The organism is Enterococcus sp. GC34 (genome assembly GCF_040886645.1).
GTDB classification, from domain to species: domain Bacteria; phylum Bacillota; class Bacilli; order Lactobacillales; family Enterococcaceae; genus Enterococcus; species Enterococcus faecalis.
This window is the reverse complement of the sequence record NZ_JBFOEF010000001.1, coordinates 288,358-403,700: the sequence shown is the minus strand read 5'-3', so window position 1 is coordinate 403,700 and position 115,343 is coordinate 288,358. Positions and strand designations below refer to the sequence as shown.

At 38.0% G+C, this 115,343-nt stretch carries 119 protein-coding genes and 2 riboswitches (1 of these 121 running past the window's edge); of the genes, 101 read left to right on the top strand and 18 right to left on the bottom strand.

The annotated features are described in order from the left end of the window. Nucleotides 1–73 precede the first annotated feature (73 nt). Together AB3I72_RS01915 and AB3I72_RS01910 are read left to right on the top strand one after the other, a co-directional pair. The gene (locus tag AB3I72_RS01915) at nucleotides 74–766 is read left to right on the top strand and encodes an ATP-binding cassette domain-containing protein (protein ID WP_086280415.1); all 693 of its coding nucleotides are present in this window, start codon (nucleotides 74–76) and stop codon (nucleotides 764–766) included. Then, on the top strand, nucleotides 759–1,859 hold the full coding sequence (locus AB3I72_RS01910; RefSeq protein WP_368023468.1) for an ABC transporter permease: 1,101 nt from the start codon (nucleotides 759–761) through the stop codon (nucleotides 1,857–1,859). Before AB3I72_RS01915 ends, AB3I72_RS01910 begins: the two co-directional genes overlap by 8 nt. Nucleotides 1,860–2,044: 185 nt before the next feature. On the opposite strand, the gene AB3I72_RS01905 is transcribed toward AB3I72_RS01910, so the two are convergent. Then, nucleotides 2,045–4,459, bottom strand: coding sequence for a transglycosylase domain-containing protein (locus AB3I72_RS01905; protein ID WP_368023466.1), 2,415 nt, complete (start codon nucleotides 4,457–4,459; stop codon nucleotides 2,045–2,047). A 184-nt stretch (nucleotides 4,460–4,643) separates the two neighbouring features. Between AB3I72_RS01905 and tyrS the strand changes: the two genes are divergently transcribed. The 10 genes from tyrS to ybaK all read left to right on the top strand — a co-directional run bounded on the left by tyrS (nucleotide 4,644) and on the right by ybaK (nucleotide 13,695). Further along, the gene (gene tyrS, locus AB3I72_RS01900; protein ID WP_002357324.1) at nucleotides 4,644–5,906 is read left to right on the top strand and encodes a tyrosine--tRNA ligase; all 1,263 of its coding nucleotides are present in this window, start codon (nucleotides 4,644–4,646) and stop codon (nucleotides 5,904–5,906) included. Nucleotides 5,907–5,910: 4 nt separating this feature from the next. Continuing rightward, the gene (locus AB3I72_RS01895; protein WP_002365741.1) at nucleotides 5,911–6,090 is read left to right on the top strand and encodes a hypothetical protein; all 180 of its coding nucleotides are present in this window, start codon (nucleotides 5,911–5,913) and stop codon (nucleotides 6,088–6,090) included. Further along, nucleotides 6,087–6,749 (top strand): YdeI/OmpD-associated family protein, encoded by a 663-nt coding sequence (locus tag AB3I72_RS01890; RefSeq protein ID WP_033625745.1) that lies wholly within the window; start codon nucleotides 6,087–6,089, stop codon nucleotides 6,747–6,749. Before AB3I72_RS01895 ends, AB3I72_RS01890 begins: the two co-directional genes overlap by 4 nt. Further along, a complete protein-coding gene (locus tag AB3I72_RS01885) occupies nucleotides 6,749–7,216 on the top strand; it encodes a DUF1801 domain-containing protein (protein WP_368023465.1) in 468 nt (155 codons plus the stop codon). The genes AB3I72_RS01890 and AB3I72_RS01885 overlap by 1 nt, the downstream gene beginning before the upstream one ends. 10 nt (nucleotides 7,217–7,226) lie before the next feature. Next, nucleotides 7,227–8,120 carry a deoxyribonuclease IV gene (locus tag AB3I72_RS01880; protein ID WP_002357396.1) on the top strand — a complete coding sequence of 298 codons (894 nt, stop codon included), beginning with the start codon at nucleotides 7,227–7,229 and terminating at the stop codon, nucleotides 8,118–8,120. A gap of 193 nt (nucleotides 8,121–8,313) precedes the next feature. Continuing rightward, the gene (locus tag AB3I72_RS01875) at nucleotides 8,314–8,532 is read left to right on the top strand and encodes a YneF family protein (RefSeq protein ID WP_002357397.1); all 219 of its coding nucleotides are present in this window, start codon (nucleotides 8,314–8,316) and stop codon (nucleotides 8,530–8,532) included. Nucleotides 8,533–8,730: 198 nt separating this feature from the next. Further along, nucleotides 8,731–10,482 carry an ABC transporter ATP-binding protein gene (locus AB3I72_RS01870; RefSeq protein ID WP_104806064.1) on the top strand — a complete coding sequence of 584 codons (1,752 nt, stop codon included), beginning with the start codon at nucleotides 8,731–8,733 and terminating at the stop codon, nucleotides 10,480–10,482. Further along, entirely contained in the window at nucleotides 10,482–12,266 is a 1,785-nt protein-coding gene (locus AB3I72_RS01865; protein WP_002374713.1) for an ABC transporter ATP-binding protein, read from the top strand. The genes AB3I72_RS01870 and AB3I72_RS01865 overlap by 1 nt, the downstream gene beginning before the upstream one ends. A gap of 155 nt (nucleotides 12,267–12,421) precedes the next feature. Continuing rightward, nucleotides 12,422–13,183: a type I 3-dehydroquinate dehydratase gene (aroD, locus tag AB3I72_RS01860; RefSeq protein WP_368023512.1), complete on the top strand. Its 762-nt coding sequence runs from the start codon at nucleotides 12,422–12,424 to the stop codon at nucleotides 13,181–13,183. Beyond that, entirely contained in the window at nucleotides 13,180–13,695 is a 516-nt protein-coding gene (gene ybaK / locus AB3I72_RS01855) for a Cys-tRNA(Pro) deacylase (RefSeq protein ID WP_002382387.1), read from the top strand. Before aroD ends, ybaK begins: the two co-directional genes overlap by 4 nt. Nucleotides 13,696–13,824: 129 nt before the next feature. Here ybaK and AB3I72_RS01850 read toward each other — a convergent pair whose 3' ends face one another. Further along, nucleotides 13,825–14,232 carry a ribonuclease HI family protein gene (locus AB3I72_RS01850; RefSeq protein WP_002357402.1) on the bottom strand — a complete coding sequence of 136 codons (408 nt, stop codon included), beginning with the start codon at nucleotides 14,230–14,232 and terminating at the stop codon, nucleotides 13,825–13,827. A 100-nt stretch (nucleotides 14,233–14,332) separates the two neighbouring features. Between AB3I72_RS01850 and AB3I72_RS01845 the strand changes: the two genes are divergently transcribed. After that, on the top strand, nucleotides 14,333–14,794 hold the full coding sequence (locus AB3I72_RS01845) for an EbsA family protein (protein WP_010712512.1): 462 nt from the start codon (nucleotides 14,333–14,335) through the stop codon (nucleotides 14,792–14,794). Nucleotides 14,795–14,898: 104 nt separating this feature from the next. On the opposite strand, the gene AB3I72_RS01840 is transcribed toward AB3I72_RS01845, so the two are convergent. After that, nucleotides 14,899–15,105 (bottom strand): cold-shock protein, encoded by a 207-nt coding sequence (locus AB3I72_RS01840; RefSeq protein ID WP_002357404.1) that lies wholly within the window; start codon nucleotides 15,103–15,105, stop codon nucleotides 14,899–14,901. A gap of 178 nt (nucleotides 15,106–15,283) precedes the next feature. Here AB3I72_RS01840 and AB3I72_RS01835 point away from each other — a divergent pair, with 178 nt between their 5' ends. The 16 genes from AB3I72_RS01835 to AB3I72_RS01760 all read left to right on the top strand — a co-directional run bounded on the left by AB3I72_RS01835 (nucleotide 15,284) and on the right by AB3I72_RS01760 (nucleotide 32,823). Then, nucleotides 15,284–16,954 (top strand): formate--tetrahydrofolate ligase, encoded by a 1,671-nt coding sequence (locus AB3I72_RS01835; RefSeq protein ID WP_002371060.1) that lies wholly within the window; start codon nucleotides 15,284–15,286, stop codon nucleotides 16,952–16,954. A 104-nt stretch (nucleotides 16,955–17,058) separates the two neighbouring features. Further along, a complete protein-coding gene (locus AB3I72_RS01830) occupies nucleotides 17,059–17,763 on the top strand; it encodes a CBS domain-containing protein (protein WP_002360173.1) in 705 nt (234 codons plus the stop codon). Between the two features lie 5 nt (nucleotides 17,764–17,768). Further along, a complete protein-coding gene (gene lspA, locus AB3I72_RS01825; protein WP_002360174.1) occupies nucleotides 17,769–18,245 on the top strand; it encodes a signal peptidase II in 477 nt (158 codons plus the stop codon). Continuing rightward, nucleotides 18,232–19,137 (top strand): RluA family pseudouridine synthase, encoded by a 906-nt coding sequence (locus tag AB3I72_RS01820; protein WP_002371061.1) that lies wholly within the window; start codon nucleotides 18,232–18,234, stop codon nucleotides 19,135–19,137. The genes lspA and AB3I72_RS01820 overlap by 14 nt, the downstream gene beginning before the upstream one ends. 341 nt (nucleotides 19,138–19,478) lie before the next feature. Continuing rightward, nucleotides 19,479–20,015: a bifunctional pyr operon transcriptional regulator/uracil phosphoribosyltransferase PyrR gene (pyrR, locus tag AB3I72_RS01815; RefSeq protein ID WP_002357409.1), complete on the top strand. Its 537-nt coding sequence runs from the start codon at nucleotides 19,479–19,481 to the stop codon at nucleotides 20,013–20,015. Between the two features lie 16 nt (nucleotides 20,016–20,031). Then, nucleotides 20,032–21,312: a solute carrier family 23 protein gene (locus AB3I72_RS01810; protein WP_002357410.1), complete on the top strand. Its 1,281-nt coding sequence runs from the start codon at nucleotides 20,032–20,034 to the stop codon at nucleotides 21,310–21,312. A gap of 13 nt (nucleotides 21,313–21,325) precedes the next feature. Beyond that, nucleotides 21,326–22,252, top strand: coding sequence for an aspartate carbamoyltransferase catalytic subunit (locus AB3I72_RS01805; protein ID WP_002357411.1), 927 nt, complete (start codon nucleotides 21,326–21,328; stop codon nucleotides 22,250–22,252). Between the two features lie 8 nt (nucleotides 22,253–22,260). Further along, nucleotides 22,261–23,544 (top strand): dihydroorotase, encoded by a 1,284-nt coding sequence (locus tag AB3I72_RS01800; protein ID WP_010715248.1) that lies wholly within the window; start codon nucleotides 22,261–22,263, stop codon nucleotides 23,542–23,544. A gap of 2 nt (nucleotides 23,545–23,546) precedes the next feature. Further along, entirely contained in the window at nucleotides 23,547–24,626 is a 1,080-nt protein-coding gene (locus tag AB3I72_RS01795; protein ID WP_025188428.1) for a carbamoyl phosphate synthase small subunit, read from the top strand. Beyond that, nucleotides 24,626–27,808 carry a carbamoyl-phosphate synthase large subunit gene (carB, locus tag AB3I72_RS01790; protein WP_368023463.1) on the top strand — a complete coding sequence of 1,061 codons (3,183 nt, stop codon included), beginning with the start codon at nucleotides 24,626–24,628 and terminating at the stop codon, nucleotides 27,806–27,808. The genes AB3I72_RS01795 and carB overlap by 1 nt, the downstream gene beginning before the upstream one ends. A gap of 107 nt (nucleotides 27,809–27,915) precedes the next feature. Further along, nucleotides 27,916–28,707, top strand: a complete 792-nt coding sequence (locus tag AB3I72_RS01785) for a dihydroorotate dehydrogenase electron transfer subunit (protein ID WP_002365731.1) — start codon at nucleotides 27,916–27,918, stop codon at nucleotides 28,705–28,707. Then, nucleotides 28,704–29,642: a dihydroorotate dehydrogenase gene (locus AB3I72_RS01780; protein ID WP_002379493.1), complete on the top strand. Its 939-nt coding sequence runs from the start codon at nucleotides 28,704–28,706 to the stop codon at nucleotides 29,640–29,642. Before AB3I72_RS01785 ends, AB3I72_RS01780 begins: the two co-directional genes overlap by 4 nt. Next, nucleotides 29,632–30,345, top strand: coding sequence for an orotidine-5'-phosphate decarboxylase (pyrF, locus tag AB3I72_RS01775; protein ID WP_002365730.1), 714 nt, complete (start codon nucleotides 29,632–29,634; stop codon nucleotides 30,343–30,345). The genes AB3I72_RS01780 and pyrF overlap by 11 nt, the downstream gene beginning before the upstream one ends. A gap of 1 nt (nucleotide 30,346) precedes the next feature. Then, entirely contained in the window at nucleotides 30,347–30,979 is a 633-nt protein-coding gene (gene pyrE, locus AB3I72_RS01770; RefSeq protein ID WP_002360179.1) for an orotate phosphoribosyltransferase, read from the top strand. A 197-nt stretch (nucleotides 30,980–31,176) separates the two neighbouring features. Continuing rightward, nucleotides 31,177–31,875, top strand: a complete 699-nt coding sequence (locus AB3I72_RS01765; RefSeq protein WP_002381850.1) for a carbonic anhydrase — start codon at nucleotides 31,177–31,179, stop codon at nucleotides 31,873–31,875. An 18-nt stretch (nucleotides 31,876–31,893) separates the two neighbouring features. Beyond that, nucleotides 31,894–32,823, top strand: coding sequence for a LysR family transcriptional regulator (locus AB3I72_RS01760; protein ID WP_025190792.1), 930 nt, complete (start codon nucleotides 31,894–31,896; stop codon nucleotides 32,821–32,823). Nucleotides 32,824–32,945: 122 nt separating this feature from the next. Here AB3I72_RS01760 and tnpA read toward each other — a convergent pair whose 3' ends face one another. Both tnpA and AB3I72_RS01750 read right to left on the bottom strand, forming a co-directional pair. Beyond that, nucleotides 32,946–33,401 carry an IS200/IS605 family transposase gene (gene tnpA / locus AB3I72_RS01755; protein WP_368023462.1) on the bottom strand — a complete coding sequence of 152 codons (456 nt, stop codon included), beginning with the start codon at nucleotides 33,399–33,401 and terminating at the stop codon, nucleotides 32,946–32,948. 203 nt (nucleotides 33,402–33,604) lie between these two features. Beyond that, complete coding sequence (locus AB3I72_RS01750) at nucleotides 33,605–34,651, bottom strand: GntR family transcriptional regulator (RefSeq protein WP_368023461.1); 1,047 nt, start codon at nucleotides 34,649–34,651, stop codon at nucleotides 33,605–33,607. 156 nt (nucleotides 34,652–34,807) lie between these two features. Between AB3I72_RS01750 and AB3I72_RS01745 the strand changes: the two genes are divergently transcribed. The 4 genes from AB3I72_RS01745 (at nucleotide 34,808) to AB3I72_RS01730 (ending at nucleotide 41,140) form a co-directional block, all read left to right on the top strand. Next, nucleotides 34,808–36,097: a glycoside hydrolase family 125 protein gene (locus tag AB3I72_RS01745; RefSeq protein ID WP_002357422.1), complete on the top strand. Its 1,290-nt coding sequence runs from the start codon at nucleotides 34,808–34,810 to the stop codon at nucleotides 36,095–36,097. An 11-nt stretch (nucleotides 36,098–36,108) separates the two neighbouring features. Further along, entirely contained in the window at nucleotides 36,109–38,799 is a 2,691-nt protein-coding gene (locus tag AB3I72_RS01740) for an alpha-mannosidase (RefSeq protein ID WP_368023460.1), read from the top strand. A gap of 161 nt (nucleotides 38,800–38,960) precedes the next feature. Beyond that, complete coding sequence (locus AB3I72_RS01735) at nucleotides 38,961–40,139, top strand: pyridoxal phosphate-dependent aminotransferase (RefSeq protein ID WP_061101120.1); 1,179 nt, start codon at nucleotides 38,961–38,963, stop codon at nucleotides 40,137–40,139. Between the two features lie 110 nt (nucleotides 40,140–40,249). Continuing rightward, nucleotides 40,250–41,140 (top strand): phosphate ABC transporter substrate-binding protein PstS family protein, encoded by an 891-nt coding sequence (locus AB3I72_RS01730; RefSeq protein ID WP_002374731.1) that lies wholly within the window; start codon nucleotides 40,250–40,252, stop codon nucleotides 41,138–41,140. Nucleotides 41,141–41,180: 40 nt separating this feature from the next. On the opposite strand, the gene pnpS is transcribed toward AB3I72_RS01730, so the two are convergent. Beyond that, nucleotides 41,181–42,956 carry a two-component system histidine kinase PnpS gene (gene pnpS, locus AB3I72_RS01725; RefSeq protein ID WP_010816551.1) on the bottom strand — a complete coding sequence of 592 codons (1,776 nt, stop codon included), beginning with the start codon at nucleotides 42,954–42,956 and terminating at the stop codon, nucleotides 41,181–41,183. Continuing rightward, the gene (locus tag AB3I72_RS01720) at nucleotides 42,953–43,663 is read right to left on the bottom strand and encodes a response regulator transcription factor (protein WP_002360193.1); all 711 of its coding nucleotides are present in this window, start codon (nucleotides 43,661–43,663) and stop codon (nucleotides 42,953–42,955) included. The genes pnpS and AB3I72_RS01720 overlap by 4 nt, the downstream gene beginning before the upstream one ends. A 162-nt stretch (nucleotides 43,664–43,825) precedes the next feature. Here AB3I72_RS01720 and AB3I72_RS01715 point away from each other — a divergent pair, with 162 nt between their 5' ends. The 3 genes from AB3I72_RS01715 (at nucleotide 43,826) to ffh (ending at nucleotide 46,135) form a co-directional block, all read left to right on the top strand. Further along, nucleotides 43,826–44,290, top strand: a complete 465-nt coding sequence (locus AB3I72_RS01715) for a DUF523 domain-containing protein (protein ID WP_002364031.1) — start codon at nucleotides 43,826–43,828, stop codon at nucleotides 44,288–44,290. Nucleotides 44,291–44,373: 83 nt separating this feature from the next. Then, complete coding sequence (locus AB3I72_RS01710; protein ID WP_002357429.1) at nucleotides 44,374–44,712, top strand: putative DNA-binding protein; 339 nt, start codon at nucleotides 44,374–44,376, stop codon at nucleotides 44,710–44,712. Nucleotides 44,713–44,716: 4 nt separating this feature from the next. Next, nucleotides 44,717–46,135 carry a signal recognition particle protein gene (ffh, locus tag AB3I72_RS01705; protein WP_002360194.1) on the top strand — a complete coding sequence of 473 codons (1,419 nt, stop codon included), beginning with the start codon at nucleotides 44,717–44,719 and terminating at the stop codon, nucleotides 46,133–46,135. Between the two features lie 74 nt (nucleotides 46,136–46,209). Here the strand turns inward: ffh and AB3I72_RS01700 are convergent, their stop codons facing one another. Together AB3I72_RS01700 and AB3I72_RS01695 are read right to left on the bottom strand one after the other, a co-directional pair. After that, nucleotides 46,210–46,965 carry a MerR family transcriptional regulator gene (locus tag AB3I72_RS01700; RefSeq protein WP_368023459.1) on the bottom strand — a complete coding sequence of 252 codons (756 nt, stop codon included), beginning with the start codon at nucleotides 46,963–46,965 and terminating at the stop codon, nucleotides 46,210–46,212. Between the two features lie 117 nt (nucleotides 46,966–47,082). Then, nucleotides 47,083–47,637 (bottom strand): NADPH-dependent FMN reductase, encoded by a 555-nt coding sequence (locus tag AB3I72_RS01695; RefSeq protein ID WP_002357432.1) that lies wholly within the window; start codon nucleotides 47,635–47,637, stop codon nucleotides 47,083–47,085. Nucleotides 47,638–47,778: 141 nt separating this feature from the next. On the opposite strand from AB3I72_RS01695, the gene AB3I72_RS01690 reads away from it, so the two are divergent. The 9 genes from AB3I72_RS01690 to AB3I72_RS01650 all read left to right on the top strand — a co-directional run bounded on the left by AB3I72_RS01690 (nucleotide 47,779) and on the right by AB3I72_RS01650 (nucleotide 55,359). After that, entirely contained in the window at nucleotides 47,779–48,582 is an 804-nt protein-coding gene (locus tag AB3I72_RS01690) for an N-acetyltransferase (protein WP_002408437.1), read from the top strand. 146 nt (nucleotides 48,583–48,728) lie between these two features. Next, nucleotides 48,729–49,004 (top strand): 30S ribosomal protein S16, encoded by a 276-nt coding sequence (rpsP, locus tag AB3I72_RS01685; RefSeq protein ID WP_002357434.1) that lies wholly within the window; start codon nucleotides 48,729–48,731, stop codon nucleotides 49,002–49,004. Nucleotides 49,005–49,015: 11 nt separating this feature from the next. Further along, complete coding sequence (locus AB3I72_RS01680; protein ID WP_002357435.1) at nucleotides 49,016–49,261, top strand: KH domain-containing protein; 246 nt, start codon at nucleotides 49,016–49,018, stop codon at nucleotides 49,259–49,261. Between the two features lie 120 nt (nucleotides 49,262–49,381). Further along, entirely contained in the window at nucleotides 49,382–49,948 is a 567-nt protein-coding gene (locus tag AB3I72_RS01675) for a hypothetical protein (RefSeq protein WP_002357436.1), read from the top strand. Nucleotides 49,949–50,162: 214 nt separating this feature from the next. Next, nucleotides 50,163–51,104 (top strand): ribonuclease Z, encoded by a 942-nt coding sequence (gene rnz / locus AB3I72_RS01670; RefSeq protein ID WP_368023457.1) that lies wholly within the window; start codon nucleotides 50,163–50,165, stop codon nucleotides 51,102–51,104. Then, nucleotides 51,105–51,893: an SDR family oxidoreductase gene (locus AB3I72_RS01665; protein WP_002364028.1), complete on the top strand. Its 789-nt coding sequence runs from the start codon at nucleotides 51,105–51,107 to the stop codon at nucleotides 51,891–51,893. It abuts the gene before it with no gap. 16 nt (nucleotides 51,894–51,909) lie between these two features. Then, the gene (locus AB3I72_RS01660) at nucleotides 51,910–52,377 is read left to right on the top strand and encodes a lipopolysaccharide assembly LapA domain-containing protein (protein ID WP_002357439.1); all 468 of its coding nucleotides are present in this window, start codon (nucleotides 51,910–51,912) and stop codon (nucleotides 52,375–52,377) included. Between the two features lie 154 nt (nucleotides 52,378–52,531). Further along, entirely contained in the window at nucleotides 52,532–54,844 is a 2,313-nt protein-coding gene (gene recJ / locus AB3I72_RS01655) for a single-stranded-DNA-specific exonuclease RecJ (protein WP_061101127.1), read from the top strand. Nucleotides 54,845–54,846: 2 nt separating this feature from the next. Continuing rightward, the gene (locus AB3I72_RS01650) at nucleotides 54,847–55,359 is read left to right on the top strand and encodes an adenine phosphoribosyltransferase (RefSeq protein ID WP_002357441.1); all 513 of its coding nucleotides are present in this window, start codon (nucleotides 54,847–54,849) and stop codon (nucleotides 55,357–55,359) included. Between the two features lie 105 nt (nucleotides 55,360–55,464). On the opposite strand, the gene AB3I72_RS01645 is transcribed toward AB3I72_RS01650, so the two are convergent. Next, complete coding sequence (locus AB3I72_RS01645; protein ID WP_002360203.1) at nucleotides 55,465–55,662, bottom strand: hypothetical protein; 198 nt, start codon at nucleotides 55,660–55,662, stop codon at nucleotides 55,465–55,467. Between the two features lie 193 nt (nucleotides 55,663–55,855). Continuing rightward, nucleotides 55,856–56,509, bottom strand: coding sequence for a hemolysin III family protein (locus AB3I72_RS01640; RefSeq protein WP_002357443.1), 654 nt, complete (start codon nucleotides 56,507–56,509; stop codon nucleotides 55,856–55,858). Nucleotides 56,510–56,640: 131 nt separating this feature from the next. Between AB3I72_RS01640 and AB3I72_RS01635 the strand changes: the two genes are divergently transcribed. The 14 genes from AB3I72_RS01635 to AB3I72_RS01570 all read left to right on the top strand — a co-directional run bounded on the left by AB3I72_RS01635 (nucleotide 56,641) and on the right by AB3I72_RS01570 (nucleotide 67,872). Further along, nucleotides 56,641–57,483, top strand: coding sequence for a DegV family protein (locus tag AB3I72_RS01635; RefSeq protein ID WP_002357444.1), 843 nt, complete (start codon nucleotides 56,641–56,643; stop codon nucleotides 57,481–57,483). 103 nt (nucleotides 57,484–57,586) lie between these two features. After that, entirely contained in the window at nucleotides 57,587–58,486 is a 900-nt protein-coding gene (locus tag AB3I72_RS01630; RefSeq protein WP_002384468.1) for an SGNH/GDSL hydrolase family protein, read from the top strand. Continuing rightward, the gene (locus AB3I72_RS01625) at nucleotides 58,479–59,132 is read left to right on the top strand and encodes a YpmS family protein (RefSeq protein WP_368023456.1); all 654 of its coding nucleotides are present in this window, start codon (nucleotides 58,479–58,481) and stop codon (nucleotides 59,130–59,132) included. Before AB3I72_RS01630 ends, AB3I72_RS01625 begins: the two co-directional genes overlap by 8 nt. Before the next feature lie 16 nt (nucleotides 59,133–59,148). Next, nucleotides 59,149–59,664: a peptide-methionine (S)-S-oxide reductase MsrA gene (gene msrA, locus AB3I72_RS01620; protein WP_368023455.1), complete on the top strand. Its 516-nt coding sequence runs from the start codon at nucleotides 59,149–59,151 to the stop codon at nucleotides 59,662–59,664. A gap of 5 nt (nucleotides 59,665–59,669) precedes the next feature. Further along, a complete protein-coding gene (locus tag AB3I72_RS01615) occupies nucleotides 59,670–59,888 on the top strand; it encodes a YozE family protein (RefSeq protein ID WP_002357449.1) in 219 nt (72 codons plus the stop codon). A gap of 87 nt (nucleotides 59,889–59,975) precedes the next feature. After that, nucleotides 59,976–61,418 carry a S41 family peptidase gene (locus AB3I72_RS01610; RefSeq protein ID WP_002361887.1) on the top strand — a complete coding sequence of 481 codons (1,443 nt, stop codon included), beginning with the start codon at nucleotides 59,976–59,978 and terminating at the stop codon, nucleotides 61,416–61,418. Nucleotides 61,419–61,436: 18 nt separating this feature from the next. Beyond that, on the top strand, nucleotides 61,437–61,991 hold the full coding sequence (gene lepB, locus AB3I72_RS01605; protein ID WP_002389020.1) for a signal peptidase I: 555 nt from the start codon (nucleotides 61,437–61,439) through the stop codon (nucleotides 61,989–61,991). A 114-nt stretch (nucleotides 61,992–62,105) separates the two neighbouring features. Next, nucleotides 62,106–62,555, top strand: a complete 450-nt coding sequence (locus AB3I72_RS01600) for a hypothetical protein (RefSeq protein ID WP_002420159.1) — start codon at nucleotides 62,106–62,108, stop codon at nucleotides 62,553–62,555. Nucleotides 62,556–62,703: 148 nt separating this feature from the next. Next, entirely contained in the window at nucleotides 62,704–63,072 is a 369-nt protein-coding gene (locus tag AB3I72_RS01595) for a GntR family transcriptional regulator (RefSeq protein WP_002408441.1), read from the top strand. Then, nucleotides 63,069–63,923 (top strand): ATP-binding cassette domain-containing protein, encoded by an 855-nt coding sequence (locus AB3I72_RS01590; protein WP_002408442.1) that lies wholly within the window; start codon nucleotides 63,069–63,071, stop codon nucleotides 63,921–63,923. The genes AB3I72_RS01595 and AB3I72_RS01590 overlap by 4 nt, the downstream gene beginning before the upstream one ends. Before the next feature lies 1 nt (nucleotide 63,924). Further along, nucleotides 63,925–64,656 (top strand): hypothetical protein, encoded by a 732-nt coding sequence (locus AB3I72_RS01585; protein ID WP_002408443.1) that lies wholly within the window; start codon nucleotides 63,925–63,927, stop codon nucleotides 64,654–64,656. 192 nt (nucleotides 64,657–64,848) lie between these two features. Continuing rightward, a complete protein-coding gene (locus AB3I72_RS01580; RefSeq protein ID WP_002357457.1) occupies nucleotides 64,849–65,529 on the top strand; it encodes an ABC transporter ATP-binding protein in 681 nt (226 codons plus the stop codon). Then, the gene (locus AB3I72_RS01575; protein ID WP_368023453.1) at nucleotides 65,530–66,813 is read left to right on the top strand and encodes an ABC transporter permease; all 1,284 of its coding nucleotides are present in this window, start codon (nucleotides 65,530–65,532) and stop codon (nucleotides 66,811–66,813) included. A gap of 90 nt (nucleotides 66,814–66,903) precedes the next feature. Further along, a complete protein-coding gene (locus AB3I72_RS01570; protein ID WP_368023452.1) occupies nucleotides 66,904–67,872 on the top strand; it encodes an NADP-dependent oxidoreductase in 969 nt (322 codons plus the stop codon). A gap of 78 nt (nucleotides 67,873–67,950) precedes the next feature. On the opposite strand, the gene AB3I72_RS01565 is transcribed toward AB3I72_RS01570, so the two are convergent. From AB3I72_RS01565 to AB3I72_RS01550, 4 genes are all read right to left on the bottom strand, one after another. Beyond that, nucleotides 67,951–68,553 carry an alpha/beta hydrolase gene (locus AB3I72_RS01565; protein WP_010709448.1) on the bottom strand — a complete coding sequence of 201 codons (603 nt, stop codon included), beginning with the start codon at nucleotides 68,551–68,553 and terminating at the stop codon, nucleotides 67,951–67,953. Nucleotides 68,554–68,566: 13 nt separating this feature from the next. Further along, a complete protein-coding gene (locus tag AB3I72_RS01560) occupies nucleotides 68,567–69,529 on the bottom strand; it encodes a ring-cleaving dioxygenase (RefSeq protein ID WP_368023510.1) in 963 nt (320 codons plus the stop codon). Between the two features lie 10 nt (nucleotides 69,530–69,539). Further along, nucleotides 69,540–69,968, bottom strand: a complete 429-nt coding sequence (locus AB3I72_RS01555; protein ID WP_368023451.1) for a MarR family winged helix-turn-helix transcriptional regulator — start codon at nucleotides 69,966–69,968, stop codon at nucleotides 69,540–69,542. Nucleotides 69,969–70,097: 129 nt separating this feature from the next. After that, nucleotides 70,098–70,892: an SDR family NAD(P)-dependent oxidoreductase gene (locus AB3I72_RS01550; protein ID WP_368023450.1), complete on the bottom strand. Its 795-nt coding sequence runs from the start codon at nucleotides 70,890–70,892 to the stop codon at nucleotides 70,098–70,100. Nucleotides 70,893–71,142: 250 nt separating this feature from the next. On the opposite strand from AB3I72_RS01550, the gene AB3I72_RS01545 reads away from it, so the two are divergent. Both AB3I72_RS01545 and AB3I72_RS01540 read left to right on the top strand, forming a co-directional pair. Continuing rightward, nucleotides 71,143–71,841 carry a hypothetical protein gene (locus tag AB3I72_RS01545; protein WP_002357466.1) on the top strand — a complete coding sequence of 233 codons (699 nt, stop codon included), beginning with the start codon at nucleotides 71,143–71,145 and terminating at the stop codon, nucleotides 71,839–71,841. A 104-nt stretch (nucleotides 71,842–71,945) separates the two neighbouring features. Continuing rightward, entirely contained in the window at nucleotides 71,946–72,668 is a 723-nt protein-coding gene (locus AB3I72_RS01540; protein WP_061101133.1) for a TraX family protein, read from the top strand. Nucleotides 72,669–72,726: 58 nt separating this feature from the next. Here the strand turns inward: AB3I72_RS01540 and AB3I72_RS01535 are convergent, their stop codons facing one another. Then, the gene (locus tag AB3I72_RS01535) at nucleotides 72,727–73,761 is read right to left on the bottom strand and encodes a YdcF family protein (protein ID WP_368023449.1); all 1,035 of its coding nucleotides are present in this window, start codon (nucleotides 73,759–73,761) and stop codon (nucleotides 72,727–72,729) included. 282 nt (nucleotides 73,762–74,043) lie between these two features. On the opposite strand from AB3I72_RS01535, the gene ptb reads away from it, so the two are divergent. The 7 genes from ptb (at nucleotide 74,044) to AB3I72_RS01500 (ending at nucleotide 81,909) form a co-directional block, all read left to right on the top strand. Further along, nucleotides 74,044–74,865, top strand: a complete 822-nt coding sequence (ptb, locus tag AB3I72_RS01530) for a branched-chain phosphotransacylase (protein WP_173958446.1) — start codon at nucleotides 74,044–74,046, stop codon at nucleotides 74,863–74,865. Between the two features lie 18 nt (nucleotides 74,866–74,883). Further along, on the top strand, nucleotides 74,884–75,966 hold the full coding sequence (buk, locus tag AB3I72_RS01525; RefSeq protein WP_061101136.1) for a butyrate kinase: 1,083 nt from the start codon (nucleotides 74,884–74,886) through the stop codon (nucleotides 75,964–75,966). 5 nt (nucleotides 75,967–75,971) lie between these two features. Continuing rightward, complete coding sequence (gene lpdA / locus AB3I72_RS01520) at nucleotides 75,972–77,381, top strand: dihydrolipoyl dehydrogenase (RefSeq protein WP_368023448.1); 1,410 nt, start codon at nucleotides 75,972–75,974, stop codon at nucleotides 77,379–77,381. Nucleotides 77,382–77,391: 10 nt separating this feature from the next. Next, nucleotides 77,392–78,384 carry a thiamine pyrophosphate-dependent dehydrogenase E1 component subunit alpha gene (locus AB3I72_RS01515; protein WP_002374771.1) on the top strand — a complete coding sequence of 331 codons (993 nt, stop codon included), beginning with the start codon at nucleotides 77,392–77,394 and terminating at the stop codon, nucleotides 78,382–78,384. A gap of 21 nt (nucleotides 78,385–78,405) precedes the next feature. Further along, nucleotides 78,406–79,392 carry an alpha-ketoacid dehydrogenase subunit beta gene (locus AB3I72_RS01510; protein WP_368023447.1) on the top strand — a complete coding sequence of 329 codons (987 nt, stop codon included), beginning with the start codon at nucleotides 78,406–78,408 and terminating at the stop codon, nucleotides 79,390–79,392. Nucleotides 79,393–79,414: 22 nt separating this feature from the next. After that, nucleotides 79,415–80,713: a dihydrolipoamide acetyltransferase family protein gene (locus AB3I72_RS01505; RefSeq protein WP_368023446.1), complete on the top strand. Its 1,299-nt coding sequence runs from the start codon at nucleotides 79,415–79,417 to the stop codon at nucleotides 80,711–80,713. 143 nt (nucleotides 80,714–80,856) lie between these two features. Continuing rightward, complete coding sequence (locus AB3I72_RS01500) at nucleotides 80,857–81,909, top strand: PTS sugar transporter subunit IIC (RefSeq protein ID WP_002384478.1); 1,053 nt, start codon at nucleotides 80,857–80,859, stop codon at nucleotides 81,907–81,909. A gap of 8 nt (nucleotides 81,910–81,917) precedes the next feature. Here AB3I72_RS01500 and AB3I72_RS01495 read toward each other — a convergent pair whose 3' ends face one another. Beyond that, nucleotides 81,918–82,808 (bottom strand): LysR family transcriptional regulator, encoded by an 891-nt coding sequence (locus AB3I72_RS01495; RefSeq protein ID WP_002357478.1) that lies wholly within the window; start codon nucleotides 82,806–82,808, stop codon nucleotides 81,918–81,920. A 176-nt stretch (nucleotides 82,809–82,984) separates the two neighbouring features. Between AB3I72_RS01495 and AB3I72_RS01490 the strand changes: the two genes are divergently transcribed. The 12 genes from AB3I72_RS01490 (at nucleotide 82,985) to AB3I72_RS01435 (ending at nucleotide 95,986) form a co-directional block, all read left to right on the top strand. After that, nucleotides 82,985–83,926 carry a 2-dehydropantoate 2-reductase gene (locus AB3I72_RS01490; RefSeq protein WP_368023445.1) on the top strand — a complete coding sequence of 314 codons (942 nt, stop codon included), beginning with the start codon at nucleotides 82,985–82,987 and terminating at the stop codon, nucleotides 83,924–83,926. A gap of 275 nt (nucleotides 83,927–84,201) precedes the next feature. After that, a complete protein-coding gene (gene ylqF, locus AB3I72_RS01485) occupies nucleotides 84,202–85,053 on the top strand; it encodes a ribosome biogenesis GTPase YlqF (protein WP_368023444.1) in 852 nt (283 codons plus the stop codon). Between the two features lies 1 nt (nucleotide 85,054). Beyond that, nucleotides 85,055–85,822, top strand: coding sequence for a ribonuclease HII (locus AB3I72_RS01480; RefSeq protein WP_002369352.1), 768 nt, complete (start codon nucleotides 85,055–85,057; stop codon nucleotides 85,820–85,822). Nucleotides 85,823–85,882: 60 nt separating this feature from the next. Then, nucleotides 85,883–86,746, top strand: coding sequence for a DNA-processing protein DprA (gene dprA / locus AB3I72_RS01475; RefSeq protein ID WP_002393384.1), 864 nt, complete (start codon nucleotides 85,883–85,885; stop codon nucleotides 86,744–86,746). 90 nt (nucleotides 86,747–86,836) lie between these two features. After that, a complete protein-coding gene (locus tag AB3I72_RS01470) occupies nucleotides 86,837–87,490 on the top strand; it encodes a CPBP family intramembrane glutamic endopeptidase (protein ID WP_002381873.1) in 654 nt (217 codons plus the stop codon). 184 nt (nucleotides 87,491–87,674) lie between these two features. Next, nucleotides 87,675–89,753, top strand: coding sequence for a type I DNA topoisomerase (gene topA, locus AB3I72_RS01465; RefSeq protein WP_002357484.1), 2,079 nt, complete (start codon nucleotides 87,675–87,677; stop codon nucleotides 89,751–89,753). 107 nt (nucleotides 89,754–89,860) lie between these two features. Beyond that, nucleotides 89,861–91,168, top strand: a complete 1,308-nt coding sequence (gene trmFO, locus AB3I72_RS01460) for an FADH(2)-oxidizing methylenetetrahydrofolate--tRNA-(uracil(54)-C(5))-methyltransferase TrmFO (RefSeq protein WP_002357486.1) — start codon at nucleotides 89,861–89,863, stop codon at nucleotides 91,166–91,168. A 211-nt stretch (nucleotides 91,169–91,379) separates the two neighbouring features. Beyond that, entirely contained in the window at nucleotides 91,380–92,279 is a 900-nt protein-coding gene (gene xerC, locus AB3I72_RS01455; protein WP_368023443.1) for a tyrosine recombinase XerC, read from the top strand. A 28-nt stretch (nucleotides 92,280–92,307) separates the two neighbouring features. Then, nucleotides 92,308–92,856 (top strand): HslVU peptidase proteolytic subunit, encoded by a 549-nt coding sequence (gene hslV / locus AB3I72_RS01450; RefSeq protein ID WP_002357489.1) that lies wholly within the window; start codon nucleotides 92,308–92,310, stop codon nucleotides 92,854–92,856. 14 nt (nucleotides 92,857–92,870) lie between these two features. Beyond that, entirely contained in the window at nucleotides 92,871–94,274 is a 1,404-nt protein-coding gene (hslU, locus tag AB3I72_RS01445) for an ATP-dependent protease ATPase subunit HslU (protein ID WP_002408464.1), read from the top strand. Between the two features lie 20 nt (nucleotides 94,275–94,294). Further along, complete coding sequence (codY, locus tag AB3I72_RS01440) at nucleotides 94,295–95,077, top strand: GTP-sensing pleiotropic transcriptional regulator CodY (protein WP_002357492.1); 783 nt, start codon at nucleotides 94,295–94,297, stop codon at nucleotides 95,075–95,077. A gap of 33 nt (nucleotides 95,078–95,110) precedes the next feature. Next, nucleotides 95,111–95,986: an aldose 1-epimerase family protein gene (locus AB3I72_RS01435; protein WP_368023442.1), complete on the top strand. Its 876-nt coding sequence runs from the start codon at nucleotides 95,111–95,113 to the stop codon at nucleotides 95,984–95,986. 41 nt (nucleotides 95,987–96,027) lie between these two features. Here the strand turns inward: AB3I72_RS01435 and plsY are convergent, their stop codons facing one another. Then, complete coding sequence (gene plsY, locus AB3I72_RS01430) at nucleotides 96,028–96,657, bottom strand: glycerol-3-phosphate 1-O-acyltransferase PlsY (protein ID WP_002360243.1); 630 nt, start codon at nucleotides 96,655–96,657, stop codon at nucleotides 96,028–96,030. A 194-nt stretch (nucleotides 96,658–96,851) separates the two neighbouring features. After that, nucleotides 96,852–97,023, top strand: a riboswitch (cobalamin riboswitch). A gap of 117 nt (nucleotides 97,024–97,140) precedes the next feature. Here plsY and AB3I72_RS01425 point away from each other — a divergent pair. The 21 genes from AB3I72_RS01425 to eutH all read left to right on the top strand — a co-directional run. After that, on the top strand, nucleotides 97,141–98,169 hold the full coding sequence (locus AB3I72_RS01425; protein ID WP_002382345.1) for an ABC transporter substrate-binding protein: 1,029 nt from the start codon (nucleotides 97,141–97,143) through the stop codon (nucleotides 98,167–98,169). Continuing rightward, the gene (locus AB3I72_RS01420) at nucleotides 98,162–99,169 is read left to right on the top strand and encodes a FecCD family ABC transporter permease (RefSeq protein WP_368023441.1); all 1,008 of its coding nucleotides are present in this window, start codon (nucleotides 98,162–98,164) and stop codon (nucleotides 99,167–99,169) included. Before AB3I72_RS01425 ends, AB3I72_RS01420 begins: the two co-directional genes overlap by 8 nt. Beyond that, complete coding sequence (locus tag AB3I72_RS01415) at nucleotides 99,166–99,933, top strand: ABC transporter ATP-binding protein (protein WP_002365688.1); 768 nt, start codon at nucleotides 99,166–99,168, stop codon at nucleotides 99,931–99,933. Before AB3I72_RS01420 ends, AB3I72_RS01415 begins: the two co-directional genes overlap by 4 nt. Nucleotides 99,934–100,074: 141 nt before the next feature. Beyond that, nucleotides 100,075–100,518: a EutP/PduV family microcompartment system protein gene (locus tag AB3I72_RS01410; protein ID WP_010707557.1), complete on the top strand. Its 444-nt coding sequence runs from the start codon at nucleotides 100,075–100,077 to the stop codon at nucleotides 100,516–100,518. Beyond that, nucleotides 100,515–101,096 carry a cob(I)yrinic acid a,c-diamide adenosyltransferase gene (locus AB3I72_RS01405; RefSeq protein ID WP_347495843.1) on the top strand — a complete coding sequence of 194 codons (582 nt, stop codon included), beginning with the start codon at nucleotides 100,515–100,517 and terminating at the stop codon, nucleotides 101,094–101,096. The genes AB3I72_RS01410 and AB3I72_RS01405 overlap by 4 nt, the downstream gene beginning before the upstream one ends. A gap of 44 nt (nucleotides 101,097–101,140) precedes the next feature. Further along, nucleotides 101,141–101,290, top strand: a riboswitch (adenosylcobalamin (AdoCbl) riboswitch). Between the two features lie 292 nt (nucleotides 101,291–101,582). Continuing rightward, nucleotides 101,583–102,713: a 1-propanol dehydrogenase PduQ gene (locus AB3I72_RS01400; RefSeq protein WP_368023440.1), complete on the top strand. Its 1,131-nt coding sequence runs from the start codon at nucleotides 101,583–101,585 to the stop codon at nucleotides 102,711–102,713. A 159-nt stretch (nucleotides 102,714–102,872) separates the two neighbouring features. Next, nucleotides 102,873–103,220, top strand: a complete 348-nt coding sequence (gene eutS / locus AB3I72_RS01395; protein WP_002345864.1) for an ethanolamine utilization microcompartment protein EutS — start codon at nucleotides 102,873–102,875, stop codon at nucleotides 103,218–103,220. A gap of 27 nt (nucleotides 103,221–103,247) precedes the next feature. Continuing rightward, nucleotides 103,248–103,820, top strand: a complete 573-nt coding sequence (locus AB3I72_RS01390) for an ANTAR domain-containing response regulator (RefSeq protein WP_002357503.1) — start codon at nucleotides 103,248–103,250, stop codon at nucleotides 103,818–103,820. Then, the gene (locus tag AB3I72_RS01385; RefSeq protein WP_002357504.1) at nucleotides 103,821–105,254 is read left to right on the top strand and encodes a sensor histidine kinase; all 1,434 of its coding nucleotides are present in this window, start codon (nucleotides 103,821–103,823) and stop codon (nucleotides 105,252–105,254) included. A gap of 66 nt (nucleotides 105,255–105,320) precedes the next feature. Continuing rightward, nucleotides 105,321–106,769: an ethanolamine ammonia-lyase reactivating factor EutA gene (gene eutA / locus AB3I72_RS01380; protein ID WP_368023439.1), complete on the top strand. Its 1,449-nt coding sequence runs from the start codon at nucleotides 105,321–105,323 to the stop codon at nucleotides 106,767–106,769. A 17-nt stretch (nucleotides 106,770–106,786) separates the two neighbouring features. Then, a complete protein-coding gene (locus tag AB3I72_RS01375) occupies nucleotides 106,787–108,151 on the top strand; it encodes an ethanolamine ammonia-lyase subunit EutB (RefSeq protein ID WP_368023438.1) in 1,365 nt (454 codons plus the stop codon). 17 nt (nucleotides 108,152–108,168) lie between these two features. After that, a complete protein-coding gene (gene eutC / locus AB3I72_RS01370) occupies nucleotides 108,169–109,080 on the top strand; it encodes an ethanolamine ammonia-lyase subunit EutC (protein WP_002363986.1) in 912 nt (303 codons plus the stop codon). Nucleotides 109,081–109,093: 13 nt separating this feature from the next. Continuing rightward, nucleotides 109,094–109,747: an ethanolamine utilization microcompartment protein EutL gene (eutL, locus tag AB3I72_RS01365; protein ID WP_002357509.1), complete on the top strand. Its 654-nt coding sequence runs from the start codon at nucleotides 109,094–109,096 to the stop codon at nucleotides 109,745–109,747. Between the two features lie 13 nt (nucleotides 109,748–109,760). Beyond that, the gene (locus AB3I72_RS01360) at nucleotides 109,761–110,279 is read left to right on the top strand and encodes a BMC domain-containing protein (protein WP_002357510.1); all 519 of its coding nucleotides are present in this window, start codon (nucleotides 109,761–109,763) and stop codon (nucleotides 110,277–110,279) included. Next, nucleotides 110,270–111,748, top strand: coding sequence for an acetaldehyde dehydrogenase (acetylating) (locus AB3I72_RS01355; RefSeq protein ID WP_002371118.1), 1,479 nt, complete (start codon nucleotides 110,270–110,272; stop codon nucleotides 111,746–111,748). Before AB3I72_RS01360 ends, AB3I72_RS01355 begins: the two co-directional genes overlap by 10 nt. Before the next feature lie 123 nt (nucleotides 111,749–111,871). Next, nucleotides 111,872–112,162: a BMC domain-containing protein gene (locus AB3I72_RS01350; protein WP_002357513.1), complete on the top strand. Its 291-nt coding sequence runs from the start codon at nucleotides 111,872–111,874 to the stop codon at nucleotides 112,160–112,162. A 67-nt stretch (nucleotides 112,163–112,229) separates the two neighbouring features. Then, entirely contained in the window at nucleotides 112,230–112,793 is a 564-nt protein-coding gene (locus AB3I72_RS01345; RefSeq protein ID WP_033626247.1) for a hypothetical protein, read from the top strand. A 3-nt stretch (nucleotides 112,794–112,796) separates the two neighbouring features. Beyond that, nucleotides 112,797–113,432: an ethanolamine utilization phosphate acetyltransferase EutD gene (gene eutD / locus AB3I72_RS01340; protein WP_002357516.1), complete on the top strand. Its 636-nt coding sequence runs from the start codon at nucleotides 112,797–112,799 to the stop codon at nucleotides 113,430–113,432. Between the two features lie 14 nt (nucleotides 113,433–113,446). Further along, on the top strand, nucleotides 113,447–114,046 hold the full coding sequence (locus AB3I72_RS01335) for a TIGR02536 family ethanolamine utilization protein (RefSeq protein WP_061101149.1): 600 nt from the start codon (nucleotides 113,447–113,449) through the stop codon (nucleotides 114,044–114,046). A gap of 12 nt (nucleotides 114,047–114,058) precedes the next feature. Beyond that, a complete protein-coding gene (locus AB3I72_RS01330) occupies nucleotides 114,059–114,322 on the top strand; it encodes a EutN/CcmL family microcompartment protein (RefSeq protein WP_002357519.1) in 264 nt (87 codons plus the stop codon). A gap of 12 nt (nucleotides 114,323–114,334) precedes the next feature. Beyond that, a protein-coding gene (gene eutH, locus AB3I72_RS01325) for an ethanolamine utilization protein EutH (protein ID WP_002357520.1) crosses the window boundary here: on the top strand, nucleotides 114,335–115,343 show its 5' portion. It continues 92 nt past the right edge of the window; 1,009 of the gene's 1,101 nt are visible here — the first part of the coding sequence; it begins with the start codon at nucleotides 114,335–114,337; its stop codon lies off the right edge, out of view.

Here is a 115,343-nt window from a genome sequence, read left to right as displayed (position 1 = left end):
ATTAAGTTGATTAGAAAATCGGTCGGTAAAGCATTACTTATGGTGTCTTTAGATTAAAAAAAGAGGTGTTTCTGTGAAGGTAAAAGAATTAACTGTCGAGTATGGTAATAGAACAATTATAAAAAATTTATCTATGCAAGCTGAATTTGGTGAAATAATTGGCTTAGTTGCTCCTAATGGAACTGGAAAAACCACGTTCTTTAAAGCTATATCTGGTTTAATCCCTAGAAAAAATGGAAATATTAGTTTAAATAAGATTGATTACAATAGTAGAAGTGCAACGTATTTAAAAGAACTATTTTTTATTGAAAGTAGTAAAAATTTATATGATTATTTGACGCCGAAAGAACATCTTGAATATATTAAAGCCGCTTGGAAAAGTAGTAGCGATATAGAGCATATTTTTGAACAATTAAAGATGAAAGAATATCAAAATAGAACAATAAAAAAATTATCTCTCGGAATGAAACAACATGTATTATTAGCGATGTATTTAGCAAGTGATGCAACAATACTTTTGTTAGATGAACCTTTTAATGGCTTGGATCCTACTAGTGTTAGTTTATTCATAATGTGCTTAAAAGAAATAGTTTCCAAAGATAAAATAGTTATTTTATCTTCTCATGATTTGTATAATGTTGAACACACATGTACACGTATTTTATTTATGAAAAATAAAAAGTTGGTTGAGAATGATCAACGTAACCTTTCTTTACGTGAACAATATGATAACTTATATTTAAGAGGAGAAAAGAGAAATGCTTAAGATAGAAGCGATAAAAATATTGAAAGAGAAGAGTCTGTGGTTTGTGTTTGTAGCCTTTATTTTAATGTTAATTTATCCGTTGCTAGCTCAACCCCAACAACTTTCTTTTAAAGAAATGCAATATGAAAACCGAATCAAAAATAACGAACAAGCGAAAGAAAAAATGAAAAATGAGCCTGCAGCAAAAGAAACTTTAAATGAGATAGAAGATGAAAGTGAGCAATTAAGGAAAGCAATTAATGCCATCAAAATTGGTGATGAATGGGCTTTATTAGAAGCTGAGAAAAAATTGGAAGAAAGTAATTTAAATGCAATGTTAAAAGGAACGTTGTATAGTATACCAATTATTGAGCAACAAAAAAGAGTCAAAGAATTACAATATTTATCTGAAAACAGGATCAAACAAGTGGATTCTTCTGAAGTTGCTAAAATGCCTGCTTTGAATTACCTAGGTTTTCTTTTATCGATGGATTTTCCATACACATTATTATTAATTATCCCTAGTTTAATGATTATAGCGCTCGCAACTTTAGAAAAAAGAAAAAATACTGTTTCTTTATGGAATGGACTTCCCTTAAAACTATGGAAAAAATATTCTATTAAAATAAGTAGTATTTTGTTTACAGTCGGATTGGTTTCTTATCTGTCAATCTTTCTTTCTGTAATCAGTGCATTTTTCAAAAATGGTCTGGGAAACCCTGATTATCCAGTCGCGATTATTGAAAAGGGACAAAGTGTTACAATCATTTCGCTTTCTAACTATTTGTCGAGAAGCCTAATTATGTTTGGTATGCTGTTATTAGCATTGACAGTATTCAGTTTCTTGCTTTCACTGTTTACTGGAAATTTGATTGTTCATAGCTTGCTAATTGTTGGTGTGGTATTATCTTCAGGAGTTAGCCTGATTTCCAATAAATTTTTCTTTACATCTTATATGAATTTTCCCAAAATTATTAATGGAGGAAATGGGTATGAGCCGATGGATGAGATAAGTCTCACATTTGATTTTTCTTTAAAGATGATAGTTGTCTATGTATTAATAAGTTTAATAGTATCTGCTATTGTTTTGAGAAACAGAAAGGGATTATTTTAGTTAAAATAGGTTGATTGCTGCATATTATTTCATTAAATGTAGGAGCTATTTTTGAATAGCTCGAGCTAGTATCGATGGTAAAGAATAAGAGAAGCAATAAAAGTAGAGACATAATTCATCAATTGATGGATTACGTCTCTACTTTTTTACATAATTTTGGTTGCAAGCTTAACTTACCAAATTCTTTAGTTGTTCTTTTTATTATCGTTGTTTTTATTGTTATTGTTGTTGTTATTGGTAGTGGTAGTGGCACGTGGAGCAAGATTTCCCCAGTAAGAAGCGTAATTGCTGTCTGTTCCACCGATCCCAAATTTATAGGTACTTTGTGGTGCACCATCTTTGGCATAGTATGAAGTCGTTGTTTTGCCAGGTGTGTTGAACTTGGCACCATTATAGGTAATTGAGCCAGGTTTTTCACCAGTAAATTCAGAAACTTTTGATTTAATAACGCTTGGATCTAATTCAAATTTTTGACCAATGCCAAACAATTCTGGATTCGCATAGTACAGCGCGTTGGCTAAGTTCGCCATATAATTCCCGTTATTGTCGCCGCTTGTCATTGTCATTGGTGCTGGTAAATCATGTCCCGCCCAGGAACTTAGTGTCACGGTTGGGGTAGAGACAATTAGCCATGAATCTTTATAGTCATCAGTCGTCCCAGTTTTTCCGACCCAATCGGCACTAGCTAAATGAGGATTCAAGCCAGCTAACGTTGGTTTGAATTTTGTCGTATTCGCAGAATCCACCACTGAACGCAACAAGTCATTCATAATAGAAGCGGTCGCCGGTGAATAAACTTGCGTTCCTTCATCTTTGTGTTCGTAGACTACATGCCCGCTATTGTCTGTAATTTTTTCAATCATGTAGGCTTTTTGATATTTACCTTTGTTAGCAAGCGCTTGGAAACCGTTTGTTTGAGTTACAACATTTGTTTCTACTGGACCCAATGGCGCAGATTCGTAAGCCCAAGCATCTGAAGCTGGATAGTTCATTTTACTTAAGTAGTGATTGTAAGAAAAATTATCATCACCCATTTTTTTCCTTAGCTCATTATTAACATGAACGACAGGGATATTGAAAGACCAATTCAAGGCATTCCGAACAGTCACGAATTGATTTAAATCCACAGTTGTTGAGTTAACAAATTCACGACCATCAGCATAAGTCGTTGGGTAGTTGGCCAGACGACTTTCAGAACCAATGAGTCCTTGATCAATCGCAGGACCATAGACAGAAATTGGTTTAATCGTAGAACCAACTTGACGATCGGCATTAAAGGCATGGTTGTTTTGATTTATATCGAAGTTTCTGCCGCCGATAAAACCAAGGATACGACCAGTAGCGTTATCCATTAAAATATTGCCAGTTTCAATCATTGTATTCCCATTGACATCTGCAGTGCCATCATCAAGCAAATAACCATAATTTGCGACAGCGGTTTGCATCGTGTTGTAAATATTCTGATCAATGGTCGATTGGATTGTATAGCCTTGCGACTGGATTTCGCGACGTGCTTGTTCTTCATATTGATCTAAACCAACTTGATCTAAATCATCACGATTAACTTTAGCTTTTTTCATATCTAAATCCATGACAATCTCAACTGCTTTATCTAACACCGTGTAGTATAGATAGCCTTCTGTATTGACATTGGCCTGCTCTGTTGGTAAAAAGTCTTTTTTCAAGTCGTAGGCTTTGGCTTCTTCATATTCCTTTTGTGAAATAGCTTTTTCTCGGTACATACTGAAAAGAACAAAATCTTTTCTCTTCATTCCTAAAGACAAATCGTCTTTCAAGGCACCAGTGTTAGTATAGGGCGTGTAAACAATGGGACTTTGGGGAAGTCCTGCGATAAAGGCCGCTTGAGGAAGATTCAAGTCCTTGGCACTTTTACCAAAGAGTCCTTTGGCCGCTTCTTCCACGCCTGCAATATTTTCACCTTTGTTATTACGACCAAAAGGGGAGACATTTAGATAAGTTGTCACGATTTCGTCCTTAGAAAAGTATTTTTCAATACGTAAAGCTAATAAAATTTCGTTGGCTTTCCGTTTAAAAGTCGTTTCGTCAGTTAAAATCTGTTGCTTGACCAATTGCTGAGTCAATGTTGAACCACCAGAAGAACCGCCGATACCTGTCGCATCAGAAATTAACGCTCGAACTAGCGCTTTTGGTACCACCCCATGATGTTCTTCAAAATATTCATCTTCTGTTGAAATAATGGCTTTTTTTAGCAATGGAGACATTTGATCGCCATTAATTCGTGTCCGAATTAAATCTGATTTGATGTTAGCAATCGGAGTACCATCTGCGTAAGTCATTTTTGACACTTCGGTAATATCACTGATTTCTTTTTGCAATTCTTCCTTCGTTGGGGGCTGTGTATCTTCAACTAGAAAAGCAAAATAGCCCATTCCGATACCTAAGCCAAGAGAGCCACCTAAGACAATCAGAATAACCCCAAAAACCACTAATGACTGAAAAACGCGAATAATGACATTTAAAATAAGTAAAAAGACATTGCCGCCAGAAGAGGTCTTTGGTTTTTGCTTATTGTTACTTGAATTATTTTTCAAAAGCTTCACCTCAATAAAATGATACATTCTGTGTTATTATAGCAAAAAAAAGCTTCTATGAATAGTTTCTACACCAATTGCCATTTTTTGTTGAAAAAACTTAAGAGAAAATAGGTAAATCTCATTTTTTGACTTTTCAAGTGTGACAGAATCGGTTACTATGAATAGGGGAATTTGATCTATTATTATGTTTTACTATAGGAGGAAAATCATGAATTCAGCTTTTTTTGAAGAATTAAAAGCCCGTGGGTTGGTCTACCAAGTCACAGATGAAGAAGCCTTACAAAAACAATTAAATGAAGAATCTGTTAAATTATATATCGGCTTTGATCCAACGGCAGACAGTTTACACATCGGGCATCTACTGCCAATTCTTATGTTACGTCGTTTCCAACAAAATGGTCATGTGCCCATTGCTTTAGTTGGTGGCGGAACAGGCATGATTGGTGATCCATCATTCAAAGATGCAGAACGTAGTTTAAACACACTTGATACAGTGAAAGCTTGGTCTGAAAGTATTAAGGGCCAGTTGTCACGTTTTATCGATTTTGAAGATGAAAAAAATCCAGCGATTCTAGCAAATAACTATGATTGGCTTGGAGAGCTTTCGTTAATTGATTTCTTACGTGATGTTGGAAAAAACTTTACAATTAACTATATGATGAGTAAAGAAAGCGTGAAACGCCGAATCGAAACAGGAATTTCTTATACTGAATTTGCGTATCAATTATTACAAGCGTATGATTTCTTGAAATTGTACGAAACAGAAGGCTGTTTATTGCAATTAGGCGGCAGTGATCAATGGGGAAACATTACTTCAGGGATTGAATTATTACGCCGAGAACAAGAAGTTCAAGGATTTGGCTTAACCATGCCTTTAATTACAAAAGCAGATGGTACCAAATTTGGTAAAACAGAAGGAAACGCAGTTTGGCTAGATGCTGAAAAAACTTCGCCATATGAATTTTATCAATTCTGGATTAACACAGATGATCGTGATGTCGTGAAATTCTTGAAATACTTTACTTTCTTAACATTGGATGAAATTGCAACAATTGAAGAAGAATTTACAGCGAACCCAGGTCAACGTGCTGCGCAAAAAGCGTTAGCCAAAGAAGTGACTACTTTAGTCCACGGTGAAGCAGCCTATCATCAAGCGGTTAAAATTTCAGAAGCTTTATTCAGCGGAGATATCCAAAGCTTAACAGCAGAAGAAATTAAACAAGGCTTTAAAGATGTACCAACGTACGAGGTGCAACCAGAGGATCAATTAAGTTTAGTCGACTTATTAGTTACCTCAAAAATAGAACCATCCAAACGTCAAGCCCGTGAAGATGTTCAAAATGGAGCGATTTACGTCAATGGAGAACGTAGACAAGATTTAGCAGCTGAATTGACAGAAACTGATAAAATCGAAGGACAATTTACTGTGATTCGTCGCGGGAAGAAAAAATATTTCTTGTTAAAATACTAAAAAAATGAAAGCTTGGGACGAAGGTCGTTTAGACAACAGGTTCCAAGCTTTCGCTTTTAAAAAAGATAAATTGGGATTAATTCTGTTACAAAAAACTCTTTTTTACTATTGGGCATATTCAATTACAGATAACTTGTGCTATGCTAGAATAAAAAGTGCAGTCGCTATAAGGAGTAGGTTATGAAATCAATTGTCGAAAAGTTAAACTTAACGAAGTATCAGCAACTAGTTATTTTAAATAGACCACAGGGAGAGTATCTATCTGAATTTGCTTCAGCCGCGCAGCAATTACCCTCAGAACCAGTTGAGCTGATTTTTGCATTTGTGAAAACGATGGCGGAATTTCAAGAGATTGTTTCAATGGTGATTGAAGGTCAACATTTAGTAGAAAATGGGTTGTTATATGTGGCTTATCCGAAAAAAGGCAATAAAATCTATCCAACCTTTGTCCACCGAGATGAAATTTTTCCAACATTACAAGTAAACGAGGCAGATGGGTATATTAAAGGCTCAACCTTAAAATTTAATCGCATGGTTAGTTTAGATGAGACTTTTACGGTTGTCGGCATGAAGAATGTTCTTAAAAAGCCAGCGAAGAATCAGACCAGTTCTGCTGTTGGGGATTATGTTCAATATTTACCAGAAATTGAAGCGTTGGTACAAACAGAACCAGCTGCTGCAGCGACATTCGCTGCATTAACGCCTGGTTATCAAAAAGAGTGGGCGCGGTATGTATTTAGTGCAAAGCGAGCGGAGACACGGAAAAAGCGGCAAACTGAAATGTTAGTCATTTTAAAAGAAGGCTATAAAACCAAAGCTCTTTATCAGCAAAGGAAGAAATAATGGCGCAGTCAATTGAAACAGTTACAGCATATATCGAAACAGTTGAACCAAACTGGCGAATTGCTTATCAGCAAGTATTAGATGTCGTTTCGCAAAATTTGCCAGCAGGATTTGAATTAACAATGCAATATGGCATGCCAACCTTTGTTGTACCGCTTTCAGTATTTCCAGAAGGCTATCTCAACCGTAGTGATGAACCGTTACCATTTATCAGTTTAGGCGCTACTAAAAGGCAAGTAGCTTTATATCACATGGGATTAATGGGAAATGAAGCCGTCCGAAGTTGGTTTCAAGAAGCCTATCAGGAACAAGTGTCAACAAAGCTAAACATGGGGAAAAGTTGTTTTCGCTTCACTAATCCTAAGCGAATACCCTATGAACTAATTGGCGAATTAGTAACAAAAATCACGCTAGAAGAATGGCTGCAACAGTATCAACACCACCAAAAGAAAAAGAAAAATTATTAGGAGGAACCACATGTTATTAGGATCACACGTTAGTATGAGTGGCAAGAAAATGCTATTAGGCTCTGCCGAGGAAGCGGCTAGTTATGGCTCAACAACCTTTATGATTTATACAGGTGCGCCACAAAACACGCGCCGGAAACCGATTGAAGAAATGAATATTGAAGCTGGGCAAGCGTTTATGAAGGAACACAATTTAAGTAATATCGTCGTTCATGCCCCGTATATTATTAATTTAGGTAATACAATTAAAACGGAAAATTTCGGTTTTGCCGTAGACTTTTTGCGACAAGAAATTGAGCGAGCACAAGCGTTGGGAGCAACGCAAATCACGTTACACCCAGGTGCGCATGTTGGCGCAGGTCCAGAAGCCGGCATCAAACAAATTGTTAAAGGTCTAAATGAAGTCTTGTGGAAAGAGCAAATCCCTCAAATCGCTTTAGAAACAATGGCTGGTAAAGGAACCGAAATCGGCCGTACGTTTGATGAACTAGCTGCAATTATTGACGGAGTTACGCTAAATGATAAACTTTCTGTCACTCTGGATACTTGCCACATTAATGATGCAGGTTATAATGTAAAAGATGATTTTGATGGCGTATTAGTTGAATTTGATAAAATTATCGGATTGGATCGTTTAAAAGTTATTCATGTGAATGATTCTAAAAATCCTATGGGCTCACATAAAGATCGTCATGCCAATATTGGTTTTGGCACTATTGGTTTTGAAGCTTTGAACGGTGTGGTTCACCATGAAAAATTAACTGCTTTACCAAAAATTTTAGAAACACCTTATGTCGGAGAAGACAAAAAAAATAAAAAGGCCCCTTACGGCTTTGAAATTGCGATGTTAAAAAATCAAACATTTGATCCAGAATTATTAGAAAAAATTCAAGGACAAAACTAAAGCAACAATCGCTCTTAAAGGTCCTATTGACATTTAAGAGCGTATATTTTTGACTTTTAATCACTATTTTGCAAAAAAATCAGACTTTTTTCATTATTTAAGAGAAATCCCGCAAAAAGAACTTTTCTTTTTTTGCTATTTCTAGTAAAATAATTCATTGAGAGCAAAACTATACGGAGAGGAGAGAGTTTCAATGGCAACAGGTTGGGTAGTATTAATCGCAGTAATCGCTTTATTAGTAGGCGCTGCAGGGGGCTTTTTCCTTGCACGCAAATATATGCAAGATTATTTCAAAAAAAATCCTCCCGTTAATGAGGATATGTTACGCATGATGATGGCATCAATGGGTCAAAAACCGTCAGAGAAAAAGGTTAGACAAATGATGCAACAAATGAAAAACCAAGGAAAATAGTAAAGGTTATTCAGGTAATCATGAATAAGTGTAAAAACGGGCTGATTTTCAGTCCGTTTTTTTGTTGTTTTGCGGGAGAATAGGATAATCTAGGAGGAAAAGAGCGAGACGTTTAATCAAAAACAACACAATAACGAAGAAACCTTCTAGCTCGAAAGTAGTCTTCGTAGAACAACAAAGTAAAGGAGGGACAACTGAATGTCCATATTCAAAAAATTAGGCTGGTTTTTTAAGCAAGAGAAAAAAAGTTATATTATTGGGGTTTTCTCATTAATGATGGTCGCTCTTGTTCAATTAGTCCCGCCCAAAGTTATTGGCGTCGTTGTAGATGAAATCGTTAACAAAGAAATTCGCTTAACGAAAATTATCGTGTGGGTTGCACTCTTGGTTGGTGCTGGGCTTGCCCAATATCTTTTTCGCTATATTTGGCGGATGCATATTTGGGGGAGTGCCGCTCGTTTGGAAAAAGAGCTACGGACTCAATTATTTCATCATTTCACAAAAATGGATAGCATCTTTTATCAGAAATATCGGACAGGTGACTTGATGGCGCATGCAACCAATGATTTAAATGCCATCCAAAATGTGGCTGGAGCTGGGATTTTAACGTTTGCTGACTCTGTGATTACGGGAGGAACAACGATTATCGCAATGGTTCTATTTGTTGATTGGCGCTTAACATTAATTGCTTTATTACCGCTGCCTTTATTAGCGGTCACCTCACGAGTTCTAGGTTCTAAGTTGCATGATGCCTTTCGAGATTCACAAGCTGCTTTTTCAGCGATTAATGATAAAACACAAGAAAGTATCACTGGAATTAAAGTCATTAAAACATTTGGGCAAGAAAAAGAAGATCTTGCTGATTTTACAGAGAAAATTGATGATGCTATCGTCAAAAATAAACGAACGAACTTTTTAGATGCACTGTTTGATCCGTTTATTACGCTGATTATTGGTGTTTCTTATGTTTTGACAATTATTATTGGTGGTCGTTTCATCATGGAAGGAACGATTAGTTTAGGTCAGTTGGTCTCTTTCATTGCCTATATTGGGATGCTAGTTTGGCCAATGTTTGCGATTGGGCGCTTATTTAATGTGTTAGAACGTGGGAATGCTAGTTACGATCGTGTGAACGAATTATTACATGAAAAAACGCATATTATCGAACGAAAAGATGCCATCAAAACAATGGCGCAAGGGACAATTTCAATGAAGATTGATTCTTTTTCTTATCCAAAAGAAGAGACGGTGGCGTTGGAAAATATCCAATTTTCGTTGCAAGAAGGAGAAACCTTGGGGATTGTTGGCAAAACAGGCGCTGGTAAAACCACTATTTTGAAATTGTTGATGCGTGAATATGACCAATACCAAGGAACGATTTTCTTTGGAAAACATAACATTAAAAATTACACATTAGATGCATTGATGGGTGCAATGGGGTACGTGCCACAGGACCATTTTCTCTTTTCCATGACGGTACGAGATAACATTCGTTTTGCTAAACCACACTTGGAACAAGCAGCAGTTGAACAAGCGGCAGCATTAGCATTTATTAACCAAGAAATTAAAGCATTCCCTGAAGGCTATGACACAATGGTTGGGGAACGTGGCGTTTCGCTTTCTGGAGGACAAAAACAACGGATTTCTATTGCACGGGCCTTGATTGTTGAACCAGAATTGTTAATTTTAGACGATGCCTTATCTGCAGTCGATGCGAAGACTGAAGAGGCGATTTTATCAAATCTAAAAGAAACGCGCCAAGAAAAAACCACTATCATTACAGCGCATCGTTTAAGTAGTGTCATGCATGCCAAAGAAATCCTAGTGTTGGATGAAGGGAAAATTATTGAACGGGGGACGCATCAAGAGTTACTGGCTCAGAAGGGTTGGTATCAGCGGATGTGGGAAAAACAGCAATTAGAAGCGAAAATTGAAGGGAGTGAAAGTTAATGGAAGAAAAGTATCAATCCGAATGGTCCAGAGAGTTACCGCTGAAAGAACAATTAACGATTGTTCAGCGTTTGTTTCGTTTTGCCAAACCGTTTCGACGCATGTTTTACACAGCTATTCTCTTTGCATTTGGCTTATCAATTATCAATATTCTTTTGCCTAGAGTCATTCAAGTTTTTATGGATAATTATTTAACGCCTAAAACTGCTACAATGCAAGTGATTCTAACTTTTGCTGCTATTTATTTTTTTGGTGTCATTGTCAAAAGTATTGTTTGGTTTTTCCAATGGTATTTGTATTCGATGGCTTCTTTAAAAACGTATCAATATATACGAGTGAAATTATTTGAAAAATTACACACTTTAGGTATGCGTTATTTTGATCAAACACCAGCGGGTTCGACGGTGTCTCGTGTTACAAATGACACAGAAACATTGTTTGAATTCTGGTATGTATTCTTAATGGTGATTACAGGAATTTTTGCCGTAATCTCGTCATTTTTTGCAATGTTTCAACTCAGTCCAGAAATCTCATTTTATTGTCTAATTTTCTTGCCAATTTTATTAGTTGTGATTTGGTATTACCAAAAATTTAGTTCAAAATTATATCGCAGTATGCGGGAAAAATTAAGTCAATTAAACACCAAACTAAATGAATACATCTCTGGTATGCAAATCATTCAACAATTTCGCCAAGAAAAGCGGTTGGAAAAAGAATTTGAGGAAACCAATGATGATTATTTAAAAACACGAGTAGCAATGATTCGTATGAATTCATTATTATTAAGTCCCATCATTAATTTGTTGTATACATTGGCGATTGCATTGGCCTTAACTATGTTTGGCATCGATGCTTTACATTCACCTGTTGAAGCGGGGATGATTTATGCTTTTGTAACGTATGTCCAAGCTTTTTTTAATCCGATGACACAAATGATGGACTTCCTAAGTATCTTTACAGATGGGATTGTCGCAGGTAGCCGTATTTTAAAAATTATGGATACGGAAGAATTAACGCCGCAACAATCAGTAGGAGCGAATGGGGAAATTATTCGCGGGAAAATTGAATTTCGCAATGTTACTTTTTCTTATGACGGCAAAAACGAAGTATTGAAAAATATTAGCTTTGTCGCAAATCCCGGGGAAACCGTCGCTTTAGTCGGTCATACAGGAAGTGGTAAAAGTTCAATTATTAATGTACTCATGCGTTTCTATGAATTTTATGAAGGGCAGATTTTAATTGATGATCGTGACATTCGTGATTTTCCCATGACAGAATTACGGGAAAAGATGGGCTTAGTATTACAGGACGCTTTCATGTTTTATGGAGATATTGCTGGAAATATCCGTTTACTGAATCCCAATATTACAGATGAACAAATTAAACAGGCAGCGGAATTTGTTCAGGCGGATAAATTTATTCACACGTTACCCAATACCTATCATGCGAAAGTCATTGAACGAGGAGCGAGTTATTCTAGCGGACAACGTCAATTAATTTCGTTTGCACGAACGATTGTGACTGATCCCAAAATTTTAGTTTTAGATGAAGCAACCGCTAATATTGATACAGAAACAGAAGGATTGATTCAAGAAGGATTAGCCAAAATGCGTCAAGGGAGAACGACAATTGCGATTGCGCATCGCCTTTCGACGATTCGTGATGCAAACTTGATTTTAGTTTTAGACAAAGGGCAGATTGTAGAACGAGGAACGCACGAAACGTTACTGGCAGAAGGTGGCCTTTATGCGGATATGTATCAGTTACAAAGTACGGAAGTTTAACGTAACAACAGAAAGAGTTAAATAACCTAAACAAAGGCATTTAGTGTTAGGAAATTCCTAATTCTAGGTGTCTTTGTAGCTCTTTAAATTGCAAAAAAGAATAGAAATGGTATGATATGAAGAGAGAAAAACAAACGAGGAAGTTAGGTGGAACTGTGAAGCCAGTTATAGTCAAAAATGTGCGAATAGGTGAAGGGAATCCCAAAATTGTGGTGCCCATTGTTGCTTCAACAGCCGAGGATATTTTGGCCGAAGCAACGGCGAGCCAAACACTAGATTGTGATTTGGTGGAATGGCGTTTAGACTATTATGAAAATGTCGCTGATTTTTCCGATGTATGTAATCTTTCACAACAAGTAATGGAACGGTTGGGGCAAAAACCGTTATTGTTAACTTTTCGTACACAAAAAGAAGGCGGCGAAATGGCTTTTTCTGAGGAAAATTATTTTGCTTTGTATCATGAATTAGTGAAAAAGGGTGCGTTGGATTTATTAGATATTGAATTATTTGCGAATCCGCTGGCGGCAGATACGTTAATTCACGAAGCTAAAAAGGCGGGGATTAAAATTGTTCTCTGTAATCACGACTTTCAGAAAACACCGTCGCAAGAGGAGATTGTCGCGCGGTTACGCCAAATGCAAATGCGTCAGGCGGATATTTGTAAAATAGCTGTGATGCCACAAGATGCGACAGATGTACTTACGTTACTTTCAGCAACCAATGAAATGTACACCCATTATGCATCCGTCCCAATCGTTACTATGTCAATGGGACAGTTAGGGATGATTAGTCGCGTAACAGGTCAACTGTTCGGATCGGCACTAACTTTTGGCTCAGCCCAGCAAGCGTCTGCACCAGGCCAACTATCCGTACAAGTATTAAGAAATTATTTAAAAACATTCGAACAAAACAAGTGATTCAGAAGGTGAAAAAAGTGGCAAAGAAAAAAACACAACAAAAAACGAATGCGATGCGCATGGTAGAACAACATAAAGTACCATATAAAGAATATGAATTCGCTTGGAGTGAAGATCATTTAAGTGCAGAAAGTGTCGCTGAAAGTTTAGGTATTGAAAAAGGACGAATTTTTAAAACCTTGGTTACAGTAGGTAATAAAACAGGTCCAGTCGTGGCTGTCATTCCTGGTAATCAAGAATTAGATTTGAAAAAATTAGCGAAAGCTAGTGGCAACAAAAAGGTAGAGATGCTTCACTTAAAAGATTTAGAAGCAACCACAGGCTATATTCGTGGTGGCTGTTCACCAATTGGGATGAAAAAACAATTTCCCACCTATTTGGCTGAAGAAGCTCAACAATATTCTGCAATTATTGTTTCTGCAGGCAAACGTGGCATGCAAATTGAATTAGCGCCTGAAGCAATCCTTTCGCTAACCAATGGGCAATTTGCGGAAATAACAACAAAAGAATAAGTGTCTATAAGAAGGAGTCGAGACAGAACTGTTTATCTGTTTTTAAACGTGGAACAAAAATCACTAGGGATTTTTGCTCCACGTGTTTAATTATCAAATTAATAAAGGAAAAGCATTAAGTAAACAGTGCTACTTTTTATTGGGATAAAATTTTTGTAATGCTTGCCGTGCGAGCATATCGGCCGCTTTGTTTTGACTTTCAGGTAGCCATTTGATTAAGAGTAAAGGAAAATTCTTTTCTAGTTGTTGATATTCTGCTAAATAAGGCTGGTACTTTTCATTTTTAGCATAGTTTTTTTCAATTGTTTGGACAACAATTTTACTATCTGAGTGGAGAAGAACGGTTTGTTGATTGTCTTCATTGGCAATCGCTTGTTTTAAAGCTTCAATCAGCACTTTAAATTCGGCTTCGTGATTACTAACAATGCCTAAAGGCACATGCAATTGTTGCCGCGATTGGTCGGTGAGGTAAACGATACCGCCGCCAGATTCACCTGGATTGCCTTTTGTTGCAGCATCTACATAAATTCTTAACATAAAATTACTCCTAATTTCTTTTTGTTCTTAAAAAAAGTATGTTACTATTATAACATATTTAAATTTAGCGGCGTTGATCCAGAAGTAGTGAGGGCACTTTATGAAAAAACAGAAATTCTATTGGCAGCCAGAATTAGCATCAACAATTATTTACTGGTCTTGCACATTTTGTATATTATTTATTAGTTTAATTTTAGCATTGGAAAATAATGGTCCTTACTTGATTAGTAATCTGGTGATGGTTCCATTTTTTGTGTTTGCTTATCTAGGAATTGCGCGGTCTTTTAACCTGACAGAAACATCTTTAATTGTTAGAGATGTTTTATGGTTTCGTAAAAAAGCACTTCCGCTTTCTCAGATAGAAAAAGTAACCTACAATGAAAAAAGCATCGAAATTTTTTCCTCAGAATTTAAGGAAGGCTCAAAAGTCTTTTTAATGAAAAAGAAAACGATTCCGTTATTTCTTGAGGCACTTAAGATAAAAAAGCCTGAATTGAAGGTGGCAGAAGATCATTCTTTGGGCCTTCATAAAAAAGAAGAAAAAAACAAGAGTGAGTCATAAGTCGAAACGACTGGTGACCCACTCTCAAAATCTTAAAATAATCAGCTGAAACAAACGCTACGTTTACTTACTTTTTGGAGCTAAGCGCTGTTGGTTCAGCTTTTTTAGTTATCTATTTTTTTGACATGTGCTGCTTGTAGCCCACGATTGCCTTCCATTATCTCGAACTCTACAGATTGATTCTCATCAAGTGATTTGAATCCGTCACCTTCTATAGCAGTGAAGTGGACAAAAATCTCATCTTCTTCGTTGTAAACGATAAAACCATAACCTTTTCTGTTATCGAACCATTTGACAATTCCTTTTTGCATCCAATTCACGCTCCTTTTAGATTTGTAAAGACACTTTCATTATACGAGAAAAGGCTACCAAACGTCAATGGTTGGGTTGTTTAAAAAAGGTTATTCTAGCCATTCTATTCAATACAAGCTATAATTTAAAAGAAACAATGTGTCACAAAGACGATAAAGAATTGAAAAGGGGTCCGTTATGAAGACAGATATTAACATTGCACAAGCAGCAACATTAAAACCTATTCAAGAGATTGCCGAAACAATCGGTCTTTCAGAAGATTCGCTCGAACTTTATGGGAAATACAAAGCGAAAATAGATTTTCCAACGCTTCAATCCTTAGAAGCGAAACCAGAAGGTAAATTAATCCTCGTTACGTCGATTAATCCAACGCCAGCAGGAGAAGGAAAATCAACCGTGACCATTGGTTTAGGAGATGCATTAAATCAAATCAATAAAAAAACAGTTATTGCCCTAAGAGAACCATCATTAGGTCCTGTGATGGGGATTAAAGGTGGCGCAACAGGTGGCGGTTACGCACAAGTATTACCAATGGAAGAAATCAATTTGCATTTTACTGGTGATATGCATGCGATTACGACAGCCAATAATGCCTTAGCTGCGTTACTAGATAATCATTTACAGCAAGGAAATGAATTAAAGATTGATTCTCGGCGGGTGATTTGGAAACGTGCAGTGGATCTAAATGATCGTGCGCTCAGACAGGTCGTTGTTGGTTTAGGCGGTCCTTTCCAAGGTGTACCAAGAGAAGACGGTTTCGATATTACTGTGGCGAGCGAAATTATGGCGATTCTTTGTTTAGCACAAAATTTAACGGACTTAAAAGAACGCTTAAGTCGGATTATTGTCGCCTATAATGACCAAAGAGAGCCGGTGACGGTTAAAGATTTAAACGTGGCAGGTGCGCTGACTTTATTATTAAAAGACGCCTTAAAACCTAATTTAGTTCAAACGATTGAAGGGACTCCAGCTTTTGTTCACGGTGGTCCTTTTGCCAATATCGCTCACGGGTGTAACAGTATTTTAGCGACAAAAACGGCTTTGCATCTAGGGGATTATGTCGTAACAGAAGCAGGTTTTGGTGGCGACTTAGGTGGCGAAAAATTTTTAGATATTAAAGTACCTTCTTTAGGAAAAGCACCCGATGCCGTTGTGATTGTGGCAACGATTCGCGCGCTGAAAATGCATGGCGGTTTGGCGAAAGATCAGTTAGCAGAAGAAAATTTACCAGCGTTACAAAAAGGCTTTGCCAACTTAGAAAAACATATTCAAAACATGCAACGTTATGATGTACCAGTAGTTGTTGCAATTAATGAGTTTACACAGGATACAGAGAAGGAAATTCAACTGTTGAAAGAAGCTTGCCAAGCGTTAGGCGTGCCCGTCGAGTTAACAAGTGTTTGGGCGCAAGGTGGCGCAGGTGGCACGAATCTAGCGAAAACAGTAGTAGCAGAGATTGAAGCCAATACAAAACAGTTTCAACCTTTATATAACCCTCGCCAAACAATTGAAGAAAAAATTCAAGCCATTGTACAAACGATTTACGGCGGGGAACAGGCGATTTTTTCTCCGAAAGCGCAAAAACAAATCGCAGATTTTACAAAAAATGGTTGGGATCAATTACCAATTTGCATGGCGAAGACACAGTATTCACTTTCTGACGATCCTCAAAAATTAGGACGGCCAGAAGGGTTTACGATTACGATTCGTGAACTAGTTCCAAAAATCGGTGCAGGGTTTATCGTGGCGTTAACGGGTGACATTTTAACGATGCCTGGCTTGCCGAAAGTTCCTGCTGCGTTAAATATGGATGTGGACGAAACGGGTCAAGCGAGCGGTCTCTTTTAAAGCCGCTCTTTCCTGAGACCTATTTTTAGTATATACTTGAAAGTAGCTCAATAAAAAATAATGACGGAAATTTATTGCGTAGTTTACTATAAGGAGCAACGACTATGGGGGAACGAGCAGATACATTTTTAGCACACTTTAATCGCATTGAAAAGTGGATGAGAGAGAGACTGAACAATCCTGTCAACATGGGATTCAGTGAAATGACAAGACGTCTTTCCCGAAAAGAAAAAGGACAGATTGCTCAATTTGAAGAGGATTTGCTTCAAATGGCTCAGTTAAGAAATGCCATCGTTCATGAGCGAATTGCTGATGATTTTGTAATTGCAGAGCCAAACGAATGGGCAGTTCAACGAATTGAAACGATTGAACAAGCTTTAACAAAACCAGAAAAAGTAGTGCCTAAATTTGCGAAACGTGTTACAGCTTTTGAAATCACCACTTCTTTAGAAACGTTATTAACGATTATTGCAAAAAAACAATATTCTCAATTTCCGATTTATGAAAAAGGTGTATTTAAAGGATTAATCACGGTTCGAGGGATTGGTGTATGGTTTGCCATTGAGAGCACCAAAGGCGAAGTTCACATTGCCAACCGAACGGTGCGAGAATTGTTGGCATCAAATTATAAACGCAGCAACTATCAATTTGTTTCAATTGAAGCAACCGTTTTTGAAGTTGAACAAATGTTTCGGGAGCAGCCACGCTTAGAAGCTGTGCTTATTAGTAAAAGTGGCCATCCTAATGGTGAGTTAGTAGGCATTGTTCGACCAAGAGATTTAGCAAGTATTCATAGAGAAAAGGAATGACGCGATTGTTAGTAGTATATTTTTTAATCAGTGCCTTATTAGTAGGGCTTGACCAATGGAGCAAATATTTGACGGTCCAAAACATTTCTTTGGGTGAAACAAAAGAATTCATTCCTGGATTTTTGTCGCTGACCCATTTAAGAAATACCGGAGCCGCTTGGAGCTTATTAGAAGGAAAGATGATATTCTTTTATGTCATCACAGTAATTGTTAGTGTCGTGATTATTTATTTATTAATTAAGAATTATAAAAAAAGTATCTGGTATTCTGTAGGTTTATCTTTTGTCTTAGCAGGTGCCATTGGAAATTTTATTGATCGTGTACGTTTAGGCTACGTGGTGGACATGCTCCAAACGGATTTTATGAATTTTCCTATTTTTAATGTTGCAGATAGTACGTTAGTGGTCGGCGTTATTTGTATATTTATTTATTTGATTTTAGATGAAAAAGCAGCAAAGGAAGGCAAAAATGGAACAAATTAACGTAACGATTCAAACAGAAAAAGGCCGGATTGATAAAGTATTAAGTGAACATTTACCCAATCATTCCCGCTCGCAAATTCAACAATGGTTAAAAGAAAAACACGTAACAGTTAATGGTGAAACGGTCCGCGCAAATTACAAAGTTACAGCAGGCGATGAAATTGTGGTAACAATTCCTGAACCAGAAGTTCTAGATATGGTAGCAGAGGATATTCCTTTGACCATTGTTTATGAAGACAATGATGTGATTGTCGTCAACAAACCTCAAGGCATGGTTGTTCATCCTTCGGCAGGGCACCCCAATGGTACATTAGTGAACGCGTTACTTCATCATGCGGATCACTTATCGGCGATAAATGATGTGGTGCGACCGGGAATTGTTCATCGAATTGATAAAGATACTTCGGGGCTATTGATGGTGGCTAAAAATGATCAAGCCCATGAATCATTAGCGAAACAGCTAAAAGAAAAAACATCGTTACGTAAATACGTTGCCTTGGTCCACGGTGTTATTCCTCACGATAAGGGAGAAATAAATGCACCTATTGGTCGTTCCAAGGTTGACCGCAAAATGCAAGCGGTCATTGAAGGCGGTAAAGAAGCAGTCACGCACTTTACTGTTTTAGAGCGTTTTGATGCATTTACCTTAGTTGAATTACAACTAGAAACAGGCCGGACACATCAAATCCGTGTTCACATGAAATATATCGGTTATCCATTAGCTGGAGATCCGTTATATGGACCGAAAAAAACATTGCCTGGCAATGGGCAATTTTTACATGCGAAGTTATTAGGCTTTACACATCCTACTACAGGTGAACAATTAGTTTTTGAAGCACCTTTACCAGAAGTTTTTGAAAAAACTTTACACCAATTAAGAAATAATCATTGATTTTTTTCTGAAGAAGAGGTAAACTCTTTTTTAAGAAGAAAAATAACTAAATAACTGTAACCTTTAAGTTTAGTCCCGTGAGGCTAAGAAGGAATCATGCAAAAGAACACTAAGTGCGCTTAGTTAGTAAGTTGTGTGGGCTACATGGTACCCTTGTACCTTTTTAAACTGTAACCAACATCCTCCTATCCTCATACGGGTAGGAGGATTTTTTGTTGGAAAAAATAACAGGACAATTTCAATAAAAACCCACTTATTTTTCAGCTACTCAATTGAAGGAAGAATCGCTGACCCCAAGACAGCGAGGACGTAGATAAAAAAGAAATGAGGAGGAAATTATTATGCCAAAGAAAGAAGTTGTTGACGCAGTCACAATGAAACGAGCGCTTACTCGAATCTCGTATGAAATTATTGAAAGAAACAAAGGAATTCAAGACATTGTTTTAGTAGGAATTAAAACGCGTGGGATATACATTGCACAACGTCTAGCCGAACGCTTAAAACAATTAGAAGATATTGACGTGCCAGTTGGTGAATTAGATATTACTTTGTATCGTGATGATGTGAAAGATATGGAGGAACCTGAATTACATTCTTCTGACGTACCAGTCTCAATTGAAGGTAAAGAAGTTATTTTAGTGGATGATGTCTTGTACACGGGCCGGACCATTCGTGCTGCGATGGACGCTGTTATGGATTTAGGTCGTCCAAGAAAAATCTCTTTAGCAGTCTTAGTAGATCGTGGGCATCGGGAACTACCGATTCGTGCCGATTATGTAGGAAAAAATATTCCAACATCAAAAACTGAGGAAATTATTGTGGAAATGGAAGAGCGTGACGGCGCAGATCGTATTATGATCAGTAAAGGAAACGAATAAAAAGGAGTGAACAACGTTGTCGGAAAAAGAATTTCGAAATGAGGATGCAGTCTTAGATATTAAAGACAGACCGCAAGCTTTTCACTGGGTTGGCCTAAGTTTACAACATTTATTTACGATGTTTGGTGCAACGGTTTTAGTACCAATCTTAGTAGGAATTGACCCAGGGATTGCGTTAGTCAGTTCAGGATTAGGAACAATGGTCTATCTGATTACTACAAAAGGAAAAATCCCCGCCTATCTTGGCAGTAGCTTTGCTTTTATTGCAGCGATGCAGATGTTAATGAAGAGTGATGGTTATCCAGCCATTGCTCAAGGTGCTATGACAACCGGCTTAGTATACCTAATCGTTTCATTAATCATTAAAAAAATTGGTTCCGACTGGTTGGATAAAATTTTACCGCCTATCGTTGTAGGACCTGTCGTGATGGTTATCGGTTTAGGCTTGGCTGCTAACGCCGCAAATAACGCAATGTATAACAACAACGTTTATGATTTTAAATATATTGCCGTAGCCTTAATTACTTTAGGCTTAACCATTTTTTACAACATGTTTTTCAAAGGCTTCCTAGGATTAATTCCAATTCTTTTGGGAATTGTTAGTGGGTATCTAGTCGCTTTAGCTTTCGGAATTATTGACTTAACCCCTATTAAAGAAGCTGCTTGGTTTGCTTTACCGAATTTTGAAGTACCTTTTGTTCAATATGAACCGAAATTGTATTTAAATGCCATTACAACAATGGCACCAATTGCCTTTGTAACAATGACAGAACATATTGGTCATTTAATGGTCTTGAATAAATTAACCAAGCGCAACTTTTTCCAAGACCCAGGCTTATCTAAAACTTTAATGGGAGATGGCTTAGCGCAAATTGTAGCAGGTTTTGTTGGTGGACCGCCAGTTACAAGTTATGGTGAAAATATCGGCGTGTTGGCAATTACAAGAGTACACAGTGTCTTCGTGATTGGTGGAGCCGCGGTGTTCGCTGTAGCTTTAGGCTTTGTTGGAAAATTAAGTGCCTTGATTCTAAGTATCCCAGGACCAGTTATTTCAGGAATTAGTTTCGTCTTGTTCGGTGTGATTGCCGCAAGTGGTTTGAAAATCTTAATCGATAATAAGATTAATTTTGATAAGAAAAAGAATTTATTGATTGCTTCAGTAATTTTAGTCATCGGCATTGGTGGCTTAGTCTTCAAAGTAGGAACTTTTGAATTGTCTTCAATGGCATTAGCAACTGTCTTAGGAATTGTTTTGAATTTAATTTTACCGGAAAACGCACGTAGCGAAGAACAGTAGGAGGACTGGACGAATGATTATTACATCTGAACGAATTAGTTTAAAACATCTTTTAACTGCTGAGGCTTTAACCGACCGTGAAGTCATGGGGTTAATCCGTCGCGCAGGAGAATTTAAACAGGGGGCAAAATGGCACCCAGAAGAACGTCAATATTTTGCAACAAACTTGTTTTTTGAAAATAGTACTCGAACACATAAAAGTTTTGAGGTAGCTGAGAAAAAATTAGGCTTAGAAGTGATTGAGTTTGAAGCGAGTAGAAGTTCTGTTCAAAAAGGAGAAACGTTATACGACACAGTACTAACGATGTCGGCAATTGGTGTAGATGTAGCAGTCATTCGTCATGGTAAAGAAAATTATTACGATGAATTGATTCAAAGTAAAACGATTCAATGTTCTATTATTAACGGTGGGGACGGGAGTGGACAACACCCTACACAATGTTTATTGGATCTGATGACCATTTATGAAGAATTTGGTGGATTTGAAGGCTTGAAAGTGGCGATTGTGGGAGATATTACACATTCTCGCGTTGCTAAATCAAATATGCAGTTATTAAACCGTTTAGGCGCTGAAATTTATTTTTCAGGTCCAGAAGAGTGGTACGATCATCAGTTTGATGTCTATGGACAATATGTGCCGCTAGATGAAATTGTTGAAAAAGTCGATGTGATGATGTTGCTTCGCGTGCAACACGAACGTCATGATGGTAAGGAAAGTTTTTCAAAAGAAGGCTATCATTTGGAATATGGGTTAACCAACGAACGGGCAACTCGTTTACAGAAACACGCAATTATTATGCATCCAGCGCCAGTCAATCGGGATGTTGAACTGGCAGATGAATTAGTGGAAAGTCTGCAATCAAGAATCGTCGCGCAAATGAGTAACGGAGTCTTTATGCGCATGGCAATTTTAGAAGCAATTTTACATGGAAAGGCCTAGGTGGAGAAATGAAGACGTTAATTAAGAATGGGAAAATCATCAAAAAAGAGAATCAATTGATTGAGGCAGCACTTTGGCTAGAAAATGGTGTGATTCACGCAATCGGGGAATCGTTTGACGAAGCAGATTTTGAGCAAGTTTTTGATGCGAAAGGGCAACTAATCACGCCAGGCTTGGTGGATGTGCATGTTCACTTTAGAGAACCAGGCTTTACGTATAAAGAAACGATTAAAACGGGTAGTAAAGCTGCTGCTCGCGGTGGTTTTACTACGGTTTGTGCAATGCCCAATCTGAATCCAGTACCAGATACGGCTGAAAAATTAAGTGAAGTTTACGATTTAATTCAAAAAGATGCAGTCGTGAAAGTTTTACAATATGCCCCCATTACAGAAGAGCTACGGAGTGAAGTTTTAACCAATCAGAAGGCCTTAAAAGAAGCGGGCGCCTTTGCATTTACAAATGATGGTGTTGGTGTCCAAACGGCAGGAACGATGTACTTAGCCATGAAAGAAGCGGCTGCATTAAATATGGCACTTGTTGCGCACACGGAAGATGAATCTTTATTATTTGGTGGTGTGATGCATGAAGGAGAAGTTTCTAAGAAATTAGGCCTACCAGGGATTTTAAGTGCAACGGAAGCTTCACAAATTGCACGGGATATTACTTTAGCAAAAGAAACAGGCGTTCATTATCATGTTTGTCATGTTTCAACAGAAGAAAGCGTGCGCGTTATTCGAGATGCTAAAAAAGCAGGGATTCACGTAACAGCCGAAGTTTCGCCGCACCATTTAATTTTAGTCGATGAGGATATTCCTGCTGACGAAGGGTTTTGGAAAATGAACCCACCATTACGTGGTTTAGCAGATCGACAAGCATTGATTGACGGCTTGTTAGATGGCACGATTGACTGTATTGCTACCGACCATGCGCCCCATGGTTTAGAAGAAAAACAACAATCATTTTTAAACGCACCTTTTGGCATTGTCGGTAGTGAAACGGCCTTCCAATTGATTTATACGAACTTTGTCGAAACAGGCATTTTCACATTAGAACAAGTAATTGATTGGATGGCAGTGAAACCGGCAGAAATTTTCGGATTAAACGCAGGAACACTAACAATTGGTGCACCAGCAGATATTGCAGTTTTTGACTTAGCAACAGCTGCACCAATTGATGCAGAAGCATTTGAATCAATGGCTGTCAATACACCATTTACAGGGTGGACAGTCAAAGGAAAGACACTTATGACATTTGTTGACGGAGCATTAGCTTGGTCGGAGGAGGCGCAGTAGGTTTGAAAAGGTTATTGATTTTAGAAGACGGAACAGTATTTGAAGGAAAAGCGTTTGGTGCAGAAGGCAATGTAGTAGGAGAAGTTGTTTTTACTACTGGCATGACAGGTTACCAAGAAGCAATTACTGACCAAAGTTTTAATGGACAAATGATTACTTTTACGTATCCATTAGTTGGAAATTACGGGGTCAACCGAGATGATTATGAATCCATTGCACCAACCTGTAAAGGTGTCATTGTTAAAGAGCATGCGCGGGTTGCTTCAAATTGGCGTCAACAAATGACCTTGGATGAATTTTTAAAGCGCAAAGGGATTCCGGGAATTTCAGGAATTGATACGCGTGCGCTGACTCGTAAGTTACGATCAGCTGGAACAATGAAAGGGAGCATCATTGATGCCGTGGATGATTTGCCGCATGCGTTTGATCAATTAAAAGCGACGGTCATGCCGAAAAATCAAGTGGCACAAGTCTCCACCACTAAGCCTTATCCGAGTCCGGGTGTTGGGCGTAATGTGGTCGTCGTTGATTTTGGGTTGAAACATAGTATTTTGCGAGAATTATCAAAACGGCAATGCAACTTAACCGTGTTGCCTTATAATACAACGGCCGAAGAGATTTTAGAATTAAGTCCCGATGGTGTCATGTTGACAAATGGGCCTGGAGATCCCAAAGATGTGCCTGAAGCTATTGAAATGATTCAAGCAATCCAAGGAAAAGTTCCAATTTTCGGCATCTGCTTAGGTCATCAGTTATTTTCATTAGCAAATGGTGCGGATACGTATAAGATGAAGTTTGGACATCGCGGTTTGAATCATCCTGTACGAGAAATTGCAACAGGACGCATTGATTTCACTTCACAAAACCACGGATATGCCGTAGATGAAGCAACAATTGATCCAGAAAAATTACTTGTGACCCACGTGGAAGTCAATGATGGAACAGTTGAAGGCGTGCGTCATCGAGATTATCCAGCTTTTACTGTGCAATATCACCCAGATGCGGCTCCAGGACCGCACGATGGTCTTCATTTATTTGACGAATTTATGGAATTAATGGATGCATGGAAGGAGCAAAACTAATGCCAAAACGAACGGACATCAAGAAAATCATGGTGATTGGTTCAGGACCAATCATTATTGGACAAGCAGCAGAATTTGACTATGCAGGCACACAAGCCTGTTTAGCGCTAAAAGAAGAAGGGTATGAAGTTGTCTTAGTAAACTCAAATCCAGCGACTATCATGACCGATAAGGAAATCGCGGATCATGTTTATATCGAACCGATTACTTTAGAATTTGTTTCAAGAATTTTGCGAAAAGAACGTCCTGATGCTCTTCTACCAACATTAGGTGGTCAAACTGGATTAAATATGGCGATGGAATTATCGGAATCAGGAATTTTAGATGAGCTAAATGTAGAATTGCTAGGAACAAAGCTCAGTGCGATTGACCAAGCGGAAGACCGTGATTTATTTAAACAATTGATGGAAGAATTAGAACAACCGATTCCAGAAAGTGAAATTGTCAATACGGTGGAACAAGCCGTGGCTTTTGCCAAACGAATTGGTTATCCAATTATCGTTCGTCCCGCATTTACCTTAGGTGGAACAGGCGGCGGCATGTGCGATACGGAAGAAGAACTCCGCCAAATTGCTGAAAATGGTCTGAAATTATCACCAGTTACACAATGTTTAATTGAAAAAAGTATTGCTGGTTTTAAAGAAATTGAATATGAAGTGATGCGTGATTCGGCTGATAATGCGATTGTGGTTTGTAACATGGAAAACTTTGATCCTGTCGGCATTCACACTGGGGATTCGATTGTTTTTGCTCCGAGTCAAACCTTATCAGATTATGAATACCAAATGTTACGAGATGCGTCCTTGAAAATTATTCGTGCATTAAAAATTGAAGGTGGCTGTAATGTTCAATTAGCTTTGGACCCGCATAGCTTTAATTATTATGTGATTGAAGTTAATCCTCGTGTTTCTCGCTCATCTGCACTTGCTAGTAAAGCCACAGGGTATCCCATTGCGAAGTTAGCTGCAAAAATTGCTGTTGGTTTAACATTAGATGAAATGAAAAATCCAGTTACTGGAACCACTTATGCCGAATTTGAACCGGCTTTGGACTATGTTGTTTCCAAAATTCCTCGTTGGCCTTTTGACAAATTTGAAAAAGGTGCTCGAGAACTAGGAACGCAAATGAAAGCAACCGGGGAAGTCATGGCAATTGGCCGCAATATTGAAGAATCCTTATTAAAAGCAGTTCGTTCTTTAGAAATTGGTGCTTATCACAACGAGTTAGCAGAACTAAGTCATGTCAGTGATTTAGAATTAACGAAGAAAATGGTCCATGCGCAAGATGATCGATTGTTCTACTTATCAGAAGCCATTCGTAGAGGATATAGCATCGAAGAATTACAAAGTTTAACGAAAATTGATTTATTCTTCTTGGATAAACTTTTACACATTATCGAAATTGAAACGGCCCTTGAAAGTCACGTGGACAACGTAGCTGTCTTGAAAGAAGCCAAACAAAATGGCTTTTCTGATCGAAAAATTGCAGCACTTTGGGCCCAAACAGAACAAGCCATCGCTGACTTCCGCAGAGCCAATCAAATTGTGCCCGTCTATAAAATGGTGGATACGTGTGCTGCAGAGTTTGAATCACACACGCCTTATTTTTATAGCACGTATGAAGTGGAAAACGAAAGCAATGCTTCGAAAAAGCCTTCTGTACTAGTATTAGGTTCTGGTCCCATTCGCATTGGTCAAGGGGTCGAGTTTGATTATGCAACGGTTCATTCTGTCAAAGCGATCCAAGCGGCTGGTTATGAAGCAATTATTATGAATAGTAATCCTGAAACAGTTTCAACAGATTTCTCTGTTTCTGATAAATTATACTTTGAGCCATTAACTTTAGAAGACGTCATGAATGTGATTGATTTAGAAAATCCGATTGGCGTGATCGTCCAATTTGGTGGACAAACAGCAATTAATTTAGCTGAGCCGCTCACAAAACAAGGCGTTAAAATTCTTGGAACAACGATTGAAGATTTAGATCGTGCGGAAAATCGTGATTTATTTGAACAAGCTTTGCAAGAGTTAGCGATTCCTCAACCACCAGGAGATACGGCCACAAGTGCAGAAGAAGCAGTCGTGATTGCTGATCGTATCGGCTATCCCGTTTTAGTGCGTCCAAGTTATGTTTTAGGTGGTCGGGCAATGGAAATTGTCGAAAATCAAAAGGATTTGGAAGATTATATGCGACATGCAGTCAAAGCTTCTCCAGAACATCCTGTCTTAGTTGATAGCTATTTATTGGGACAAGAATGTGAAGTTGATGCCATTTGTGATGGTGAAACAGTACTAATTCCAGGGATTATGGAACATATTGAACGAGCTGGCGTGCATTCTGGTGATTCAATGGCGGTTTATCCACCGCAGTATCTTTCTCAAGAAATTCAAGCAACGATTGCCGATTATACAAAAAAACTGGCACTTGGTTTAAACTGTGTAGGCATGATGAATATTCAATTTGTTATTCATGAAAATCGTGTTTATGTGATTGAAGTGAATCCTCGTGCGAGTCGAACAGTTCCTTTCTTAAGTAAAATCACAGGGATTCCGATGGCCCAAGTTGCCACAAAAGCGATTCTTGGTGAGAAATTGACTGACCTAGGATATCAAGATGGATTATATCCTGAAAGTAAACAAGTTCATGTGAAAGCCCCTGTATTCTCCTTTACGAAACTACAAAAAGTAGATACGTACTTAGGGCCTGAAATGAAATCAACTGGGGAAGTTATGGGTAGTGATTATTATTTAGAAAAAGCCTTGTATAAAGCCTTTGAAGCATCTGGCTTGCATTTGCCAAGTTATGGGGCTGTACTTTTCACCATTGCTGATGAAACAAAAGAAGAGGCGTTAGAAATTGCTAAGCGTTTTTCAGCAATTGGCTATAGTTTAGTCGCAACGGAAGGAACCGCTGACTTTTTAGCGAAGCATCAGTTGCCTGTTAAGAAAGTGACGAAAATTTCTAATCCTGAAGGGGAAACCGTGCTGGATGTCATTCGTAATGGGAATGCACAAGTGGTAATCAATACTATGGATAAAAATCGTTCCAGTGCCAACCAAGATGGGTTTTCAATCCGTCGGGAAGCAGTCGAACATGGGATTCCATTGTTTACCTCACTTGACACAGCGAATGCGATTTTAAAAGTTTTAGAATCAAGAGCCTTTACGACAGAAGCCATTTAAGCATAAATCTGGAACAATCGTCTGAGGAGGACTGTTCCAGATTCTTTTGCGAAGAAATAGAAAATCATTTATAGGGGAATCAGAGAATAAAGGAGTGAAGGATACTGATGCAGAGAAAGCAAGAAATGATGACCATTGTAGCTCAAAAACAGTTAGCGCCACGGATTTATCAGTTAGACTTACAAGGTGAGTTAGTGAAAGAGATGACACGACCTGGACAGTTTGTGCATATCAAGGTTCCGCGTGCAGATTTACTTTTGCGGCGACCGATTAGCATCAACCAAATTGATCATTCGAACGAAACCTGTCGTTTGATTTATCGAGTCGAAGGCGCTGGAACGGAAGTGTTTGCCACCATGAAGGCTGGTGAACAATTAGATATTTTAGGTCCTTTAGGAAACGGCTTTGATATAACTACCGTAGCAGCTGGTCAGACTGCTTTTATCGTTGGTGGAGGAATCGGGATTCCCCCATTGTATGAATTATCAAAACAACTCAATGAAAAAGGCGTGAAAGTGATTCATTTTCTTGGTTATGCATCAAAAGAGGTTGCTTATTACCAACAAGAATTTATGGCATTAGGAGAAACACATTTTGCCACAGATGACGGCTCGTTTGGCGCTCATGGCAACGTGGGCCGTTTATTGTCAGAAGCGTTAGCAAAAGGACGGATCCCTGATGCAGTTTATGCTTGTGGTGCGAATGGTATGTTAAAAGCAATTGATTCTTTATTTCCAACACATCCACACGTTTACCTTTCTTTAGAAGAACGGATGGCCTGTGGAATTGGGGCTTGCTATGCCTGCGTTTGCCATAAAAAAGGAGACACTACTGGAGCAAAAAGTGTCAAGGTCTGTGATGAAGGTCCGATTTTTAAAGCAAGTGAGGTTATCTTATGATGAAAAATCCTTTAGCCGTTTCAATTCCAGGTTTAACATTAAAAAATCCAATTATTCCCGCCAGTGGTTGCTTTGGATTCGGGGAAGAATATGCTAACTATTATGATCTTGATCAATTAGGTTCAATTATGATTAAGGCAACAACGCCCCAAGCACGATATGGAAATCCCACACCACGTGTAGCTGAAACACCTAGTGGTATGCTAAATGCCATTGGATTGCAGAATCCAGGCTTAGACGTGGTTATGCAAGAAAAATTACCGAAATTAGAAAAATACCCTAACTTACCGATTATCGCAAATGTTGCAGGTGCTTGCGAAGAGGACTATGTGGCTGTTTGCGCAAAAATTGGGCAAGCGCCTAACGTCAAAGCAATTGAACTGAATATTTCCTGTCCCAATGTGAAACATGGCGGCATAGCTTTTGGTACAGATCCAGAGGTTGCTTTTCAATTAACACAAGCAGTCAAAAAAGTCGCCTCTGTTCCGATTTATGTTAAACTATCACCAAACGTAACGGACATTGTGCCGATCGCCCAAGCAATTGAAGCAGGGGGCGCAGACGGTTTTTCTATGATTAATACATTGCTAGGGATGCGCATTGATTTAAAAACGAGAAAACCTATTTTAGCCAATCAAACTGGTGGACTATCTGGCCCAGCCATTAAACCTGTTGCCATTCGCTTAATCCGACAAGTCGCCAGTGTTTCTCAGTTGCCAATTATTGGAATGGGTGGTGTTCAAACAGTGGATGATGTCTTGGAAATGTTCATGGCAGGTGCTAGCGCTGTCGGGGTTGGTACGGCCAACTTTACAGATCCATACATTTGTCCGAAGTTGATTGACGGATTACCTAAGCGAATGGAAGAGTTAGGTATTGAATCGTTGGAACAATTAATTAAAGAAGTGAGAGAGGGGCAGCAAAATGCACGATAGACCAATTATTGCGTTAGATTTTCCCACGCAAAAAGAAGTGGCTGTTTTTTTAGAAAAATTTCCTAAGGAAGAAGCCTTGTTTGTTAAAGTGGGGATGGAACTTTTTTACGCAGAAGGACCAGCGATTGTTCGCTGGCTTAAAGAACAAGGGCACGATGTTTTCTTGGATTTAAAATTACATGATATTCCGAATACTGTGGAAAAAGCGATGACAAATTTAGCAAAATTAGGCGTTGCCATTACCAATGTCCATGCAGCAGGGGGCGTTCGAATGATGCAAGCAGCTAAGGAAGGTCTAATCAAAGGGACTCAGCCAGGCGCTAAGGTTCCTGAGTTAATTGCTGTAACCCAGTTGACTTCTACTAGTGAAGAAGAGATGCACCATGATCAATTAATCAACGTTTCTTTAGAGACAAGTGTCATTCATTATGCTAAATGTGCGGAAAAAGCGGGTCTGGATGGAGTGGTTTGTTCAGCATTAGAAGCACGTGGTATTCAAGAAGCAACCAAGCAGACGTTTATTTGTTTAACACCTGGTATTCGTCCAGCAGGAAGTGCAGTAGGTGACCAACAACGGGTCGTTACGCCGCAACATGCTCGCGAAATCGGGTCCACATATATCGTTGTTGGCCGACCTATTACCCAAGCAGAAAATCCTTATGAAGCCTATCAAGAAATCAAAAAAGACTGGAGCGGAAAGTAACATGACAAAAGTAGCAAAAAAAATTGCCAAAGATTTATTAGAGATTGAAGCGGTATTTTTAAACCCTAATGAGCCGTTTACCTGGGCTAGTGGCATAAAAAGCCCGATTTATTGTGATAACCGTATCACGATGAGTTATCCTGCTGTGCGTAAAGAAATTGCAGAAGGCTTAGCGGCAAAAATTAAAGAAACTTTCCCAGAAGTCGAAGTGATTGCTGGGACAGCTACCGCAGGGATTCCACATGCGGCATGGGTAGCCGATATTTTAGGATTACCAATGGTTTATATCCGCAGTAAAGCCAAAGATCACGGCAAAGGGAATCAAATTGAAGGCCGAATTTCTGAAGGACAAAAAATGGTAGTTATCGAGGATTTAATTTCAACAGGCGGTAGCGTGTTAGAAGCGGCAGAAGCGGCGGAACGTGAAGGAGCAACGGTTTTAGGCGTTGCGGCAATCTTCACTTATGAGTTACCCAAAGGAACGGCAAATTTTGCAGATAAACAGATGACGTTACTAACGTTAACCAATTATTCAACTTTAATTGATGCTGCATTAGAAGCAAATTATATCGAAGAAAAAGATGTTACCTTATTACAAGAATGGAAAAAAGATCCTGAAAACTGGGGCAAATAACCGTTGAACTAAAGATGGTTCTTGTCGTCTGATTTTTAGTGTCATTTTCAGTAACCAGATTTAACGGTAGGAGAACTTAGGTCATTTGCCGAGGAGCGTAATGAGCTAAGTTCTTTTGTTTGACGTAGAAAAGATGTTAGGATAGAGTTTTAACATGAGTTTTACCTGATTACTATGTGGAAATGAAGGAAGAGTGTATGAAAAAAATAAAAAATATGGACGTTGAATGGAGCTATACAGGCAACGATGGACCGGAACATTGGCATACGCTATGTGACTGGTTTGCAGAAGGTGCTAAGTTTGCTTATCAATCGCCAATTGCTTTAGAAAAAGAAAGTGCTGAGACAGTAAATTCTCAGATTACGTTTCATTATAAAAAAGAAGAATTCACTGAAAAAGAATTCAAAAATACGTTTCATTTTGTACCACCAAATACGGAAAGTTACGTAATGTTTGAAAATGTTGCGTATCATTTAACCGATATCCATTTTCATATGCCTAGCGAACATTTGCTATCGGGAAAGCAGTATCCGCTAGAATTCCATTTGGTTCATATGAACGATGCTGGCGAAAATTTAGTTGTCGGTTGCCTGTTTACCATCACAGAGGAAGAAAATCGTTTTTCAGAAGCGAATCATCCGATGGACTGGGAAAACGGCACGCACCAACAATGGTTTAATCCGTCAATCTTTTTACCAGAGGAGCGTCTACACTACCATTATGTAGGCTCGTTAACAACACCGCCAACTAAGGGTCCAGTGAAATGGTTTGTATTTGATACCATTCAAAAAATGGATCAAGCCTTTTTAAATAAGATCAAGGAAGGCATGTTGGCCTTTAACAATCGGCCCCTTCAGCCGTTGAATGGGCGTAAGATTTATTTTTCAAATGATTAGTGTGTGGAGGAAAAAGTGTTGAATATTCAACAAATGAAGTACGTTGCTGCCATAGCTAACAATGGGAGTTTTCGGGAAGCAGCCAAAAAACTATTTATTACACAACCTAGCTTGTCAAATAGTATTCGGGAATTAGAAGAAGAACTAGGGATTTCCCTCTTTTTACGTACTAATAAAGGCGCTTTTTTAACAGAAGAAGGAATGGTTTTTTTAGAACAAGCAGAGAAAGTCTTAGTTCAAATGGAGTTATTGGAAAATCGCTATCGCGAGACAGTGACCAGCGAACGATTCTCCATCTCTTCGCAACATTACGATTTTTTAGGTGAAGTAATTGCCAAAGTTCTTAAAAAGTATGGGGATCAATATAAAGATTTTCGTGTCTTTGAAACCACAACCTTAAAAGTAATTGAAGACGTCAAAGGATTTCACAGTGAGTTGGGGATTATTTATTTAAATGAACAAAATAGTGTCAGTATTGAACGGTATTTAGAACAAGCTAATCTAGCCTACGAGGTAATTAGTACTTTTAATACACACATTTTTTTAGGAAATCATCATCCTTTAGCCAAGCAAAAAGAAATTCATTTAGAGGAATTAGTTCCCTATCCACAAGTCCGCTTTAATCAAGAAGGAAGCAATTTTTCCTATTTTTCTGAAGATTTAGTTGAAATTCCTGAACAGGAATCGGTCATTCATACTACGGATCGTGGAACCTTGATGAATTTGTTGGTAGAAACCAATGCTTATGCTTCTGGTTCAGGAGTCGTAACGGGTTTTACGAAGAAAGAAATTCGGTTAGTGCCATTGGCGCCAGCCTTGGAAAATCGTATTTGTTTACTCTTTCCCAAAAATCGGGAAATCAGTCCGATTGGTCGCTACTTTATCAAAGAATTAAAAGCGTTGTTTAAAAAAGAGGTAGATACCAAAACGTTTAGCGCTAAGGAGTAAATATCCACCCGCATAGCGGGTGGCTTTTTAATAGCCCTAGAAGGGCTCGCTACCTGCTGCTCCCTTTAAGGGAGCTTTTTTAATAGACCGCCAACCGCTACCTTTCTATTCTTAACTAGTTGTTACTTACTAAATGGATCTTTATACTCTCTTTTGTTTATACTATCCCTTACTCGATCTTCTGCTTCTTGTTCTCGTATATACTTAGCTATCGTTTTTTGGTTCAGTCCTACAGTGCTCACACAATAGCCTTTTGACCAAAAGGATCGATTTCCATAATTGTATTTTAAATTCGCATGACGTTCATGAATGATTACTGCACTTCTTCCTTTTAAGAAACCCATAAAACCTGATACACTCAACTTCGGTGGAATTCTTACCAACATATGAATATGGTCGGGCATTGCATGCGCTTCAATGATTTCGACTTCTTTCATCTCACACAATTTTCTTAGTATTTCCCCTATATCTCGCCTCAATTGACCATAGATTACTTTTCTTCTATATTTTGGTGTAAACACAAGATGATACTTACAATTCCAACGAGTATGTGCTAAACTTTTATCGTCGTTCGACATTCAAAAACTCCTTTCGATTTGATAACGGTTGGTAGCCTTTATCTATTATATCGAAAGGAGTTTTTATCGCTAAAGCTCTGACCTCCACGCGCAGTACGCGTGGTTTTTTTGTCGAAATCTCTTTAGAGATTTCAACTGACTAAAGTCATTAATAAAAAGAAGGAACTATCAGTGATTTGACTGATAGTTCCTTCTTTTTTGGCTCATTTTGAAACAGTAGAAATGGTTTCTCTTTCAATTAATGTGACAGGTACTTGAATGTCTTCTATGATTTGAAGGTCTTGTTGCATCGTTTGTAATAACACTTCGCCAGCTAGTTTTCCCATTTCTTTAAAGTCTTGTGCCATGGTTGTTAATGGCGGTTCGACAAATGCTGCTGCTTGAATATCGTCAAAACCAATAATCGATAATTCTTTTGGCACATGAATACCTAGGTTTTTACAGTTTCGTAAACAATGTAACGCGCTGAAGTCATTATCGCAGACCACGGCTGTGAGTTGGTGCGCCTCAAAATACTGTTTAAAGTTGTGTTCATCTAAGAGATTGGTTTCCGTGATTGCTGTATGAAATGCCAGATTGGCTTCTTTTAAAGCTTGGAGATAACCTAAATAACGTTGCCGAACGGATTGTAGGGCTGGACTTCCTGAAAGGATATATCCAATTTTTGTATGTCCTAAGCCAATTAAGCGTTCGGTTGCTGTTTTACCACCAGCAAAGTTGTCTGATTGAATGGTTGCAAAAGGTAAATCATGGATCTTTTTATCCAAGACAACGACTGGAAAATTCATCAAAGCCAACTCAAACAATAAGTCGAGGTAGTCATTACTAGTAGCAGCATAATAGACAAGCCCGGCAAACTCATTCACAATGTCCGCAGCATTTTTCTCTCTCAAAAAATTAGGTGAGGTCATAAAGACTTCTAAACCAGCTGCTTGAATAGTAGGGGCCAAACCGCTATAGAAATTTCCTACTGATAAATCGTCTGCAAAAGGCAATAAAAAAAGAACTTTATTTAAAGAAGTATGGAGAGGATGCTTTGGTGCTTGAACAAAACTTCCTTTTCCTTGGTGACGTTGGATTATGCCTTGCGTTTCCAACTCAGTTAGCGCTCGTTTGGACGTAATTCTACTGACGTTAAACTGAGCCGATAATTCTTTTTCGGTAGGCACTTGCGCTCCAACAGACAATCGCCCTGAATCAATTTCATTTTGTAAATAATCAATAATTTGTTGATATAATGGTTGCTTCATTCATTTCACCTCACAATAAGATATATCTTATTTATAGTTTACCATAAATTAATTGGTTTTAAAATGAAAAAAATGATTGAAATCACTAGACAAAGTGAAATGTAAACGCTATAATTCAATTGTGAAATGATATATCAAATTTAAGAGGTGACGAGAATGGTTTATACAGAAGTTCCAAAATCCGTAGCAACATTTATGGAGACAATTACAGAAAAATGCGGTGAAGCACATCAAGATTGGGCAAAAAACTTTCAGGCGGCCTTTGCCAATACTTTACTAACAACAGTGAAACGTCAAGAAGATGGTACTACCTTTTTATTAACAGGCGATATTCCAGCAATGTGGTTGAGAGACTCAACAGCGCAAGTTCGTCCCTATTTAGTGATTGCGAAAGAAGACGAAGATCTTGCTCAAATGATTGCTGGGTTGGTTAAGCGCCAGTTTCGTTATATTTGCATTGATCCTTATGCCAATGCGTTTAATGAAACAGATAATCATGCAGGCCATCAAACTGATAAGACCGAAATGAATGGCTGGATTTGGGAACGGAAATATGAAATTGATTCATTATGTTACCCGGTCCAATTAGCCTATTTACTTTATAAAAATACTGGGATGACCGAACAATTTAATTCAGATTTTGTGGAAGGCGTCAAAAAAATTCTCAACGTTTTTACAACAGAACAAGATCACGCACAGTCACCTTATTTATTTGAACGAGATACGTGGCGTCAAGAAGATACGTTGGTTGAAGCAGGGAAAGGAACGCCAGTCGGCAAAACAGGGATGACATGGTCAGGCTTCCGTCCTAGTGATGATGCCTGCCAATATGGTTACTTAGTTCCTTCTAATATGTTTGCAGTCGTAATTTTAGGCTATATTCAAGAAATTTTCTCTGATGTTTTAGAAGATGCTACGATTGTGGCGATTGCTAAAAAATTACAAGAAGAGATTGAAGAAGGCATCCAAACATTTGGACGAACAAAAAATCAAAATAACGAAACGATTTACGCGTATGAAGTGGATGGCTTAGGCAATGCAAGCGTGATGGATGACAGTAATGTTCCCAATTTAGTAGCAGCCCCTTATCTGGGTTATTGTTCAACAGAGGATGAACAATATTTAACAACGCGTCAAACCTTATTAAGTAAAGAAAATCCTTACTTCTATGAAGGCAAATACGCGAAAGGGATTGGTAGCTCGCATACACCAGAAAATTACGTGTGGCCGATTGCTTTAGCAATGGAAGGAATGACAACCAAAGATAAAGCAGAAAAAGAACGAATTTTAGATTTATTAGTTGCCACAGATGCGGGGACTCATTTGATGCATGAAGGTTTTGACGTAGATAATCCTGAAAATTATACAAGAGAATGGTTTTCATGGGCTAATATGATGTTTTGTGAATTAGTTATGGATTATTTTGATATCCGAGTGGAAAAATAGGAGGAAAAGTGATGACAAAGAAAAAAGTCTATATTGTTTCCCATAGTCATTGGGATCGTGAATGGTATCTTCCTTATGAAGAACATCATATGCGCTTAATTGAATTAGTGGATAATGTATTAGATTTAATTGAAAATGATCCAGAGTTTAACAGTTTCCATTTAGATGGACAAACGATTATCTTAGACGACTATTTACAAGTTCGCCCAGAGAAAAAAGAAGCCGTAAGAAAAGCTGTCCAAGCAGGCAAACTAAAAATCGGACCATTTTATATTTTACAAGATGACTTTTTAATTAGCTCTGAATCCAATGTTCGAAACATGCTGATTGGGCATTTAGAAAGTCAAAAATGGGGAGCACCAGTTCAATTAGGTTACTTCCCGGATACATTTGGGAATATGGGTCAAACGCCTCAAATGATGCAATTAGCAAATCTGCCTGCGGCTGCCTTTGGACGCGGGGTGAAACCGATTGGCTTTGATAACCAAGTCTTAGAAAGCGACTATAGCTCACAATATTCTGAAATGTGGTGGGAAGGTCCTGACCAAACGAAAATTTTCGGCTTGCTTTTTGCGAACTGGTATAGTAACGGGAACGAAATTCCTTCAGAAAAAGAAGCGGCAATCGCTTTTTGGAAACAAAAATTGGCTGATGTGGAACGTTACGCTTCCACAAACCATTTATTGATGATGAATGGGGTCGACCACCAACCGGTACAAAGAGATATTACTAAGGCCATCGCTTTAGCCAATGAACTATTCCCAGAATATGAATTTATTCATTCCAATTTCGATGACTATTTGAAAGCTGTTCAAGAGGAGTTACCAGAAGATTTAGGAACAGTAACAGGCGAATTAACGAGTCAAGAAACGGATGGCTGGTACACATTAGCCAATACTTCTTCTGCTCGCGTCTATTTAAAACAGTGGAACACAAAAGTCCAACGCCAATTAGAAAATATCGCAGAACCTTTAGCAGCAATGGCTTACGAAGTAACTGGCGACTACCCACATGACCAATTTGATTATGCTTGGAAAACATTGCTTCAAAACCATCCGCACGATAGTATTTGTGGCTGTTCTGTCGACGAGGTTCACCGAGGCATGATGACTCGCTTTGAAAATGCCAATGATGTCGGGCATTTCTTAGCAGATGAAGCAACACGACAATTAACAGAAGCAATTGATACAAGTGTTTTCCCAGAAAAAGCGCACCCGTTTGTTTTATTTAATACTAGTGGCTATCAGAAAACGGAGGTTGTCACTGTGGAAGTGGAGATTGAACGATTGCCATTTTATACAGGAAAACCTGAAGATCTTTATCATGAATTAAAACAAAAAGCCACCCCAGATTATCAAGTGATTGATCCAACAGGACAAGCCGTTGCAAGCCGTGTTGTCAAAGAAGATGTTCGTTTTGGTTACGATTTACCTAAAGATGCCTTCCGTCAACCGTACATGGCTAAATACTTAACGGTCGAATTATCTGTCAAAGAAATGGCGCCATTCTCTTGGGATAGCTTTGCATTGATTCAAGGAGAACCGAAAGCTTTTGAAGGAAGTCTTTTGGCTCAACCAGCAACAAATGAAATGGAAAACGAATTTATTCAAGTGAAAATTGAAAACAATGGTAGCTTAACCATTGCTGACAAAAAAACAGGAGAAACATTTTCAAAATTGTTAACATTTGAAGATACTGGCGATATTGGGAATGAATATATCTTTTTCAAACCGACCGAAGACCAAGGAATTACAACTGAAAATGTAACGGCTGAAATCACGAATAAAGAAAATTCCCCTGTAAAAGCAAGTTATCAAATTAAACAAACCGTCATGTTACCAGTTGCAGCAGATGAACGATTAGAAGAAGAACAAAAGGCTGTTCGTGAGTTTAGAGAACGCCAAGCACAACGTTCAACGACGCTTCGCCCGTTCGAAATAACGACAGTGGTTACAATGATCAAAGAAAGTAACCAATTGTTCTTTGAAACAACCATTAATAATCAAATCAAAGATCATCGTTTACGCGTGCTTTTCCCAACTGGCATGGTCACAGAAACACACGAAGCGGATAGTATTTATGAAGTCGTGACACGACCAAATCAAGTAAGCGATACATGGGAAAATCCAACAAACCCGCAGCACCAACAAGCGTTTGTGAATGTTCATGACCAAAACAAAGGCGTGACTATCTTCAATGAAGGCTTAAATGAGTATGAAGTCTTGGCAGATGGAACCATTGCGGTCACATTAATTCGTTGTGTTGGCGAACTAGGTGATTGGGGCTATTTTGCAACACCAGAAGCACAATGCCAAGGAGAATATACCTTTAAATATGGTTTGTCATTGCATGGAAAACCAGAAGAACGCTTTGCTACGTATCAACAAGCCTATAGTGCACAAATTCCTTTTACTGCAGCTACTACTGCGCGTCATGAAGGTAAACTAGCACCGAACCATGTCTACTTGACAACGGCAGAAGGACCAATTGGTTGGACAGCCGTTAAACGTCAAGAGCAAACAAATCATTTAGTTGTTCGTGGCTTTAATCTAACAGCGCAAAATATTCCTTGTGAACTTCACAAAGAGACACAACCAGCGACTTGTTTAACAAATGTATTAGAAGAACCGTTGACACCAGCGATAGAAGTTGATGCACCATTACGTCCGTTTGAAATTCGGACATGGCGTTTCGAAAAATAAATAAATAGGAGAACTTTGTTGAAAAGGACAAAGTTCTCCTATTTTCTTCTCTGCCGTTTTTTTGAGATATTTATAATAAAAATCTAGCGAAACAATGAGAAAATCATTCATTTTACGGTCAATTTGTGCTACTATAACGTCAACTGAAGGAGTGAAGCTAAATGGATTTAACCAATCGTTTTAATCGTCAAGTAAATAAAATTGCTGTTTCTTTAATTCGTCAATTTGACGAACAAGTCTCAGGAATTGAAGGTATTTTAAAATTAACGCTAGGAGAGCCGGATTTTAACACACCTGAGCATGTCAAAAAAGCAGCCAAAGAAGCAATTGATGCGAATTTTTCTCATTATACAGGGATGTCTGGTTTATTAGATGTCCGTGAAGCAGCCGCTTATTTTATGAAAGAAAAGTACCATTTGACTTACCAGCCTGCGACAGAAATTTTAGTAACAGTTGGAGCAACAGAAGCGATTTCAGCTTCGTTATTAGCAATTTTAGAACAAGGTGACAAAGTGCTATTGCCAGCACCTATTTACCCAGGGTATGAACCAATTATTACATTGGCGGGGGCGGAGCCGGTATATTTGGACACACGAGACAACGATTTTGTCTTGACCCCTGAAATGATTGAAGCGGCAATGGCCGAGCATGGGGAACAAGTCAAAGCAATTATTTTAAATTATCCTAGTAACCCAACTGGTGTCACCTATAACCGCCAAGAGTTGCAAGCAATTGCTGATGTTCTAAAAAAATACGACATTTTTGTGATCAGCGATGAAATTTATAGTGAGTTAACTTATGATGAGAGTCATGTTTCGATTGCTGAAATGTTACGTGACCAAACGATTTTAATTAACGGTTTGTCGAAATCACATGCCATGACAGGCTGGCGGATTGGCTTTATTTTTGCACCAGCGCTTTTAACAGCGGAGATCATTAAAGTTCATCAGTATTTAGTTACTGCGGCTGCAACAGTGTCTCAAAAAGCGGCTGTTCGTGCCTTAATCGAAGGAATGCATGATGCTGAAATTATGAAAGAAGAGTATCGGAAACGGCGCGATTTTGTTTATGAACAGATGACTCAATTGGGGTTTGAAGTTGCGCGTCCAAATGGCGCCTTTTATATTTTTGCTAAGATTCCTACTGGTTATGAACAAGATTCTATGAAATTTTGTATTGATTTAGCGCAAAAAGAAGCAGTAGCGTTGATTCCAGGTATTTCTTTTGGCCCAGAAGCAGAAGGATACGTCCGAATTAGTTATGCGTCCGATATGGATAAATTAACAACGGCCATGGAACGAATTGCACATTACATGGCGACACAACGCGTAACACACTAACCTTTATAGATTCTTTACACACCTTTACCTTTTATTTACATTTAATTGAAACAGAATTAACAGAGTCTTGGTAGACTAAACTTGTAACTAATTGAAAAGGAAGTGCAAAGATGAAAAAACGTGTAATTGCAGCAACTATGCTGAGTCTAGGGTTATTATTAACTGGGTGTGGAGCTCAAGGAGGCACAACTGAAAAATCCAGCGAAGCGGATAGTAACAAACCAGTTAAAATTGTCGCTGTTGGTTCCACCGCTTTACAACCGTTAGTAGATGCTGCGAAAGATCAATTTACACAAGAACATCCCAATTATACAGTTTCTGTCCAAGGTGGCGGCAGCGGAACAGGACTTTCGCAAGTTGCAGATGGCGCAGTGACCATTGGAAATTCCGATGTGTTTGCCGAAGAGAAAGATGGCGTGGATGCCTCTAAATTAGTTGATCATCGGGTAGCCGTGGTTGGTATGGGACCAGTGGTCAACAAAGAAGTCGGCGTGAAGAATTTAACGAAGCAACAATTGATTGATGTCTTTACTGGCAAAGTCAAAAACTGGAAAGAAGTGGGCGGCAAAGATCAAGAAATCGTCGTAATAAACCGCGCAAACGGAAGTGGCACCCGAGCAACATTTGAAAAATGGGGCTTAGATGGAGCTAAACCAGTTCAATCACAAGAACAAGATTCTTCGGGAACAGTTCGTAAAATTGTTGAACAAACACCAGGAGCAATCAGCTATTTAGCTTTTTCTTATATGGATGATTCCACTGTTGCCTTAAGCATTGATGGTGTTGAACCAAAAGAAGAACACGTGAAAGACAATTCATGGAAAATCTGGTCTTATGAACATATGTATACAAAAGGGGAGCCTAATAAAGATGTAAAAGCCTTCTTAGACTATATGGTCACCGATGATGTTCAAAAAACAATTGTCAAAGACTTAGGTTATTTAGCCATCACAGATATGCAAGTAGAACGTGATGTAAATGGAAAAGTAACTGAAAAATAAACAAAAAACTCAGCCAATAAACAGGATTGGCTGAGTTTTTTTAGGCTTCTTTTTTTGTTAAAGGCAAGGTGATTGTAAAAGTGGTCCCTAACCCTAAGTGACTATCAATGGCGATTTTACCGCCTAATAATTCTGTGTAATTTTGGACAATAGCTAGACCTAGACCGGTGCCACCAGAATGACGGCTACGTGCTTTATCGACGCGATAGAACCGTTCAAAGATCCGTTCTTGGTCTTTTTGACTAATGCCAATGCCAGTATCTTGAACAGATAAACGTAATTGCTGATTTTCAATAGCATAAGAAATAGTAATCTGACCATTTTCTTGGGAATACTGAATGGCATTTTCAATTAGATTCTTCACGATTGGATAAAACAATTCGTATTTGGTGAAAAATTGGCTCTCTGACAGACCATGAACGACTGTTTTCAGCTGTTTTGCTGCCAATTGTTGCTGATAAGAACCGAGAATTTCTGTAATAAATTTTTCTAAAGTAATTTCTTGTTCTGCATAAGGAATTGTTGCGCTGCCCCGAGAAAGTTCTAAAATTTCTTGAATTAATTGTTGCAGACGCTGGGCATCTTTTTGCATGATGTGCAAAAATTGATCAAGGACTTCCGGATCTTCTTTGGCGCCATCTATGAGTGTCTCGGTAAAGCCCAAAAGAGAAGTGACAGGCGTTTTTAATTCATGAGACACGTTTGATACAAAATCTTTTTGCATTTTTTCTAGTTGGCGAACGCGCGTTAAATCATAGGCAATTCCTAATACTTGATAATCATTGGCGCTTTGATCATCCAAGTAACGAAGAGAGAGATCTAATCGTAAAGGTGTTGGTCCTTGTGTCACAGTAATTTCTTGATGTAAACTGTTTTTTTCAGCGACGACTTGATGGATTAAATGAATCAAATCGGCGTCTTGAATCACTTCAAGATAATTGCTTTGCATATTTTTAGCAGAGAGTCCTAACATTTCCTGCATTTTAGGGTTCAACAGACGAAGCCGTCCTTGCGTATCAATGATAAAGACACCAATCATCAGCTCATCTAAAAGTTCGTGAAATTGCTCATCCGCAGACGTATACGCTTTATACGTTTGACTTACTTGTTGACTCAGTAAGTTAATAGTTTCGTAAAGTTCATTCCATTCAGAAGATTGCTGGATAATGGATCGATTTTCATCTGGATGTTTAAGCATTCGTTTCAGAATCGGTAAGACAGTCACTAGCGGTTGATTTTTTTGCCGTAACAATAAAAAGATAAACAAGGTAATTAGTAGGAACAAAATGCCAAATGTAAAGATAATATAGCGACGAAAAGATTGGATATTTTTAGAAAATAGCGCGGTTTGTTCCGAAATCCGAATAATGCCAACGATTTCTCCTGATTTTAAAACAGGCGTGGCAACGTACAGAAGTTCTTTATTTAACGTTTTACTCTTTCGTAAAGCTGAACCATAGGTAGCTCCTGATAGAACCGCAGCGATTTCAGGTCGTTTTTTGTGCGACTCTAGCGGTTCATTTTGGCTGCTGTCAAAAAAGACGGTACCATTTTTTTGCAACAAAGTTACCCGTTCTTCTGCATCATCTAACGCATGGGTGACAAGGAGTTGTTGTTGGTTTGTCAGTTGCCCTTTTTCGAAAACGGAAGGGGGCAACTGGTCTGTTAAAAGGGTATTTTTTCTTCTTAAATAGGTTTCTTGCTGAGCAACCATTTCTTTTTGAAAGAAAAAATTGGTCGCTGCAATACTCCCGACAAATAATAAAAGCATGACTGCCGCAACTAAAAAATATTCAATCCGCAGTCTCTTTTTCATCGTTTTGGCTCCTGAAAACGGTAGCCAAAGCCACGGACAGTTACTAAGTAAACGGGCCGTTTGGGATCGGGCTCGATTTTATCACGTAAATGACTAATGTGGACATCGACGATGCGACTTTGTCCAGCGAAGTCATATTGCCAAATTCGCTCCAACAAGGTTTCCCGATTAATGACCCGATCTTTGCGTTTCATGAAGTAAACGAGTAATTCAAATTCTTTTGGTGTTAGCTCGATGGGCTGATTGCGCACAAAGACTTCATAATTTTGTTCATCCACACGAATCTCGCCAATCACAAGCGGAGCTTTAGGTGTGTCCTCTTGAAGCGGTTCGGTCGTGGTAGGTTTTAAACGACGAAAAATAGCTTTCATGCGTGCTAGGACTTCTCTGGGACTAAAAGGTTTTGTTAAATAATCATCTGCCCCAATTTCTAAGCCGATGATTTTATCTACTTGTTCATCTTTGGCAGTTAAAATCAAAATAGGCGTGTCAATTTTTTCTCGACGAAGTGCTTTGGTAATTTCTAAGCCATCCATACCAGGAAGCATTACATCTAAAATTATAAAATCATATTGATTAGACAAAGCTAATTCGAAGCCGTTTTTACCATCTTCGGAAGTAGTCACCTGATAGCCTTCTTTTTCCAAATTAAAGGTTAACAAAGTTAAAATCGATGGTTCATCATCGACGACAAGAACTTTTTTCATTTACATAACTCCTTCAAGAAATTTCTGAAAATAAGTGTATATTTCACTATTGTTAGTTTAACATATTTTTAGAGGAAGAACGTACTTTAAAGTAAGCGAGAATGCTACTTTTGAGAAAAGTCAACTCATGGTATAATAGAGAAATGAAATGAGGAGAAGCGAATGATTGGTATTAGTAGTTGCTTAGGTGGGATTTGTTGCCGTTACGATGGAAAATCTCAAGAACAAGAAGCGTTAAAACAACTTGTAACTAATGGAAAAGCAATAATGATTTGTCCCGAAGTTTTAGGGGAGTTGCCCATTCCACGTCCGCCAGCAGAAATCATTGGCGGGGATGGCTTTGATGTTTGGGCGAATACTGCTTATGTATATACGGATAACGGGGAAGATGTGACTGAGGCATTTAAAGCAGGGGCACAACGCGCGTATCAAAAATTAAAAGCCCAACAAATTACAACCTTGATTTTGAAAGAAAAAAGTCCCAGCTGTGGCAGCCAGCTGATTTATGATGGACAATTTTCTGGCATTAAAAAAGCTGGAGTTGGAGTCGCAACTGCTTATTTTATTCAACAAGGAATGACCGTTTATTCTGAAGAAACATGGCAACTTGCTGACATTTCTTTTTAAAAGGTAAAAACTTAGTAAAAAAAGATTGACTATTCCCTATGAAATCGGTAACCTATAAGGGATTGAAGATGGGAGCACGGCTCATGGAAATGGAAAAAACAAACCGCATGAATGCGTTATTTGAATTTTATTCGACATTATTAACGGAAAAGCAGATGAATTATATGGAGCTTTACTATGCTGATGACTTTTCTTTAGGAGAAATTGCGGAAGAATATGAGGTTAGTCGCCAAGCGGTTTATGATAACATTAAACGAACCGAAAAAATTTTAGAAGAATACGAAAAAAAGTTACATCTTTATTCAAACTATGTTGTACGGAAAGAATATCTTGAACAGCTACAGCAGTATGTTCAAGAAACTTATCCCAAAGATAGTGAAATCAAAAAATATATTGAACAAATTCAAGAAATAGAGGAATGAAACTATGGCTTTTGAGAGTTTAACAAACCGCCTACAACAGGCAATGAGTAAAATCCGTCGTAAGGGAAAAGTTTCCGAAGCCGACGTAAAAGAAATGATGCGAGAAATCCGTTTGGCTTTATTAGAAGCCGACGTTAATTTACAAGTGGTCAAAGATTTCACAAAACGTGTCAGAGAACGGGCAGTAGGAGTCGAAGTATTAGAAAGCTTATCACCCGCCCAACAAATTGTAAAAATTGTTGATGAAGAATTAACGAAAACGTTAGGTTCAGAAACGGTTGAACTGAATAAATCTCCAAAAATCCCAACAGTGATTATGATGACAGGGTTACAAGGGGCTGGTAAAACAACTTTTACTGGTAAATTAGCCAAACACTTAATGAAAACTGAAAACGCTCGTCCGCTTTTAATCGCTGGTGACGTTTATCGTCCAGCAGCGATTGATCAGTTGAAGGTTTTAGGTCAACAATTAGAAGTTCCCGTTTTTGATATGGGAACCGATGCTAATCCAGTGGAAATTGTTCGTCAAGGGTTAGCGTTAGCAAAAGAAAAGAAAAATGATTATGTCTTAATTGATACGGCCGGCCGTTTACACATTGATGAAGCTTTAATGGACGAATTGAAACAAATTAAAGAGTTGGCTAATCCCAATGAAATTCTGTTAGTTGTTGATGCGATGACGGGGCAAGATGCTGTCAACGTTGCAGATAGTTTTAATGAACAGCTTGGAATTACTGGGGTTGTTATTACCAAAATGGACGGCGATACTCGTGGGGGGGCTGCGCTGTCAATTCGGGCAGTAACGGGCGCTCCGATTAAATTTGTCGGTTCTGGTGAAAAATTAACCGATTTAGAAATTTTCCATCCCGATCGTATGTCGAGTCGTATCCTAGGTATGGGGGACATGTTGACGCTAATTGAAAAAGCGCAACAAGATTACGATGAGAAAAAAGCAGAAGAACTTGCTCAAAAAATGAAAGAAAACAGTTTTGACTTTAACGATTTTATTGAGCAATTGGATCAAGTTATGGGTATGGGACCGATTGAAGACTTATTAAAAATGATCCCTGGGATGAGTAACATGCCTGGTATTGAAAATGTCAAAGTCGATCCAAAAGATGTGGCGCGGAAACGGGCGATGGTCCTATCAATGACTCCTGCAGAACGTGAAAATCCTGATCTATTAAATCCTAGTCGCCGCCGCAGAATTGCAGCTGGTTCAGGAAATAGTGTGGTTGAAGTCAATCGTATGATTAAACAATTTAAAGAATCCAAAAAAATGATGCAACAAATGTCCAAAGGGGATATGAACATTCCTGGTATGGATCAAATGCTAGGTGGCGGTGTTAAAGGCAAGCTAGGTAAAATGGCCATGAATCGCATGATGAAGAAAAACAAAAAGAAGAAAAAGAAAAAAAGATAAACAGGCTTTAGTTAATTATCGTAAGAAACAGAAAGTGCGCCATCAGTCGAAGAGACTGATGGCGCACTTTCTGTTTAAGCGTAGTTTTGGATAATTGCGTTTAACGCTTCGGCAAAACCAGCGCCGTGTTGTTCATAATATGACGTAAATCGTTCATCGCCAACATACATAAGGCCTAACCCTTTGTGTGCTTCTGGCGAATAGCTTGACCAAGAGTACATTAACCAATCTTTGTGTAATTGGAAAATTTCTTGCGCAAGTTGGCTAGTCAACTTGGGTGATTTTTGATACATGGCTAACTTAGAAAATAAATCTTTTTCCACGTTCTGCATTGCTTGCATGTCTTTTTCCGTCAAGTTTAAATATTTTTTGTTGGCTTGTTCAATCGTTTCGTTGCCATATTTTTCCCGAATCTCTTTACCATATTTTTCTTCGTTTTCTTGAACTCGTTGTTGTTTGAATGCTTCGAATTTTTGCTGATCTGACATGTTTATCTCTCCTTTGTAATGGTGTAAGGTTTGTTGAACAGAGGCTAAAAGACGATCAATTTCATTGCGCTTTTCCAATAGTTTTTGTTGATGCTCGTATAAAGCCTGTTCAACATTAAAGTCAGGTTGCTCCAAAATTTCTTTAATTTCATCTAGTTTCAGATCCAATTCACGGTAAAAAAGAATTTGTTGCAAACGATTCACCTCGGCTTGCCCGTAAATTCGATAACCAGAAGAATTAATTCTGGCTGGTTGAAGAAGACCAATTTCATCATAATATCGTAACGTCCGTGCACTGACGCCAGATAGTGAAGCCATTTTTTTAATTCTATATTCCATCATTCATTCCTCCTGACAAAATCTATCATAAACCTTTACGTAACGAGAAGGTCAAGCAAAAAAATAAAAAAAGTGAGACAACCTGTAAAAAGTTGCCTCACTTTTTCTCGATTGATTCAATTAGGCAGTTAAGCGATTAAAGAAATCCACGTAAGCATCTACAATTGATTGTAAGAAGCCAACAGTGCCATCAATAATTTTACCATCTTCACCAATTAAGTTCGTAATACCGCCAATATAGGCTTCAGGTTGTTGTAAAGTTGGAACATTTAAGAAGACTAATGATTGTCTTAAATGATGGTTCGCACCAAATCCGCTAATTGCACCTGGTGAAACACTCACCACAAGTCCGGGTTTTTTATCCCAAACGCTTTCGCCATACGGACGTGAACCGACATCCAATGCATTTTTTAAAACAGCTGGTACTGAACGGTTATATTCTGGTGTTACAAACATCACACCATCTACTTGTTTGACTTCTTCACGGAATGTTGTCCAAGCTTCGGTGGGGGTTCCTTCATCATCCAAATCTTGATTGTATAATTCTAAATCACCAATGTTAATAAAAACAGGTTCGAAATCAGCTGGAAATAAGTCCGCCATTGTTTTTGCTACCAATTTGTTAAATGAATCTTTTCTTAAACTCCCTACAAAAATACCAATTTTTTTTGTCATGTAAATCCCTCCATTTTTCTTTTACTTACTTTATGATAGTACTTTTTCAAAAAAAGCGCAAACGTTTTATCCTTGTACATTGTTGAACTTCGTAACTTCACGTATAATAGCTAGTAAAAGGATGAGTAAAGGAGCAACTGCTTGAATAAAAAAATAAATTGGCGCCGACAATTAACACCGTCGGAGAAACAAACATTGACTGAATTAAGAAACAAGGAAATGATTAAACAAGGAACTTTTTATAAATTGGAACAAACATTTCCTGAGGAATCAGCTTATACTTATTATGGTTTATACAGGAAGGGACAAGCCATTCAAGCGTATATCGTAGGGTATTGTTTTGATGGGGAAACCTTGGAAGCGACGATTGTTGCGCCAAATGTAGGGCCATTTTTTGAAGAACTTGTTCAAGAACTCGAAAAGCAAGCAGCTTTGTGGGGAATGAAAGAAGTCTTTCTCGTGATGGACGACAAGCAATCTGTTGGCCTGAATTATTTTAATAGACAAGGAATTGTGCCAGCTTTTTCAGAACAGTATCTGGTTTTTCAAAGAGAAACTTACTCACAGGAGTTGGCGAAGCTGACACTTCTCCGACCACAAGCGGCTGATTTGCATTCCTTGGCTAGGTTACTAGAAGGTACGCCTTTACCGGAGGACCTTCAACGAACACTTATTTATAAAGAAAACAATCAACTTTTAGCCACGCTACGTTTGGATCATTTTGAAAACGAATGGGGGATTTATGGCTTTGTTGTGACAAAAACGCAACGAGGTCGCGGTCTTGGCCGTCAAGTGTTACAGTCTGCGCTCCGAATGATTTTAGAAAATTCAGCCTCAGCGACTATTTTTTTAGAAGTTGAAACAGAAAATCAAGCAGCGCTTCATCTCTATCAAACAGAAGGCTTTCAAGTGAGAAACCAGTACAACTATTATCAAATTTTGTAAAAATTCTTCATTATTTCGTTTGGTTTCCTGCAAATTGGCTAAAAAAATTGAAAAAAAGTAAAGGTGTCAAGAAAAAACTCTTTACAGGTTGTTGTTAATCTGTTAAACTAACTCTTGTGATTAAGTTAATGGAGGTGTATTTAATAATGGCAGTTAAAATTCGTTTAAAACGTATGGGTTCTAAAAAGAGTCCTTTTTACCGTATTGTAGTAGCTGATTCTCGTTCTCCTCGTGATGGACGTTTCATCGAAACTGTAGGTACTTACAACCCTTTGAAAGACCCTGCAGAAGTAGTTTTAAAAGAAGATTTAGTTTTAGATTGGTTATCTAAAGGTGCGCAACCTTCTGATACAGTTCGTAACATCCTTTCAAAAGAAGGCGTTATGAAAAAACATCATGAAGCTAAAAACGTTAAGAAATAAGGTGATTGAATATGGCAGATGTGAAAGAGTTAATTTTAACTATTGTCCGTCCGTTAGTCAGTCAACCTGAAGCAGTCTCATTAGAAATTGAGGAATCAACTGATTTCCTCGAGTATAATTTGACTGTGGCCAAAGAAGATATTGGACGTATCATTGGTAAACAAGGGCGTGTTGCAAAAGCAATTCGGACAATTGTTTATAGTGTACGTATCGATGGTCCGAAAAAGGTCCGTTTAAATATTCTTGATGGTAAATAAGCAGCAACAAGGAGGTAGCCTAGCTATCTTCTTTTTTTATACATAACCAAAAAGTTTTCATTGCTAGAGACAGACCTTTCTTGCTAAAATAGATGTATCCAGAATAAAGGAGCGATTTGTATGGCAAAACGAATTATCATTATGAACTTTGATATTGAAAGTAAATCGTACCAAGCATTTTCCGAAATAAAAAAGATGCAGGCAGAAAGACAGCTTAAAGGTGAGCAAATGGCGGTTGTTACACATGTTAATGATGGCCAGCATCAATTTAAAATCAATGATTTTATCGATTTTACAGGCAACAATCATACATCAAAAGATAGTATGATTGGGATGTTAGTAGGCATATTAGGTGGTCCTCTGGGCATTCTTTTTGGCTGGTTTGCTGGAAGTATGTATGGTGCAAGCAAAGACGCCAAAGAAATTCAAGAAGCACAAACGGTTTTTGAACATGTGATTCAAAAGATTGATGAAGGACAAACGGGATTATTATTAATTGCAGAAGAAGAAGACAACCGTCCGCTCAACCAATTGGTTATGTTTGACTTAGGTGGCGAAATCACGCGGCTTGATTTAGAGGAAGTCCAACAAGAAATTAACGATGCGAACGAAGTTGCAAATGAAGCGAAACAATCGTGGCAAGCAAAAAAAGAACAACATAAAGAAGCGACATCGAAAGAAGAATAAGGATTAAAGACTGTTTTCTGAATAAAGGGAAACAGTCTTTTAAAATACTAAGAAATCACGGTTTTTTATGGTAGTTTGCTAATTTTTTGTTATTTTATCGTAAAATGCGGTAAACTAAGAAGAAAACTTTGAGAAAATAGATAAATTATTATTTGCTAAAGGAGCAAACTTCTTCTAAAATAAAAAGGAAGTTTAAAAGAAAGTATGGTAGCAGATGGAAATACAATTTTTAGGAACAGGCGCTGGTGTGCCAGCAAAACATCGCAATGTCACAGGAATTGCGTTGAAATTATTAGATGAACGAAATGCAGTTTGGCTCTTCGATTGTGGGGAAGGGACGCAATTGCAAATTTTAAAAAGTAGTATTCGCCCAAGAAAAATTGAAAAGATTTTTATTACACATTTACATGGGGATCATATTTTTGGTTTACCTGGTTTGTTAAGTAGTCGTTCTTTTCAGGGTGGGACAGAACCTTTAGAAATCTATGGACCAGTTGGGATTGCTGATTTTGTTAAAACTTCTTTACGGGTCTCACAATCGCGGTTGTCCTATCCACTGAAATTTATTGAATTAACAAAAGAAAATGACGTTATTTTTAAAGATAAACAATTCACTGTTCGCTGTAATATCTTGGACCATGGCATCACGAGCTTTGGCTATCGAATTGAGGAAGCAGCGCATGAAGGAGAATTACAAGTAGAGAAACTTCAAGCTTTAGGGATTCCTTCTGGGCCATTGTATGGCAAACTCAAACGTGGTGAAACGATTGTTTTTGATGGACAGGAAATTAATGGACAAGCGTTTGTGGGAGAGCGTAAACCTGGACGAATCGTGACGATTTTAGGAGACACTCGCAAAACTAAAAATAGTGTAACCTTAGCACAACGAGCGGATGTTTTAGTCCATGAAAGTACGTTTAACAAACACGAAGCAAAAATGGCAAAAGCCTACTTCCACTCAACCAGTCAACAAGCAGCTGAAGTTGCAAAAGAAGCGCAAGTAAAACAACTTATCTTAACGCATATTAGTGCCCGTTATTTAACCAAAGAGGCCTATCATCTTCAAGAAGAAGCCCAAGAAATTTTCCCCAATACAAAAATCGTAAAAGATATGGATATCATTGAGATTCCATTTGCCAATGAAGGAGGAGCTTAGATGGATTTAACAAATAAAGTCGTTGTCGTAACTGGAGGTTCAGCTGGTTTAGGTGAACAAATTTGTTATGAAGCAGCTAAACAAGGGGCGGTCGTCGTTGTCTGCGCCCGCAGAATTAATTTGATTGGTAAAGTTCGCGAGCAGTGTGCCGCTTTAAGCGGACGAGAAGCATTTTCTTATCAATTAGATATTGCCGATCCAGAAAGCGTTGAACGTGTGGTTGAAGCTATTTCAGCAGAAGTTGGTCCTATAGATGTTTTAGTCAACAATGCTGGTTTTGGCTTGTTTGAAAATTTTGTTGAGATTGACTTGGCTGTTGCACGCCAAATGTTTGATGTCAACGTTCTAGGAATGATGACGTTTACTCAAAAAGTAGCTATTAAAATGATTGAAGCTGGGCAAGGACATATTATCAACGTTGCTTCAATGGCTGGGAAGATGGCTACAGCTAAATCAACCGTTTATTCTGCAACGAAATTTGCTGTGTTAGGTTTTTCAAATGCTTTACGTTTAGAATTGAAACCGTTGGGTGTAGCAGTAACGACTGTCAATCCAGGACCAATCCAAACAGAATTCTTTGATAAAGCGGACCCGACAGGCACATATCTAGCTGCGGTGGATAAAATTGTTTTGGACCCTACGAAATTAGCGAAAGAAGTGGTTGGGAGTATGGGGACTTCTCGACGTGAGATTAATCGTCCATTTGTCATGGAAGCGGCTGCCCGCTTTTATACATTATTTCCACATTTAGGAGATTTCATAGCGGGAAATATTTTAAATAAAAAATAAAGGAGTCGATCAAGTCATGAAAAATCAATGGCGTGTTATTTTGGGCCTTGTGTTGGTCTTAATTGTTGTTATTTTTGCTGTTTTAAATAATCAAGCTGTTCCAGTAAACTTTGGTTTTACTAAAATTAGTGGACCGTTAATCTTAATTATTTTAGGTTCTGCAATTATTGGCGCACTAGTTGGATTACTAACCTCCACAACCACCATTTGGAACCAACGTAAGGAATTAAAAGCTGTACAAAAAGAGTTGGATATTTATAAAAATGATATGGATAAATTAGTCAAAGAAGAAACGGAAAAAGTTCAACGTTCTTTTGATAATCAATTGGCTGATTTGCAAGCCAAACAAGCGGCAGCACCACAAGTCGCAGAACCAGTGGTCAACGAACAAACATCAAACACAGAAGTAGACGCAACGCCTGTGTCAGGTAGTCGTATTGATCGTTATGTGAAACCTCGTGTGAATGAAGAGGAACAAAAATAAGGAAGAGACTTTATCACTAAGTTTCTTTTAAAATAAAACTGTGATATCTGCTATTTATCTAACAGATATCACAGTTTTTTTCTCAGATTTAAAAAAATGCTTTCTTTAGTTTTTGGAAAAATTTTGCTATAATTACTTGGTTAGGAGTGACGTCGTGAAAAAATCAAACTATCAATGGCAGTTACAGACAAAGACAGAATTACCTGTAGAATTTATAGAACAATTAAAAAAAGAACAAATTAATCCATTAATTGGCCAACTTTTATGGCACCGAAATATCCGGACAGAAGAAGCATTACGTAAGTTTCTACATCCGACTATCGAAGATATTTATGATCCGTTCTTAATGCATGATATGGAGAAAGCGGTAGCCCGCATCCAGCAAGCCGTCGAAGCGGGTGAACAAATCCTTGTCTATGGGGATTATGATGCAGATGGCATCACTAGTACCACGGTTATGAAAGAAGCAATCGAATTAGTCGGTGGCATGGTTCAGTACTTTCTACCGAATCGTTTTGTTCATGGATATGGACCTAATAAAGACGTATTTGCTGAACAAATTGAACAAGGAGTCCAATTAATTGTAACCGTTGATAATGGTGTAGCCGGACATGAAGCAATTAACTACGCTATGGCACAAGGAGTAGATGTAATCGTTACTGACCATCATGAATTGCCTGAACAATTACCAGAAGCCTATGCGATTGTCCATCCTAGACATCCACAAGGAGCCTATCCTTTTGGAGATTTAGCTGGTGTTGGCGTAGCTTTCAAAGTCGCTACTGCGTTACTTGGTGAATTGCCAATTGAATTATTAGATTTGGTAGCAATTGGGACAATTGCTGACTTGGTTTCATTAACCGATGAAAATAGAACGTTTGTCAAAATGGGTCTTCAAATGATTCAAACTGGTGATCGAATTGGTTTAGATGTTTTACTACAAGAAGCAGGTGTAAAAAAGGAAGCTGTTTCAGAAGAATCAATTGGCTTTACCATCGGACCTCGTTTAAATGCGTTAGGTCGATTAGGGGAAGCCGCACCAGGTGTTGAATTAATGACTACATTTGATGAAGAGCAAGCGCTGGAAATCGCTAAATATATCGATCAACAAAACAATGAACGAAAAGACATTGTAACGACGATTGCCAAAGAAGCCCTGGATTTAATCGACCCGAATGCGCCGGTCCATATTTTAGCGAAACAAGGCTGGCATGAAGGCGTCTTGGGGATTGTCGCGGGCCGCATTATGCAAGAAACGGGGAAACCAACCATTATTTTAGCAATAGATGAATCTGGTACGACCGCTAAAGGCTCTGGACGTAGCATTAGCGCATTGAATCTCTATGAGGCGTTGAACGAAGTGCGTGAGCAATTCACTCATTTTGGTGGGCATCATATGGCAGCGGGAATGACTTTACCTGTTGAAAATATTCCTTTTGTTCAAGAACATTTGGCACACTTTATTGAAAAAAATCAAATTGATATGGCTAATGGACAAGAGTTACTCATTAGTGAGAGCTTAGCGGTTTCGCAGGCAACGACTGCTTTTATTGATCAATTGCGTATTTTGGCGCCTTTTGGGACTGATAATACTGTGCCAACTTTTGTATTTAAGGAAATCACGCCTACGCAAATTCGTCAAATTGGTGCAGATAATGCACATCTGAAATTTCAAATGAATCAAGAAGGGGCACAATTGGATGCAATTGCTTTTCAAATGGGGCCTCAAGCGGATGAACTAGCACAAGGAACCGCCGATGTGGCAGGCCAACTTTCCATCAATGAATGGAATGGTCGTAAGAAACCACAATTAATGGTGACTGATTTTGCTGTATCGGGAAGACAATTATTTGATTTTCGTGGCAAAAATAATCAAACGAAACCAATTCCTTCAGAAGCAACAGCTTATCTTTTGTTTGATGAAAAAAATCAAAAATTCATTTCAGATCCAACCGCTAATATTATTGTTTGGTCAAACCAAGAAGAATTGGTGGAAGCTGTTTCTCAAAATCAAATCGAACAACTGGTTTTTGTCGACTGTCCTGTGGAAGCAATCACGGTTAAAGAAATTGTTGAAGCGACTGAGATACAACGTATATACATGATGTTTATTTCACCAGAAGAAGCTTATTTAAACGGTATGGCTTCACGTGAACAATTTGCAACATTGTATAAATTTATTTTGCAGCAAAAAGAAGTAAATCTACGTTCCCAGCTATCGAAGGTGGCAAATTACTTAAATATCCAAGAAAAATTATTAATTTTCATGATACAGGTGTTTTTTGACTTAGGATTTGTTACAATAGAAAGCGGTGTTTTAAACAGTATTGAGAAACCCGACAATCGACCATTGACTGAAAGTCAAGTGTACCAACAACGATTGAAAAAAATAAAAACAGAAGAATTTCTACTTTACAGTGATTGTCAAACAATACAACAATGGCTGTGGAATGAGGAGGACAAATAAAAATGGATTTAAGAGATTACATTGCAAGCATTCCAGATTATCCTGAGAAAGGGATCGTGTTCCGTGACATTTCTCCATTAATGGCTAATGGGGATGCCTACCGTGAAGCAACGAAACAAATCGTGGATTACGCCAAAGAAAAAAGAATTGATATGGTTGTAGGACCAGAAGCTCGTGGCTTTATTGTCGGCTGTCCAGTGGCTTATGAACTAGGGGTTGGCTTTGCTCCGGTTCGTAAAAAAGGAAAACTTCCTCGTGAAACCATCGAAGTGACTTATGACTTAGAATATGGTTCAGATACATTAACGTTGCACAAAGATGCCATCACACCAGGTCAACGTGTTTTGATTTGTGATGACTTGCTAGCAACTGGTGGTACAATTAAAGCAACCATCGAATTAGTCGAACAATTAGGTGGTATTGTAGTTGGTTGTGCGTTCCTAATTGAATTAATGGATTTACATGGCCGCGATAAAATTGATGGCTACGATATTGTTACCTTAATGGAATACTAATCTAATTTAATTAGAAAGAGCGAAGGATTTAATCCTTCGCTCTTTCTTTGACATATTTATAAAAACGGAGCATAGCTTGGGGGGAACACACCGTTTTATTATTTATTAAGGGAACTTACGATAAACGTATCTTGCTTGCTGTTGTTTACGTGTACGTGTATAACGCTTCTCATCCCATGACATAAACCAAAGAATAAATAACGGCGTCACGATCATAAAAGCAAGACGTAATCCTAATGTTCCCAAAAAAATACCTATAACCAATACAAAAAATAAAAATCCAACACGACGAATTGCTTCCATGTGTATCACCTCTTCATTTGATTCGAACGAGTGTTCGTATTGTTATTATACGAATGTATGTTCGTTTTGTAAAGTCTTTTCTACTAATTTATGTTAAAATAATTCGAAAAGAAGAATAATCCTTTATAATAAAGAGATTTAGGGCAATAAAAGAACACGATGCTTTGAGCATCGTGTTCTTATTGTGCTGTGATTACGTATAAAAGAGAACAGAAAAATACATGAGGATCGCTGCAAGCATGACGAACAAGTGCCAAACTACATGCATAAACCGCACATTTTTCAATGAATAGAAGGCTGCACCTAATGTGTAAGACACACCCCCTGCGACCAATAACGCTGTTCCTGTAAATCCAAGAGATTCATATAACGGACGAGCAGCGATGATACAGAGCCAACCTAAAACAATATAAATAATCGTTGAAATGTTTTTCACTGTTTCTTGTTTATGCAACGTGAGGGATTTATAGACAATACCGACAATGGCGATTAACCAGACTAAACTGAACAAGGTCCAACCTAACCAACCGCCAATACTAATTAAGCAAAACGGCGTATAGCTACCAGCAATCAATAAGAAAATAGAACTATGATCGAAGACCTGAAAGACCTTTTTGGCTCTTGTAAAAATTAAACTATGAAATAACGTTGAAGATAAAAAAAGTAGAATCAACATGGAGCCATAAATAGCATAAGATACCACGTGAATTGGTGAGCCTAAACGAGCCCCTTTAACAAGTAAAATGACTAAACCAGCAATACTTAAACCTGCGCCTATGCCATGTGTAACTGCATTTAAGACTTCGTTCACGATTAGGTATTTTTTTGAGAAATGCGTTTTTTCCAATAAATTCACTTCCTTTATTTTAATTTGATGAAAAATTCGGCAGTGTCTGTTATACTATAACTAGATAATTAACCGTTTAATGGTATTCTACCATGAAAACAGGTTCCTTTTAAAGAAAGAGTGATAAATTTATGACAAACGTTAAAATCGTAACGGATTCTTCATGTACGATGGAAAAAAGTCTTAGAGATGAATTAAATATCCATATGATGCCTTTATCAATTATGGTTGATGGCGTTGTTTATCCAGATGATGATCATTTGCCAGGCGAAAAATTTATGGACATGATGGCTAATGCGAAGGCCTTACCCAAAACGAGTCAACCACCAATTGGTGAATTTGTAGAATTATATGATCGCTTAGGTGAAGATGGCAGTGAAGTAATTTCGATTCATATGACAAAAGGCTTAAGTGGAACGGTTGAAGCGGCCCGTCAAGCTAGCAACTTATCATCAAGTAAAGTAACGGTGATTGATAGCGATTTTACAGACCAAGGTTTGTCTTTCCAAGTCATTCAAGCAGCAAAATTGGCACAAGCGGGAGCGGGTGTTCCAGAAATTTTAGCTGAAATTGAACGCGTCAAACAAAATACCAAATTGTACATTGGCATTTCAACATTAGATAATTTGGTTAAAGGTGGACGAATCAGCCGTACAACAGGATTATTATCAAACATTTTTAATATGAAAGTTGTCATGGACTTTGAAAATACGGAATTGATTCCTGTAGCGAAAGGCCGTGGCGTTAAAACGTTTAATAAATGGTTTGACGAATTGAAATCAGAATTAAGTAAGATTCCAAATGTTCGACAAATTGGCATTTCTCATGCGGATGGGCTAGAACTAGCAAATGGATTCAAAGAAGGATTACAAGCAATCTTTAAAGACATGGATATTCCCGTATTACATACGAATCCAGTCATTGCAACACATACAGGAAAAAATGCCTTTGCTATTATGTACTATACAGACTAAGAAATAACGAGGTTGGGTCTCACTCTTAAATGAGTAGACGCAACCTCTTTCTAACAAGAAAAGGAAAATTTCTTGTTAGTTTATTTAAAAGGAAGTGACGAAGATGAAAAAACAAACACAGCATATTTTGCTGACCGTCTTAACACCTATCCTCATTGCGCTAGGTGTTTTTACATTGTTAAGTGTGGCCATCCCCAAAGCAAAGCCACTATTAAAGCAAGAGAAAGTGGCCACAACTTTTCAAAAAAATCAAAAAGAAGTCATTCATTATACAGCTATCGGTGATTCTTTAACTGAAGGAATTGGCGATTTGACGAATAGTGGAGGTTTTGTTCCCATTGTGGCAGATGATTTAAAAGAACACTACAACTTGAACGGTGTTCAAACAGACAATTTTGGGAAAAATGGGGATCGTAGTGACCAAATTTTAAAACGAATCAAAGAAAAACCTGAAATTCAAAAGGGCCTTGCCTCTGCGGACGTGATTACGCTAACGGTTGGTGGAAATGACTTAATGAAAGTAATTAGTAGTAATATTTTCGACTTGAAAGTCAGCTCGTTCAATCGTCCACAAAAAGCCTATCAACGCCGAGTAAGACGATTACTTGAAGAAATCCGAGAATACAACGAGAAAGCCCCTATTTATGTCTTAGGAATTTACAATCCCTTCTACTTAAACTTTTCCGAAATTACAGAAATGCAAGAAATCGTTGATAACTGGAATCAAGCAACCGAAGAAATGGTTCAAGAGCAAAAACGAGCCTATTTCATTCCTATCAATGATTTACTCTATAAAGGTCGTGGCGATGAAGTTGGCGTAACTGGTGGTGACTCAGAAACTACAGGAAGTAGTGCTAGCAAAGAGGATTTAAACAATTTGTTATATGAAGAAGATCGTTTCCATCCGAATAATCTTGGCTACCAAATTATGGCCGGAGCTGTCCGGGATGAAATGGTCAAGACAGAGAAAGAATGGATAACCAAATCAGAAGGTAGTGAATAAAATGAATGAAGAAAAGCCAAAAACAAGTAAATCAATTAAAAAGACACAACCAACCAATCCTAAACGAAATCCCTGGAAAATCGCTTTTCTTGTTCTAGTGGGTTTAGTCATTGGTAGTGTAGCTTTCGTGACATTTCGAGCAACACAAGTTCGCGAACCAGATTTAAAGAAAATACCAGCAATTGTTGAAAAAGAAGGCGAGCCAGTCGTCACCATTCAGTCAAAAAAACAACAAGTGAACAAACTGATTGACTTTTATTTAGCCGACTTTCAAAAAGGTTCGGAGATCAAATATAAATTTTATTTAGAAAATGATGCTTTATTAAATGGAACATTTCAGGTGTTAGGGCATGACATTCCTTTTTACTTATATTTTGATCCTTACGTGATGGCGAATGGCAATGTACAATTAAAATCAAAAAGTTTATCTATAGGAACGCTAGGCTTGCCAATTAAAGAAGTATTGAAATTTGCTAAACGTTCTTACAAACTACCTAAGTGGGTTGAAATCAATCCAGATGATCAAACTGTTTTATTACGTTTAGATCAGTTTAGAATGCAAAATGGTCTATTTGTTCGAGCAGAAAAGATTAATTTAGTTGACGATGACATTCGGATGAATATATACTTGCCAAAAGAGAAATAAAAAAGGAGTGTTAGAGATGGAAGAAAAAGCAATTTTTGCAGGCGGCTGTTTCTGGTGTATGGTGCAGCCTTTTGACACACAACCAGGGATTATCTCAGTTGTTTCGGGTTATACAGGTGGGCATGTGCCTAATCCAACATATGAACAGGTTCTAACACACACAACAGGCCATACGGAAGCAGTAGAAATCACTTTTGATCCAGCGATTATTTCTTACGAACAATTAGTGGATATTTATTGGCAACAAACGGATCCTACTGATGCTTTCGGTCAGTTTCAAGACCGCGGCGATAATTATCGGCCAGTTATTTTTTATCATTCTCAAGAACAAAAAGAAATTGCTGAGAAAAGTAAAGAACGTCTAGCTAATAGCGGCCGTTTTACAGAACCAATTGTTACCACCATCGAACCAGCAGCACCATTTTATCCTGCTGAAGAATACCATCAAGACTTTTATAAAAAAGATGCTTTGCGTTATGGATTGTCCCATCAACGTAGAAGTGAATTTATTGAAGAAAAATGGAGTGACTAATTTACATGAGACGAAGCTTTTACCATTACTTAATGACATTAAAAGGTCCGGCTAAAGATCCTGAAACTGATTTTGCCAATGAAGCGGCCAAAGATATTCAGTTTCCAAAACAAACCGAGGATTATCATGAACTTTCTTCTTATTTAGAAATGAATGCTGACTATTTAAGCAACATGGACATCTTTGATGAGTTATGGGAAAAGTACCTTGAAAACAATAAATAAATCCAGAGGAAAAGCAAACAAAGCTTTTCCTCTTTTTTCATTCATGTTATAGTAAACAAAAGTAGTGACGAATTTGTTAGAAATGAGATGAAATCTATGAAGAACAAACGAACTGTTCCTTTTTATCAATATATTATTTCGCTCCTCTGTGTCGCATTTTTAGCTGGAGGAAGTAGTTATATTTATTTTGATCATCGTGTTAAAAAGATGAGTCAAGAAGGGGCAATTACCAATGCTGATTTAAGCAAAGTGCAGGATTTATATAATGAAATTAGTACCAATTATGTAGGTGAAGTAGATAAAAATGAATTAGTTGAAGGCGCCTTAAAAGGCATGTCTGAAGCTATTGGAGACCCATACTCAACTTATCTAAATGAATCTGCTGCCAATGATTTAAACGAAAGCTTATCTGGCGATTTTGAAGGAATTGGTGCCACTATGACAATGAAAGATGGCGAACCAGTTGTAGCAGAGGCCCCTGTAGCAGATTCCCCAGCTGAAAAAGCGGGAATCAAAGAAGGCGATATTATTGAAAAAGTTGATGGTACAGCTACAAAAGGGATGAAACTAGCAGAAGTCGTCTCAAAAGTCCGAGGTAAAAAAGGAACTTCCGTTGAATTGACTATCCAAAGAGAGGGAGAAACTAAAAATATCTCAATCAAACGTGGGAAAATTCCCGTTAAAACAGTGACAGGTGAGTTAGACAAAAAAGATGCACAAATTGGCTCGATTAAAATTACGTCCTTTGGTAAAAAAACATATCAGGAATTGAAAGAAACAATCACGAATTTACGAGACAAAGGAGCTAAATCCTTTGTAATTGATGTACGCCAAAATCCTGGTGGACTGCTAGATCAAGCAGAGCGAATGGCCAGTATGTTTTTAAAAAATGGCGAAACAATTGTTCAATTTGAAGACAAAAAAGGACGTACGATGAAAGAAGTTGCTTCCAAAGAATTAGACGACGGCTTTAAAGTAAAAGAACCTGTTGCAGTTATCATTGATGGCAATAGTGCCAGTGCATCCGAAATTTTTGCTGCAGCACTGCATGAATCTGCGAATGTCCCATTAATTGGAACGAAAACATTTGGCAAAGGAACGGTCCAAACGGTGAAGGATTTAAATGACCAAACCGAAATAAAATTGACTGTTTTAAAATGGTTAACACCAAAAGGCGAATGGATCAACGAAAAAGGAATTGAACCAACCATCAAAGCTGATTACCCCGAGTATGCCTATTTAAAATTGATTCCTCGCGATAAAACGCTAAAAGAAGGAGATCAATCTGAAGATATTCAGAACTTAAATGCTATTTTAGCTGTATTAGCGTATCCTGTTGATGAAAACAATGCAAACTACACCGCAGAAACAAAAGCAGCGGTTAGCGATCTTCAACAGAAAAATGGCTTGCCTGTAACTGGAGAAATCGACAATGAAACAGCCACAAAAATTGAAGCCACTTTAGGTAAATTAATTCTTGAAAATGACGCTGCCTACGATACAGCAGTCAAAGAAATTCAAAAAAACTAGAAAAAAGGTGGCACAAAGTTGAAGAAGAAACGTGATTATGTTGGGTATTTAATGTACTTTCTGAAAATCTTAGTACCAGCAATCGTAGCCGTTTTTATTTTAAGAGGATTTTTCCTGATTCCTGTTCGGGTGGATGGCCATTCTATGCAAAAAAACTTGAATCAAGGAGATATGATTGTGATGGAAAAATTCTCCGCCATTAAACGGTTTGATGTGGTGGTCTTTAAAACAGACACAGGATCGATTCTGATTAAACGTGTGATTGGTTTACCAGGGGAAGCTGTGCGTTACGAAAACGATCAATTATATGTCAATAATCAGCCAATCGCTGAACCGTATTTAACTAAAAACAGAAAAAAAGATCATGAAACGATGCCTTACACTACGAATTTTGATTCAAAAGAATTGTTAATGCAAGAAAAATTACCTAAAGATAGCTATTTTGTGCTTGGTGATAATCGCCGTATGTCCAAAGACAGCCGTTCTTTTGGTGCAATACATGCAGATCAAATCTTAGGGAAAGCACAATTTGTTTATTACCCACTCACTCATATGAAGATCATTCCTAAATAAGTAAGACCATTAGTTCGTTTATTTAAATAACGACTAGTGGTCTTTTCTAATCTGAAAAATTGTTCTCTTAGCTGAAAAATGTTAAGGTTAAAGTAATGATAGATGTAGGAGGTCATGCAAATGATTAGAAAAACAATTTTAGCAAGTTCTATCTTAGGCGTTGGGTTGCTAATTGGTGCATGTGGGAATCAAACCCAAACGCAAATGAATTCAACCAATACCAGTGAATCATCACAGCCTAAAGTAACCGAATCAAGTCGCAAGTCATCTGAAAGTGCGTCTAATAACGAAGGTGTATCAAGCGATTCTAGTAAATCCACAAGTTCCACTACAGAATCAGAAATCTTAAAAGGTCTGGCGGAAGAAAAAACGCTAAAAGAAAAAATTCCGTCCTTAAATCAAACAACGATTAAGCAAGTCACTGATAATGAGTATAAACGCATTCTTGTGATGGAAGAAAAGGCTACAGAAACAACCTATAAAAGTATTTTGATCAAAAAACAAAATCGCTTAAAAATTGTCAACGAAACAACCGATGAATTGTTATATAATGGAACCCTATAAGAAGGAACGGATTCAATCAACTCAAAAGTATCGCCATTGTTTTCAAAGAAAAATTTCTTTGGAAACAATGGTTTTTTTGTTGACAAAAGAATTTCTAAGATATATAGTTAGTTACATAAGTAGTTAACCGTTTAAGCGAGGTGTAAAAATGGAATTTAATTTTTCGGGGGAAAAGCCTTTATTTCAGCAAGTAGCCGATCAGATTGCTGAAGGAATTTTTAATGGCGCTTACTTAGAAGGCGAACAAATTCCCTCAACCACAGAAATATCAAAAAGTTACCAAATCAATCCAGCCACCGTTTTAAAAGGAATGAATTTATTAGTAGAACGACAGCTGATTGAAAAGAAACGGGGGATTGGCATGTTTGTTTTACCAGGCGCTCAAGAGAGAGTAAGAAGGGCACGGAAAGAAGAATTTTTAAATAAAGAAGTATTAGAAGTTGTCGCAGAAGCTAAAAAATTAGGGATTACAGCCGAACAATTAAAACAACTAATTGAAAGAGGGTATGACGCATGAGTTTGCGGGTGGAATCAGTAAGCAAAAAATATCATCAAAAAAAGGCATTAGATAATATTTCAATTACTTTTGAAAAAGAAACGATTTATGGGCTTTTAGGCAGGAATGGGGCTGGTAAAAGTACGTTATTAAATATCATTAATAATCGAAGTTTTGCCACTTCAGGTTCCGTTCAATTGGCGGGAGAAACAGTGACCGATAATGAGACTGCTTTGAATCATATTTACTTAATGAGTGAAGATAATTTATTTCCTCCTCAGTTAAAAATTAAAGATATTTTTAAAACGACTGAAGGTTTTTATGGATCATTTGACTGGTCTTTGGCCGAACAAATGTTAAGCGATTTTGGTTTAGATAGTAAAAAGGCATTCAAAAAATTATCAACTGGTTATCGGAGTATTGCTAAACTAATAGTGGCGCTATCCGTCCCCTGTGAGTATATTTTTTTAGATGAGCCGGTCTTAGGTTTAGACGCCAATCATCGGGAATTATTTTATACTTATTTAATTGAGACATACCAAGAACGTCCCCGTACGTTTGTGATTTCTACCCATTTAATTGAAGAAATTGCGAATTTATTAGAAGATATTATCATCATTGATCAAGGAAAATTGATTCGCGCAGAATCTATTGAAACAATTTTGAAAAACGGTCGCATTGTTTCTGGGCCGAAAGAACAAGTAGAGCGCTATACTCAGTCATTGGAAATCTTAGGCATGGACACTTTAGGTGGGGCAGTTACGGCTTACGTGTACGGCGACTTGCCAACTGAAAAAGCAGAGGTTCAAATTGCGCCGCTAAATTTACAAACATATTTTGTGCAATTAACCAATAGAAAGAAGGAAAAGTAAAATGAAATTTAAAACAGCTTTGCGGTATCGTGTAATTTATCAAGTCCGTTCCTTAGCAATTTATTTTGGCTTTTATGCTTTGTTCGGCATTCTTTTTCCTCTTATTGGGTTGCTCTTTTCTAACGACGTGAATACTGTCAGCTCTGATGCAGTAATTCCTTGTCTGGTTTTTATGGGGATACTATCATTTTTTGGGATGAACACAGATTTTAAACTGTTTATTCAAAACGGGCTTTCCCGCTGGACAATTTTTTTGGTGAACTTTGTAAGTAATGCTATTTTATCTTTGGTTGGATCCTTGGCTGTACTTGTACTGATTAAAGTATTTAGCGGCAATTTCATTTCTCATTTTCAATTATCAATGAAATTAATTGATGTCTATGCTCAAGGAAACTTTTTCATGTCGTGGTTGCTCTTTTTTATCTTACTAATGCTTAGCGGCTCACTTGGCTTGTTAGCAGGTGTCTTTAATGATCGGATAGATGGCGTAAAAAAACTCATTGTTTTATTGCTGTTATTAATGATTCCTATTTTACTGGGCACGATTGCACAATTAGGGGGGACACCAATGCGCCTGAGAATGCTCCACGTCTTGCAAGCAATGGTTGGTTATCAATCCACTGGTTTTACTGTCCTGCCACTTCTTCTGACAATCAGTTGCTTTGTTGGCATTAATCTTGGTTTGGCCTATTTATTGAATAAACATCGTGAAATTAAACGCGTAAATGCATAACTAATTAATAAGAACATGTTCAATGAGGTGAATTTGGAACATGTTCTTATTGTTTTAATTGAGAGATACATCGGAAGTACCATGACAAAGGAAAGGGCTTCCGTCAAAATAGAAAGAGAAGAAAGGAGTATGAAAAGAGTAAAAAACTTTGTAAATAAGTAAACGACAAAGAATGAAAAATGGAGGGGTAACATGGCGGTAATTGAAGCAAAAAATATCAAAAAAAGTTATGGAAAGAACGAAACAAAATTTGATGCGTTAAAAGGTGTTGATTTAAAAGTTGAAAAAGGTGAATCTGTGGCCATAATTGGTAAAAGTGGCTCTGGGAAATCAACATTTATGCACATTTTGGCATTGTTAGATCAACCAACTTCAGGAGATATTTATTTAAATGGTAAAAATGTTACTAGTATTAGAAAGAAAGTGCTGAATAAAACGAGAAATGAAGAATTTGGTTTTGTTTTTCAACAATTCTTTATGAATGCCAAGGATACAGTTTTAAATAATGTTCTTTTACCATTAAAAATTGGTGGTATTTCCGGTAGCAAGAGGAAAAAGATGGCTTTAGATGCGTTAAAAGCAGTCGGTTTGGAAGATAAAGTTCAAAACAAAGCGAATAATTTATCTGGTGGCCAAAAACAACGGGTATGTATAGCGCGTGCTTTAGTTAATAATCCGCAAATTATTTTTGCGGACGAACCTACAGGGAATTTAGATTCTGCCACTGGGAAGAAAATTGAAGAATTGTTATTTGATTTAAATAAAAATAAAGGAATTACCTTAATTATTGTGACACATGATCCAGACTTAGCAGCACGTTGTGATCGGCAAGTTCATGTTCGAGACGGCTTGATTGTAGGAGGAGATGAGTAAATGAAATTTAGAGATATTTTAAAATCAGCTAGTACCAATTTAATGCGTAATAAAGGTCGAACCGTATTGACCATTATTGCAATCTTTATTGGAGCATTTACCATAGCTTTAACTACAGGAGTCAATATTGGTGTAAATGATTATATTGACAAACAAGTCGGCAGTGTCGGTGGTGCAAATCAGCTATTTATTCAGCCAAAAATGGAGATGAATGTTGGTAACGGAACAGAACCAAGTAAATATAATCCAGAGAAAAAAACCAGTACGATTCAACAACAAAGTATGCTTGCTGAAAAAGATATTGAGAAGATTAAAAAAATCTCGGATGTTACATCAGTGGAACCAATGAAATCTGTTGCTATCGATTATATAAAAGGAGCAGATAAGCATAAATATGTATTTTCAGCAACTTCTGCGCTAGATGAGATGACCATTGATTTAGCGGCTGGCCGTAAAGTTTCGCAAACGAGCCAGGACTTCGAAATTAATTTGTCACCAGAATATGTAAAAGCGCTCGCCTATACATCTAGTAAAGCTGCCGAGGGAGAAACAGTTCAATTAGGTATCTCAAGTTCCTTGAAAGGACAAGAGCAAGTTATTGAAGCAAAAATTGTTGGCGTTAGAAATGCCAGTGTCATTCAAAATGGGCTCTCGCTGATGAATAAAGCATTGATTGATAAAGTTGTCTCAATCAATCAAGCAGATCTTCCAGAACATTTAAAAAATCAATACGCGATGATTATTGCTGAAGTTAAAAAAGACAGCACGCCAGAGCAGATTAAGGACATCAAAAAAGATTTAGACAAAGCTGGCTATTTAGCGACTACTGTCGAAGATGAAATTGGCATGATTCGTAATATAATCAATGCAATCACTGGTGTCTTAACCATGTTTGGTGCAATTGCCTTGTTAGCTGCAAGCTTTGGCATTATTAACACGCTGTATATGTCTGTCCAAGAAAGAACGCGAGAAATTGGTTTAATGAAAGCCATGGGTCTTAGCAATGGGAAAGTCTTTACGATTTTTAGTGTTGAGGCGGCTTTAATTGGCTTTTTTGGCTCAATATTAGGCATTTTAGGAGCTGTTGGGGTTGGAAATTTAGTTAATCGTTTGGCAACGGATTCTTTTTTAAAGGCTTTAACAGGATTTAAATTAATTCAATTTTCATTGCCATCTTCACTAACGATTATCTTAGTTATTATGTTTATTGCTTTTTTAGCAGGAACTTTACCAGCTCGAAGAGCAGCCAAATTAGATCCAATTGAATCTTTACGTTATGAATAATAGATTAAAAACAGCCACTTTCTCTCAATTTAACTAAAGCATATTCTTGTATAAAAAGAAGACAATAGGCGTATACTAAAAGTGTGAAAAATGAAACAAATGAGAGGAAGTTGGTTTATGAAAGCTGTTGTGATTAATCAGTACGGAAGTAAAGAGGTACTTGAAGAAGCAGAAGTAACACTGCCAGAATTATCGGAACATCAAGTGTTGGTAAAAGAATACGCGACATCAATTAATCCGATTGATTGGAAATTGCGTGAAGGATATTTAAAACAGATGTTTGATTGGTCCTTTCCGATTATTCTTGGTTGGGATGTCGCTGGTGTGATTACAGAGGTGGGGAGTCAAGTAACGGATTGGCAAGTTGGCGATAAAGTTTTTGCTCGTCCTGAAACTACTCGTTTTGGCACCTATGCAGAAGTAACGATTGTGGATGATCATTTATTAGCAAAAATCCCTGAAACAATTAGCTTTGAAGAAGCGGCTGCCGTTCCGTTGGCTGGTTTAACCGCTTGGCAAGCATTGTTTGATCATGGTCACCTTAAAGAAGGAGAAACTGTTTTAATTCATGCTGGTGCAGGTGGGGTCGGTACTTATGCGATTCAACTAGCAAAAGAAGCGGGCGCACATGTCATCACGACCGCTAGCGCAAAAAATCATGCCTTACTGAAAAAAATTGGTGCAGATGAAGTGATTGATTATCATACAACGAATTTTGCAGAGGTATTAACTGATGTTGATTTGGTCTTTGATACAATGGGTGGTAAGGTTCAAAAAAATAGTTTTGACGTCTTAAAACCAAACACAGGTCGTCTTGTTTCAATTGTGGGCATTGAAGATAAACAATTGGCAGCCGAAAAAAATATTTCTGCTGAAAGTATTTGGCTTCAACCAAATGGAGAACAATTACAAAAAATTGCTGATTTGATGGCAGCTGGAAAAGTTAAATCAATTATTGGTGAAGTTTTCCCTTTTTCTAGACAAGGGATTTATGATGCACATGCACTCAGTGAAACGCACCATGCAGTTGGTAAAATAGTTGTTCAAATGGCAGAATAAAAAGAAGCTCAGACAGTGAATTATCTTAAAATAGAAAAAGTGGGTTCTAAGTCATTTCGACTTAGGACCCACTTTTTGTTAAGAGGACAGATGTGCCAACCAAGTTTGTGTTTCCTTAATTTCTTGATAAGTTAATTGATGACTTTGTGTCCAAACCTCTTGTACGGTTGCTCCATGATTCTGAAATAATTGAATCACACGCATACTTTCAGGAAGTGGAACAATCGGGTCATGCTCTCCTAGAGATAATAAAACAGAAGTGTCGGTCAAGTCTGGTTGATTGGTCAATTCAACAGGAAACATGGGATGATAGAGGACAGCTTGATGGTAACTATCGGGATGAGTAAGCAATAATTGAATAGCGATATTGGCCCCATTTGAATAGCCAATAAAAATAATTTTATCCAATGAAAATTGATGCTCGTTAGCGGCTTGTTGAATAAACTTATGAAGCGCCTCGCCGCGTTTTTCTAGATCTTCTAAGTCATAATGACCTTCCGCTAGGCGCTTAAAATAACGATTCATTCCATTTTCTGAAACATCACCACGAATACTTAGCACAGTAGCTTGTTTATTTAGTTCTTGGGCAATTGGTAGGAGAGATGTTTCATCACCACCTGTACCGTGAAGTAGCACAAAGACAGGTGCTTCAGGATGTCCTTTTTTTAAAATTGAATGCATGTTTTTTTCCTCCTTAGGCTCGTTTTGTATTGAAAGGCTTGATAACACTCTCAATATATTCACGACGGTTTTCTAAAAATGGCGCAAGAGATAACTTTTCTCCTAATGTTTCGTAAGGTTCATCTCCCATAAATCCTGGTTCATCGGTGGCTAATTCGACTAAAATATGCCCAATACGAACATACAATGATTCAAAGTAATAACGATCGACATAGCCAGAGTTTTGTAAGCCTAAATGATCAAAGAGCGCTTGCCAAGTCCCAAGTGATTTACGATCCGCTAGGCGGAATGCAACGTGATGTACTTCACCATATCCTTGTTGCGCTTGTGAGCTAGTATCATCGTCTACCAAAATGACTTGGGCACCATTGCCACCTTGGCCAACTTCTAGTAAATAGAGATTGCCTTCTTGTGCCACTACGTGAAAGCCTAGAATTTCTTCAAAGACTTCTTTGAATTCATGAAAATAGGAAATAGCTATTTCGACAGGTCCTAAGCCATAAATCGCAAATTCTGTTGGAACAGGTCCTTTTTTCCAAGGGGTGCCCGCTGCAACACCCTGATTTAATTCATCAGAGATTAATTGATACGCTTGATCATCAAAATCCCAGAAGCGAAGGACTTTTTTGCCAAATTCTTCAGAAATACCTGTGTGTTTGACAGCAAATTCATTGAAGCGATTTTCATAATAAGTCAAAGCTGCATCTGAAGGAACCCGGAACCCTGTTCTTGAAATTGTATTGGTTCCTTTTAATCCTTTAGGGTTATTGGGAAAATCGAAAAAGGTCATGGTTGTACCTGGTGTACCCAAATCATCGGCAAAATAGGTGTGGTAAGTATAGATATCATCTTGATTCACTGTTTTTTTGACTAAACGCATCCCTAAAACGTCTGTAAAGAAGTGATAGTTTTTTTCTGCATCACTTGTCATAGCTGTAACGTGGTGGATTCCTAATAATTGATCTTCTTTTTTCATCATTATTTCCTCATTTCGTTTCATTTGTTATTTTTCGTAAAGTTTTTTGAAGAAGAGTTAATTCTTCAGAAGAGAGTTGTTCAAATGCTTCTGCAATTCGCTTTGCATGCGTCGGGAAAATTTCTTCAATTAATGTTTTTCCAGCTTCTGTTAATTCGACGTAAGTAAGGCGTCGGTCTTTTTCACTGGGGGTGCGCGTTACATAGCCTTTTTTATGTAATTGGTCAATAACATAAGTGGTGCTACTGCTAGCGATTAAAATTTTCTCCTTGATTTTTTGGATGGTCTGAGAACCTTTATGGAGTAACAGCTCTAACACTGAAAATTCTGTAATGTTTAAGTCATAACAAGTGACATCTTGCTTGGCAAGTTGCTCTAGTTGATGGCTGGTTCTTAATAAACCGATATAGGCTTTTAAAGCTTCTTGTTGTTGGCTCATTGTTTCACCTCTTTTTTATTTCGAATTCGAGATAAATATAACTTACTTTTGGTAAGTAATCAATTAATATGCTTAAAAAGACAGCCAGCAAAAAATGTGAATTTTTGCTGGCTGTCTTTTTTGTTTATTTTAGAAGATTGTTGGAACTAAACCGCCATCGATTCTTAAGGCTTCTCCTGAGAAGGAAGAAGAATCCGGGCTGGCCACAAAGGTAACAAAACGACCAATTTCTTCTGGTCGAATGAGCCGTTGGATTTGTGAACGAGAACGATGATTTTTCATGAAATCTTTTTCCCAATCCTCTTTGGGAATGTCTGAATCAGCGTACATATCTTCCAACATTTTTTCTACACCTTCGGTAAGGGTTGAGCCAGGCATAACCGTGTTAACGGTGACATGTGTGCCGACAGTTAAGTTGGATAAACTTTTAGCTAAGGAAAGATTCATCGTTTTTGTCATGCTATATTGGGGCATTTCGCCAGAAGGCATCACCGCTTCTTCGCTAGCAATGAAAATAATGCGACCAAAATCTTGTGCAAGCATTTTAGGTAGATAAGCTTTTGCTAATGCATTGCCTGACAACACGTTCACAGTAAAAAATTTTTCCCAAGTGGCGTCATCGATATCCCAGTATTCCATTGGTTCAAAAATCCCCATATTGTTCACTAAAATGTCGACTTTAGGGAATTTTTCAAGTAACGTAGTTCGTTGACTTTCAATGGAAATATCGGCAGTCCCTGCTTGAGGACGAGTGTCTGGAAACATTGCTTGTATTTCTTCAACAACTTTGATTACTTCGGCTTCATTGCGCCCATTGATAATGACATCGGTCCCTTCACGAGCCATTTCAATCGCAATTGCTTTGCCAATTCCTTTGGTTGAACCAGTAATTAATGCTAATTTATTCGTTAAGTGTAAATCCATTTAAATCCCTCCAACGTTTGTCTATCTCTAGTGTAGGTCTTTTTCTGGACTTTTAAAAGGAAAAAGTTTTTTTGGCCTGCGGGAAACAAGCCCCAATAATTACTTAACAGCTGAATTTTCACTTTTTGGGCGTAAAACGAGTAATTATTGTCAGTAAAAAAGCGTCACTTTTTTGATAGAATAACTAGAGACGAAATTGGCTAAGACCAATTTTGTAAAATTGTACATAAAAAAGAAGAGTGGGAATGCTATGAAGAAACAATATTACTGGAATATACCCGATAACTTACTAAACTCGTTAAAACAGCGGAAAAAGTTATACAACTTTTATAAAAATGAACAAAATAAGGCAAGAGAATTAGTAGAGAATTGTCAGTCGGTTCTTTTTCCTGAATTAGTCGCTTCGCTGAATAAAATAGATGAGCGGATTAAATTATTGATATTCTATCAAAATTTAGAAGATTGTGAGCTTTCAGAAGAAGAAATTATTACTGTGATTGAGCGAGAATATTTTGTGACTTTTTATGAAACAATTGAAGAACCGACCACTGAAATTATTAGTAGTCATTCTATGTATTATTTATTGCAACAGCCGACTAAAGAAATGCTTTGGGATTTAGACTTTAGTAACATGTTAAAACAAGGTCAGTTAGTTGATTTAATGGATTATCAAAAATTGACCAAATGTTATCAAAAGCTGCAGAATCAAGCTAAAAATTTGATTGAAAAATTAAATAAAGAAACATTTTACACATTCTATAGTCAACTTTTATTGATTGACTGCCAATGCAAATTATTAATAGAAGAGGCGCTTCTGAAAGAAGAATCATTGATGACGGTCGATGAATGCTTAATAGCTATTAAGCAAGAAATTCGAAAAATTCATTTTGAACAATTTAAATACCAACATTATTTATTTGAAGATTTATCTTTGCGGTACCAAGTTTAACGAAAGTGACAAAAAGAATGGTTGAATCTAACAAGAATGTTCGTTGTTTTCTGTTATATAAAAAGATATGATAGTTTCTGTAGAAAAAATAAAGGAGACGATTCATGAACGCAAATCGCTTAAAGTTATTGATGATGGGGTTAATGGTTCTTGACCATATTAGTTATTTTGTTCCGCCAGGATGGGCACTGATTTTTCATGTAATTACTCGTTGTGTCGGTGTGTTTTTTGGTTACATGGCTGTAGAAGGGTTCAACTATACACGGAATGTTTATCGTTACAATGGTCGTTTGTATATTTGGGCAGCAATCATGTTTGTTGGAAATACGCTGCTAAATCATTTAGTGAATAATCCAGCTGTCGCTGTTCACAACAATATTTTCTTCACCTTAGCCCTTGGTGTCAGTATGTTAATTGTGACAAAAGCGATGCTAGAGATGCCAAAAATCAGTTTAAAAATTGTTTTATTGATTAGTATATTAGCAATTTTAGGAATAGGAGCAATGTTTGCTGAAGGTGGCATTGTGATATTACCTTTTATGTTGATTACGTATCTAGCCAGAAAGAGACTTGTCTTACGGAACTGTTTATATGGTGCATTAGCGCTCTTTTTCTTAGTTACAAGTTTTCAATGGTTGGGAGATTGGCCAACGACAATTGAAATGTTAGCTTATAATTCTGATTTTATGTTTATCACTGTGTTACCATTTATATCGCTTTACAATGGTGAGAGAGGGAGCAAAGCACCATTTTTCAAATATTTATTTTACGGATTCTATCCGCTTCATTTATGGCTGATTGCATTGATAGCCAATTACGTTCATTAAACCTTTTTATATTAAAAAAATAAAAACAGCGACTCACAAAAATGTGAGCCGCTGTTTTTTAGATGGGTAAGATACTGATTCCTAAAAGAAGAGTGACAAGTAGAAAAACAAAAAGCACAATTCGCTTATCATGAATCAGTAAGGCAATGTATTCTCGGATTAGAGCAGTTGGTAAAAAATATAAGGCAGTTGGCGCCCCGACACCTTCAGCTTTTAAGCCAACACGATGGGCATACATAGCTCCTCGTAAGACATGATAGTTATTTGTTGAAAAAATAACAGAGGGTTGTTTAGAATCAGACGGCATCTTTTGCCAATCCGCCTGAATGATTGCTTTAGAAAACAACATATTTTCATAAGTGGTTGTGGATTGGTCCTCCATCAAAATTGCTTCCGCAGGAATATTTTGTGAAAGCAAATATTTTTTCATTGCGAAAGCTTCGGCCACAGGTTCGTCAGGACCTTGACCACCGCTGACTACAAATTTAGCGGTGGGATTTTTTTCATAATATTCAATCCCTTTATCTAACCGACTCTTCAAAAGCGGAGGCACTTCCTCGCTACGAATTCCCGAACCTAAAACAATGATATAATCAACCGCTTTTTTTAAAGGAATCATTTGGTACATCCATGAATACAAGACGTAAGCAGCAAATAGAAAGGTCAGCAAAAGATCCATTAACAATAGAAAAAGTAAGAACAGAAAAAGCACATAAGGTATTTGCGCTGTGCCAACTGATAATAAATATAGAAAGGCGGGTAAAGCAATTAATAAATTCAGCCCTAGGCCAGCAGACAATTTAGCCGTGACACTTTTGCCTTCTTTCGTTTGCATCGTACGTGAGTTAAAAATAAAGTAAAGGCAAATGCCGATAAACACAGCGGGAATTAATAGATAACCTATAGCCAAGGTAATTAAGTCGCCATTCTTAAAATGTAAATAAATTTTGTCTAGTCCGATAAATAGTAAGGTGACTAATGATAATAAGGTGCCAGAAGCCAGAGTGATACCGCCGAGGATACTGCGGTTATTAATTTTTAATATACCAAATCCTAGTAGGGCGATAAACAAAAAGAATAGTAGTAGTGCCATTTAATTCCTCCTAAAAATAAGTATCTAAAGTATAACATGCTTTAGGATCGGACATAAATAAACAGCTGTGCCGAAACATAAGTTTTCCTTTCATTCTTAGAAAAGAAGTTTTTTCATGAAAAGTAAATTAGATAACAATTGTTTAGAGAAAGAAAAGCTTGATTTACTAAGCTTTTCCTTCTCTATAAAAAATATTAATAAGGGCATAAAAATTAACAATTTGTATGCGCTTACATACTGAGGTAGATTTAAAGTGTAAAGAAGAAAAAATGAGGTGAGAAAATGATCACTGTTTCAATTGCAGGAGGTTCGCAACCAGAGATTTTACAGCTAGTTAAAAAAGCGCTAAAAGAAGCCGAGCAACCGTTGCAGTTTATTGTATTTGATACAAATGAAAATCTTGATACTGAAAATCTCTGGAAATATGTTCATTGCTCAGATGAGGCCGCGGTAGCACGGGAAGCTGTCAGGCTAGTTGCAACCGGTCAAGCACAAATTTTATTGAAAGGAATTATTCAGACCCACACATTACTGAAAGAAATGTTGAAAAGCGAGCATCAATTAAAAAATAAACCGATTCTTTCCCATGTAGCAATGGTGGAGCTGCCTGCGGGAAAAACCTTCTTGTTAACCGATTGTGCGATGAATATCGCCCCCACTCAAGCGACACTCATTGAAATTGTTGAAAATGCTAAAGAAGTCGCCCAAAAATTGGGACTGCACCACCCGAAAATTGCTTTGTTAAGCGCAGCGGAAAATTTCAATCCTAAAATGCCTTCGTCTGTTTTAGCAAAAGAAGTCACGACACATTTTAATGATCAACAAGAGGCTACGGTTTTTGGGCCACTTTCGCTTGATTTAGCAACCTCTGAAGAAGCGGTTGCGCATAAACGTTACAGCGGTCCTATCATGGGGGATGCAGATATTTTAGTGGTCCCAACTATTGATGTTGGAAATTGTTTATACAAATCATTAACCTTGTTTGGGCACGCCAAGGTGGGAGGAACGATTGTTGGCACAAAAGTCCCAGTCGTTTTAACATCTAGAAGCGATTCGACAGAAAGCAAATTCCATTCATTAAGATTTGCCATGAGACAAGTTTAAAAAAAGGAGCAGAAAACAATGGAAACAGTATTGGTTATTAATCCTGGCTCGACCTCCACGAAGTTAGCGCTTTTTGCTAATCATGATTGCTTGGCGGAAGAAACGCTTAGACATAGCGTCCAAGAATTGGCACCTTTTGAAAATGTTGTCAGTCAAACACCATTTCGAAAACAAATGATCGCGGAATTTTTAGAAACACATAACATCACACAATTAGCCGCTGTCGTAGGGCGTGGTGGTTTGCTTAAGCCTATTCCTGGAGGTACGTATCTTGTCGATCAACAAATGCTAGAAGACTTGCGGACAGAACGCTTTAATACCCATGCTTCAAATTTGGGGGCGATTTTAGCTAATGAGTTTGCAGAAAAATATCACGTGCCAGCCTTTATTGTCGATCCTGTTGTTGTAGATGAGCTACAGCCATTAGCCAGGATTTCTGGATTAAAAGGCATTCAGCGGCGTAGCGTTGGTCACGCCTTAAATCAAAAAGCGGTCGCTCGAAAAATCGCTGAGGATTTAGGGAAAACATATGAGCAAAGTAATTTTATCGTTGTTCATTTAGGTGGGGGAATTAGCTTGGGGGCGCATCAAAAAGGCCGCATGGTGGATGTGGTAAATGGGCTTGATGGTGAAGGTCCTTATACGCCTGAACGCAGTGGCGCCTTACCGCTCGTTGAATTTGCGCAATGGATACTTGAACAGGAGTTGACGATTAGCCAAGTGAAAAAGCTAATTGCGGGTAATAGCGGTCTTAAATCATACCTAGGTGAAACAGATTTACGGCATATCCAAGCACAAATAGCTGCAGGTGATCAAAAAGCAAATTACTATTTAAAAGGAATGTGTTACCAAATCGCAAAAAGTATTGGCGAGATGGCCGTGGTTCTTGAAGGCACAATTGATGCAATTATTTTAACAGGGGGCGCAGCCTATTCGCAAACCGTTGTTCAAGAAATTAGTAAAAAAGTCACTTGGATTGCACCAATTAAGGTTTACCCAGGTGAAATGGAGATGGCTGCTTTATATGAAGGCGTCAATCGAGTATTAACAGGGGAAGAACAAGCTTTAAATTATAGTGAAGCAAAAATTGAGCAGGAGTGATCAAAATGGCGGAACAAACAGATTTACTGATTTTAGGTGGCGGAACAGGAGGCTATGTAGCAGCAATTCGAGCCGCACAAAAAGGGCTAAACGTCACAATTGTTGAAAAATACAAATTAGGTGGCACTTGTTTGCACAAAGGCTGTATCCCTACAAAAGCTTTATTAAGAAGCGCAGAAGTTTTTGATACCTTAAAACAAGCGGCTTCTTTTGGGATTGAAACAGAGGCAGCGTCCATTGATTTTTCTAAAATACAACAACGGAAAGAAGGAATTATTGAGCAGTTACACAAAGGTGTTGAAGGCTTATGCAAAAAAAATAAAATCAAAATTTTAGCAGGCGAAGGTGCGATTTTAGGTCCCTCTATTTTTTCACCAGTCTCTGGCGCAGTGGCAGTTACGTTTAATGATCCAACACGGGAAGAAGAAATTATTGTTCCTAAAAATGTCATTATTGCGACAGGCTCTAGTCCTAAAACGTTACCTAATTTGCCACTGGATGAAGAATTTATCTTATCTTCTGATGGGATGCTTGAATTAGAAGAATTACCAGAATCAATTGCAATTATTGGTGGTGGCGTTATTGGTGTCGAGTGGGCTTCTTTATTAAATAGTTTAGGTGTCAACGTAACTATCATTGAATTTTTGGATCGGTTACTTATAAATGAGAGTGCAACAATTTCTAAAGAATTAAAGAAACGTTTAGAGCAACGAGGAATTAACATTCTATTAGGTAGCAAAGTCCAAGAAGCGAAAGTTACTGGACAAAAGGTTCAAGTAGAAGTTGAAGGACAAGAAACCCTCACCGTTGACAAAGTCATGGTAGCAATTGGACGTCAGCCCAATATCAATAAGTTAGGGTTACAGAATACCTCAGTGAAATATACTGACAAAGGCATTGAAGTAAATGAATTTTATCAAACCACAGAAGGACATATTTATGCGATTGGTGATTGTATCGATACACTTCAACTAGCGCATGTGGCTATGAAAGAAGGAGAGCTAGCTGTTCAGCATCTTTTAGACGAGACAGTTGAACCTTTAAATTATACAAACGTGCCTCGAGGTGTTTATACAAATCCTGAAATAGCAAGTGTCGGCTATACTAGAGAAACTTTACCAGCAGATAAAGAAGTAGTGATTGGTACCTTTAATTTTAACGGTAATGGTAAATCACTTGTTTATGGAGAAACAGATGGCTTTATAGAAGTAATTCGTGACAAGAAGACCGATGATTTATTAGGGGTTTCTATGATTGGGCCGCATGTCACGGATTTAATTGCCGAAGCAAGTACTGCCATGTATTTAGATGCCGCGCCCATTGAAATTGGCGAAGCAATCCATGCGCATCCAACAATGACAGAAGTATTGCAAGAAGCAGCCTTAGATACTTATGGCTTAGCGATTCACAAATAGAGAAAGGTTGATGAAAATGAAAGCGCTTAAAAAATCGGGTTTATCAAAAGAAGAATTGATTCAGGCATATCGTCAAGTACTACGAGGACGTCGTTTAGACGAACGGTTGTGGCAATTAACAAGGATTGGTAAGACCTCTTTCAATATTTCTGGTCAAGGGGCAGAAGTTGCACAAGTAGCGATGGCGATGGCTTTTGATCCTCAAAAAGATTATTTTTTACCGTATTATCGTGATATGACCGCGTGCTTGGTTTGGGGCATGACCTCCAAAGATATTTTAATGGGTTCTTTTGGAAAAGAAGCGGATCCTTCTTCCCATGGTCGTCAAATGCCGAATCATTATGGTTCAAAAGAGCATAATATTGTTTCCTTCTCTTCAACAGTAAGTACACAAATGCCATTAGCGACAGGTGTTGGTTATGCAGCGCAACTTCAAAAAGCTGATTTTGTTGCATTGACCACCACTGGGGAAGGCTCTGCCAATCAAGGAGAAGTCCAAGAAGCTATGAACTTTGCAGGCGTAAAAAAATTACCAGTCATTTTTGTTGTCGAAAATAATGAATATGCGATTTCTGTCCCAATCGAAGAACAGTATGCCAATAAACGAATGGCCGATCGCGCGAAAGCTTATGGCTTTGAAGGTGTGACCGTTGATGGTAGTGATTTTACTGAAGTCTATCTAGCGTTTAAAGAAGCAGTAAAAGCGGCTCGCGGGAAAAAAGGACCAAAATTGATTGAATTAATGGTTTCTCGCTTGACTTCTCATTCCGCTGACGATGATCAATCTGTTTATCGTTCAAAAGAAGAAATTGAAGAAATGAAAAAGAACGATGCAGTGAAGCTTTTTGAAAAACAATTATTAGAAGAGGGCTATTTAACAGACGAAGACATTGCCAAAATTGATGAAGAAATTCGTGCAGAAATCAATCAAGCAACGGATGAAGCAGAAGCAATGCCAGATCCTGTACCGACATCAATTTTAGAAGAAGTGTATGCAAAATAAGAGAAGAGGAGAAGAAATATAATGGCTGAGATGACTTATTTAGAAGCAATTAACTTAGGAATTTCTGAAGAAATGGCTCGTGATGAAAAAGTAGTTATTTTTGGGGAAGATGTCGGCGGGGACAAAGGCGGCGTATTCGGTGTAACAAAGGGCTTGGCTGCTAAATACGGTGACGAGCGTTGTTTTAATACACCGTTAACAGAAGGCTTAATTGGTGGTTTAGCTGTCGGCTTAGGTTTAATGGGTTATCGTGCAATTGGTGAATTTCAATTTGCGGATTACATTTTGCCTGCAACCAATCAATTGTTATCAGAGGCTCGGACAATGCGCTATAGAACAAAAGGCGATTGGACTGCGCCAATCGTTTATCGGACCCCTTATGGCGGCGGTGTTCGTGGTGGGCTGTATCATTCTCAGTCTACAGAAAAAGTTTTTTGTGGACAACCAGGATTAAGAGTGGTGACCCCCTCTAATCCTTATGATGCAAAAGGGATGATTAAAGCAGCAATTCGTTCCGATGATCCAGTCATTTTTTACGAACATAAGCGTTTATATCGTTTACTAAAAGATGAAGTGCCTGCAGATGATTATATCGTACCAATTGACAAAGCCAATGTCGTTAGAACGGGTAGTGATTTAACCGTGATTAGTTACGGCATGACCTTGCAATTAGCTTTAGCTGCGGCGGAAAAACTAGCCGCTGAAGGAATTGATGCCGAAATCGTCGATGTTCGCTCATTATATCCTTTAGATCGCGAAACATTAGTGGCTGCAGCTAAGAAAACGGGGAAGGTTTTACTCGTAACAGAAGACAATAAAGAAGGCAGCGTGATGAGTGAAATTGCAGCAATGATTTCAGAAGATGCTCTCTTTGATTTAGATGCACCGATTCAACGACTTGCAGGACCTGATTGTCCAAGCATGCCTTATTCATTACCTTTAGAAAGAGAATTTTTAATCAATGAAGAGCAAGTATTAGCAGCAATGAAAGAATTAGCAGAATTTTAATTGAAGCAAGGAGGAAAAATAAATGGCCACAAAAGAAATCAAAATGCCTCATCTAGGCGAAAGTGTCACAGAGGCAGCCATTGTCCAATGGTTAGTTAAACCAGGAGATTTAGTGAAACGCTATGATCCTTTAATGGAAGTCGTTTCTGATAAAGTCACCACGGAAGTCCCATCAGATTTTGATGGTGTAGTAAAAGAATTTCTGATTTCTCTAGATACAGATGTGCCCATCGGAACAGCGGTGATGACGTTAGAGACAGAAGAAACAACAGAAGAAACAGAAGTAGCTACTTTAGCACCAGTGAAAGAAGCAAGTGCGGAACAAGCACAAGAACATGAAACGGCTGAAACAACAAGCACTGCGACGTCCCATCAAAAAAATAATGGTCGTTATTCCCCAGCAGTCCTTAAAATTGCCCAAGAAAAAAAGATTGATTTAACACAAGTTACAGGGACAGGTCGTGATGGCCGAATTACTAGAAAAGATGTTACAAACTTTACACCAACACAGGCAAGAACGCCTGAGAAAACAGTGAGTCCAGGAACTAGCCCTTCAATTTCAGAGGAGCCAGTTGCTTCGCAAAATGAAAGCGCCGCAACAGCTAGTCCAACTGAAACAACCACAGATAAAATTGTCTCTGCAGATCCTGTACGTAAAGCGATTGCTAAAAAAATGGTCCAAAGTGTCAACGAAATCCCTCACGCTTGGTTAATGGTGGAAGCGGATGTAACCAACTTAGTCCAACTTAGAAATTCATTAAAAGATGAATTTAAACAACAAGAAGGCCTGTCTCTAAGCTTCTTCCCATTTTTTGCCAAAGCAGTCATTCAAGCGTTAAAGAAAAATCCAAAAATCAATACATCTTGGGATGATGGCTCAATTATTTATCATAAAGATGTTAATTTATCCATAGCTGTAACGACAGACGAGCATCTTTATGTGCCAGTGATTCAACAAGCGGATAACTATTCGATTGCAGGGCTAGCCAAAGAAATCAATCGCTTGGCACAAGAAGTCCGACAAGGAACGCTAGCAAGCAAGGAAATGCAAGGAGGGACCTTTACTCTTAATAATACTGGAACACTAGGTTCCGTCCAATCGATGGGAATTATTAACCATCCACAAGCTGCGATATTACAAGTAGAGTCAATTAATAAACGCCTTGTGCCAACCGCAGATGGAGGCTTTAAAGTGGCAGATATGGTTAACTTATGTCTTTCTATTGATCATCGAATTTTAGATGGACAACAAGCAGGTAAGTTCTTGCGAGATGTTAAAGATAATTTAGCGAAATATAATGCGGATACGGATGTATATTAAAAATCGTTCCTTGCTTTAGTTAAATAAAAAGCGCCTCAAAGAAATAAGCGCTCTTCTTTGAGGCCGCTCTTTATCTAATAGAAAGTTCAATCATTCTCAAACTTGTTCTAAAAAAACAAAAATAATCAATAGGAGTGTTGAAAATGCCCACTGATAAACTGGATGCTCAATTAACCCCAAGAATATTTTTTAACAAAGTGTTAGCTGGAACAGCTTCCGGCACCATTATCGCCTTAATTCCCAATGCTGTATTAGGAGCCATTTTAAAATATTTTGCAGAATACAAGATTATCGAAATGATTATTCATGCGGCGCAAATTTTCCAACTAGCCACCCCTTTAATTATTGGTGGACTGATTGCTTTTCAATTTGGCTTAACGCCACAAAAAATGATGATTGCTGGCGGTGCAGCATTTGCTGGCTCTGGCGTGATTAAATTTAATTCAGAAGTGAAAGGCTTTATTGGTGCAGGCACTGGTGACATCATTAATATTATGATTACCGCTTCTGTTGCAGTCTTACTTTTATTAGTCATCGATAAAAAATTCGGTTCAGTGGAAATCATTGCTTTACCGATCGTTGTTGGAGTAGGTGCAGGCTTGTTTGGCATGTTGATTTACCCATATGTGACACAAATCACGGTCGCCATCGGGAAAGTGATTAACAATTTTACTGATTTCCAGCCAATTATCATGAGTATTTTAATTGCTTGTTCATTTGCTGCACTGATTATTTCACCAATCACTACTGTGGCAATCGGTTTGGCGATTCAGTTGAATGGCTTGTCTGCAGGTGCTGCTGCAATGGGAATTGCAGCCACAACTGTTGTTCTTGTGATTAATTCTTGGAATGTCAACCAATCAGGAGTGACACTGGCTGTCTCTTTGGGCGGTATGAAAATGATGATGCCTAACTTATTTAAATACCCAATTATTTTAATTCCTTGTTTATTTACAGCGACTATTTCAGCAATTCCTGTGGTTCTATTCAACATTTCAGGAACCCCACAATCGGCTGGATTTGGCTTGGTTGGACTCGTGGGGCCACTTGCTTCATTGGATGCGGGCTTAGGGATCTTACCCTTACTCTTTTCTTGGTTTGTTGTTCCAATTGTCGCGGGTTTATTCTCAAAATTCTTATTTGAAAAAGTGTTGAAACTTTATGATAGTAAAGTCGTCTTTGCTTATCAAGGCTAGATTATCCATTAATTTTCTTTAATGATTTGGATAAAATCTCTAACATCTTCTGTCATACTAAAATCGCGGCGCAAAGCAATGCCGATGGGGAAATAGTCAAACTTATCTTTTAAAGGAATCCATTTCAGTCCCTGACTTTTTCCCACTTCATAATATTCAATCGGCAGCAAACAAATCGAATTATTTTTTTGTAAACTATAAAGAAGTACTTGTAAATCATCGTTATGCAAAATGATATTCGGCTCATAACCGAAGCTCCGAGTCCGATCTAGTAGTAGGCGACCAATCATAAAATTATCACTTAACGATGAAAATCGTTGATCTTTCAAATCTTTAAAAGTTAATTTTTCATATTGGGAGAGAGGATTTGATTCTGGTACCACGACATAAACATGGTAGCCTTTGGTAGTCGTTTCTAAAGGTTCAATATGAATAATTTCAGGTAAGGTATTTGGGAAAGAAATTAGTCCCATATCAATTTCTTTATTCGCTAACATCGTTTGTAATTTTGGCGAGCCATCTTGCTGTAATATTAAATTCACATGTGGATGGGTTGTTAAAAATCGTGAAATTTCTTTCATAAATTGTACAGCAAATAAAGTAGTTAAGCCTAAACGCAATTGCTTTTTAACTGGTTTCTGGTTCATTTCACGAATATCTGTTACCAATTGATCGAATTGAAAAACAACTTCTTGGCCATGTTCATATAAATAAACACCAGTATCGGTCAATTGAAACGGTTGATCAGAATGATCAAACAACGCTGTGCCTAACTCAGATTCCATTTTTTTCAATGCTAAAGAAAGTGTTGGTTGGGTGACAAATAAATTGCGAGCGGCCGCCGATAAACTGCGGGTATTAACAATTTCAATGAAGTACTTTAAAAGCTGAATATTCATCAGAAACTCCCTTTCTTTTTAAAAGCGCTTACACAAATGTGTTTGGATAAAAAATAACAAATAGATCACTTATAATATAACATATGTTTTGCCTTTTTATTGCTATAAAAGTAAGAGATAGAGATTTTCTTAGCAGATTTTTACCTAAAAATAAAAAATTGAACGGAGGAAAAGAAATGAAGATTATTATCGCAGGGGCTGGCGCTATGGGCAGTCGCTTTGGACTAATGTTACATCAAGCAGGAAATGACGTTATTTTTGTTGATGGTTGGCCAGAACATATTGAAGCAATAAGAAAAAACGGGTTAGTTGCTGATTTTAATGGCGAAGTGGTGACCGCTAAAATTCCTATCTATCCTCAGACAGAAGTAGCAAGCATCGATTTTACAGCAGACTTAGTTATCCTATTTACAAAAGCAATGCAACTGGAAGGAATGCTTGAAGCATTAGAACATTTCCTTAATAAAAATACGAAAGTTTTATGCTTGTTAAATGGAATTGGGCACGAAGATATTATCAAAAAATACGTGCCTTACGAAAATATTTTATTAGGAAACACAATGTGGACCGCTGGGTTAGAAGGACCGGGCAAAGTAAAATTATTTGGTAATGGTTCGATTGATTTACAAAATTTAGGGGCGCAAAGTGAACAAGCGGCAGAAGCAGTCATTAAGGTATTAAATAACGCTGGCTTAAATGCACGTTATTCTGAGAATATTTTATCATCCATTTATAAGAAGGCTTGCGTAAATGGAACAATGAATGGTTTATGTACTTTGTTGGATTGTAATATGGCAGACTTTGGCGAAACAGAGCAAGCAGATCTAATTGTTCAACAAATAGTTAATGAATTTTTAGCAGTCGCTGAAGTGGAACAAGTTACGTTAGATAAACAAGCAGTTCTTCAACAAATCCGCTCGTGTTATAATCGAGAAACAATTGGTTTGCACCATCCATCGATGTATCAGGACTTAATAACCAATCATCGTTTAACCGAAATTGATTATATCAATGGAGCAATTGTTCGCAAAGGGAAAGCTTATGGGATTGCTACACCGTACTGTCAGTTTTTAACAGAGTTAATTCATTGTAAAGAAAATTTACTTCATGCTAAATAACAAGTAAAAACAGAAATACTCTTGAGTCGGTCTTGAGAAGAGCTTGACCTACTTCTTTCTATACTTTGCCAGTGTACAAGGCTGAGACAAAATCCAAAGTGAGTTTGTTTCAGCTTTTTTGTTTTTTAAAGAACACTGCAGAAAATAAATCAAATCCGTGAAAAATATGTTAAACTAGAGAAGGTGTTTTTTCGCAAGAATCTACGCGGGACACAGGACTCGTTGAAGAATTGAATCAAAGAAACAATGTGTTAAAGAAGGGATTTGAACAGATTATGACCATTCAATGGTTTCCCGGCCATATGGCCAAAGCAAGAAGAGAAGTTTCTGAAAAAATCAAATATGTCGATATTGTATTTGAACTAGTTGATGCGCGGTTACCGCTTTCTTCCCGTAACCCAATGATGGACCAAATTGTCCAACAAAAACCACGATTAGTCCTTTTAAATAAAGGGGACTTAGCAGATAACGACCAAAATAAAAAATGGCAACATTACTTTCAAAAGAAAGGGTACCAAACCCTAGTCATCAATGCCCAACAAAATAAAGGAATCAATAAAATTGTGCCAGCAGCCAAGGAAGCGTTAAAAGAGAAATTGGCTCGTGAACAGGCGAAAGGCTTGAAACCGCGTGCAATTCGCGCAATGTGTATTGGGATCCCCAATGTTGGTAAGTCAACCTTAATGAACCGTTTAGTCGGAAAAAAAATTGCGCAAACTGGGAACAAGCCAGGCGTGACAAAAGGACAACAATGGTTACGCTCTGGTTCCCAATTGGAATTACTGGATACACCAGGAATTCTCTGGCCAAAATTTGAAGATGAAGAAATTGGGAAAAAATTAGCTTTAACTGGCGCTATAAAAGATCAATTATTGCATTTAGATGATTTGGCGATTTATGGATTAGAATTTTTTGCACTTTTTTATCCGCAACGTTTGACAGAACGATATGGCTTAACAGAGGAAGAGCTATTTTTACCTGCCCCAGAACAGTTGATGTTAATTAGCCAAAAACGTGGTTTTAGAGATGATTATAATCGAGCCAGCGAAATGATTATTTTAGAAATTCGCAGTGGAAAATTAGGCACGTATACTTTGGACCGCTGGGAAGAACTAGGAGACGAATAACATGGCAAAAGAGTCGATTCAAGCAATCAAAGAAGCGTTGTTAACTGTCACTGATGCAACCGATGAACGATTAGCAAGCTGGCGAGAAGATGAACGTTCAGGAGTGCAACAAGCTATCAAACAGTGGGAACGTCGCCAGTTAGCCAAAGAAAAAGAGTGGCAACTTTTTAAAGAAATGAGTCAATTTGAGGAAGCGGCCTATAAAAAAGGCCATCGTTTAATTGCGGGAATTGATGAAGTAGGCCGCGGACCATTAGCTGGTCCTGTTGTGACAGCTGCAGTTATTTTACCGAAGGATTGTCAATTATTAGGCTTAAATGATTCAAAAAAGCTATCTGCTAAAAAACGGGAAACGCTATATAACCAGATTCAAGAACAGGCTGTCGCTATCGGGTTAGGTATCGCTGATCAAGGAGTCATTGATCAGATTAACATTTATCAAGCAACTAAACAAGCGATGAAAATGGCAATTGACGATTTAGCTTTTACACCAGATTATTTATTAATTGATGCAATGCAGTTAGACGTTCCCCAACCACAAGAAAGTTTGATTAAAGGGGATGCACGGTCCATTTCAATTGCAGCAGCCAGTATTATTGCAAAAGTAACAAGAGATCGATTAATGGAAGAATATGATGAATTATATCCTGGATACGGATTTAAAAACAATGCAGGCTATGGAACAAAAGAACATCTTCTCGGGTTAGAAAAATACGGTGTAACACCCATTCATCGACGTACTTTTGCGCCAATAAAAGATATGATTTAAAAATAAAACACTTTTTTTACGTATTCTTATTTTAAGAAGATGTGAAAGAGGTGTTTTTTGTTGGAAATTTTACAACGACAATTATTATTCAAGTTAGCGGTATGCCAAGGAATTGGCAATTTAGGTATCTTAAAAGTATTACAAGAAGCTATCGCACAAAAGCGTGTTGATTTTTCCAGTACAGAAATTATTAGAATTGCTGAAATCAAGAAATATCGTGAATTATTTGAACAATCTTGGTTACACCATACGATTCATAGTGAAGCGTTATATATACGACAATGCCAACACCAATTTATGACAATTTTAGATGCCGTCTATCCTAAATTATTACGAGAAATTTATAATCCACCAGCAATTCTTTTTTATAGAGGAAATTTACAATTGTTAAGCAGAAGGAAAATTGGCATCGTCGGCGCTCGCTATGCCACTTCGTATGGGTTAAGAGTGACTGAAGCTCTGGTTCCTAAAATAGTCAAAGAAGGGTTCACAATCGTCAGCGGTCTTGCCAAAGGTATCGATAGTCGTAGCCATGAGATGGCCATCCAGAGCGGGGGTCAGACAATTGGAATTTTAGGCACTGGATTAGATGTATATTATCCGTATGAAAAGAAAGAATTACAGCAAACTATGAAGCAGAATCAGCTTGTTTTAACAGAATATGTGAATGGAAGTGGGCCGAAAAAATATCATTTTCCTGCACGTAATCGCATTATTGCTGGATTATCTTTAGGGGTCTGCGTGATGGAAGCACGTAAGAATAGTGGATCTTTAATTACTGCACAAGCGGCGATGGATTACGGGCGCGAGGTATTTGCCGTACCGGGAAGTATTTTCCAGTCTTTTTCAACAGGCTGCCATGAATTAATTCAGGACGGCGCTAAATGTGTTCAGACAATTGATGATATTTGTGAAGAATTGTGACTTTTACTAATTGTGAATTGACAACCTACGTTCACTTCGGTACTATTTAATCAGATTTTAATCTTTTGGTTGGCAGTTAGGAGTGTCTAAATGGAAACGGTTGTTAGGAAAAGATGGTTGTTTGGTATGCAGCTACTGGGCTTTTTGGTTTTGGATCAAATTCCTTTGATGATGGTCTCAGTTGTTCAAGTTTCTACAGAAAACTTTTGGTTTCGCTTTGTTAGTGGATTAGTGGCTGTTGGACTTGGTGCCTATTTCGTCTATCTATTTGTTGTTTTTTTGAAAAAGAAAAAGCTCATAACTTGGACTTTTTTAGGAATCAAAGAAACCTTGCCAGTGGTCTTGTTAGGTTTGGTGATAATCTTTTGTGTGGGAATACTTGGTGATTTCTTATTACGTCTGGAAGGACTAGAGACGACCTCTAACCAACAAAGTGTTGAAGAAATTGTTCAAGCCATTCCTAAAGGGCTTATACTTATTTTTGCAGGTGTGATTGGACCAATTTTTGAAGAGGGAATTTTTCGTGTCGGGATTCAAGCGTTTTTCAAGCCAGCTTCAAAAATAGGAATACTCGTTTCTTCTATTTTATTTGCACTTGTACACACACCCACAGATATAGGTAGTTTTGTTATTTATTGGGGCATGGGTTTAGCTTTAAGTTGGGTCTATCTACGCACGGGTCGCTTTGAAGCTGCTGTCTTGACTCATTTTATTTGGAATGTTTTGGGTATTTTAATGCTTTAGGATAAAATCTATAAATCATAGGCATTTTTTATTTATAAATTCGGACAGTCAAACAGAAATGATAGAAATGTTAGAAAGCCTAGTCTTGACAAACCTATTCTATATAGCATATGATGTATTACGATTTGTGCGTTTTTTACATATATTATATAGTAGGAAAGCGAACGCGAAAGGAGCTAATTGAATGGCCTATAAGTATCTCGTGATTGTAGAATCACCTGCCAAAGCCAAAACAATTGAAAAATATCTAGGAAGAAACTACAAGGTGGTTGCCAGTGTTGGTCACATTCGCGATTTACCAAAAAGTAAAATGGGGATTGATATTGAAAATAATTATGAACCTCATTATATTTCGATTCGCGGAAAAGGCGATGTCATCAAAAGTTTAAAAGCTGCTGCAAAAAAAGCGGAAAAAGTCTATCTCGCAGCCGATCCGGACCGAGAAGGTGAAGCAATTGCTTGGCATTTAGCTTATCTTCTTGGCCTTGATTTAAAAGATAAAAACCGCGTGGTATTCAACGAGATCACTAAAGAAGCGGTAAAAGCGGCATTTAAAGAACCTAGAACCATCAACGTTGATTTAGTTGATGCACAACAAGCACGGCGCATTTTAGACCGTTTAGTTGGATACTCGATTAGTCCTATTTTATGGCGTAAAGTCAAAAAAGGCTTGAGTGCTGGTCGTGTGCAATCTGTTGCTTTAAAAATGATTATTGATCGAGAAAATGAAATTCGAGAATTTAAACCTGAAGAATATTGGAGCATTGATGGGAATTTTCAAAAAGGTCGCAAGAAATTCAAAGCAAATTTCTGGGGCGTAGATGGTAAAAAGAAAAAATTACCAAATGCAGAAGCGGTGAAAGAAATCACTTCTCGGATTGACGGTAAAGATTACGATGTTACAAAAGTTGAGAAAAAAGAACGGAAACGTAATCCTGCATTACCTTTTACAACCAGTAGTTTACAACAAGAAGCGGCACGTAAATTAAATTTCCGTACCCGTAAAACCATGATGGTTGCGCAACAATTGTATGAGGGAATTGCTTTAGGGAAACAAGGCACTGTGGGGCTGATTACCTACATGCGTACAGACTCAACCAGAATTGCCGATTCCGCCAAAGCAGAAGCTGCTGAATTCATTGAAAAGACCTACGGAGATGAGTTCTCAGCACATGGCGGCCGCAAAGCAAAAAATACGCAAGGTGCACAAGATGCCCATGAAGCGGTTCGTCCGTCAAGCGTTTTAAGAACACCCGATGAAATGAAGAAGTATTTAGATAAAGATCAATTAAAATTATATACTCTTATTTGGTCGCGCTTTGTTGCTAGTCAAATGACACCAGCGATTTTAGATACCATGAAGGTCACGCTTCAACAAAACGGCGTAACGTTTATTGCCAATGGCTCCAAAGTGAAATTTAAAGGGTTTATGCAAGTATATGTTGAAGGACGCGATGATGGTAAAGAAGACAAGGAAAATATTTTACCTGAATTAGTGGAAGGTGACGTTGTTAAATCGGTCGATATCGAACCGAAACAACACTTTACTCAACCACCGGCTCGTTTTAGTGAAGCCACGTTAATCCGGACTTTAGAAGAAAATGGTGTGGGCCGACCATCAACGTATGCGCCAACATTAGAAACCATTCAACGGCGTTATTACGTGAAGTTAACCAATAAACGGTTTGAACCAACGGAATTAGGTGAAATTGTGAATTCTCTAGTTTCAGAGTTTTTCCCACAAATTGTCGATACACATTTTACAGCGACAATGGAAACGGACTTAGATAAAGTCGGTGAAGGTCAAGAAAAATGGGTTGAAGTTGTCGATCGTTTCTACAAGCCCTTCGAAAAAGAATTAACAAATGCCGAAGAAAAGATTGAAAAAATCCAAATTAAAGATGAACCAGCAGGTTTTGACTGCGAACTATGTGGACATCCAATGGTGATTAAACTGGGTCGCTACGGGAAATTTTATGCATGTAGTAATTTCCCAGATTGTCGGAATACAAAAGCGATTGTCAAAGAAATTGGCGTGACGTGTCCTGTGTGTCACGAAGGACAAGTTATTGAACGGAAATCAAAGAAAAATCGGATTTTCTATGGCTGTAGTCGGTACCCAGAGTGTGACTTCACTTCTTGGGACAAACCAGTAGGCCGACCATGTCCAAAATGTGGGCAATATTTAGTAGAGAAAAAAGTTAAAGGCGGCAAACAAGTCGTTTGTATCAATGGCGATTATGAAGAAAACGTCCAAAAATAAGAAAAATTGAGACCGAAGAATTTACTTCGGTCTTCTCTTTTAGTAAAATGAATTGAGTTTGTAAGAGACAGCTCTTAACTTCTTGACATAGAAAGGAATTTTTATACATGACAAAAAAAGTCACAATTATTGGTGCCGGTTTAGCCGGAAGTGAAGCGGCATGGCAAGTGGCCAATGCTGGCGTACCAGTTGATTTATATGAAATGCGCCCTGTCAAAAAGACACCAGCGCATCAAACAGAAAATTTTGCAGAGTTAGTTTGTTCTAATTCATTACGTGGAAATAGTTTAACCAATGCGGTAGGTGTTTTGAAAGAAGAAATGCGCCGTTTAAATTCAATCATTATTGGTAGTGCAGATCAAACCGCTGTACCAGCTGGCGGCGCCTTAGCAGTTGACCGTGATTCTTTTTCTGAAACAATCACTGAAAAAATTAAAAGTCATCCATTAATTACAATCAAAAATGAAGAGATCACCGATATTCCGGAAGGGATTGTAATTATTGCAACGGGTCCCTTAACCTCTGAAAGCTTATCTCAAAAAATTCAAGAATTTAATGGTTCTGAAGGCTTTTATTTTTACGATGCAGCAGCACCAATTATTGATAAATCAACAATTGACATGGATAAAGTTTATTTAAAATCTCGTTATAACAAGGGCGAAGCGGCTTACTTAAACTGTCCGATGACTGAAGAAGAATTCAATGCTTTTCATGAAGCACTAGTCAATGCAGAAGTGGTTCCTTTACGCACGTTTGAAAAAGAGAAGTTTTTCGAAGGCTGTATGCCCATTGAAGTAATGGCGCAACGTGGCATTAAAACCATGTTGTTTGGCCCAATGAAACCTGTCGGACTAGAAGACCCTAAAACAGGTAAACGCCCTTATGCTGTAATTCAATTACGTCAAGACAATGCTGCAGCTTCTTTATACAATATTGTTGGTTTCCAAACGCATTTAAAATGGGGCGAACAAAAACGAGTATTCCGTATGATTCCGGGATTAGAAAATGCTGAATTTGTTCGCTATGGCGTCATGCATCGTAATAGTTTTATGAATTCTCCAGAGTTGCTAAAACCAACCTACCAATCAAAAAAACGTGACGATCTGTTTTTTGCTGGACAAATGACTGGTGTTGAAGGATATGTTGAAAGCGCGGCAAGTGGTTTACTTGCAGGTATTAACGCAGCTCGTCTTGCCAAAGGGGAAGAGCCGATTGAATTCCCTCGCGAAACGACTTTAGGAAGTATGGCTTATTATATTACACATGCAGAAGGCAAACATTTCCAACCAATGAATGCAAACTTTGGGCTTTTCCCAGAGTTACCTGAACGAATTCGTGACAAAAAAGAACGCTATGAAGCAATTGCTAATCGGGCCTTAGATGTCCAAGCTCAAGTTATCCAATCTTTAGACTAAATTAGAAAAAATATGAGAAAAGACTGAGCATCATTGCTAAGAAATGCGATGATACTCAGTCTTTTAATTTTTAGAAAAAAATAACAAAAGCTAAAGAATAGTTAAAATTGTGAACATATTTAGAAATATTGATTAAATTCTGACAACTTAATTGTCTTTTGAAAAAGGTTATGCTAAAGTTACTTTGTAATCGAATGAGGAGGGCTATCACATGGAAGAAAAGAATTGGCCTGAGTTATTTGCTCGTTATCTTATTGTCGAAAGAGGCTATTCAGAAAAAACAAAAAAAGCATATCAAGAAGATATACAACATTTTTTTTCGTTTTTAAAGACTTCAGGTAATGACAATTATTTGACTGTAGAACATTTGGATGTTCGGGCTTATTTGAGCGAATTATACGATCAGGAATATAGCCGCAATTCGATTAGTCGAAAAATTGCTAGTTTGCGTTCTTTTTATCAATTCTTATTAAAAAATGAAGCAATCCAAGAAAATCCTTTTTCCTATGTTCATATGAAAAAGAAACAGTTACGATTACCCCGTTTTTTTTATGAAAAAGAAATGGATGCATTATTTGAGAGCGCACAAGGGGAGCAACCGCTTGATTTGAGAAATCAAGCGTTGCTAGAAGTTCTGTATGGAACTGGCATTCGGGTCAGTGAATGTGCGAACTTATCGGTGGACGCAGTTGACTTTCAAACTTCTGTTTTATTGGTTCACGGAAAAGGAAATAAAGACCGCTATGTGCCTTTTGGTTCATTTGCACAAGACGCCTTAAAGGATTACTTAGAGAATGGCCGCGCGCTATTAATGGCAAAATATCAAAAAAAACATCCGTATGTCTTTGTTAATCATCATGGTGAACAAATCACGCCAACAGGGATTGAATATGTCTTAAACCAACTAATTAAAAAAAGTTCATTAAATGCGGAAATTCATCCCCACATGTTACGCCATACATTTGCGACACATTTATTAAATAATGGCGCCGATATGCGGACAGTTCAAGAATTATTAGGACATGCTAATTTATCAACAACTCAGATATATGCGCATGTGACAAAAGAAAGTTTACAAAAAAATTATCGAACGTTTCATCCTCGTGCATAATGGAGGTAAACGTCTAGGAGGAACAATAATGGTTGAATCACAATTTCACTCTACAACAATTTGTGCAGTCGAAAAAGATGGAAAATTTGCAATGGCTGGTGACGGCCAAGTAACAATGGGCGAATCTGTCGTTATGAAAGGTACAGCCAAAAAGGTGCGCCGTATTTACAATGATGAAGTCGTTGTCGGTTTTGCAGGAAGTGTGGCAGATGCCTTTACATTAGAAGAAAAGTTTGAAGGAAAATTAAATGAATACAACGGAAACTTAACGAGAGCTGCGGTTGAGTTAGCCCAAGAGTGGCGGACACAACAGTCTATGCAAAAATTAGAAGCTATGCTGATTGTGATGAATAAGGAAGAAATGCTCTTAGTTTCAGGAACTGGGGAAGTCATTACACCAGACGATGGTATTTTAGCAATTGGTTCTGGCGGTAATTTTGCTTTGTCCGCTGCAAGAGCCATGAAAAACTTTGGTGATAAAGAAATGCCAGCGAAAGAGATTGCTAAAAATGCCTTAAATATTGCTGCAGATATCTGTGTATTTACGAATCATAATATCATTGTAGAAGAATTATAAGCGAGGGAAAATCCATGAATGAATTAAACAAAACACCAAAAGAAATAGTCAAAGAACTAGATCAATATATTGTTGGACAGCAAGCTGCCAAAAAATCAGTGGCGGTAGCTTTACGTAACCGCTATCGTCGCTTGCAATTAGAAGAAAATATGCAACAAGATATTACGCCTAAAAACTTACTAATGATTGGACCAACAGGTGTTGGTAAAACTGAGATTGCTCGTCGTCTCGCAAAAATTGTCAATGCGCCTTTTGTAAAAGTTGAAGCAACCAAATTTACAGAAGTCGGCTATGTCGGTCGGGATGTCGAATCAATGGTTCGGGATTTAGTAGAAAATGCGATCCAAATTGTTGAAAAACAACAATACAGTCGCGTGTATGCGCAAGCCTTGAAAAAGGCCAATCAACGTTTAGTCAAAGTATTAGTGCCTGGAATTAAAAAAGAACAAAAACAGGCTGGCGGTAATCAATTTGAACAAATGATGAACATGTTTAACATGGCTCAGCAACAGCAAGAAGCACAAGAAGAAGTAACGGAAGATATTCGAGCGAATCGCCGAACAATTTTGGAACAGCTGGAAAAAGGTCTATTAGATAATCGTGAAGTAACAATTGAAATTGAAGAACCGAAGAAAACGATGCCAGCTATGAACAATGGCCTAGAACAAATGGGCATCGACTTAAATGAAACGTTAGGCGCTCTGTCACCTAAGAAAAAAATCGAACGTACTGTAACGGTGAAAGAAGCACAAGACTTATTAGTGAAAGAAGAATCAGCAAAAATTGTCAATGATGCTGATATTCATAGTGAAGCGATTCGTTTAGCTGAATCAAGCGGAATTATTTTTATCGATGAGATTGATAAAATCACCTCTAAAAGCCAACAAAATTCGGGCGAAGTCTCTCGTGAAGGAGTACAAAGAGACATTTTACCGATTGTTGAAGGCTCCCAAGTTAACACGAAGTATGGTCCTTTACAAACGGATCACATTTTATTTATCGCTTCAGGTGCTTTCCACTTGTCAAAACCAAGTGACTTGATTCCAGAATTACAAGGCCGCTTCCCAATTCGAGTTGAATTAGATGATTTAACGGCGGATGACTTCGTAAGTATCTTAACTGAGCCAAACAATGCTTTAATTAAACAATATGTAGCATTAATTGGCACAGAAAATGTTTCAGTAATCTTTACAAAAGAAGCAATTGAACGGTTAGCACACATCGCTTATGATGTAAACCGTGATACAGATAATATTGGGGCGCGTCGTTTACACACAATTTTAGAACGTTTATTAGAAGATTTATTATATGAAGCACCAGATATGCAAATGGGTGAAATTACGATTACCGAAGCATATGTCAATGAAAAATTGAATGACATTGTTCAAAATGAAGATTTAAGTCGTTACATCTTATAAAAAAGGCTGGAGGAGAAAAGATGGCTACATTATTAGAAAAAACACGTCAAGTGAACGAGCTTTTGCAAAAAAACAATCTGTTTGACGTACAAGCAGAACTTCCGTACAACAAAATGGCAATGATTTTAGGGGATATTTTAGAAAGTAATGCGTATATTATTAGCAGTTCAGGGGATTTGTTGGGGTATACTGAAAAATTAGATGTTAATAATGCCCGTATCAAAAATATGTTTAAAGAGAAAAAATTTCCTCAAGGATACACCGAGGCCGTGGATATGCTCAAAGTAACCGAAGCCAATATTCCAATAGACAGTGATTTAACTGCATTTCCTTTTGAATCACGAGAGCTGTATCCGTTTGGGTTAACCACTATTGTGCCTTTGTACGGTGCTGGCAAACGCTTGGGTACGATTATTTTAGCGCGTGTTGAAAAATCCTTTAACGAGGATGATTTAGTGTTAGCTGAATATAGTGCGACCGTTGTCGGCATGCAAATTTTGTATCATCAATCCAGAACAATTGAAGCAGAAGTTCGCAGTGCGACTGCCGTGCAAATGGCCATCAACACTCTTTCCTATAGTGAATTAAAAGCCGTCCATGCCATTTTTGAAGCCTTAGATGGTGAAGAAGGTCGTTTAACTGCTTCAAGTATTGCAGACGAAATAGGCATTACTCGTTCCGTAATTGTGAATGCCTTAAGAAAATTAGAATCAGCTGGAATTATTGAATCACGTTCTCTTGGTATGAAAGGGACTTATTTAAAAGTGTTAAATCAACAATTTATTAAAGAGTTGGAAAAATAAGCAATTGCTCGTATCAACTAGGAGGACAACGCAATGACTGTACAAATTGAAAATGAATTTCTAATCGCAACATTTGCTGAAGAAGGAGCAGAATTAGTAAGTTTACAATCAAAAGAAACCGGCATTGAATATATTTGGCAAGGAAATCCTGAATTTTGGGCCCGCCATGCGCCCGTACTTTTTCCGATTGTCGGTCGTCTAAAAGAAGATACGTATATGTACCAAAATCAAGCGTATCATTTAACTCAACATGGTTTTGCTCGTGATCAAGTATTTGATGTGATTGAAAAAGGTGGAGAAGAAGTTTCTTTTTCACTAAAATCAACAAAAGAAACCAAGAAGAAGTATCCTTTTGATTTTGAACTAGTGATTACTTATACATTAGAACATCAAGAATTGACTGTAAACTACCAAGTAGAAAACACAGGGAAAGAAGAGATGTATTTTGGGATTGGTGGTCATCCCGCCTTTAATGTACCTTTAGAATCTTCACTAACATTTGAAGACTATTATCTAAGTTTTTCACCTAAAAAATCACGGACACAAATTCCCTTAGCAGGCCCGTTTATTGATTTAGCGAATAAAACGCTAGCCCAAACGAATACCAGCTTTGACTTAACGCATCAATTATTTGAAAATGATGCAATGATTTTTGAAACAAAAGGTCAAACAGCAATTACGATTGCCACAGACGAAAGTGACCATCAAGTCACTTTGAGTTATCCAGAAATGCCTTTTGTGGGGATTTGGTCACCGACACCGAAAGAAGCGCCTTTTGTCTGTATCGAACCTTGGTGCGGGATTGCTGATGCTGTCGACGTAACTGGCCAACTTGCTGAAAAATTTGGCATCAATAAATTACCAGCTAACGAACTATTTAAAACACAGTATATGATTAGTGTAAAATAAAGAAAAAGGCTGTGAACATTATTTGTTCACAGCCTTTTTCTTTATTTTTTTGCACGTAAGCCAAAAGAGAGGCGACTTTCTGTTCCATTTTTAATTCGCTGAATGTTTTCACGATGACGGACAAAGATAAAAGTAGTCAAAGCAATCGCAATCACGGTTAATAACCAGTTAAATGTTGGTAAAATAGCTGGGACAGTGAAAGGCAAAATAATAGTAGAAAGTGTAATTAGTACAGCGCTAATCATACTTGTTAAACTCACCATACTGGTTAGATACAGACAAATCACAAAAATAAGAGCAGAATAAATAAAAAATGTGGGGCTGTATGCTAATAACATGCCAGCGCTAGTGGCTACGGCTTTACCACCTTTGAAATTGGCAAAAATAGGGAAGGTATGCCCTAAAACAGCTGCTACCCCAAAGAAGAGCGGATTCACGCCTTGTAAACCAAACAAATAGGGTAATGAAGTGGCTAACGTTCCTTTCAAGATATCCATTAATAATACCGTAATTCCGGCAGGTTTCCCTAAGACACGAAATGTATTGGTTGTTCCTGTATTCCCACTCCCAAATTGGCGTATATCTTTTTTAAAGAAAAGTTTGCCAATCCAAACACCTGAGGGAATCGAACCTAATAAATAGGCAACAAGTAACAAAATGACGATTTTCATCAAGTTAACCTCTTTCTTATTCAAACTAGGATTTATTTTATCATGAATAGAAAAACGGAACAACGTCTAATAACTAAAACAAGAAAAGTTTTTCTTTTGCTTGAGGAAGCGTTGACAAATGGTTGATAACCGTTATAATAAATGTGTGTCATTAGACAAAGACGTCTAATCACTGGTTTGAAAATTAGTTATCAACGAAGATACAATATATATGTACTTATGAAGTGTCAGGGAAAGAGGTGCGAATCCTCTACAGACCTACCTACTGTATGGTGGATGAAACCAATAAGACCACAGATTATTCTGGAAGGATTGGGAGTAAGAAGAAGCTAAGTCAGGATACCGGCTTGATAAGTCTAATCATTCTTTTGTAGGAAAAAGAAGGGGCTTTGAAGATAACTGGCTGAGTATATCATTAGCATAGTTAAGTGACTGCTTTTTTTCTATTGGAGAAAAAAGTGGTTTTTTTGTATTGTTTTGACGTTGAGACAAAGGAGGTTCATTTCAGAAAATTTTCCCCAAAATAAAATAGACGAATGCGAGGATGAAAAAATGAAAAAATTTACTTTAACAATGATGACTTTAGGTTTAGTAGCAACACTTGGCTTAGCAGGGTGTGGTAAACAGGAAAAGAAAGCAACTACCTCTTCTGAAAAAACAGAAGTAACGTTACCAACCAAAGACCGTAGCGGCAAAGAAATTACTTTACCCAAAGAAGCAACCAAAATTATTTCTCTAGTGCCTTCAACAACAGAAGTGATTGAAGACTTAGGTAAAACCGACCAATTAATCGCAGTTGATACTCAAAGTAGCACAATGATGACTGATTTAAAAAAATTACCACAAATGGATATGATGGCTGTCGATGCCGAAAAATTGATTGCCTTGAAACCACAAATTGTTTATGTGAATGACATCAATTTAGCTAGCTCAGAAAGTGTTTGGAAACAAGTGGAAGATGCTGGAATTACAGTCGTTAATATCCCCACTAGTACAAGCATCAAAGCAATCAAAGAAGACGTCCAATTCATCGCGGATAGCTTATCCGAACATGAAAAAGGACAAAAGTTAATCAAAACAATGGATCAAGAAATCGACGAAGTAGCGAAAATTGGGAAAACTATTAAAAAACCAAAAACTGTTTTGTTTGAAGTGGCTGCCTTACCAGACATTTATAGTTTTGGTAATGGGACATTTTTAAATGAAATGATTGAAACAATTGGGGCAAAAAATGTTTTGGCAAATGAAAAAGGCTGGTTACCAGTGACAGAAGAAGCGGCCATTGCTGCAAAACCAGAAGTCATTTTAACCAATGTTAACTATATGAAAGATCCCGCCAAAGAAATTTTAGCTCGTAAAAACTGGGAAAGCGTTCCAGCAGTTCAAAACAAAGAAGTTTTCGAAATCGATAACATGTCTAGCTCTTTACCAAATAACCACATTACCAAAGCATTAAAACAAATGGCAAAAGCTGTTTATCCAGAGGAATACAAGGATTTAAAAGATGAGTAAAAAAACGTGTCTCATACTGATGCTCTTGATCAGTATGAGCATGCTCTTTTTGGGTATTAAAATTGGAAGTGTTCAGATTTCGTTTACGGATTTGCTTCAAATTTTAGTGAAAAAGACGGTTTCAGAAGACGGGATTTTAGAGGGAATCATCTGGAATGTACGGTTACCGCGTGTCGTGATGGCCTATCTCGTGGGCGCAGGCTTAGCAGTAAGTGGCACGGTGATGCAATCACTCTTAGGTAATCCTTTAGCTTCTTCGTATACTTTGGGCGTATCAGCGGGAGCATCCTTAGGCGCTGCGTTAATCATGGTAACTGGAGTAACTGCTTCGATCTCAGGGGCATTTTTATTGCCTTTAACTGGTTTTATCTTTGGCTTAGCAACGGTCTTTTTAGTTTTGTTATTTACGCAAACAATGGATAGTCAAATGTCTAATCAAACAGTTGTTTTAGTGGGGATGATTATGACCTTGTTTGTCGGTGCTATTTTGACGTTGATTACAGCACTTTTCCAAGATTATTTGAAACAATTAGTCTTTTGGCAAATGGGTAGTTTTTCTGGCAGTAATTGGCAAAAAATTGCTATTTATTGTCCAATCTTGCTTGTCAGCAGTCTGTTTCTTTGGTTTGATGCCAACGCATTGGATGTTCTTGGCTTAGGAGAAGAACATGCGATGTTAGCGGGAGTAGAAGTCAAAACAGCAAAACTACGCATTATTCTTTTGGCTAGTTTACTAGCAGGAAGTGCGGTTTCATTTGTCGGTGTGATTGGTTTTGTTGATTTAATAGCACCACATATTGTCCGTCGCTATCTAGGGGCGACTCATCGCTGGCTGATTCCCGGTTCAGCAATCTTAGGTGGGACCATCATGGTAATAGGGGACACAATTGCTCGCACGATTTTATCACCAAGAGAAATTCCCATCGGGGCCGTAACAGCCTTGATTGGAGCGCCATTCTTCTTGTATATTTACTTTAAAAAAAGGGGCGTTGCTGCATGATTGAATTAAAAGAAACAGCTGTAACGCTCCAACAAACCCCCATTTTAAAAGATATTTCCCTCGTTTTTCCGACAGGTAGTAAAACTTGTATTTTAGGTCCAAATGGTTGCGGTAAAACGACACTTTTAAAAACGATTGCCGGACTTGTCCCTTATAGTGGTTCTGTTTTAATTGATGGTCAAGAAGTTCATGGACAAAAGCGGAAGGAATTGGCAACGAAAGTAGCGATGATGAGTCAATTCACGACAGTTGCTTTTGATTATACGGTTTACGAAACAGTTTTGATGGGGGCGTATCGACAACAAGCACAACGTTTTTTACCGATTGTTTCTAAACAAGAAAAAGAACGAGTCCTTTATTATTTAGAACGCACGGGTTTATTGCCTTTAAAAGATAAAGTTGTCAATCAGCTTTCAGGAGGACAACAACAACGAGTATTTTTGGCTAAATTATTTGTACAAGATCCAGAAATTATTTTATTGGATGAACCCAATAATCATTTGGATATTCGGTATCAACAAGAATTGATTCAGCAGTTAAATGAGTGGAGTGCGCAAGAAGGGAAAACGTTAATCGGGGTGTTTCATGATATCCGTTTAGCGTTAACGCTAAGTGAAAAAATTGTGTTTATGAAGCAAGGGAAAGTGGCCGCGCAAGGTGATTTTCAAACGTTGGCTTCAAAAGAATTTTTACAAACGATTTTTGAAACAGATATTGTTTCCTATTTTCAGAAACAACATAAAGTTTGGGAAACTATTCAATAATTTTGACAAGCTTTTTGGAAACAGGTAAGATAAAGGCAAAGAATCAGAAACACAATGGCGTGTTTTAACAAATCGGCAAAGGAGCCCAAGACTAAGTACGTAATGGTACTTGCTTTGGGCTCCTTTTTTATGGAGGTAGCGATGAAACGAATCATTTTAATGGGAGCTATCGGGTGTGGAAAAACCACGTTATGTCAAGCTCTGCAAGGCAAAGAATTAATTTATGATAAAACACAGGCGGTGGAATTTCATGCAGAAATGATTGATACACCGGGCGAGTTTATTTTGCATCGGCAATATTATAATGCGTTAAACGTCACAGCGGCAGAAGCAGATGTGATCGGTTTGGTCCAAAGTGCTGTAGAAACACAACAAGTTTTTTCACCAGGATTTGGTAGTATTTTCCCGAAAGAAATCATTGGTATTTTAACCAAGATTGATTTAGCACAAGATTCTCAACAGTTAGAGATTGTTCGGCAACAATTAAAAAGTGCGGGTGCAACAAGAATTTTTGAAATTTCTTCTGTTGAAAAAATTGGCTTGCAAGAATTAGTAGATTATTTAGAGGAGGATGAAGCAGAATGAAAATTTATACAAAAACTGGCGATAAGGGAATGACGAAATTAGTCGGCAGCTCAACCGTCGCTAAGGATTCTGATCGAGTTGAAAGTTATGGAACAATTGATGAATTGAATTCTTGGGTCGGCTATATTATCAGCCAACTTTCACAAGAAAATCAAGAAATTAAAGAAGAACTAGAAGTTTTACAACATTTACTTTTTGATGCGGGAACAGATTTGTCAACACCGATTGAAGCACAACGACCATTTAAATTACAAAAGGAAAGTGTGCATTGGCTAGAACAGCGGATTGATTTCTACACTGCACAATCACCAGATATTGATCGTTTTATTTTACCTGGCGGAACCTCAGCAGCCAGTATGGTTCATGTGGCTCGGACGATTGCACGGCGCGCAGAACGCATCATTGTTCGTTTAAATTGGACAGCCAAAATTAACGAAGAGGTATTAATTTTTACCAATCGTTTATCAGATTATTTTTATGCGTTGGCTCGCTATTTAAATGTTCAAGCACAACGACCTGATGTTTTTTATGAACGAAGCGAAAAGGTTTTCCATAAAATTAAAGAAGATGGATTGTAAACAGTTGCTTTTCTAAAAAACTTATGGTAAATTTCAGATAGATTAAACGAATATTTTATGAAAAATATGAATGGAAGCCAGTGAGAATCTGGCACGGTCCCGCCACTGTGAAGAAGCAAGGTTGCTTTTAAGTCAGGTCTTTTCATTTTTTCATTATTGGGCATGCTGTTTCGAGGCAAAACAGGATGTTTCTTAACAACGCTTGTGTTGAAAATCCAGCCCAAGATATTTGTATTAATCCAATTAATGGCACGAGGAAGTGCTTTTGGGAATTTTGGGCTGGTCTTTCAATGTTGAAGGAGATTTCAGGTACAATGACGTACTGCTATATTCCCTTTTTTTATTGACAATTAATTAAAGGCGTTTTACTCTATGGATAAGGTTTCGTGTACAATGGCGTATACATAAGGAAGCAAAGACGCTTCAGACAGATGATTTTTCGTTTGTTTGAAGTGTCTTTTTGTATTTTATTAAGGAGGAATTGAGATGAAAACAATTCATTTCCCTACCGAACTATGGGTAGGAGAAGGCGCATTAGCCAATTTGGAAACACTTCATGATAAACGTGTTTTCATTGTCACAGATCCATTCATGGTTGACTCTGGATTTGTGAATGAAGTGACAAAGCATTTAACAAAAAGTGAATGGCAAATTTTTAGTGATATCATCCCCGATCCACCAATTGATAAGATTGCTGCGGGAATTAAGCAGTTAGCGACATTTCAAGGAGATACGATATTAGCTTTAGGTGGGGGATCCGCTATTGATGCGGCCAAAGCAATGAAATTTTTTGGCAAACGTACTTTGCAAACTCAGATTGCTGAGTTTATTGCGGTTCCTACAACTAGTGGAACTGGTTCAGAAGTTACGAATTTTTCAGTGATTACGGTTGCAGAAACTGGCACGAAAATCCCGCTTGTAACGGATGAAATTCAACCAGAAATTGCGATTTTAGATACAAATTTAGTGATGAGTGTGCCACCAAAAATCACAGCGGATACAGGAATGGACGTCTTAACGCATGTTATTGAAGCGTATGTTTCAACAGAAGCAAATCCGATTTCAGATGCGTTGTGCGAAAAAGTCGTTCGCCTGGTATTCGACAATTTAGAAATAGCCTTTAATGAGGGTAGCAACCAAGAAGCTCGTGAAAATATGCATTTAGCTTCATGTATGGCAGGGATGGCGTTTAATGTTACTTCATTAGGCTTAAATCACGGCATTGCTCATGCGGCCGGTGCGCGTTTACATGTGCCACATGGACGAATGAATGCAATGCTCTTACCTGAAGTCATTGCATATAACAGTGGCTTAGCGAATGGCAAAGTCACCAACGAACCAACAGCCAAACGTTATGCGCAGTTAGCAAATTGTCTAAATGATACACAGACAACCAATGCACGGATTGGTGTTCAACAATTTATTCGACAAATCAAGCAACTCCGTCACAAATTAAACATGCCTGCCACTTTTAGTGATTATGGTTTACCAAAAGAAGAAGTCCAAGCTGCGATCCAAAAAATAGCTGAAGGCGCATTGATGGATGGCTGCACCAAAACAAATCCTGTCCAACCAACAGCAGCAGAAGTGACAAAAATTTTAAATTCTATCTTATAAGCGATTGACAGGATGAAATCGATAACATATAATGTGGGTAGCACAACGGCGTGCTTCAAAATTTAAGAGCAAAGAAGCTCCTTAGTAGAAAGCGAAAGTGGAACCTTTACGTTTTTTATTGAGGATTTTTTATTTGCTAAATTAAAGGAGCGAGTCTGGTTGGAAGAAAAACAACGAATGATTCAAGAATATGTTCCTGGGAAACAAGTAACGTTAGCGCACATCATTGCTAGTCCTAATAAAGAAATTTATACAAAATTAGGATTGCCAGAAGGCACCAGCAATGCACTAGGTATTTTGACAATCACTCCGAGCGAAGCGGCAATTATCGCTGTTGATATTGCGACTAAAAGCGGAGATATCCAAATCGGTTTTATTGATCGTTTTTCTGGATCGGTAGTCATTTCTGGTGACGTAAGCTCAGTGGAAGCAGCCTTACAAGCGGTGATTGAAGGTTTACAACAGATTTTAAACTTTTCTGTAACTTGTAAAATTACCAGAACATAGCGTTGAAAGGACAAGGGCGTGAAGAAAATGGATGGACGAATTGTAATAGTCGATGATGAACCTATTACGAGACTCGATATTCGTGATATTGTGATAGAAGCAGGGTACGAAGTAGTCGGTGAAGCAGCCGATGGTTTTGAAGCAATTGAAGTATGTAAAAAAACACAACCTGACCTAGTATTAATGGACATTCAAATGCCAATTTTAGATGGTCTAAAAGCAGGTAAAAAAATTGTTCAAGACCAACTAGCCAGTAGTATTGTCTTTTTATCTGCATACAGTGACGTACAAAATACGGACAAGGCTAAAAAATTAGGCGCACTGGGTTATTTAGTTAAACCTCTAGATGAAAAATCATTAATACCTACAATTGAAATGAGCATTGAACGAGGCAAACAAACGCAGCTGTTACTAAATCAAATCGATAAATTAAGTTTAAAATTAGAAGAACGTAAAATTATCGAAAAAGCCAAAGGTATTCTTGTAAAAGAAAATCACATATCGGAAGAAGAAGCCTACCAAATGTTGCGTACGTTAAGTATGAACAAACGCGCACGTATGAGTGAAATTGCAGAATTGATTGTAATGGATGATGAATAAATGAAACGATTAGAGCAATTATGTCACCAATATACCAATCTTTCAGAATCAGACATTAAAGAATTACAACGTACAGCACGTTATCTTTCTTCGACGACACTCTATCAAAGTGCAGATGTTTTTATTGATGTGTATAAGGAAATGTCACAGCAAGCACTAGTCGTTTATCATAAGCCGCCTGCGAAGACAACTTCTTTATATAGCGGAGATGTCGTCGGGATGGAAGCTTTATTAAAAAATGAACCTGGTGTTCTGCGTACCATGCAAACTAGCTTAAATAGCATTGGTTTGTTAGCAGTGACTCAGGAAAATCGTTTGATTAAGCAAAATATCTATCCCATTCGCAATGAACATCGAACGATTGGTGTCATTATTGTCGAGATTGCGGCAGATGAAGAGATTCAAGCGGACTTACAAAAAGAGGAGCTAAATAACTGCCAGTTAGCAAAAGTAGCGAAATCAACTAGTCAAGTCGACGCATTATTTATTGATCAATTGGCAGAAGCCGTTTTGATTTTTGATGCGGCGGGTCACTTATTAATTACCAATCACAATGCACAAGAGCTTTATCGCAAACTTGGTTATCGGGACAATATCATTGGAATGAGCTATGACAATTTGTCCATCGATTATACAACTTTTGAATATGTGTTGTATCAAATGAAATATAAAATGAGTAATCAACCAATTGAAAGCAAAACGACCTACCTTAATTATTATTTTAAGGTTCGGAAAGTGTGGTTGGCATCAGAAGAACAACTGATTATGATTATTCAAGACAATACAGAATTTAAAGAAAAAGAAGCGGAAATTATTTCCAAATCTGTTGCGATTCGTGAAATTCATCATCGTGTTAAAAATAACTTGCAATCGGTGGTTTCCTTATTGCGTATTCAAGAACGGCGAACGCAAAGCCCCGAAGCAAAAAAAGTCCTTCATGAAAGTGTCAATCGAATTATGGCGATTGCAGCCACCCATGAATTGCTGTCAAAACAAGTCAAAGATGACGTTGCTTTACGGCAAACATTGGAAGCAGTGATGTATAATTTTAGACATCTTTTTCAAGGCGCACAACCCATTGAGATGATGATGGATGTTGATCCAGCCATTATGGTTTCTAGCGAACAAATGGTCACCATTTCCCTTGTTGTCAACGAACTATTACAAAATATTTTTGATCACGCATTTGAGCCACAAACAAGTGGCGTTGTTAAACTTAGTGGAACATTAGATAATAAAATGATTACCATTACTGTTACAGATAATGGTAAAGGCTATGACGTTCATCAAAGTAACGAGACCAGTTTAGGTTTGATGATTGTCAAAAGCTACGTAAAAGATAAATTAAAAGGAAAAATTACAATTGAATCCAATAAACAGGGAACTAAAACCTGTTTCTATTTCGAACAGAACACCAGTGATGTTGTTCATTGATTAAGCAAAGGCGCTTAAAGAAAAGTAGAAAGAAATTTTCTAACGATTCTTTAAGTGCCTTTTTGTATGCAAAAGGAGGCGAGTCAGGCGATGTCGAAGGAAACACTTTTAACCGTAGGGATTGATTTAGGGACGTCTACAACCCAATTAGTCTTGTCAGAATTAACTGTTGAAAATTTTGCCTCTGCGTTTACAGTACCACGTATCAGCATTTCTGATAAAAAAGTCATTTACCGAAGTGACATTATCTTTACACCCTTACTTAACCAATCAGAAATTGATGCAGAACCTATCAAAGCGTTTGTAGCGGAGCAATATCGCCAAGCAGGCATTCATAAACAAGATATTCAAATGGGTGCGGTAATTATCACAGGTGAAACTGCTCGAAAAAGCAATGCCAACAATGTGCTACGAGCACTTAGTGGCTATGCAGGTGATTTTGTCGTTGCTACGGCTGGTCCCGATTTAGAAAGTATCATTGCCGGAAAAGGCGCTGGCGCTCAAACCTATTCTGAGACGAAACGCAAACCAGTGGTTAATTTAGACATTGGTGGTGGAACGACAAATTTAGCTGTCTTTAAAGATGGTGAAGTGATTGACACGGCTTGTTTTGACATTGGCGGACGCTTAATTAAATTAGATCAACAACAAAAAATCACCTATATAGCTCCGAAAATTCAAGAAATTATAAATAAAAAAGGGCTAACCTTGCACCTTGGTGACCAAGCCACCGAACAAAACTTACTGCCAATTATTTCGGAATTAGTTGCCGTGTTAGAAAATAGCATTGGCTTGGGGACACTAAGTCCGTTCTACCAGTTATTAGTAACCAATTATCCACTACGAAAAGGTGAGGAATTACCAATTGTAACATTTTCTGGTGGTGTGGCTGATTGCTTAAATACGACAAGTACGAATCTCTTTAAATATGGGGACATCGGCTTGCTTTTAGGAAAATATCTGAGAAAGTCACTGATTTTTTCGGAAAAAGAAGTCTTAGAAAGCGCAGAAACAATCCGAGCAACGGTCGTCGGAGCAGGTTCACACACTGCTGAAATTAGCGGAAGCACGATCGCTTACCGTGAGCAAATTTTGCCCGTAAAAAATATCCCAATTCTAAAATTAGCGCAAGAGGATGAAACCCTTACTGTGACAGAATTAGGCCAACGAATCCAAGAAAAACTCAATTGGCATCGTATTGAAGAAACGCCCCAGATTGCCCTAGCAATTAGAGGCATGAGTAATCCAACATTTGCTGATATTCAACGCTATGGTCAAGGGATTGTGGAAGGATTAGCTAGTTTAGTTGCTGAACAAATTCCCATTATTGTTATGGTGGATGAAGACATGGCGAAAGCTTTAGGGCATGCCTTAAGTGCCCATCTGCCAAAAGACTATCCGTTTATCTGTCTTGACTCGGTCAAAGTAGAAAACGGTGATTATGTAGATATCGGTTTACCAGTGGCAGAAGGAGCCGTCCTTCCAGTCATTGTTAAGACCTTAGTATTTAATTAAAAAGGAGCGATACAAAGATGATTTTAAAAACCAAACTATTTGGCAAAGTCTATCAATTTACATCCGTTAAAGAAGTCTTAGCCAAAGCCAATGAAGAAAAATCTGGCGACAAGTTAGCTGGCGTAGCTGCTAATTCAGCCGAAGAACGCGTGGCGGCGAAAGTCGTTTTATCAGAATTGTCCTTAAATGACTTGTTTAACAATCCCGTCGTTGATTATGACGAAGACGAAGTGACACGCATTATTATTGACCAAGTCAATATGCGAATTTTTGAAAGTATCAAACATTGGACAGTCGCAGAACTACGCGAATTTGTCTTATCTTCGGAAACAACCGATTTTGATATCAAACGCATTTCCCGTGGACTCACTTCAGAAATGATTGCTGCTGTCTGTAAATTAATGTCCAACATGGATCTAATTGTTGGCGCAAAAAAAATCAATATTGAAAAAACCGCCAACACAACGATTGGCCGTCCCGGAACTTTTTCAAATCGTTTACAGCCGAACCATCCAACCGATAATGTCGATGGCATTATGGCTTCAGTTATGGAAGGTCTTTCTTATGGCGCCGGTGATGCTTTAATTGGTTTGAATCCTGTTGATGATTCTACAGAAAGTGTTAAACGAATCTTAAACAAATTTGAAGAGTTCCGTAGCGAATGGGAAATTCCAACACAAACTTGCGTGCTTGCTCACGTAACGACACAAATGGAAGCCATGCGTCAAGGCGCGCCAACTGGCTTAGTCTTTCAATCCATCGCGGGTTCAGAAAAAGGGAACACAGCATTTGGTTTAAATGCAGAAATTTTAGCTGAAGCACAAGATTTAGCGCTTCACAGTGGTCAAGCAGCTGGTCCTAATGTGATGTATTTTGAAACAGGTCAAGGCTCAGAACTTTCTTCTGAAGCGAACTTTGGCGCAGACCAAGTCACAATGGAAGCGCGTTGTTATGGCTTAGCCAAAAAATTTGATCCGTATATTGTAAATACCGTTGTCGGCTTTATTGGACCAGAATATCTTTACGATTCAAAACAAGTCATCCGCGCTGGTTTAGAAGATCATTTCATGGGCAAATTAACAGGAATTTCAATGGGCTGTGATGTCTGCTACACCAACCATATGAAAGCTGATCAAAATGATATGGAAAACTTAGCAATGTTATTAGCAACAGCTGGTTGTACGTATATCATGGGGATTCCTCATGGCGATGATGTCATGTTAAATTATCAAACAACTGGGTTCCATGAAACTGCGACGATTCGTGAAACATTAGGCTTACGTCCAATTAAAGAATTTGAAGAATGGATGGAAAAAATGGGCTTAATGGAAAACGGAAAATTAACAAGTCGCGCTGGCGATGCATCTGTATTTATTAAATAAACGAGGTGAGAATACAAATGAACGAAAAAGAATTAAAAGAAATGATTGCCGGAATTTTAACAGAAATGGTCGCTGACAATCAAGCGGTTTCGACTGCCACTGTGACTGCTGAAGAAAAACCAGTCACAACACACGTCACTGAAACGACAGAAATTGAAGAAGGCCTAATTCCTGACATTACTGAAGTAGATTTACGTAAACAATTACTATTGAAAAATGCCGTAGATCCTGAAGCACTATTAAAAATGAAAGCTTTCTCGCCAGCTCGTTTAGGCGTTGGTCGTGCAGGGACGCGTTATATGACTAGTTCAACATTACGTTTCCGAGCGGACCATGCGGCAGCACAAGATGCGGTCTTTTCAGACGTAAGCGAAGACTTGGTAAAAGAAATGAATTTTATTTCTACAAAAACAATCTGTAACAGTAAAGATGAATATTTAACACGTCCAGATTATGGTCGTCAATTTGATGAAGAAAATAGTGAAATCATTCGGAAAAATACGACACCAAAAGCCAAAATCCAAATGGTCGTAGGGGATGGCCTTAGTTCAGCTGCTATCGAAGCGAATATTAAAGAAGTCCTACCAGCAATTAAACAAGGATTAAACATGTACAACTTAGATTTCGACAATGTAGTTTTTGTTAAATATTGTCGCGTGCCAGCAATGGATAAAATTGGTGAAATCACTGACGCTGATGTTGTTTGTTTGCTAGTTGGCGAACGTCCTGGTTTAGTAACAGCTGAATCTATGAGTGCCTACATTGCTTACAAACCAACTGTCGGTATGCCAGAAGCACGGCGGACAGTTATTTCAAATATTCACAAAGGTGGGACACCGGCTGTTGAAGCAGGCGCCTACATTGCCGAAATTATTAAAAAAATGTTAGACAAGAAAAAATCTGGTATTGATTTAAAAGAAGCTGAATAAAGGAGGATTTCTCATGAAAAATGATCGTCTAGGCGCAAATGTCCTAAGTATGAAAGTCATTCCCAATGTCGATCCGGCATTAGCAAAAGAATTATCATTGAAACCAGAACATCGCTCATTAGGAATTGTTACTTCCGATTGTGATGATGTCACTTATGTTGCATTAGATGAAGCAACCAAAGCCGCCGATGTTACTGTAGTTTACGGTAAAAGTATGTATGCTGGCGCAGCAAATGCTTCAACCAAATTAGCCGGTGAAGTGATTGGCATTATTGCTGGTCCGAGTCCTGCCGAAGTCAATAGTGGCTTGAGTGTCATTACGCAAGTCATTGAAGAAGAAGCCAGCTTCTATAGTGCTAACGAAGATGACAGTATTGTTTATTTTGCACATGTAGTGTCAAGAACAGGTAGCTTTTTATCTGAACAAGCGAATATTCCTGAAGGTGAAGCGATTGCTTATCTGATTGCACCACCGCTAGAAGCAATGGTTGGCTTAGATGCAGCAATGAAAGCTGCCGATGTTCAAATGGGTGTCTTTTATGGCCCACCTTCTGAAACGAACTTTGGCGGCGCCTTATTGACAGGTAGTCAATCTGCATGTAAAGCTGCTTGCAGTGCGTTTGAACAAGTCATTCAAAATATCGCTGACAATCCGTTGAGTTATTAAGGATGTGACCTGAATGAAAGCATTAGGAATGGTCGAAGTCAAAGGGTTTTTAGGTGCCATTAGTGTGGCCGATGCGGCATTGAAAGCCGCCGACGTTACTTTGTTAAAAGCTGAAATTATTAATGGCGGTTTAACAACTGTGGAACTGATTGGTGACGTTGCCGCGGTTCAAGCTGCCGTTGAAGTAGGCACGGAAGTAGCTAAAGAATTAAATTGTTTAATTGCTCATCATGTGATCTCACGGGTTGATGCTCAAACGGAAGTGATTTTATCAGATCCAGAACCCAAGTCAGCACCTGAACCGATGGAACAAGTAGAAGTAATTGAAGAAGAGATTGAAACACCAGACTTGGAAGAACACACTGGCACACGCCAAAAATTAGAAACACAACGCGTGGTTGATTTACGTAAACAAGCCTACAAAATGAACCTAAGTAGTTTAAAGAAAAGTGAGATTAAATTTGCCAATAAAGAAGCTTTAATTCAAGCAATCATGGCTGAAATAGAAAGAAGTGAAGACGAGTGGAATTAGTAGATAAAGACTTACGTTCCATCCAAGAAACAAGAAATTTAATCAGAAAAGCCAAAGAGGCACAGCAAGTATTAGCAACATTTTCGCAAAAACAAATCGATGCGATTGTCCAAGCAGTTTCAGAGGCTACGTTTAACCAACGAGAAAAGTTAGCGAAAATGGCCAATGAAGAAACAGGATTTGGTATTTATGAAGATAAAATCATCAAAAATGCTTTCGCTTCAAAAGTAGTATATGACGAAATGAAGGACAAACCTACAGTTGGTGTGATCAATGATGATGCTGCCAAAAAAGTCACTGAAATTGCTGTCCCGGTTGGTGTAATTGCAGGATTAATTCCTTCTACCAACCCGACATCAACAGTCATTTACAAAGCATTAATTTCATTAAAAGCTGCCAACAGCATTGTTTTTTCACCACATCCCAATGCGTTGAAATCGATTATTGAAACAGTAGAAATTATCCAAAAAGCGGCTATTGCTGCAGGGGCACCAGAAGGTTGTGTCTCGGTCATCAAAACGCCAACTATGCAAGCGACCAGCGAATTAATGAAAAATAAAGAAACAAATTTAATTTTAGCTACTGGTGGAAACGCAATGGTTAAAGCCGCGTACTCTTCTGGAACACCAGCAATCGGTGTTGGGCCTGGTAATGGACCAGCCTACATCGAACGAAGCGCAAATGTTCCTCATGCAGTGAAACAAATAATGGATTCAAAAACTTTCGATAACGGTACAATTTGTGCATCGGAACAATCAATTATTGTTGAAACTGTCAACCGTGAAGCGGTCAAAGAAGAGTTAATTAAGCAGGGAGCGTATTTCTTAAGTCCAGCCGAAGCCGACAAATTAGCTAAATTTATTTTACGACCAAACGGTACAATGAACCCGCAAATCGTGGGTCGTTCCGTTCAACATATTGCTTCATTAGTTGGTTTATCTATTCCAAAAGATCGCCGCTTAATTGTTGCCGAGGAAACACATGTAGGTTTGAAATATCCATTTTCAAGAGAAAAATTGGCACCGATTATTGCTTTCTATACAGTTGAAAACTGGGAAGCAGCTTGCGCGTTATCAATTGAAATTTTGAAAGGTGAAGGTGCGGGTCATACAATGGGCATTCACACAGAAAACAAAGAAGTCATTCGTGAATTTGGCTTAAGAAAACCCGTCTCTCGTTTGCTTGTTAACACCTCTGGTACACTTGGCGGAATTGGTGCTTCAACTAACTTAGTGCCAGCATTAACACTTGGCTGTGGCGCAGTTGGTGGCAGCTCAACTTCTGATAATATTGGAGTTGAAAATCTGTTCAATTTACGTCGTGTTGCATATGGCGTGCGTGATTTAGAAGAGATTCGTCAAGAATTTGGTCAAACATCAACCACATCTGTGGCTACTTCTTGCGAAACAACCAATCAAGAAGAACTAGTAAATGCCGTGGTGGCTCAAGTTTTAGCTCGCTTAAACTAACAAGAAACGAGCGAGTAAGAGTAAAACAAATGAATTATTGGATTTAGGGTTTGGGACCTAAGTCAAATTGCTAATTGTCCCAAATTTTTAAAAATAAAACATACATCTTAGGAGGAAATTATAATGTCAAGTACAAATGCTTTAGGAATGATCGAAACTCGTGGTTTAGTAGGTGCTGTTGAAGCAGCCGATGCAATGGTGAAAGCGGCAAACGTTACTTTAATTGGAAAAGAACAAGTCGGTGGCGGTTTAGTTACAGTAATGGTTCGCGGTGACGTTGGTGCTGTAAAAGCAGCAACAGATGCTGGTGCTGCCGCAGCAGAACGTGTTGGCGAATTATTATCTGTCCATGTAATTCCACGTCCACATACAGAAGTAGACGCTATTTTACCACACGCAACAACTGAATTATAATTTTGATTTTTTGGGGCAGAGGTAGGTTCATTACTTCTGTCCTAAACTTTCATTGAGGAGGGGTGTTATGACAGTTATTACAGAAGATATGCTTCGCATCAAAAGGCTAAAAAAAGAACTAGAAGATGGCACGGATTTTGTGTTTCCTGTAGGCAGTTTTCTGACGCCAGCCGCCAAAAGCTATCTACGCGAGCATCGGATTAATAGCAGCTTCTCTTCAACAAACCCATTGCTTTCTGAGGTTCATTCAGTGAAGGCCTCCTCACAAAAACAAGAACATTTATCAAAAGAAACAATTTATGAGATTCGGCACTTAAGCCATCTATTGTATTTGCCTTTCTTAACGAATGAAGCGTTATCAACAGAAGGTTGGTTATATTTCGAACAACAACAACTGTGGTTAGAGAAATTTATTTTAGAACAGTCGCTTGTAATGGAACCAGTCATTTTGGAATCAAAGGTAACTATTCTAACTAACCAACAGAGACAATGGCGCTATTCCTCAAAAGAAATTCAATTACAACTAGATAAAATTATTCTCCAGTTAAAAGGAGAATCACAACTGTTCGGCCTTTTTCAATCTTGGGCTACAGAATTAATTAGCACCATGGCTGAAATATCACGAAACTAGGAGATGAACAAATTGGATTCAATGAATGAAATTGTTGAAGAAGTTGTTAAACGAATTCAGCAACAACAACAAAATACTTTTGAAGTTGAAGCTTCTGGCCGACATGTTCATTTGTCTCGTCAAGAGATTGATGCATTATTTGGACCAGGATATCAACTAACAAAAGTGAAAGATTTATCACAACCTGGACAGTTCGTTTGTAAAGAACGAATTACGGTTGCTGGACCTAAAGGACTTTTTCAAAATGTGGTTATTTTAGGCCCTGAACGTAGTGAATCACAAGTTGAAGTCTCTATGACGGATACACGTATTTTAGGAATTAACGCCCCAGTTAGAGAGAGTGGCAAGACAGAAGGGACGCCAGGCGTCACGCTGATGAACGGATCAGCAGTTGTGACATTAAGTCACGGCTTAATTGTTGCCAAACGTCATATTCACATGACACCAGAAGATGCCTTAAAAAATAAAGTAAGCAATAGCCAAATTGTGCAAGTCAAAGTGGAAGGCACACGTCCGTTAATCTTTGATGATGTAGTTGTGCGAATCAGTCCGCGATTTGCAACGTACATGCACATTGACTACGATGAAGCCAACGCTTGCGGCTTAACCAAAGGAGCTCGTGGCTATATTCTTAAGTAAAAGGAGGAAGGACAATGAACGTTTCTGAAATGGAAAATTTGATTCAACAGATTACTGATCGAATTTGCCAACAATTGCTGTCGTCGTCTTATTCAGTGGCTTTAGCAGAAGCAAAAGAAGCATTTCCTGAAGAAATGTTTGTTCGTTTTCCTGATGTAAATTGGGTAACCAAGGAGCAGAAGCAAGCACGAGGTTTGGTTGTAAAGAGGCTAACGATTTCCCAAGTAAACGCGATTGCGCATTTACAGGAAACGGATGAATTAGTTAAAAACATCTTAGCATTCTTATTTGAAGGTAAGCCGGTATTGGTTTTAACCCCAATACCTTCAGTGACTAAAAATTCACGATTGAAGTATCGTTTGAAACAAACGATTCAGGAAAACGTGGACATGTGCCAACAGTTTGGGCTGATTTTTTATCATGATTCAGAAAATTACGCTGTGTTTCAGGCGGCCTGTCAAAAACAACTTCGTTCTTTGGCGGAGGCCAAACGAACCTACATTACTGAAAAACAATTGATAAGAATGACAGAATCAGGTGTTTCTTTAAGTAAAAACGCCTATTTAACCCCGTTAGCGAAAGATTATGCTAGGAAACATCAATTGCTGACGTAAGGAGGAAAAACGATGCTTTTAGGAAAAGTGACTGGTAGCCTTTGGTCAACAAGAAAAGATGAAAAATTAAATGGCTGGAAATTTATGATGGTTGATATTTTGAATCAAGAGGACGAAAAGCAAGGATTTTTAATTGCTGCTGACAACGCTGGAGCTGGTGTCGGGGACAAAGTGTTAATTAGTCAAGGCAATGCTGCCCGTATTTCGGCAGAAGATCCGAATGTCCCAATTGATGCAATGATTGTTGGTGTCATTGATTCTACAGAGGAAGAATAGGGAGGACGAGACATGAGCATTAATGAAATTATTATGTATATTATGGTTCTTTTCATGATTATTGGAGGAATCGATAAATGTATTGGCAACAAACTAGGTTTAGGGGAGCAATTTGAGGAAGGGATTATGGCTATGGGTTCTCTAGCGCTTTCTATGGTAGGGATTATCACTTTAGCGCCTGTCTTAGCCAATCTTTTAAGTCCGATTGTCGTTCCTGTCTATGAATTACTAGGTGCTGATCCAGCAATGTTTGCCACAACCTTATTGGCTAATGATATGGGGGGCTTTGCGTTAGCGCAACAATTAGCCAATGATCCACAAGCTGGTTTATTTGCGGGGGCAATCTTAGGTGCAATGATGGGGCCAACGTTAGTCTTTACAATTCCAGTAGCGCTGGGCATTATCCAAAAAGATGACCAACAATTCTTAGCAACAGGTGTTTTGAGCGGGATTATTACAATTCCTTTTGGTTTATTAGCAGGCGGTTTAACAGCTGGCATGCCATTGTCATTGATTATTCCTAACTTAATTCCAATTATTATTGTTGCCGCTTTAATTATTTTAGGTTTATGGTTAGCACCAAAGGGCATGATTAAAGGCTTCCAAATTTTTGGTCAAGGCGTAGTGATTGTCGCTATCTTTGGTTTAGTTGTGGGGGCGATTCAACTATTATTAGGGATTACAGTGATTCCTGGTATTGCACCAGTTACTGAAGGAATTGAAGTCGTTGGCGGGATTGCTTTAACTTTAGCTGGCGCTTTCTGTTTAGTAGCTGTGATTACGAAAGTCTTTAATAAACCATTGATGAAACTAGGAAAAGTTTTAGGAATGAATGAAGTAGCGGCTGCAGGAATGGTTGCTACATTAGCTAACAATATTCCCATGTTCCAAATGTTAAAAGACATGGATAATCGAGGAAAAATTATTAATATCGCTTTTGCTGTTTCGGCTTCTTTCGTTTTAGGTGACCACCTTGGTTTTACTGCAGGCGTAGCAAAAGAAATGATTTTTCCAATGATTG

Coding starts and splice junctions, on each gene's coding strand:
- AB3I72_RS01480 (WP_002369352.1), top strand. CDS start 85,055: ATGGCAAAAGAGTCGATTCAAGCAATCAAAGAAGCGTTGTTAACTGTC.
- AB3I72_RS01350 (WP_002357513.1), top strand. CDS start 111,872: ATGTCAAGTACAAATGCTTTAGGAATGATCGAAACTCGTGGTTTAGTA.
- AB3I72_RS01600 (WP_002420159.1), top strand. CDS start 62,106: ATGCAAATGATTAGAAAAACAATTTTAGCAAGTTCTATCTTAGGCGTT.
- AB3I72_RS01560 (WP_368023510.1), bottom strand. CDS start 69,529: ATGAAAAAAGAAGATCAATTATTAGGAATCCACCACGTTACAGCTATG.
- eutD (WP_002357516.1), top strand. CDS start 112,797: ATGAACAAATTGGATTCAATGAATGAAATTGTTGAAGAAGTTGTTAAA.
- AB3I72_RS01875 (WP_002357397.1), top strand. CDS start 8,314: ATGGCAACAGGTTGGGTAGTATTAATCGCAGTAATCGCTTTATTAGTA.
- AB3I72_RS01580 (WP_002357457.1), top strand. CDS start 64,849: ATGGCGGTAATTGAAGCAAAAAATATCAAAAAAAGTTATGGAAAGAAC.
- AB3I72_RS01830 (WP_002360173.1), top strand. CDS start 17,059: ATGGGGGAACGAGCAGATACATTTTTAGCACACTTTAATCGCATTGAA.
- AB3I72_RS01545 (WP_002357466.1), top strand. CDS start 71,143: ATGAAGAAACAATATTACTGGAATATACCCGATAACTTACTAAACTCG.
- rnz (WP_368023457.1), top strand. CDS start 50,163: ATGGAAATACAATTTTTAGGAACAGGCGCTGGTGTGCCAGCAAAACAT.
- AB3I72_RS01695 (WP_002357432.1), bottom strand. CDS start 47,637: ATGACAAAAAAAATTGGTATTTTTGTAGGGAGTTTAAGAAAAGATTCA.
- AB3I72_RS01665 (WP_002364028.1), top strand. CDS start 51,105: ATGGATTTAACAAATAAAGTCGTTGTCGTAACTGGAGGTTCAGCTGGT.
- AB3I72_RS01675 (WP_002357436.1), top strand. CDS start 49,382: ATGGCAAAACGAATTATCATTATGAACTTTGATATTGAAAGTAAATCG.
- AB3I72_RS01745 (WP_002357422.1), top strand. CDS start 34,808: ATGGTTTATACAGAAGTTCCAAAATCCGTAGCAACATTTATGGAGACA.
- AB3I72_RS01700 (WP_368023459.1), bottom strand. CDS start 46,965: ATGATGGAATATAGAATTAAAAAAATGGCTTCACTATCTGGCGTCAGT.
- AB3I72_RS01850 (WP_002357402.1), bottom strand. CDS start 14,232: ATGTTAAGAATTTATGTAGATGCTGCAACAAAAGGCAATCCAGGTGAA.
- AB3I72_RS01505 (WP_368023446.1), top strand. CDS start 79,415: ATGGCCACAAAAGAAATCAAAATGCCTCATCTAGGCGAAAGTGTCACA.
- trmFO (WP_002357486.1), top strand. CDS start 89,861: ATGACAAAAAAAGTCACAATTATTGGTGCCGGTTTAGCCGGAAGTGAA.
- tyrS (WP_002357324.1), top strand. CDS start 4,644: ATGAATTCAGCTTTTTTTGAAGAATTAAAAGCCCGTGGGTTGGTCTAC.
- AB3I72_RS01575 (WP_368023453.1), top strand. CDS start 65,530: ATGAAATTTAGAGATATTTTAAAATCAGCTAGTACCAATTTAATGCGT.
- ffh (WP_002360194.1), top strand. CDS start 44,717: ATGGCTTTTGAGAGTTTAACAAACCGCCTACAACAGGCAATGAGTAAA.
- AB3I72_RS01715 (WP_002364031.1), top strand. CDS start 43,826: ATGATTGGTATTAGTAGTTGCTTAGGTGGGATTTGTTGCCGTTACGAT.
- AB3I72_RS01660 (WP_002357439.1), top strand. CDS start 51,910: ATGAAAAATCAATGGCGTGTTATTTTGGGCCTTGTGTTGGTCTTAATT.
- buk (WP_061101136.1), top strand. CDS start 74,884: ATGGAAACAGTATTGGTTATTAATCCTGGCTCGACCTCCACGAAGTTA.
- lpdA (WP_368023448.1), top strand. CDS start 75,972: ATGGCGGAACAAACAGATTTACTGATTTTAGGTGGCGGAACAGGAGGC.
- AB3I72_RS01550 (WP_368023450.1), bottom strand. CDS start 70,892: ATGGATTTACACTTAACGAATAAATTAGCATTAATTACTGGTTCAACC.
- carB (WP_368023463.1), top strand. CDS start 24,626: ATGCCAAAACGAACGGACATCAAGAAAATCATGGTGATTGGTTCAGGA.
- AB3I72_RS01645 (WP_002360203.1), bottom strand. CDS start 55,662: ATGGAAGCAATTCGTCGTGTTGGATTTTTATTTTTTGTATTGGTTATA.
- AB3I72_RS01910 (WP_368023468.1), top strand. CDS start 759: ATGCTTAAGATAGAAGCGATAAAAATATTGAAAGAGAAGAGTCTGTGG.
- AB3I72_RS01785 (WP_002365731.1), top strand. CDS start 27,916: ATGCAGAGAAAGCAAGAAATGATGACCATTGTAGCTCAAAAACAGTTA.
- AB3I72_RS01330 (WP_002357519.1), top strand. CDS start 114,059: ATGCTTTTAGGAAAAGTGACTGGTAGCCTTTGGTCAACAAGAAAAGAT.
- AB3I72_RS01880 (WP_002357396.1), top strand. CDS start 7,227: ATGTTATTAGGATCACACGTTAGTATGAGTGGCAAGAAAATGCTATTA.
- plsY (WP_002360243.1), bottom strand. CDS start 96,657: ATGAAAATCGTCATTTTGTTACTTGTTGCCTATTTATTAGGTTCGATT.
- AB3I72_RS01820 (WP_002371061.1), top strand. CDS start 18,232: ATGGAACAAATTAACGTAACGATTCAAACAGAAAAAGGCCGGATTGAT.
- hslU (WP_002408464.1), top strand. CDS start 92,871: ATGAATGAATTAAACAAAACACCAAAAGAAATAGTCAAAGAACTAGAT.
- AB3I72_RS01720 (WP_002360193.1), bottom strand. CDS start 43,663: ATGAAAAAAGTTCTTGTCGTCGATGATGAACCATCGATTTTAACTTTG.
- codY (WP_002357492.1), top strand. CDS start 94,295: ATGGCTACATTATTAGAAAAAACACGTCAAGTGAACGAGCTTTTGCAA.
- AB3I72_RS01805 (WP_002357411.1), top strand. CDS start 21,326: ATGATTATTACATCTGAACGAATTAGTTTAAAACATCTTTTAACTGCT.
- AB3I72_RS01905 (WP_368023466.1), bottom strand. CDS start 4,459: ATGTATCATTTTATTGAGGTGAAGCTTTTGAAAAATAATTCAAGTAAC.
- pyrR (WP_002357409.1), top strand. CDS start 19,479: ATGCCAAAGAAAGAAGTTGTTGACGCAGTCACAATGAAACGAGCGCTT.
- AB3I72_RS01610 (WP_002361887.1), top strand. CDS start 59,976: ATGAAATCTATGAAGAACAAACGAACTGTTCCTTTTTATCAATATATT.
- AB3I72_RS01435 (WP_368023442.1), top strand. CDS start 95,111: ATGACTGTACAAATTGAAAATGAATTTCTAATCGCAACATTTGCTGAA.
- pyrE (WP_002360179.1), top strand. CDS start 30,347: ATGACAAAAGTAGCAAAAAAAATTGCCAAAGATTTATTAGAGATTGAA.
- AB3I72_RS01840 (WP_002357404.1), bottom strand. CDS start 15,105: ATGCAAAAAGGAATTGTCAAATGGTTCGATAACAGAAAAGGTTATGGT.
- AB3I72_RS01490 (WP_368023445.1), top strand. CDS start 82,985: ATGAAGATTATTATCGCAGGGGCTGGCGCTATGGGCAGTCGCTTTGGA.
- AB3I72_RS01345 (WP_033626247.1), top strand. CDS start 112,230: ATGACAGTTATTACAGAAGATATGCTTCGCATCAAAAGGCTAAAAAAA.
- AB3I72_RS01710 (WP_002357429.1), top strand. CDS start 44,374: ATGGAAATGGAAAAAACAAACCGCATGAATGCGTTATTTGAATTTTAT.
- AB3I72_RS01615 (WP_002357449.1), top strand. CDS start 59,670: ATGAGACGAAGCTTTTACCATTACTTAATGACATTAAAAGGTCCGGCT.
- AB3I72_RS01390 (WP_002357503.1), top strand. CDS start 103,248: ATGGATGGACGAATTGTAATAGTCGATGATGAACCTATTACGAGACTC.
- hslV (WP_002357489.1), top strand. CDS start 92,308: ATGGTTGAATCACAATTTCACTCTACAACAATTTGTGCAGTCGAAAAA.
- AB3I72_RS01780 (WP_002379493.1), top strand. CDS start 28,704: ATGATGAAAAATCCTTTAGCCGTTTCAATTCCAGGTTTAACATTAAAA.
- eutA (WP_368023439.1), top strand. CDS start 105,321: ATGCAAAAGGAGGCGAGTCAGGCGATGTCGAAGGAAACACTTTTAACC.
- AB3I72_RS01385 (WP_002357504.1), top strand. CDS start 103,821: ATGAAACGATTAGAGCAATTATGTCACCAATATACCAATCTTTCAGAA.
- msrA (WP_368023455.1), top strand. CDS start 59,149: ATGGAAGAAAAAGCAATTTTTGCAGGCGGCTGTTTCTGGTGTATGGTG.
- rpsP (WP_002357434.1), top strand. CDS start 48,729: ATGGCAGTTAAAATTCGTTTAAAACGTATGGGTTCTAAAAAGAGTCCT.
- AB3I72_RS01400 (WP_368023440.1), top strand. CDS start 101,583: ATGAAAACAATTCATTTCCCTACCGAACTATGGGTAGGAGAAGGCGCA.
- AB3I72_RS01635 (WP_002357444.1), top strand. CDS start 56,641: ATGACAAACGTTAAAATCGTAACGGATTCTTCATGTACGATGGAAAAA.
- AB3I72_RS01535 (WP_368023449.1), bottom strand. CDS start 73,761: ATGGCACTACTACTATTCTTTTTGTTTATCGCCCTACTAGGATTTGGT.
- AB3I72_RS01890 (WP_033625745.1), top strand. CDS start 6,087: ATGAAATCAATTGTCGAAAAGTTAAACTTAACGAAGTATCAGCAACTA.
- AB3I72_RS01555 (WP_368023451.1), bottom strand. CDS start 69,968: ATGAGCCAACAACAAGAAGCTTTAAAAGCCTATATCGGTTTATTAAGA.
- pnpS (WP_010816551.1), bottom strand. CDS start 42,956: ATGAAAAAGAGACTGCGGATTGAATATTTTTTAGTTGCGGCAGTCATG.
- AB3I72_RS01410 (WP_010707557.1), top strand. CDS start 100,075: ATGAAACGAATCATTTTAATGGGAGCTATCGGGTGTGGAAAAACCACG.
- AB3I72_RS01885 (WP_368023465.1), top strand. CDS start 6,749: ATGGCGCAGTCAATTGAAACAGTTACAGCATATATCGAAACAGTTGAA.
- AB3I72_RS01870 (WP_104806064.1), top strand. CDS start 8,731: ATGTCCATATTCAAAAAATTAGGCTGGTTTTTTAAGCAAGAGAAAAAA.
- AB3I72_RS01420 (WP_368023441.1), top strand. CDS start 98,162: ATGAGTAAAAAAACGTGTCTCATACTGATGCTCTTGATCAGTATGAGC.
- pyrF (WP_002365730.1), top strand. CDS start 29,632: ATGCACGATAGACCAATTATTGCGTTAGATTTTCCCACGCAAAAAGAA.
- ylqF (WP_368023444.1), top strand. CDS start 84,202: ATGACCATTCAATGGTTTCCCGGCCATATGGCCAAAGCAAGAAGAGAA.
- AB3I72_RS01765 (WP_002381850.1), top strand. CDS start 31,177: ATGAAAAAAATAAAAAATATGGACGTTGAATGGAGCTATACAGGCAAC.
- AB3I72_RS01405 (WP_347495843.1), top strand. CDS start 100,515: ATGAAAATTTATACAAAAACTGGCGATAAGGGAATGACGAAATTAGTC.
- AB3I72_RS01865 (WP_002374713.1), top strand. CDS start 10,482: ATGGAAGAAAAGTATCAATCCGAATGGTCCAGAGAGTTACCGCTGAAA.
- AB3I72_RS01800 (WP_010715248.1), top strand. CDS start 22,261: ATGAAGACGTTAATTAAGAATGGGAAAATCATCAAAAAAGAGAATCAA.
- AB3I72_RS01590 (WP_002408442.1), top strand. CDS start 63,069: ATGAGTTTGCGGGTGGAATCAGTAAGCAAAAAATATCATCAAAAAAAG.
- AB3I72_RS01750 (WP_368023461.1), bottom strand. CDS start 34,651: ATGAAGCAACCATTATATCAACAAATTATTGATTATTTACAAAATGAA.
- tnpA (WP_368023462.1), bottom strand. CDS start 33,401: ATGTCGAACGACGATAAAAGTTTAGCACATACTCGTTGGAATTGTAAG.
- AB3I72_RS01415 (WP_002365688.1), top strand. CDS start 99,166: ATGATTGAATTAAAAGAAACAGCTGTAACGCTCCAACAAACCCCCATT.
- AB3I72_RS01730 (WP_002374731.1), top strand. CDS start 40,250: ATGAAAAAACGTGTAATTGCAGCAACTATGCTGAGTCTAGGGTTATTA.
- AB3I72_RS01335 (WP_061101149.1), top strand. CDS start 113,447: ATGAACGTTTCTGAAATGGAAAATTTGATTCAACAGATTACTGATCGA.
- AB3I72_RS01740 (WP_368023460.1), top strand. CDS start 36,109: ATGACAAAGAAAAAAGTCTATATTGTTTCCCATAGTCATTGGGATCGT.
- eutL (WP_002357509.1), top strand. CDS start 109,094: ATGAAAAATGATCGTCTAGGCGCAAATGTCCTAAGTATGAAAGTCATT.
- AB3I72_RS01835 (WP_002371060.1), top strand. CDS start 15,284: ATGAAGACAGATATTAACATTGCACAAGCAGCAACATTAAAACCTATT.
- AB3I72_RS01595 (WP_002408441.1), top strand. CDS start 62,704: ATGGAATTTAATTTTTCGGGGGAAAAGCCTTTATTTCAGCAAGTAGCC.
- AB3I72_RS01735 (WP_061101120.1), top strand. CDS start 38,961: ATGGATTTAACCAATCGTTTTAATCGTCAAGTAAATAAAATTGCTGTT.
- topA (WP_002357484.1), top strand. CDS start 87,675: ATGGCCTATAAGTATCTCGTGATTGTAGAATCACCTGCCAAAGCCAAA.
- AB3I72_RS01680 (WP_002357435.1), top strand. CDS start 49,016: ATGGCAGATGTGAAAGAGTTAATTTTAACTATTGTCCGTCCGTTAGTC.
- AB3I72_RS01895 (WP_002365741.1), top strand. CDS start 5,911: ATGAAAGCTTGGGACGAAGGTCGTTTAGACAACAGGTTCCAAGCTTTC.
- AB3I72_RS01630 (WP_002384468.1), top strand. CDS start 57,587: ATGAAAAAACAAACACAGCATATTTTGCTGACCGTCTTAACACCTATC.
- AB3I72_RS01495 (WP_002357478.1), bottom strand. CDS start 82,808: ATGAATATTCAGCTTTTAAAGTACTTCATTGAAATTGTTAATACCCGC.
- AB3I72_RS01515 (WP_002374771.1), top strand. CDS start 77,392: ATGAAAATGAAAGCGCTTAAAAAATCGGGTTTATCAAAAGAAGAATTG.
- xerC (WP_368023443.1), top strand. CDS start 91,380: ATGGAAGAAAAGAATTGGCCTGAGTTATTTGCTCGTTATCTTATTGTC.
- AB3I72_RS01570 (WP_368023452.1), top strand. CDS start 66,904: ATGAAACAAATGAGAGGAAGTTGGTTTATGAAAGCTGTTGTGATTAAT.
- AB3I72_RS01500 (WP_002384478.1), top strand. CDS start 80,857: ATGCCCACTGATAAACTGGATGCTCAATTAACCCCAAGAATATTTTTT.
- AB3I72_RS01650 (WP_002357441.1), top strand. CDS start 54,847: ATGGATTTAAGAGATTACATTGCAAGCATTCCAGATTATCCTGAGAAA.
- eutC (WP_002363986.1), top strand. CDS start 108,169: ATGAACGAAAAAGAATTAAAAGAAATGATTGCCGGAATTTTAACAGAA.
- AB3I72_RS01845 (WP_010712512.1), top strand. CDS start 14,333: ATGAAAAAACAGAAATTCTATTGGCAGCCAGAATTAGCATCAACAATT.
- AB3I72_RS01470 (WP_002381873.1), top strand. CDS start 86,837: ATGGAAACGGTTGTTAGGAAAAGATGGTTGTTTGGTATGCAGCTACTG.
- AB3I72_RS01565 (WP_010709448.1), bottom strand. CDS start 68,553: ATGCATTCAATTTTAAAAAAAGGACATCCTGAAGCACCTGTCTTTGTG.
- AB3I72_RS01540 (WP_061101133.1), top strand. CDS start 71,946: ATGAACGCAAATCGCTTAAAGTTATTGATGATGGGGTTAATGGTTCTT.
- AB3I72_RS01585 (WP_002408443.1), top strand. CDS start 63,925: ATGAAATTTAAAACAGCTTTGCGGTATCGTGTAATTTATCAAGTCCGT.
- AB3I72_RS01375 (WP_368023438.1), top strand. CDS start 106,787: ATGATTTTAAAAACCAAACTATTTGGCAAAGTCTATCAATTTACATCC.
- ptb (WP_173958446.1), top strand. CDS start 74,044: ATGATCACTGTTTCAATTGCAGGAGGTTCGCAACCAGAGATTTTACAG.
- AB3I72_RS01510 (WP_368023447.1), top strand. CDS start 78,406: ATGGCTGAGATGACTTATTTAGAAGCAATTAACTTAGGAATTTCTGAA.
- AB3I72_RS01360 (WP_002357510.1), top strand. CDS start 109,761: ATGAAAGCATTAGGAATGGTCGAAGTCAAAGGGTTTTTAGGTGCCATT.